Origin of the sequence: Salipiger abyssi (genome assembly GCF_017311415.1) — a bacterium.
Lineage (GTDB): Bacteria > Pseudomonadota > Alphaproteobacteria > Rhodobacterales > Rhodobacteraceae > Salipiger > Salipiger abyssi_A.
Window position 1 is genome coordinate 223,434 of sequence record NZ_JAEKIS010000001.1, and the last position, 112,459, is coordinate 335,892.

Consider the following 112,459-nt stretch of genomic DNA (forward strand, 5'->3'; position numbering starts at 1 on the left):
CGCATCGCAGGACGGGGCCGGCTATGGCTCGCAGGGCATCGCTCTTGATCGCACCGGCCCCGTCTCCGCCCCGCAGCACGAACTCTTCGTCGTAGGGCTGATCTCGATACAGCTTTCGGCAAGCCGGCCGGTGGGATATTCCGAGCGCATTCCAACCAAACGCGAGCCGCTATGACACTTCCGCCAAGAACCGACGAAGACTGGCCCGAAGCCATTCAGGACATGAACCAGGGCTTTGCCGGCGCGCTCAATGTCTATCGGACCATGGCGCATCACCCGGCGCTGTTGCGGGCATGGGCACCGCTAAGGCAGCATATCGTAAAGGACACTGCGCTCGGACCGATCAGATCGGAAATCGTGATTCTGCGTGTGGGTGTAAAGCTCGGTTCGTCCTATGAATGGGCGCATCATGTCTCGCGCGCGCGGGCGCTGGGTATGTCCGACGACCGGATCGCCGCTGTGCTCAAAATGCCCGATGGCGAGGACGGGCTGCTTGTCCGCGCAGTCGATGCCATGCTGGACGCGCACCGCCTGCCCGAAACGCTCGAAGCGGAATTGACCGCAGCCGTCGGACGAGAGGCGGTCTTTGACCTGATCGCCACGGTCGGCTTCTACTCTGTATTGGGCACGATCCTGATGACCTACGACGTGCCGATCGACGACAAGGTCGCGGCAGAGATGGAGGCGCGCCCGCTCAGCCGGACCTGACCGGGCAGCGCCTTGTCACCGGGTGGCTCGATTCCGGATCAGTTTCGCCACGGCGTCGGCCATGGCGCGGTTGCCCTCGGCGCCCGGGTGCAGATGGTCGCCGCTGTCATGCTCGGGATTCAGCCGCATATCGTCGCCGGGCGCCGAAAGCAGCCGGTCGAAATCCACCAGCCCGTCGAACCGAATGCTTTCGCCGCTGGAAGCGGCCTCGCGCAGCATGTCATTGAAGGCGCGCCGCAGAGCGTCCTTCTCGGGGCTCCAGTAGCTGGCCGCCATCGGGGTGCCGGGGAGAGCACCCTTGAACGGCGGCACGGTGCCCAGGATCAGTGTCATGCCCTGCGCGTGGACCTTTTCAGCGACCTGATGAAGACCGTCGCGCAGACGATCCAGGCGCATCGGAGCCTCATCCGGCGAAAACGGCGAGCCGGGCCAAGCGATATCGTTGGTGCCGATCAGCAGAACCAGCGTATCTGCGCCGGGCACGGCAAGAGCGTCGTGACTCAGCCGCGCCAGCACGCTCTGCCCCATGCCGTCCGAGAGCAGGCGCCCACCGGAAATCCCGGCATTGACCACCGCGATCCCCTCCTCTGTCAGCGCCCGCGACAGAAAGTCCGGCCAGCGCGCCATGCCATCCATCGGCGCGCCGTTGCCGTCGGTGATCGAGTCGCCCATGGCGACGACCACCGAACGCGCGGGGTGATCCGAAAGGACGCCGCTGAGCGTGATACGCGCAGGCATTTCTCGCACGACCTCGGGTGACGGGCTGTCCGCGGCGATGACATAGCTGGTCTCGCGCGCATCCCAGTGAAAATCCTCGGCCACGGCGTTTGCGCCATAGGTCAGCGTAACCGCGATCCGGGTGCCGGCTGCGACGGGGAAATCGACGGGGTCGGAGACCGCCTGCGCCCCGGGTGCGATCACGATCCCAGGCAAACCACCGAACCGGACCATTGCAGCGTCCTGCACCCCGGTCGCGCCGACGCTCAGCGCCAGCGCGGCGGCGTCGATCGGCAAAGGCTTTGTCCCGTGCAGGTTCGAAAGCACCAGTCGCATGCGCGAAGCCGGGAAACCCACGGTCAGGGGCTGGCGGATGATGGCTCCGGCGATACTGTCGGGCAGACCGGTGGCAAATACCGATGTATCGGACCAGACCTTCTGTGGGGCGGCCATCCAAACCGGGGTCCAGGGCTCGGCCTGCGCCGGCAGGGTCGGGGCAGAGGCACTGAATGTGCCAAGGGCCAAGGCGGCAGCGATTTTTATAAACGTGGTCATCTCAGGCTCTTTCGGGAATGAGCGCCATTGTCAGGGCGACCAGGGGCAGGAGCGCCGCAAGCGGCAGGAGCGCGGCAAGGCCAAGCCCGGAGGAGAGCACGACGCCGCCGATCCAGGCGCCGATGGCATTGCCGAGATTGAAGGCGGAGATATTCAGGGTCGCGCCCAGGCGGTCCGCACCCGCTGGGCTGCGTGCCATCATGCGGGCCTGAAGCGGCGCCACGGTGGCAAAGGCCAGCACACCAAACAACACCATCGCCAGCGCGGTGGTCCAGACCAGCGCCCCCCAGATCGCCAAAAGGCCGAGCGCAAGACCGGCGAGCACCAGCGGCACGGCCTTGGCCGGAAAACGGTCCGCGAGGCGCCCGCCGGCGATATTGCCAGCCACCAGCCCCAGACCGAAGAGCAAGAGGTAAAGCGACACGCGGCTTTCCGGAATACCCGCCATCTCGGTCAGAAGCGGCGCGATATAGGTGAAGACCATGAAGACACCGGCATAGCCCGCAACGGTCATCGCCAGGGCCCGCAGGGGCGCGGGCTTGAGGAAGCCGGCAAGCTGACCAAAGCTGAGGGGCTGGCCGGCATCCGTGCGCGGCACCCAAACCGCGATCCCCGCCAGCGCCAGCAACCCGATCGCGGACACCGCCCAGAAGGTCGCGCGCCAGCCGAAAGCCTGCCCCAACCACGTCCCGAAGGGCAGGCCGATCACCGTGGCGAGGGTCAGCCCGGTAAAGATCAGGGCAATAGCCGACGCCTTGCGCTCGGGCGGTACCACCGCCTGCGCAACGACCGACGCCGTTCCGAAAAACGTGCCATGGGCAAACCCGGTGACGATGCGGGCCAAGAGAACCAGCGCAAAGCCAGGGGCCGTGGCGCACAGGATGTTGCCCGCCGTGAAGATGGCCATGAGGATCAGCAGCACCGAACGGTTCGGCAGGCGTGCCGCGAGGACGGCGAGAAGCGGCCCTCCGAACGTCACGCCGAGCGCATAGCCGCTGATGAGCAGCCCGGCGGTCGGCAGGCTGGTGCCCAGATCGTTCGCGACCTGCGGCAACAGGCCCATGATGACGAATTCGGTCAGCCCGATGCCAAAGGCCCCAAGCCCGAGCGCAATCAGAGGCGCGGGGCTGGATGTTTCATGAAGGGGAGCGGAAATACTTGCCATGAGTCCTTCTCCTGAAGTTGTCCGGGGAAGGTGGCCGAAGAAGAAATGTGAATGTATACGCCACTTGATAAAAACGCTTGTGCCGTGAGTTCACGAAAGGCCGTCATGCGCGAGATCAATCGCCTACAGGAAATGGAAGTTTTTCTGACCGTCGTGGACGAGGGCAGCTTTTCCGCTGCCGCGCTCAGGCGCCAGATGACACCCTCGGCCGTCTCAAAGATGATGACCCGGCTCGAAACCCGCCTTGGCGCGAGCCTGCTGCGCCGGTCGACCCGGCGCGTCCAGGTGACCGACGAAGGTCAGGCCTTCGCCCGTGCGGCGCGCGGGGTTCTCGACGCGCTGGACCAGGCAGAGCGCGAGGCAGGGTGCGGCCCGGTGGCTGGCCTGGTTCGCATCGCCACGAGCGCCGCCTATGCCAACCACATCCTTGCGCCGATCCTGCCCGAGCTGCTGGAAAGCCAGCCAGAGCTCGATCTGGACCTGATCGTCAGTGACGGCATCAGCGATCTGGCGGGGCACCCCATCGACCTCGCGGTCCGGGCCGGCCCCCTGCCGGATTCCAGCCTTCAGGCCCGCTCACTTGGGGCGAGCGACATTCTGGCCGTGCGCGCGGTAGGCGCACCGGCCGCGCCAGACTTACAGATCGGCTTTTCCTACGCCCGCCGCGATCCCTTTTGGCGGGACGACGCGCCACGCCTGCGTGCAACAGATGGCAACACCATTGCAGCGCTGGCGATTGCGGGATGCGGAACCGCCCGGGCCGCCGCCTTTGTCGTCCGCGACGCCCTGGCCTCCGGCGCGCTGGAAATCGTGCCGGGCAGCACGGTGGGGCGTGAGGAATTCCATGTCGTCTACCTTGGAAAAACCGCGAGCCTGCCCGCGCGGATCGCGGCGGTTGTCGAGTTCCTGACCCGCCGAGGGCGCGTCGGATAGGCACGCGGCCAGATCGCAAGCCCTCACGACCCGCGCTAGCCCCTGCCGCGATAGGGCGCGACGCCCTGGTCGGGAACCCAGACGCCTTCGGGCATGGGGCCGGTCTGCCAGAACACGTCGATGGGGATGCCGCCGCGCGGATACCAGTAGCCGCCGATGCGCAGCCATTGCGGGTCGAGAAACGCGACCAGCCGGCGGGCGATGGAGATGGTGCAATCCTCGTGAAAGGCACCATGGTTGCGGAACGAGGTCAGGTAGAGTTTCAGCGATTTGCTCTCCACCAGCCACTGCCCGGGCACATAGTCGATGACCAGATGCGCAAAGTCCGGCTGCCCCGTCATCGGGCAGAGCGAGGTGAATTCCGGCGCGGTGAAGCGGACGTTATAGCTGATATCGGCCTGCGGGTTGGCCACACGTTCGAGCTCGGCCTCCTCCGGGCTTGCGGGAATGCGGGTGGCCCCGCCGAGCTGCTTGAGGTCGCTGTAGATGGATGAGGTCATGAGGGTCTCCGAAAGGTCAGACGCCGCGCCTGTTGCCCCAGATCAGGACATGCAGCTGCGGCAGGATGCGGGGCGCGAACCAGCGGTCGGCCATGGCGGTCTCGGTCAACCAGCCGAGGCGGTCGGCCAGCGCCTGCGGATCGACCGGCACCTCCGGGTCGGTCTCGGGATTGCCGGGCTGAAGGTAGAGCGGCAGATCCGGGTGGCGGGCATGGGCGCGCCTGGCCCAGTCGTAATCCTCGCGGTCGAAGATCACGATCTTCATCACCGTGCTGCTTGCGCCGCGCCCGGCCTCGACGCAGTCGGCGAAGATATCCCAGTCCACCCGCTCGCCGCTCGACGGCGGTTTCGGCGACAGGACCAGCGTGTCGAGATCGCCGAACCATGACCGCGCAACCGACCCCTGCGTTTCACAGGCAAAGCGGTAGCCGGCGGCGCGCCCGAGCGCGATCAGCGGCGCAAAGTCCTGAATCGCCGGGTTGCCGCCGCTGAGCGAAACGGTGACCGGCCGGTCACCGGACAGCCGGCGCAGCTCTTCCCAGATCGCCTCGGGCGTCATCGGCGCCCAGTCGTGACGATAGGCGCTGTCCACCGCATGCGGGCTGTCGCACCAGGAACAGCGGTAATCGCAGCCGCCCGCCCGCACGAACAGGGTGGGCTCACCGATCAAGGCCCCCTCCCCCTGGATCGTCGGGCCGAAGATCTCGGCGATGCGCAGCACCGTCATGGCCGGTACTCGGCCCAGGTCTTGGGCGTCTCGCTGACCATCACCGCGCTGGTCTCGGGCCATCGCGCCTTGCACCAGTCGTAGAAATGCCGGGCCATGTGTTCGGCGGTCGAGGGGATCTCGAGCACATCGTTGAGATGCCGGTGGTCGAAGCGCTCGTCGATATAGGTCTTGAGCGGCATCAGATCGTGGTAATCGCGCACGAACCCGTCCGCGTTGAGCGTTTCCGCCGCCAGCTCGACCACGACGACATAATTGTGCCCGTGCAGCCGCGCGCATTGGTGATCCGCCGGCAGATGCACAAGCTGGTGCGAGGCCGAAAAGTGGAATTCCTTGCGGATCCGGAACATCAGCGCGCCTCCCGGTCGGCCACTGCCTTCGCCCAGAAATCGGGATCGGCATAGGCCGTGGGGTCGTCGACCCCGGCCAGATGAAACGCCTCGCGCCGCTCGACACAGGTGCCGCAGCGCCCGCAATGCACCTCGGCGCCCTTGTAGCAGGACCATGTTTCGGCAAAGGGTGTGCCGTGTTTCGCCCCTTCGGCCACGATGTCGGCCTTGCTGCGCTCGACAAAGGGCGTGTAGAGCCGCAGATCCGCGTAGCCGTCGAGCGCCATGCGCTGCATCGCGTCAAAGGCCTGGGTGAAGGCCGGGCGGCAATCGGGATAGATGAAGTGATCGCCGCCATGCACCGCGGTGGCGACGGCATCGTCGCCATTGGCCGCGCCGACGCCGAAGCCGATGGCCAGCATGATCGCGTTGCGATTGGGCACGACGGTGATGCGCATCGTCTCTTCGGCATAGTGCCCGTCGGGCACGTCGATGTCGTCGGTGAGCGCCGAGCCGGTCAGCGCGGCACCGACCGTGCGCATGTCGATCAGATGGTGAGGGACGCCGAGGCGCTTGGCGGCAGCGGCCGCAAAGTCCAGCTCCTTGCGGTGGCGCTGGCCGTAGTCGAAGGAAACGAGCCGGGTGAGCCGATGCTCCGCGGCGACGATATGGGCGAGCGACACGGAATCGAGTCCGCCCGAGCAGATGACGAGAGTTTTCATTTTGAACCCTTGTTTTGATAACCGGGTAGGCTGCGACCGGTGGGCGCCATGTAGTTGCATCCGCGCCGCTCCGCAAGGGCGGCTCGATCCGCCCGAGCGAGGCGAAATCGGCGGGGCGCGACGATGCCGGGGCTTCGCCTGTCCACCGGCACGGTCCGGGTTTTCCGACAGGCCGTCAAATGCCTCCCGGAGAAGTCTTCCGCGAACGGCTTAGGCGTCGTCCGGTCCTCGCCCCTGCCCTCTCAGGCGATTGGGCCGCACGGCGTTCGGAGAAACGCGACTGTCTCGCGGGGAGGCGATACCTCCCCTCGTGAAACCCTGCCCGCAACACCGCGATCGGACAGTTAGCGCCGGGCGCTCCAGGAGGCGGAGGCGTGCTTGCGCGTGTAGAACTCGCCCATCAGACCGATCATGATCAGCACCAGCGACACGAAGAGCGGATATTCCCAGCTCGAATTGCGCGGGTAGTAATTGACGAAGGCATGGCCGCGCGACTGGTCGATGGTGTGAAAGAGCGGATTCCAGTCGAACATCACCAGCATGTAGCTGGGCAGGGAGTTGGCGACGAACATCTTGCCCGACGCGATCATGTTGGCCCGCTGATAAACGGTGGTGATGATCTGCACCGGCGTTGGAAACCAGGGCTTTGCCGCCAGGAACACCATCCCGATCGCAGCCCCGGAGAACCACGCCAGCAGGATCATCTCGATACAGCCGACCGGGTCGTGGATCTCCTGCATGACGAAGGGATTGAAGGCCACGTCATAGACGAAGAGGATCACCACCAGCGACAGCACCTGTATATAGAGCGTGCTCAGCATCGCAGAGGCGATGGCGATGGCGGTGTTCATCGGCGCATGCTGCATCATCGGGCTGGCCGGCCCCTCCGACCCGACCACCGCGCCCAGCGTCTTGGAATGGGTCATGTAGAGGAAGACGCCGGTCATGATGTAGATCATGAAATCGCCGCGGATCGCCGTGCTGCGCATACCGAGGATCTGGAACATGAAGTAGAAGGCCAGCACGAAAATGATCGTCTGGAGCATGTTCATGAAAAGCGCCATGAAGGCGTTGCCATGGCTCTTGCGCACCGCGCGGACCGAATTGTGATATATCAGTTCGGCGATATAGAGCGCGGAACCCAGCCGTGAACGCGGCTTTGTGGTCTGAAACATGGCGGAACTGCTCCGATACGCGTGCTTGAGGACGGGTCTTCTTGCCCATCTTGATGTTGGGAAGCATAAGGGGAGCAGAGTTTCAAATCAATAAATCCGCGCGCGTGCGGGAATGGAGAGCGGCTTTGAATTACGAGACACTGGTTCAGGTTATGCGGCGGCTTGCGCTCGAAGCGGGCGACAAGATCATGGAGATCTACAACAGCGACGATTTCGAGGTGAAATCGAAGTCCGACCAGAGCCCGGTGACCGAAGCCGACGAGGCTGCGGACGCGTTGATTTCCGCCGGTCTGCGTGAGGCATTCCCGGATACGCCGCTGGTGACCGAAGAACAGTCCGAAAGCCACACCCAGGATGTGATGACCTTTCTCATCGTCGACCCGCTCGACGGCACCAAGGAATTCGTCAAGCGGCGCGGCGACTTCACCGTGAACATCGCGCTGGTCGAAGACGGCGTGCCGGTGCGCGGAGTGGTCTACGCGCCGGCCAAGGGACGGATGTTCTACACCGACTCGATGGGCAATTCTGTCGAGGAAAGCGGCCCCTTCGACAAGGATGCACCGGGCGAAACCACGCCGATGTCGGTATCGAAGGCAGACAACGAGGCGCTGCTGGTTGTTGCCTCGAAATCGCACCGGGACGAAGCGACCGACGAGTACATCAACAAATACGCGGTCAAGGATTCCAAGAGCGCCGGCTCGTCGCTGAAATTCTGCCTCGTGGCGACCGGCGAGGCAGATCTCTACCCGCGTCTGGGCCGCACGATGGAATGGGACACCGCCGCAGGCCACGCGGTGCTGAACGGCGCCGGCGGGCGTGTGGTGCGGTTCGACGATCACACCCCGCTCGCCTACGGCAAGGCCGGCTTCGCCAATCCGTTCTTTATCGCCTACTCCCCCGATGTGGAGCTGAAGGAGGGCTGAGCCCACCATGGCCGCGCTGCCGGTCAGCGTCGTGATCGTGAGCCGGGACCGCCCGGACGCGCTCGACCTGTGCCTGCGCGGCGTGGCCCAGCTCGACTATCCGGCCTTCGAAGTGATCGTGGTGGCCTGCCCGCGCGGCGTGGTGGCAGCCACCGCCCATCCGGAGGAAGCACGGCTCAAGATTATTGCCTTTGACGAGGCCAATATCTCGGCGGCGCGCAATCTCGGGATCGCCCATGCGGCCGGCGAGATCGTGGCCTTTATCGACGACGACGCTGTGCCCGAACCGACCTGGCTCAGCCACCTCGCGGCGCCCTTCGCCGATCCGGAGGTCATGGCAGCCGGCGGCTATGTGCGCGGTCGCAACGGCATCGACTATCAATGGCGCGCGCGCAGCGTGACCGGGCGCGGCGAAGAACGCGAACTCGCGCTGGAGGGCATGTCGTCCCGGGTTCTGACACCGGAGCCGGGGGTCGCGCTAAAGTTGCAGGGCACCAATATGGCGCATCGCCGGTCGGTGCTTGCCGGGATGGGCGGGTTCGATCCCGCCTTCCGCTTCTTCCTCGACGAAACAGATCTGGATCTGCGCCGCGCGGATGCCGGACATGCCGCCGCCATTGTGCCGCTGGCCCAGGTGCATCACGGGTATGCCCAAAGCGCCCGCCGCGCCGCCGACCGCACGCCGCGCGATCTGACAGAGATCGGCGCCTCGATGGCGGTATTTCTCGCCAAGCATTGTCCGGACAGCGCCCAAGGCGCTGCCTGGAAAGCGTTTCGTGCCGGCCAGCGCCACCGGCTGCTCGACTACATGCGCCGCGGACCGCTTGCCCCGGACGATGTGCTGCGCCTGCTGCGCGGGCTGGAGCGTGGCAGACGCGACGGGCTCAGTCGGCCGATCCGTCCGCTTGCACCCATCGGAATGCCGGAAAGCCCGTTCCGCCCGTTTCCCGGACGGCCGGGCGCGCCGCGCGCGGTCCTATCGGGCCGGGTCTGGAACCGGGCAGCGATGCGGCGCGACGCCGCGCGACGTGCCGCGCGGGGAGAGATTGTCAGCGCCTTTCGGTTCTCCCACACAGCGCTCTATCATAGGTTGAGATTTCACGCGGATGGCTATTGGGAACAGATCGGCGGTCTCTGGGGCAAAAGCGAGCGCCAGGACAGCGCCGTGCATCCATGGTTTTTCGCGTCCAGACTGCGCGCGGAAATCCGGCGGATCGCTGAAATTCGTGGCATTGAGAACCGTTCCGGGGAACCGTCGTCATAGTTCCGCCGATCAGGCAAAGCGCCGGATTTGTCCTGTTTTCTCACCATCGCTAACATGTTAGTGAATCGACCAACGCCAGCGCCCTCGGCGCGACGCGAATTTCAGGAGCAGGTCATAATGTCGAACAAAGTAACGAAAGCGATCTTTCCGGTCGCGGGTCTTGGAACCCGGTTCCTTCCGGCAACAAAATCCGTTCCCAAGGAAATCATGACCCTCGTCGACCGGCCACTGGTCCAATACGCGATCGACGAGGCCCGCGCCGCCGGCATCAAGGAGTTCATCTTTGTCACCTCGCGCGGCAAAAGCGCGCTTGAGGATTATTTCGACCACGCGCCGCATCTGGAGCAGGATCTGAAATCGAAGGGCAAGGACAAGCTGCTTGAGATCCTAAAATCCACCAATATGGACTCCGGCGAGATTGCCTATATCCGCCAGCACAAGGCGCTCGGCCTCGGCCACGCTGTATGGTGCGCCCGGCGCCTGATCGGCAACGAGCCCTTTGCGGTGATGCTGCCCGACGACGTGATCGCCGCCGATAAGCCCTGCCTTCAGCAGATGGTCGAAGCCTATGAGGAAACCGGCGGCAACATGGTCGCCGCGATGGAAGTGCCCGCAGACAAGGCCTCGGCCTACGGTATCCTCGATGTGCGTGAAGACATGGGCTCCATCGTATCGGTCAAGGGCATGGTCGAAAAACCGAAGGCCGGCGAGGCACCGTCCAATCTCGCGGTGATCGGGCGCTATATCCTGTCGCCGAAGATTTTCGACAATCTCAACGCCATGAAATCCGGCGCCGGCGGCGAGATTCAGCTGACCGATGCCATCGCCGAGGAAATCGATGGCGAGGGCGTTTACGGCTACCGCTTCAACGGGCAGCGCTACGATTGCGGCTCCAAGGCGGGCTTCCTTCAGGCCACTGTCGCCTTCGGCCTCGAGCGCGAGGATCTACGCGACGATCTGGAGGCCTATCTGCGCGAGGTCGTCTCCGCACGCGAAGCTGCGGAGTAACACCAGTGACATATGTGCTGGTGACCGGAGGCGCGGGCTATATCGGCTCGCATGCCTGCAAGGCGCTTAAAATCGCGGGCTATACGCCCGTGACCTACGACAATCTGGTGACCGGCTGGAAAGACGCCGTCAAGTTCGGCCCGTTCGAGGAGGGCGCGCTGTCCGACCGTACCCGGCTCGACGCGGTGTTCGCCAAATACCAGCCGGTGGCCGTGATGCATTTCGCCGCCCTCAGCCAGGTCGGCGAGGCGATGTCGGAGCCGGGGCGCTACTGGCGCAACAATGTCGAGGGCTCGCTGACGCTGATCGAGGCCGCCACGGCGGCGGGCTGCCTGAATTTCGTCTTTTCCTCGACCTGTGCCACCTATGGCGAGCACGACAATGTGGTGCTCGACGAGAACACCCCGCAGGAACCGCTGAACGCCTATGGCGCCTCCAAGCGCGCGGTGGAAAACATCCTGCGCGACTTCGAGGCCGCCTATGGGCTGCGCCATGTGATCTTCCGCTATTTCAACGTGGCGGGCGCCGACGAGGCAGGCGAGGTCGGCGAACATCACCGCCCCGAGACCCATCTGATCCCGGTGATGCTGGAGGCGATCGATGGCAAGCGCCCGGCGCTGACCATTCACGGCACCGATTACGACACGCCGGACGGCACCTGCATCCGCGATTACGTGCATGTCATGGATCTGGTCGATGCCCATGTGCTCGGCCTGAAATGGCTGGTGGCCGACAAGGGCAGCCGGGTCTTCAACCTCGGCACCGGCAAGGGGTTTTCCGTGCGCGAGGTGATCGACGCCTCCCGCGCGGTGACCAATCGCGAGGTGCCGCATTCCGAGGGCCCGCGCCGCGCCGGCGACGCGACCAAGCTGGTCTCGGGCTCGACCCGGGCGGAGGCGGAGCTGGGCTGGGAGCCGAAGCGCTCGACCATGGCGCAGATGATCGGCGACGCCTGGAACTGGCATCTGAATGGGCATTACGACGGCTGATCCGCGACTGCTGGACCTCACCCGGCTGGTGTCCCGCGCCGGGCGGCCCTTCACCGGGGTCGACAGGGTCGAATACGCCTATCTCGACCGGCTTCTGAGAGAGCCCGGCCCGCTTTTCGGGCTGGTGCGCTCGTCTCTGGGCTATCTTCTGCTCGACCGTAACGGCTGCGCCGATCTGAAACGGCGGATCGACGGCCATGACTGGCCCGCTCCCGACCGCCTGTCGCGGCTGCGCCGTCTTGCGCCGGGGCGCGCAGGCACCGAGACCGCGCTGCGCCGCGTGGCGCTGGCGCGCTGCCTGCCACGGGGTCTGCGCCGGATGCTCCGGGCGCATCTGCCGGCGGGCACAGTCTACCTCAATATCGGCCATACCAACCTGACCGACCGGGTGCTGAGCGCGCTCCGCGCGGTGCCGGGTCTGCGCATCGTCGTGCTGCTGCACGACACCATTCCGCTGGATTATCCCGACTACCAGGGCCCGGGCATCACCGAGCGCTTTCATGGCTTTCTGCTGCGCATGGGGCGCTTTGCCGATCTGGTGATCTGCAATTCCGCGCAGACCGAGCGCGACATGCGGCGCCATCTTGACCCGCGCGGGCTGCGCCCCGGGAGCGTGGTGGCGCATCTGGGCGTCGACGTGCCGCAGCCGGGCGAGGCGCCGCAGGGGCCTTGGACCGGGCAAAGCTATTTCGTCATTCTGGGCACCATTGAGCCGCGCAAGAACCATGCGCTGCTGCTCGATCTCTGGGAGGGGGAAGCGCCTCTGCCGGAAGGGGCGCCGACGGAGAGCGCGGGGCCGTTTTTTGAGTATTTGCAGAAAGATGAAGGGGCGGAACCGCATCTGCTGATCTGCGGGGCGCGCGGCTGGAACAATGAAGACGTGTTCGCTCGGCTCGACCGGGGCATTCCGCGCGTGCATGAGCTGCCGGGGCTCGATGACGGGCAGATCGCGGCGCTACTCGCAGGCAGCGCCGGGCTGCTCTTTCCCAGCGATGCCGAGGGTTATGGCCTGCCGCCGATGGAGGCGGCGGCGCTGGGGGTGCCAGTGCTTGCCTCCGATTTGCCCGTGTTGCGCGAGGTGCTTGGGGATATTCCCGTTTACGCAAGCGTTTCAGACCGTTATCTTTGGGCGCAGAATATAACAAGGATGGCCGAGGATCGGCGGGCAGACCCGGACAGTGAAACGCGCCGCAGCACGGCCTGGCAGCCGCCGGGCTGGGAGGCGCATTTCAAGACCGTGTTAACCCTGATCTGATAGCCGGGCGGGGCAACGGGGCCGGAAAAACCGGCCCGCGCGAGGGTGCATAGTGGGTGCATGGCAGTCATACCGGCTAAGGCTTCAGCGCAAGCGCTGGCGCATCCGCGCCCTGCGCAAGAGTCGCGAACTCATGCCGGTGTCGAACCGTACCGACCGCATTCGGTCCTCTGACCTGCTGGTGTTCTGCACCCAGCGTAACGAGGCGATCCGCCTGCCCTATTTCCTGGAGTACTACCGGGAGATGGGAGTGAACCACTTCTTCTTTGTCGACAATGACAGCACCGACGGCTCGCTCGATTACCTCTCGCGGCAGCCGGACGTGTCGGTCTGGTCGAGCCGAGGCAGCTACAAGCGCTCGCGCTTCGGCATGGACTGGATCAATTTCCTGCTGCGCAAATACGGCCACGGCCACTGGGCGCTTACCGTCGATCCGGACGAGTTCTTTCTGTTTCCGTTCTGCGACACCCGCCCGCTGCGGGCGCTGACCGACTGGCTCGACGCCTCCTCGATCAAGAGCTTTTCGGCGATGCTGCTCGACATGTATCCCAAGGGCAGGATCGACGCGCAGCCCTATCAAGCCGGCCAGAACCCGCTGGAAATCGCTTCGTGGTTCGACGCGGGCAACTATACGATCCGCCGCAACAATCGCTTCGGCAATCTCTGGATTCAGGGCGGGCCGCGCGCGCGCATGTTTTTCCCCGACCGACCCGAACGCGCGCCAGCGCTGAACAAGATCCCACTGGTGAAATGGGACCGGCGCTACACCTATGTGAGCTCGACCCATATGCTGCTGCCGCGCGGGCTCAACCTCATCTATGACGAATGGGGGGGCGAGAAGGCCAGCGGGCTGCTGCTTCATACCAAATTCCTCGACACCTTCGGCAAGAAGGCGGCGGAGGAGCTGGAACGCAAGCAGCACTATGCCGGCTCGACCGAATATCTGGCCTATCACGCCGGGATCAAGGACAACCCCGATCTCTGGTGCAAATGGTCGGAGAAATACATCAACTGGCGGCAGCTCGAGATTCTGGGCCTCATGTCCAAGGGGAACTGGGCGTGAGCGTCGGCATCGTCATGCTGGTGCATACCGCGCTCGGCCGCGCCGAGCAGGTGGCGCGGCACTGGGTCAAGGCCGGCTGTCCGGTGGTGATCCATGTCGACAGGATGGTGCCCAAGCGCATCTATGACGAGTTCACCGCCGCGCTGTCGGATCTGCCAGAGGTGCTGTTCTCGCGCCGGCACCGCTGCGACTGGGGCACCTGGGGGCTGGTCGCGGCCAGCCAGGACGCCTCCGAGCTGATGCTGGAGCGGTTCCCGGAAGTGCGGCATGTCTACCTGACCTCGGGTTCCTGCCTGCCGCTGCGCCCGGTCGAGGAGCTGATCGACTACCTCGCCGAACGGCCGCGCACCGATTTTATCGAGAGCGCCACCACCGCCGACGTGCCCTGGACGGTGGGAGGGCTCGACCACGAGCGTTTCACGATGTTCTTCCCGTTCTCCTGGCGCAAGAACCGCTATTTCTTCGACCGTTTCGTCGATCTTCAGCGCCGCGTCGGGTTTCGCCGCCCGGTGCCCAAGGGGATCGTGCCGCATATGGGCAGCCAGTGGTGGTGCCTGACCCGGCAGACCCTCTCGGCGATCCTGCAAGACCCGGAGCGGCGCAAGTTCGACCGCTATTTCCGCCGGGTCTGGATTCCCGACGAGAGCTACTTCCAAACACTGGCGCGGCTTTATTCCACCAATATCGAAAGCCGCTCGCTGACGCTGTCGAAATTCGATTTCCAGGGCAAGCCGCATATCTTCTACGACGATCACCTGCAATTGCTGCGCCGGTCCGACTGTTTCGTCGCGCGAAAGATCTGGCCACATGCGGAACGGCTCTACGAGGCCTTCCTGACCGAAGCCGAGAGCGCGGAGAACCGGCAGGAACCCAACCCGGGCAAGATCGACCGCATCTTCGCCAAGGCGGTGGACCGGCGGACGCGCGGGCGCGCCGGGCTCTACATGCAGTCGCGCTATCCCAATCACGGCTGGGAAAATGGGGTAACCGCGGGGAAATACTCTGTATTTCAAGGCTTTACAGAGCTTTTCAGGGATTTCGAAAACTGGCTTTCCCGCTCGACGGGGGCGCAGGTGCATGGCCATCTCTATGCGCCGGAGCGGGCGGAATTCGCCGGCGGGCAAACGGTGATCAACGGCGCGCTCTCCGACAATGCCAAGCTGCGCGACGCGAACCCCAAGGCGTTTCTGACCAACCTGCTGTGGAACACCCGGGGTGAACGGCAGTGCTTCCAGTACGGGCCACGCGACAATATCAAGATCAGCTGGCACATCGCGCGCGATCCGAACGCGCAGATCAGCGTAATCTCGGGCGCCTGGGCCGTGCCGCTGTTCAAGTCCAATGCCAATTTCGCCGATCTGCGTGCCGAGGCGGCAAGGCTGCAAAAGATCGAGAACAAGATGCTCGATCAGCTGCGCGCACCCGATTGCAAGGCGCGCATCCGCATCTGGACCATGGCGGAATTCATCGAGGCGCCGATGGAACCGCTTCAGGTGGTGATCGACGAGATCGGCCAGAAGGCACCCCGCCGGCTGACCGAAGCGCCGGTGATGGAGGATCTGGCCGGGTTCGGACAGTTTCTGCAAAATCTCAAGAACCAGGGGATGCACCCCTATCTGATGGGTGATTTCCCCGTCGAGCCGGCGCCGCGCCATGCGTCGCAGAGACGCCGGAAACCCTATCTCGTAAAGAAATAAGGCTCCGCATGTCCGACCGCTTCGATTACTTCGTCGTCTTTGCCGAGATGCGCACCGGCTCCAATTTCCTGGAGGCCAATCTCAACGGCTTCGACGGGCTGAGCTGTCTGGGCGAGGTGTTCAACCCGCATTTCATCGGTTACCCGAATGCCGACGACGTTCTGGGCATCTCACAGGCCGAACGCGACCGCGATCCGGAGCGTCTGCTGACCCAGATCCGCGTGGCCACTCCCAGCGGCATCGGCGGGTTTCGCTTCTTTCACGACCACGATCCGCGCATCCTGCCCAAGATCCTGGCGGATGAGCGCTGCGCCAAGATCGTGCTAACCCGCAACCCGGTCGACAGCTATGTCAGTTGGAAGATCGCGCAGGCCACGGGCCAGTGGAAGCTGACCAACGTAAAGAAGCGCAAGGATGGCAAGGCGCGGTTCGACGCGCAGGAATTCGAGGCACATCTCGACGCGCTCCAGACCTTTCAGGTGACCCTGATGAACGCGCTTCAGGTCACCGGCCAGACCGCCTTTTACGTCGCTTATGAAGACCTCCAGAATGTCGAGGTCATGAACGGGCTGGCGAAATGGCTGGGCGCGCGCTCCCAGCTCGACAGCCTCAACACAGCGCTGAAACGGCAAAACCCCGAGCCGATCTCCGACAAGGTGGAGAATTTCGCCGAGATGGAGACCGCGCTGGCGCGGCTCGACCGATTCAACCTGACCCGCACCCCGAATTTCGAGCCGCGTCGCGGGCCGGCGGTGCCGGGCTATGTGGCGGCGGCGAAAACCCCGCTGATCTACATGCCGATCAAATCCGGCCCCGAGGACGCGGTGCAAAACTGGCTGCAAGCGCTGGACGGGCTGGACGACGAGGCGCTGCTGCGCGATTTCAGCCAGAAGAGCCTGCGGCAGTGGAAGCGCGAGCGCCCGGGCCACCGCAGCTTTACCGTGCTGCGCCACCCGCTGGCCCGGGCGCATGACGCGTTCTGCAACAAGATCCTGACCACCGGCAAAGGCAGCTATAACGGTATCCGCAAGACCCTGCGCCGCGCCCATAACCTGCCGATCCCCGAGGAGGAGCCCGGCAGCGATTACACGCTGGAAGCGCATCGCGAGGCCTTCACCGCCTTTCTGGTCTTTCTCAAGGCCAATCTCTCGGGCCAGACGGCGGTGCGCATCGACGGGCACTGGGCGAGCCAGGCGCATGTGATCCATGGCATGGGCGAGCTTACGCTGCCCGACATGATCGTGCGCGAGGACGAGATGGCCAGCTATCTGCCGGCGCTGGCGATGCAGGTCGGGCACGGGGCACCGCCCGACCCGGTGCATGTGCCGATCCGCGCGCCCTATTCGCTGGCGCAGATCTATGACGACCGGCTGGAAAGTGCCGCACGCGAGGCCTATCAGCGCGACTACCTCATGTTCGGTTTCGGCGACTGGCTCTAGCGGGCTTTGTCCGGGCAGGATCATATGAATAGGATCGGGCCATGAGGTCCGCTCTTTGCAGTCGATAGCGCAATTGCGATCCGCAGGGGGTCGGAGCGCGATAACCGCTCCGAGCGCCTTGTCGACTTTCATGCACCCTACGATACCTTGGAATTTCCAAGCATCCCAAAGCCCGGGGAAACGTTGCATGTTCAGATATAGCCCGTCAGAGAGAGCAGCCATTGTCGCGATGGCGGCTTCCATCACGCGCAACCTGGACAGAGATCACATGCGCAGCGGTTTTGAACCTGCACTGCCGGTCGACCGTCACAGGCGCTACATTTGGCATCGACACTGCCACGAACATAAGCGGGCATTCTTGGTATTGTGGCAACTTGGAGTGGCGCGACGTGATACTCCGGAACTGAAATTCTTTGGCATGACGGTCAAGACCGAGAGAAAGCGCCACAACAAGCTGGGCCCCCGGGACCGAACGATATACGACAAAAATCTATTTCCGCGCAACATCATGCTGATGAGCCGACAGGAAATCGAAACGCATCTGTTGGACAGCGACATAATCGCGTTGACAACGGTTGAGGAAGTCCTTTCGGCCTATATCGGTGAGTTGACCGCATTTCCCAACGACGATTACGAACATCTTCCGACGCCGGAAGGTGAAGAATTCAGAGTCACGGACAGTCTGCACGTTGAAACGTTGCTGGCATTGGCTGAACTTGGCTTCTTGCGCTCTCACGTCGGTCATTTCCAGTGGACCGAAAAAGCCAGGCCCATCATTGAGGAAGACTTCATATGATGAGGCATTCTCGAAACGTTGCGAGAGTACGCCCACAGCCGGATGTAGGACAAAACCAAAGTGAACATTGAGGCATCTGCGTGCGCAACGCAGATATTAATTGTTGCCGAGGCCGCTGCGAAGATCGATCCAAATTCTGTGTCCCGCGTTCTGGCTGTATACCAACTGTTGCTTGAGGGCGCGCTCTGGAGCGTTCAACGGTTAGAACTCAACCGTTTTTGGCAGAGCCAGGAAGGATTTTTTGGTCGAACCGTTTCCTAAAATCAGAACTCGGAACAACTCCAGCGAATTCACGCTTCGTCCGCACAGCCGACACCCATCGAAATCAGCTCCCGAGGATTTCTCCAGGAGGTGATTGCCTGTCATCGGATTGCCCTGAACGGTTCTCCGCCCGGCACTGCGTCATTTAACGCAAAGAGCGGACCCAGCGGCCCGCTCTTTCGTTTTGTCTCAGATGTGCCCGGATCAGGCCGCCTGCGACGACCGGTCCTCGGTCAGGATCGTGTGCAGCGTCGCCGGATCGGGATTGGCCCGCAGCTTGTTGCAGAGCGCCGCGTCACGCAGCGTGCGCGAGACCAGCGCCAGCGCCTTGAGATGCTCGACACCGGCATCCTCGGGCGCGAAGAGCGCCAGAACCACATCCACTGGCTGGCGGTCGACGGATTCGAACTCCACCGGCTTTTCCAGCAGGATGAACACGCCATGCACCGCGTCGATACCCGAAATCCGGGCATGTGGCAGGGCGACGCCATGGCCCACACCGGTGGGCCCGAGGCTTTCGCGCTCCATCAGCGCTTCGACCACCGAAGGGGCCGGGAGGCCATAGGCACTCTCGGCCAGCTCGGCGATGTCATGCATCAGCCGCTTCTTGCTGCTTGCGGCCGCGACGGCCTTGACCGCCTGCGGCTTCAGAAGTTCCAGAAAGGTCATAGACCGCCTTTCACTGTCTGCTCTGAGGCGTTCGTGGCCGCAGCTCGCGCCGATCTCTTACGGATCGATCCAGCCGATGTTGCCGTCGTCGCGGCGATACACGACGTTCACGCCATCCTTTTTCTCGTTGCGGAAAACCAGCACGGGTGCGCCGGCCAGTTCCATCTGCATCACGGCTTCACCCACTGTCAGCGACGGGATTTGGGTTTCCATCTCTGCGACGATAATCGGTTGCAGCGATTCCGGCTCGTCTTCGTGCGAGTCGACTTCGCCGGCGAGGATATACGAGGACACCCCGAAGAGTTCAACGGGCTCTGCACGCTCCTTGTGATGATCTTTCAGGCGGCGCTTGTAACGGCGCAGCTGCTTGTCGATCTTCTCGGCACAGCCGTCGAACGAAGCATAGATCTCGGTTGCCTTGCCCTTGGCCGAAGAGGTCAGGCCAGTGGACAGATGCACCGTGACCTCGCAGATATACTCATGTGCGCTCTTGGAAAAGGTAACGGTCGCGTCCGTCGGTCTGAAGGCATATTTCTCCAAGACCTCTCCCAGCTCGTTTTTCACGTGAGTCTGGAGCGCTTCGCCGATGTCGATCTGCTTTCCCGTGATCTGATAGCGCATTTTCATTCCTTCTCTTCGTTGGACCCGCGACCTTCCCGCCTTTCTGGCAGGTTCGATGTGGTAGCGGATCAGGGGAGACGCAAGGCAGTTGCACGTAACGCCCATCCCTCCCTCTCCTCGGGGGCGTTTCGAAACGGGCATGCAGGAATGCGCTGCGTCATGGTTATATTTGAGGTGAGACTCGCCCTTTTTGTCAATGATCTGTCGCAAACGGCGACGGAAACTCGCAACATAGTATGAACAATCCGCTTTATCCGATCCTGAAGTTCTCCCCCAGGTAGACCCGGCGGACATTCTCGTTCTGCACCACCTCGGCGGGGGTGCCGGACATCAGCACCTTGCCGTCATGCAGGATATAGGCACGGTCGACGATCTCCAGCGTCTCACGCACGTTATGATCCGTGATCAGCACACCGATGCCGCGCTTCTTGAGATCCGCCACCAGATGGCGGATATCGCCGACGCTGATCGGATCGACCCCGGCAAAAGGCTCGTCGAGCAGCAGGTATTTCGGGTTGGCGGCCAGGCAGCGGGCGATCTCGACCCGGCGCCGCTCGCCCCCCGAGAGCGCCAGCGCGGGGGCGCGGCGCAGATGCTCGATGGAGAACTCACCAAGCAGTTCCTCCAGCCGCTCGCGGCGGCGGTGGCGGTCGGTCTCGGCCACGTCGAGCACGGCGGCGATATTGTCCTCGACCGAGAGGCCGCGAAAGATCGACATTTCTTGCGGCAGATAGCCGATGCCCAGCCGGGCACGGCGATACATCGGCAGCCAGGTCGCATCGCGCCCGTCGATCAGCACCTGCCCGCCCTCCGGGTTCACCAGCCCGGCCACCGCGTAAAAGGTCGTGGTCTTGCCCGAACCGTTCGGCCCCAGCAGCGCCATCACCTCGCCACGGTCGAGATCCAAAGTCACGTCGCGGATCACCACGCGTTTGCGATAGCTCTTGCGCAGATGTCTGACGCGAAGGCCGCTGTCGCCTTCGGTCACGGTCAATTCGGGGCGGGGCATCTCGGTACTCTACACTTACTGCTGCGGGTCGCCGGAGCCCTGTTCGATCACGGTGCGCACCCGCCCCGTCATCTGTGCGGTGCCGTCGTCCAGGTTTACGACCATCCGTTCCGATGTCAGGGCGTTGGCGCCCTGTGTCAGCAGCACATTGCCGGTCATGACAATCACCCCGGTGTCGATGCTGTAATCGGCACGGTCGGATTCGGCGGCCTCCTCGCCGCTGACCAGCGTCACGCCGCCCGAAGCCTCCATCCGGTCTATCCGGCCCTGCCCTTCGGTATAGATCACCAGCACGCGCGGCGCGGCGAGCCGCATCTCGCCCTGGCCGATCACCACATTGCCGGTATAAAGCGCGGTTCCGTCCGACTGATTGATCTGGAGCTGGTCAGCACTGACCTCGACCGGAGCGCTGGTATCCTGCGTCATGCCGCCGAAGGCGACTTGGGTTCCCTGGGCCAGCACCGGCCCGGAGAGGGCGATCAGCGCGGCGGCGATGGTCAGAATACGGGACATGCGGCAGCCTTCATTCATCTTGCGGATCATATATCAGGTTTACGCCACCGGTGAAAAGCAGTTGCACATCGCCGCCGCTTCCTTCCGCCGTGATCGTCATCTTGCCGGCGGTGAACTGCCCCGCCGGCCCGCTGCCGCTGACCGGTGTCAGCGTTTCCGCATCGACCCGGTCGAGCGCGGTGAGCATGCGCTCGGTGTCGATCACATAACCCGTGGAGCTGACGATATGCACGCTGCCCTCCAGATCGGCGGATTTGTCCTCGTCATCGACGAGCGCCTCATTGGCGCTGAGCGTGATTGTGCTGCCATCGGTCATGTCGAGCTGTGCATCCAGCCGATGCGCCCGTACCCGGCTCAGCGAGCCGTCGATCGGCTCGGCGCTGTCGGCGGTCAGCGTCAACCGGTCGCCCTTGGGGGTGGTGCCGGCATAGCGCGGCGCAACGATCTGCTCGCGCGTGGCGTCGCCCGCCTCGGTGCCGGCGGCATAAGGCAGCTCGGCGCCCTGGTCGCCCTGCCGCGGCAGCAGAAAGAGTGTCGAAAGCAGCATCAGCGCCGCCACCGGCAGCAGGATCTTCAGCCAGCCGATGACGCTGGAATATGTGTCGCCGCCCCTCACCATGGCTCAGGCGTGAGCAAAGATATCGGTCTCGGGCCAGCCTTCGAGATCGAGCAGCGCGCGGGTCGGCAGGAAATCGAAACAGGCCTGCGCCAGGTCCACGCGCCCCTCGCGCTCCAGCATGCGGTTCAGCGCCTCGCGCAGGCGGTGCAGATAGAGCACGTCAGAGGCGGCGTAATCGAGCTGGGCATCGGTCAGCGTGTCGGCGCCCCAGTCGCTGGACTGCTGCTGTTTCGAGATATCGACGCTCAGCAGCTCCTGCGTCAGCGCCTTGAGCCCGTGCCGGTCGGTATAGGTGCGCACCATGCGGCTGGCGATCTTGGTGCAATAGACCGGCGCCGCCAGCGCGCCAAAGGCATGATACATGGCGGCAATGTCGAAGCGACCGAAATGGAAGAGCTTCAGCACATTTGCGTCGCGCAGCAGGCGGCAGAGATTGGGCGCCTCGGTTTGGCCCTTGGCCACCTGAACCAGATGCGCATTGCCGTCGCCCCCCGAGAGCTGCACCACGCAAAGCCGGTCGCGATGCGGGTCGAGCCCCATGGTCTCGCAGTCGATGGCCACGACCGGACCCAGATCCAGCCCGTCGGGCAAGTCGCCTTGATAGAGGTGGTTCGCCATTCGCCGGGCCCTTTCATCGCGCGGAGGAGTCCGGCTCGAAATAGGCAAGCCGGGCGGCGCATGCAACTGAAGAGCGGCGGCATATCATCGCCATATTTGCGCAAGGCCGCCCTGGAATGTGGCCCGATTCGGGTAGAATGTGACGTTTGCGAGGCCGCCGCTGGACGCATTTCTGGCTGCCAACGTCGCGCCGCCCGACAGTCTGTAACATTTCGTGAGCATTTTATTCATCCTAAACGTGTCGCAAGCGCAGCATTCCCAGGGAGCCTCCGAAGGACCGGGCGGCCTTCTCGGCCTCAGCGACGCGGGGCCGCAGCACAGGGTGGCTGACGGCAGGCCGCAACTCGGCGGCGGAAGGCGCCGCGTCATATTGTTTCCAAAATACGCGGCGGCATGCAGAAGACAAAATACATGACAGCGCAAACGACAGCGAAGCCCAACACCAATACATGCCATTGCGCGAATTTGTTTCTGGTTTTGGAACAATTACAAGCTGAACGCGCCACAACTGTTTCGCACCAAAATGCACAGCCATGCCGCGCGGCGGCACAGTTCCAGGCCGGACGTAGCACCCCGACATCTAGCGCCGCATCTCTTTAAACCACACCGATTGCAGCAGCAGGCAAACATGTTGCGCGCTCATGCGTAACACAAAACGATGCGAGAAAACTCGCCCATAGGTTGTGTTCCAAACGACTTGTTGACGAAAATATGGCGCAGGGTCATAACCATCAACATCGAGCCAAAGAACATAATTTCGTCATACTACGGCACTGGGGGTTGGTGCTTCCACTTGGGAGTTAACGGTAAGTCTGCTGCGTACTGCTCGGAACTGACATTTTGACAATCTGAACCGTCTTAACGGCGCGCTTTGTTCTGTTCTGCCTCGGCAGAGCACTCGGTTTTTGCGTGCCTGTGTCACCCGGCCTCTCGGTCTGCCTGCCGTCTTCTTCCGTCGATGCATGCCTTCGGGAGGTCATTGTGACACTTCATATCCGCCAGCCGCTGCCCACGGCCGAAATTGAAAAGCTCATCGACGATGCGCTGTTCTCTGCGCCCCGCGCCTCTTTTTACCGTCACGCTCTCAAGCGCACGCTCGACATCGCGCTTGTCCTGATCAGCGCGCTCCCGGTGCTGGCGGTGACGCTTGTTCTCGCCGCGATCATCGCGCTCGACGGCAAATCCCCCATCTATCTGCAAAAGCGCGTCGGCCGGAACGGTCGCGTCTTTCACATGTGGAAGCTGCGCTCGATGGTGGCCGATGCCGACCATCAGCTCGAAGCCTACCTCGACCGGACGCCCGCCGCGCGCCGCGAATGGAACCTTACGCAGAAGCTCCGCCACGATCCGCGCATCACCGGCGTCGGCCGGTTCATCCGCAAGACCTCGCTCGACGAGCTGCCGCAGCTCTGGAACGTGCTGCGCGGCGACATGTCTCTCGTCGGTCCGCGCCCGATGATGGTGGATCAGCAAGAGCTTTATCCCGGCACCGCCTATTACGCTCTGCGCCCGGGCATCACCGGCTTCTGGCAGACTTCGGTGCGCAACGAGTCGAGCTTTGCCGAGCGCGCCGGTTTCGACACCGATTATCTGCGCAAGCTGTCCTTCAAGACAGATGTTCAGATCCTCGCAAAGACCTTCAAGGTGGTGCTGCACGGCACCGGTTGCTGAGCCCTCTCTCTCATCTCTCTCTTTGGGCTCGCGCACATCGAGGCCCTCGCTCCGGCGGGGGCCTTTTGCGTCCGGTCTGCCGCTGCCGCCCCGGCATATGACGCGACCCTCACACCGGCGGCGGGCAAAAGAAAACCGCGCCGCAGATGATCTGCGACGCGGTCGAATTTCTCATCGGGCCCAGGATCAGCCGGTGGGCAGGATCACGATTTCCACCCGGCGGTTCTGCTGCTTGCCCTCGGCGGTCAGGTTCGACGCGACCGGCTGGTCCTCGCCACGCCCGATGGCCTGAACGCGCGAGGACGGCACGCCCTCGGCGATGAGCAGGCTGGCCACCGATTGCGCCCGGCGCTGCGACAGGCCGAGATTGTAGGCGGCGTCGCCGTCGCTGTCGGTATGGCCCAGCACCTGCACGGTGGTGTTCGGATACTCGAGCAGCGACCGGCCCACGGTGCGAATATCGGCCTGAAGATCAGACCGCAGCGACGCGCTGTCGGTGGCGAACAGGATATCCTGCGGCATGGTCACGATCAGCCGGTCGCCGGTGTTATTGATCGTCACGTCATTGCCCAGCTGCTGGCGCAGTTCGGCTTCCTGCTTGTCGAGCTGGTTGCCGATGATGCCACCGATGGCCGCGCCGGCCGCAGCACCCGCCAGTGTATTCTTGACGGTGTCGTCGTTGTTGCCGCCGATCAGCCGACCGGCCACCGCACCGCCAAGCGCGCCAAGCGCGACGCCGCGGTTGGTGTTGTTGTTTGGGTTGTTCTCGTCGAACATCTGGCCTTCGGTACAGGCGCCCAGCGCCATGACCGCAGCGAGCGAAAGAAGAATGGGAGTTCTGGCCCGGATCATTATATGCCTCATATGTCGTTGGCCCCCGGCGGGGGCCTCCTCCTGCGTTATAGCCCGAGGATGCATCGCGCCAATAACCGTGTCACGGGGAAATCGGCAGGTCTCCGCCCATCGTGATAACGGGCGGATCCGCCGCACTCCCGGCGCAGCGGCCACGCCGCACCGCCCGAACCGGCGCTCTCCGTAGGGTGGGCAATCTGCCCACCGCTCCGCAAACCACACAGCCTCTAAGCCTCCAGCCGGGCCGCCTCCCAGGCGAGGATGGCGCGTTTCACCGGCAACCCCCAGTGATAGCCGCCAAGCCCGCCGGATTTGCGCAGCGCCCGGTGGCAGGGAATGATCAGCGATATCGGATTGCGCCCGACCGCCGTACCGACCGCGCGCACCGCACGGGGCTTGCCGATGGCCTGGGCGATCTCGGAATAGGTCGTGACATGGCCCGAGGGAATGCGCATCAGCGCCTCCCAGACCTTGATCTGGAACGGCGCGCCGATCAGGAAGAGCGGCACCTCGCCCCCCGTCCGGCCAAAGGCCCGCTCGGCCCAATCGGCCAGCGCCGCCGGGTCCTCGACGAAATCCGCGCCGGGCCAGCGCCCGCACAGATCGGCCATGGTCGCCTCCTCGCCCGCTTCCGAGGCAAAGCCCACGCCGCAGATCCCCTTATCCGTGCCCATCACCAGCGCCTTGCCGAACGGGCTGTCGAACCAGCCCCAGCGGATCGTCAGCCCCTCAGCCCCACGGGCGAACTCGCCCGGGCTCATCGCCTCCCAGCGCAGGAACAGATCGTGCAGCCGCCCGCTGCCCGACAGGCCCGTGGCATACGCGGTGTCGAGCGTGGTGAAGCGGTCAGACAGCAACGCCTTGGCATGGCCCAGCGTCAGATATTGCTGAAGCCGCTTGGGCGAGACACCGGCCCAGCGCGAAAAGACCCGCTGGAAATGCGCCGGGCTCATATCCATGCGCGCCGCCAGATCCTCCAGCGTCGCCTGCGGCCCGGCCTCGTCCACCATGGCGATGGCGCGCCGCATGACCTCGTAGTGATATCCGTTCTCGTCCATGGGTCCGCCCCGATTGCGCAGTCTTTGCCGGGAATCCGGCCATCTTCCTCTTTTTCTAGACAAATGGCCTCAGCTTGCGACCCGAATGTTGCGCATCCCTCGGGCTGCGGGCATTAAACGCGGGATGGCAAAACAGCTCGACTACCACACCCTGCGGGAAATCTTCACCCGCTTCCGCGAGGCCGAGCCCGAACCCAAGGGCGAGCTGGAGCATGTCAACGCCTATACGCTGGTGGTGGCCGTGGCGCTTTCTGCGCAGGCCACCGATGCCGGCGTCAACAAGGCGACGCGCAAGCTGTTCCAGATCGCCGACACGCCGGAAAAGATGCTGGCGCTTGGCGAGGAGGGCGTGATCGAGCATATCAAGACCATCGGGCTTTACCGCAACAAGGCCAAGAACGTCATCAAGCTGTCGAAGATCCTGCACGAGGACTACGGCGGCGAGGTGCCCTGTTCCCGCGCGGCGCTCCAGGCGCTGCCGGGGGTCGGGCGCAAGACGGCGAATGTGGTGCTGAACATGTGGTGGCATTATCCGGCGCAGGCGGTCGACACGCATATCTTTCGCGTCGGCAACCGCACCGGCATCTGTCCGGGCAAGGACGTGGTCGCCACCGAACGCGCCATCGAAGACAACATCCCCGTGGATTTCCAGCAGCATGCGCATCACTGGCTCATCCTGCACGGGCGCTATACCTGCGTCGCGCGCAAACCCAAATGCAATGCCTGTCTGATCCGCGATCTCTGCCAGTTCGAGGACAAGACACCATGACATTGACCCCCCAGCATCCGACGAAGAAATACCAGGTCGTCGGCATCGGCAACGCCATCGTCGACGTGATCAGCCGCAGCGACGACAGCTTTCTCGAATTGATGGGGATCGAGAAGGGCATCATGCAGCTGGTCGAGCGCGAGCGCGCCGAAACGCTTTACGGCTCGATGGAAAACCGCGTGCAGGCTGCCGGCGGCTCGGTGGCCAATACGCTGGCCGGGCTCGGCAATCTGGGGCTGAACACCGGCTTTATTGGCCGTGTGCGCGACGACGCGCTGGGGCGCTTCTATGCCGAGTCGATGGAAAAGGGCGGCACCGATTTCGTCAACGCTCCGGTCGCGGGCGGGGAGCTACCCAGCTCGCGCTCGATGATCTTCGTCTCGCCCGATGGCGAGCGCTCGATGAACACCTATCTCGGCATCTCCGCCGAGCTCGGGCCCGAGGATGTCTCCGAAGACGTGGCCGCACAGGCGGAAATCGTCTTTCTCGAGGGCTATCTCTTCGACAAGCCCAAGGGCAAAGAGGCCTTCCTGCGCGCCGCCCGCACCTGCCGCAAAGCCGGCGGGCTGGCCGGGATCGCGATCTCGGATCCGTTCTGTGTCGAGCGTCACCGCGAGGATTTCCTGCGCCTCATCGCCAATGAGATGGACTACGTGATCGGCAACGAGGCCGAGATCCGCTCGCTCTATCAGGACGACTCGCTGGAGAAGGATCTCGCCCGGGTGGCCGAGCTCTGCCCGCTGGTGGTCTGCACGCGCTCGGGCGACGGGGTGAGCATCATGCGCGAGGGCGTGCGCACCGATGTGCCGGTGACCAAGGTGGTGCCGGTGGATGCCACAGGCGCCGGCGATCAGTTCGCCGCGGGCTTCCTCTACGGGCTCGCGACCGGAGCAGACATGGAAACGGCGGGCCGCATGGGCACTGTGGCCGCCTCCGAGGTGATCAGCCATATGGGTCCGCGCCCCGAAGCAGATCTGAAGGCATTGTTCCGCCGAAACGGCCTTATCTGACCGGCGAATTCACGTAGGTTTCACGGGGCCACGCTTCGTGAAATCAACCTATGGGGGTATGCTCGCTTCATTAAGACATTGAAACCGTCCTATTGAAGCGAGATTTCCCATGTTCATCATTCTGCGCGACGAAAACGCTCCGTTCCGCAGCCGGGCGCCGCGCCCGTCCCTGCCCCCCGCCGGCGCGGCCATCGGCCCGCGTGCCATGGAGAGCATCGCACTTGGCGATGTGCCCCCGGCGCCGGTTCTGGAAACCGCCGATCTGACCGCCCGCGACATGCGCGACATCTCCCGCGATGCAGGCGTTGCAGTCGTCGCCCGCGCCATGCCCACCCGGCTGGTCGAGCCCGAACCGCTGGACGATGTGCGCAGCGAGGATGCCGAGCCCGCCTGGGGCATTGCCGCCACCGGCGCGGAGACCAGTCCGTTCACCGGTGCCGGCGTGCGGGTGGCGGTGCTGGATACCGGCATCGACAGCGATCACCCGGCCTTCGAGGGCGTCACGCTCACCACCCGCGACTTTGCCGGATCCGGGATCGAGGACGCGAACGGCCACGGCACCCATTGCGCCGGCACGGTGTTCGGGCGCGACGTGGATGGCACCCGCATCGGCGTCGCGCGCGGTGTGACCGATGCGCTGATCGGCAAGGTGCTGGCCGATGACGGGCGCGGCTCCTCCGACATGCTGTTTCAGGCGATGAAATGGGCCTCCGATCTTCAAGCGCAGGTGATTTCGATGTCGCTCGGCTTCGATTTTCCCGGGCTGGTCGAGCGGCTCCAGCAGCAGGGCTGGCCGCCGCTGCTGGCCGGTTCCGCCGCGCTCGAAGGTTACAGGATGAACCTGCGCATGTTCGACGCGCTGATGGACATGCTGCGCGCCCAGGCGGCGTTTTCCGGCGGTGCGGTGGTCTGCGCTGCCTCCGGCAACGAAAGCCGCCGCACGCTCGATCCGCAATTCGAGGTCTCGGCCTCGGTCCCGGCGGCGGCACTGGGCGTGGTCTCTGTCGGCGCGCTCGGGCAAGGCGATGCCGGCTACGGCATCGCGCCCTTCTCCAACACCAATCCCACGCTCTCGGCACCCGGGGTCAATGTGATCTCGGCAGCGGCGGGCGGCGGGTTGCGGGCGCTGAACGGCACCTCGATGGCCTGCCCGCATGTGGCCGGAATCGCGGCGCTCTGGTGGGAGGCCCAGCGCGCCTCCGGCAGCCCGGCCACGGCGGAAGCGGTCCGAGCGCGGCTGCTGGCCACCTGCACCGCCGCCGGGATCGACCCGGCCACCGACGCGCTGGATCGCGGCCAGGGGCTGGTTCAGGCCCCCGCGCCGGCAGTCGGCTGATCGTTCCCGCCCCGGACCTGATCCGGGGCCTCGGCGGCAAGGATGGAGGCCCCGGGTCAAGCCCGGGGCGGGTGTTTCCGGCTCAATGCGCCTCGGCCCAGCTCCCGCCCTGCCCGGCATCCACCACCAGCGGCACGTCGAGCTTTACCACCGGCTCGGCGGCGCCCTCCATGACCTTGCGCGCGGCGGCGATCAGATCGTCCTCGGCGCCCGCTTCGACCTCGAAGAGCAGTTCGTCATGCACCTGCAACAGCATCGTCGCGGGCAGCCCCTCGATCGCCTCCGGCATGCGGATCATCGCGCGGCGGATGATATCCGCCGCCGTGCCCTGAATCGGCGCGTTGATCGCGGCGCGCTTGGCAAAGCCGGCACGCGGCCCCTTGGCGGCGATCTCCGGCGTGTGGATCACCCGACCAAACAGCGTCTCCACCCGCTTGTTGTCCTTCGCAAAAGCCACGGTGTCGTCCATATAGGTCTTGATGCCCGGGAAGCGCTCGAAATAGCGGTCGATGAAATCCTGCGCCTCCTTGCGTGGGATGCGCAGGTTACGCGCGAGGCCAAAACCCGAGATGCCGTAGATCACCCCGAAATTGATCGCCTTGGCCTGCCGGCGGATCTCCGGCGTCATCTCCTCCATCGGCACGTTGAACATCTCCGACGCGGTCATGGCGTGGATGTCCTGCCCCTCGCGGAAGGCTTGTTTCAGGGCGTCGATATCCGCCATATGCGCCAGAATGCGCAGCTCGATCTGCGAATAGTCGAGCGAGACCAGCGTCTTGCCCTCGGGCGCCACGAATGCCTCGCGGATGCGCCGCCCCTCTTCGCTGCGCACGGGGATGTTTTGCAGGTTGGGATCGGTCGAGGCCAGACGCCCGGTGTTCGCGCCGGCGATCACATAGGAGGTGTGAACCCGCCCCGTCTCCTTGTTGATATGCTCCTGAAGCGCATCCGTGTAGGTGCTCTTCAGCTTCGACAGCTGCCGCCAGTCCAGCACCCGCGCCGGCAGCTCATGCTCGGTCGCCAGATCCTCCAGCACGTCGGCCCCGGTGGCATAGGCCCCGGTCTTGCCCTTCTTGCCGCCCTCGATCCCCATCTTGTCGAAGAGGATCTCGCCGAGCTGCTTGGGCGAGCCCACATTGAAGGTCTCCCCCGCCAGCTCGTGGATCTCCGCCTCGAGCTGCGCCATCTTCTGCGAAAACGCGTTGGACATGCGGCTCAGCGTGTCGCGGTCGACCTGAACCCCGGCCATCTCCATCTCTGCCAGCACCGGCACCAGCGGACGCTCCAGCCCCTCATAGACGCGGGTCACATGCGCCCGGTGCAGCTGCGGCTTGAAGATCTGCCAGAGCCGCAGGGTGATATCCGCATCCTCGGCGGCGTATTTCACCGCATCCGCGATGGGCACCCGGTCGAAGGTGATCTGGCTCTTGCCCGAGCCCAGCAGCTCCTTGATCGGGATCGGGCTGTGCGACAGGTAGCGCTCGGAAAGCGCGTCCATCCCGTGCGTGTGCAGCCCGGCATTCATCGCGTAGGACATCAGCATCGTGTCGTCGATCGGCGCAATCTGCACGCCGTAACGGGCAAAGATCTTGGCATCGTATTTCATGTTCTGCCCGATCTTCATCACCGCCGGATCCTCGAGCAGCGGCTTCAGCGCGTCGAGCGCCGCCTGCATGGGCATCTGCCCCTCGGCGAGATCGTCGGACCCAAAGAGATCGTCAGTGCCCGCCGCGCGATGGGCGAGCGGTATATAACACGCCTGCCCCGGCTCGATGCAGAGCGAGATCCCCACCAGATCGCAGGCCATCTCGTTGAGCCCGGTGGTCTCGGTATCCACCGCCACCCAGCCGCGCGCCTGCGCCTGCGCGATCCAGGGCGCGAGATCCTCGGCGCTCTTCACCCAGGCATATTTCTCCGGGTCGATGGGCGGCAGCTCGGGCGCATCGTCTTCGGGCGGGTTGGCGCCCTCCGGCGTGGTGTCGGGAATCACCGGCGGCTCGGTGCCCAGCGAGTCGGCAATGCGCTTGGTGAGCGTGCGGAATTCCATCTCCGAAAGGAAGCCCAGCAGCACCTCCGCATCGGGCTCCTTCACCTCCAGATCGTCGAGCGTGAAATCGAGCGGCGTTTCGCAATCGAGCTGCACCAGCTTCTTCGACAGCTCGATCTGCTCGCGCTTGTCGATCAGCGTCTGCCGGCGCTTGGGCTGCTTGATCTCTTCGGCACGCTCCAGCAGATCCTCCAGCGAGCCGAACTCGTTAATGAGCAGCGCCGCCGTCTTGATGCCGATCCCCGGGGCGCCCGGCACGTTGTCGACCGAGTCGCCCGCCAGCGCCTGCACGTCGACCACCCGGTCGGGCCAGACACCGAATTTCTCGAACACGCCGTCGCGGTCGATGCGGCGGTTCTTCATCGCGTCGAGCATCTCGACCCCGTCGCCGACAAGCTGCATCAGATCCTTGTCGGAGCTGATGATCGTCACCCGCCCGCCGGCCTCGCGTGCCTGCACCGCCAGCGTGGCGATGATGTCGTCGGCCTCATAGCCCTCCATCTCCTTGCAGGCGATGTTGAAGGCTTCGGTGGCCTTGCGGGTCAGCGGGATCTGCGGACGCAGATCCTCGGGCATCTCCTCGCGATTGGCCTTGTAGAGATCGTAGAGATCGTTGCGGAAGGTGTGGCTGCCCTTGTCGAAGATCACCGCCACATGGGTCGGCGCGTCGGGGCCGGCATTGTCCTCGACATATTTCTGCAACATGTTGCAGAAGCCCGAGACGGCGCCGATGGGCAACCCGTCGGATTTGCGGGTCAGCGGCGGCAGCGCGTGGTAGGCGCGGAAGATAAAGGCCGATCCGTCGATCAGATGCAGATGGCAGCCCTTGTCGAACTGGGTCATGGTCGCGTCTCCCTTGGCCTCTTGCACGCCCGTGCCGGTTTGCCATGGGTCAGCTCGCTCTGCCAGCGCTTATCTGCGCGGAGACCGGGGAAACGCGCCGCCCCCGGCCTTTCATCTTTCCCGAAACACTCCCGCCGGAGGCCGCCCCCGCGAGGAAAGCCCGCAAGGGCTTGACGAGCGCCGCGCCTCAGCCGCTGCCGATCAGCACCCCCGCCGCCAGCACCAGCGCGCCGCCCAGAACCACCTGCATCGAGGCCCGCCAGAACGGCGTTTCCATATATTTGTTCTGGATCCAGGCAATCGCCCAGAGCTCGAAGAACACGATCACCCAGGCGATGATCGTCGCGGTCCAAAAATGCGGGATGAGATAGGGCAGCGCGTGCCCGAGCCCGCCCACCGCCGTCATCACCCCCGAGGCGATGCCGCGCTTCATCGGCGAGCCGCGGCCCGACAGCTCGCCATCGTCCGAGGCGGCTTCGGTGAACCCCATGGAAATCCCCGCGCCGACCGAGGCCGCAAGCCCCACCAGAAAGGTCGTCCAGGGATCCTGCGTGGCAAAGGCGGTGGCAAAGATCGGCGCCAGGGTCGAGACCGACCCGTCCATCAGCCCCGCCAGCCCCGGCTGCACCCAGGTCAGCACGAATTGCCGGTGCGCGAGCCGGTCCTCGTCGCCGCGCGTCTCGCCGGTCAGGTGTTCGCCTGCCAGCTCGGTGGCGCGCTGCTCATGCCCAGCCTCGGCGGCGGCGAGATCGCCCAGAAGCTTGCGTGTGCCCGCATCGGTGCTGCGCCGCGCCGCCTCCAGATAGAAGCGTTCGGCATCCTGCTCCATGCTCTCCGCCTCTTCGCGGATGCGTTCCAGCGACAGGTTCTTCATCAGCCAGACCGGACGGCGCGCATAAAAACCCGCAACATGCTCGCGCCGGATCAGCGGAATGACCTCGCCAAAGCGAATGCGATGGGCGGAGATCAGCGCCTTGCGGTGCCCGTCTTCCTCCTCTGCCATGCCATCGAAGACCTTGGCGGTATCGGGAAAGTCGCCCCTCAGCATCTCGGCATAGCTGCGATAGATCCGGGCGTCGTCCTCTTCCGAAGAAATCGCCAGCGCCAGCACTTCCTGCTCGCTCAGATCCTTGAAATGCCGGCGTTGGGTGAAAAAGCGCATGACAGGCCCTCAGTTTGGAATGATTCTAAAATACGAGCCAAGCAGGGAAGTTCAATGAGATTTTCACACAGGAACCGGTCCAGAACGCCGCAGCCCGATCTGTGACATTTCGCAGGCGCAATGGCCGCTCAAAGCAGGTTTTCGACAAGAGCGCTTGCCCGAAATGAACTGAACCGTCTATAATTCCTGGACTAGGGGAGAGTTCAGATGCCGGCCAGCGCGGCAACCGTCCGGCGTGGACGCAAATTCGATCAGGTGCTCGCCGGCGCGCGCGAGATCTTTCTGCGTGACGGGTTCGAAGGCGCCAGCGTCGACGATATCGCCCGCGCCGCGGGGGTCTCGAAGGCGACGCTTTACAGCTACTTTCCGGACAAGCGCCTGCTCTTCATGGAAATGGCCCGCAAGCAGTGCAAGCTTCAGGCCGACGAATCCCTGATGGCCATCGACATGACCCAGCCGCCGCATATTGTGCTGCCGCTGGTCGGGCGCACCTTCCTGTGCTTCATCCTGTCGGACATGAGCCACCGGGTGTTCCGCATCTGCGTCGCCGAGGCCGACCGGTTCCCCGAGCTCGGCAAGCAGTTCTACCAGAGCGGCCCGATGCTGATGCATGGCGAGATGACCGGCTATCTGCGCGAGGCGATGGAGCGGGGAGAGCTGGCGATCGAGGATTTCGATCTCGCCGCCGACCAGTTCGCCGAGCTCTGCAAGGCCGATCTCTGGAGCAAGCTGGTCTTCGGTATCAAGTCGCGTTTCTCCGAGCAGGAAATCGCCCGCGTGGTCGACGGCGCGGTCACCACCTTCCTTGCGTGCTACGGCCGCAAGCCCTGACGCCTTTCAGCCCCCGCAACGCCTTAGTCGAGCCGCCGCACCAATAGCTGGTTGCCGGGTCCGCGCTTGGTCTCGAACACCTTCAACTCCGCAACCAGATCCGACAGCTTGCGCTTGCCATAGCTGCGGGTGTCGAAATCGGGATTGGCGGCGGTGATGAACTGGCCGAGCTGGCCCAGCGTATACCAGTCGTCCTCCTGCTCGATCCCGTCCATGGCGGTAAAGATGAGGTTGCGCGCCTCGTCGAGCTTGCCGGAGGGGCGCGGTGCCGGGCTGCCGGGTTTCTGCTCGGGGGCGCCGTCGAGGTTTTCCAGAAAGATGAACCGCTTGCAGGCCTTGCGGAAAGCGTCGGGCGTCTTCTGCATGCCCATGCCGAACACATCCAGCCCCTGCTCGCGGATGCGGCTGGCGAGCCGGGTGAAATCGCTGTCGGAACTCACCAGAACGAAGCCGTCGAAGCGGCCCGTATGCATCAGGTCCATGGCGTCGATCACCAGCGAGATGTCGCTGGCATTCTTGCCCACCGTATTGGCCGGCGAATGCAGCGGCACCAGCCCGAACTCGGCGGTGATCTTCGACCAGCCCGACATCTGCTGGCTGGAGAAATCGCCGTAGAGCCGCCGCACGCTGGCCTCGCCCAGAGAGGCGATCTCGTCAAAGATCGCACGGGCGTATTTCGGCGAGGTGTTGTCGGCGTCAATCAGGACGGCGAGCAGGCGGGTATCGTCAGGCAAGGGTGTCTCCGGGTGTGTCAGTCCGTCACCAGCGCCTTATACATGACGAGCGCGTCGACATAACCCCTTTCCGGATGCTGGAAGGCGCCGGGAAGGCGGGCGACGATATCGAAGCCGGCGCGCTCCCAGAGCGCCACGGCGCGGGTGTTGGTCGAGATCACGAAATTGAACTGCATGGCGCGGAATCCGGCGGCGCGCGCCGTCTCCAGCGCATGGGCGAGCATCTCGCGCGCCACGCCCTTGCCGCGCAGCGCCGTATCGGTGACGAAACCGCAATTGCAGACATGGCTGCCGCCGCCCTGCTGATTGCGCACGAGGTAATAAGACCCCGCCAGCCGCCCGTCGAGCACCGCCGAGAACACCCGCCGCTCCGGCCCGCACCAATAGGCCAGCGCCGCCTCGCGCGAGATGTCGGGGTCGATGGCATAGGTGTCGCCAGCGCGGAACACCGGCTCCAGAATGCGCCACAGCGCGTCCCGGTCGCGCGGCTCGAAATCGCGGATCACGAGATCGGTCATCAGTTCTGCCCTTCGGTTTCGATATGGATCACCGCGCCGCAATGCTTGCAATGCACCGCGTCGGCATCGTGCAGCGACAGCCCGCAGGTCCGGCAGGTCTCGCGCACCTTGTTGGGGCGGAACAGCACCTGCGCCAGCCGCAGAAACAGCGTGACGCCAAAGATCATCACCACCACCGAGATCATCCGCCCGAAAGATCCGGTCAGGGTGATGTCGCCGAACCCGGTGGTGGTGAGGGCGGTCACGGTGAAATAGAGCGCATCGGCATAGTTCGAGATCTGCGGATTGCTGCCGTATTGCGTGGCATAGACCAGCCCGGTCATTACGAAGATGAAGACCATCAGGTTGATCGCCGCAATAAACACATCCTGATTGTGCCGGAAGAACGGGAAATCCGCCCGAAGCCGCTTCAGCAGTTGATAGGTGTGCAGAAAACGCAGCGTGCGCACGACGCGGAGAAAGCCCAGACCCTCGCCCGCGAGCGGCGCCAGAAACGATATGATCGAGACGATATCGGCGAGCGTCACCGGCATCAGCAGAAAGCGCAGCCGATTCTGCGAAATCGCGATGCGGGCGGCGAAATCGGCCAGGATGAACACCCCGAACACCGCGTCGATCGCCTCGACCACCGGGCCGTGATGGGTGAAGGAGGTAGCGATGACGAAAAGCACGGTGACGATGTCGAATGTCAGCACGACATAGCGGAACCGGTGCGCGCGGTCGCTATTGCCTTCATAGAGCTCGGTCAGTTTCTTCAGCCTGTCTTCGCGCATGCCGCTCCGTCCCCTGATCGCCCCGCTATACGATTGCCGGACAGGCGCGGGCAAGTTTGAAGGCCCGGTTCAGGTGACCACCCGCAGCGTCAGGTTGATCCGCCCGCCCTGCGGCAGCAGCGTCGAGGAGCCGAAGCGGATACGGTCGACGCCGTGATGCTTCAGCCGCGCCTCGCCGCCCATCGCCACCACATCGCCGGAGCGCAGCCAGACCGATTCCGTCTTGCCGCCGCGTTCGATGTTGCCCATGCGAAAGAGCCCCTCGTCGCCCAGCGACACCGAGACCACCGGACAGGCGAAATCCGCCTCGTCCTTGTCCTGATGCAGCCCCATGCGGGCGCCTTCGCCGTACCAGTTGATCAGACAGCATTCCGGTGTCCGGGCGCAATCCGCCACCGCCTCCCAGATCGCCAGCACCTCTGCCGGGATCGGCGGCCAGGCCATACCGTCCGGGTGGCGCTCCTCGTAGCGATAGCCGCGCCGGTCGGTGATCCAGCCGAACCGCCCCGCCGCCGACATGCGCACCGACATCTTCTGCCCGCGCGGCGTCACCGGCTGATAGAGCGGCGCCACGCGCAGGCAGCCGCGCAGCGCCTCGACCAGCGCCTCCTGCGCCGCGCGGTCGAGAAAATCGTGATAAATCCGGAAACCGCGCCGGTCGATGAACTCTGCCATGGCCACTTTCTTCCGCATTCCGCCGCGAGCTGCAAAGAAATTCCTCCCATTTGCCGGACTCTCGCCCAGCACGGCGCTTGCAGGGCTCAAAGCCCCTCCTTATATACCCTCCGAACGCCGCGAGGCCCCAACCGGACGGCATTTCACACTTGCGGGGCTGGATGCCGTAATCGGGTCCCTCGCCTCGCGTCATCGCCTTGACTACGAAAGGGATCGAACATGGCCAAAGTGATCGGTATCGACCTCGGCACCACCAACTCCTGCGTTGCCATCATGGACGGGTCTCAGGCCCGCGTGATCGAAAACGCCGAAGGTGCCCGTACCACCCCCTCCATCGTCGCCTTCACCGACGACGAACGTCTCGTCGGCCAGCCCGCCAAGCGGCAGGCCGTCACCAACCCCGAAGCCACCATCTTTGCCGTCAAGCGTCTGATCGGCCGCCGCACCACCGATGCGGAGGTCACGAAAGACCAGAAAATCGTGCCGTACAACATCGTCGACGGCGGCAATGGCGATGCCTGGGTTGAAGCCAAGGGCGAAAAATACAGCCCGTCGCAGATTTCCGCCTTCATCCTCGGTAAGATGAAGGAAACCGCCGAAAGCTATCTCGGCGAAGAGGTGACCCAGGCGGTCATCACCGTGCCGGCCTATTTCAACGACCAGCAGCGTCAGGCCACCAAAGACGCCGGCAAGATCGCCGGCCTCGAAGTGCTGCGCATCATCAACGAGCCGACGGCCGCCGCGCTGGCCTACGGTCTCGACAAGAAGGAATCGAAGACCATCGCCGTCTATGACCTCGGCGGCGGCACCTTCGACGTGACCATTCTCGAGATCGACGACGGCCTCTTCGAAGTGAAATCCACCAACGGCGACACGTTCCTCGGCGGTGAAGACTTCGACATGCGGATCGTCAACTACCTCGCCGACGAGTTCAAGAAAGAGCACGGCGTCGACCTGACCACCGACAAGATGGCGCTTCAGCGTCTGAAAGAGGCGGCGGAGAAAGCCAAGATCGAGCTGTCCAGCTCGTCCCAGACCGAGATCAACCAGCCGTTCATCTCGATGGGCTCGAACGGCCAGCCGCTGCACATGGTCATGAAGCTGACCCGCGCCAAGCTGGAAAGCCTCGTGGGCGACCTGATCAAGGCCTCGATCAAGCCCTGTCAGGCGGCTATGAAAGACGCCGGCATCTCCAAGGACGAGATCGACGAGGTGGTTCTGGTCGGCGGTATGACCCGGATGCCGAAGGTCGTCGAAGAGGTGACCAAGTTCTTCGGCAAGGAGCCGCATAAGGGCGTGAACCCGGACGAGGTGGTCGCCATGGGCGCCGCCATTCAGGCCGGCGTGCTGCAAGGCGACGTCAAGGACGTGGTGCTGCTCGACGTAACCCCGCTGTCGCTCGGCATCGAGACGCTGGGTGGCGTGTTCACCCGCCTGATCGACCGCAACACCACGATCCCGACCAAGAAGAGCCAGATCTTCTCCACCGCCGAGGACAACCAGGGCGCGGTGACGATCCGGGTCTTCCAGGGCGAGCGCGAGATGGCCGCGGACAACAAGCTGCTGGGCCAGTTCAACCTCGAGAACATCCCGCCGGCGCCGCGCGGCATGCCGCAGATCGAGGTGACCTTCGACATCGACGCCAACGGCATTGTCTCCGTGTCCGCCAAGGACAAGGGCACCGGCAAGGAGCAGAAGATCACCATCCAGGCCTCCGGCGGTCTCTCGGACGAAGACATCGAACAGATGGTCAAGGACGCCGAGGAAAACGCCGAGAAGGACAAGGAGCGCCGCGATCTCGTCGAGGCCCGCAACCAGGCCGAGAGCCTCGTCCATTCGACCGAGAAGTCGATGGAAGAGCATGGCGACAAGGTCGACCCGTCGACCATCGAAGCCATCGAGCTGGCCGTGTCCGCGCTCAAGGAAGATCTCGAGAAGGACGATGTGACCGCCGAGAAGATCAAAGCCGGCATCCAGAACGTGACCGAAGTGGCCATGCGTCTGGGCGAGGCGATCTACAAGGCGCAGGCCGAAGCCGGTGAGGGCTCCGACAGCCCCGAAGGCGCCGACGAGGCCGGATCCTCCGCTTCCGACGACGATATCGTCGACGCGGATTTCGAGGATCTGGGCAACGACAAGCGCAGCAGCTGAGCTGAGGCCACGGAACAGAACGGGGGCCGGTCCGGGCGCCGGGCCGGCCCCTTTCCGTTCCGGACAAAAGGAGGGCATGAATGTCCAAGCGTGACTTTTACGACGTGCTCGGTGTCAGCAAGGGTGCCTCCGCGGATGAAATCAAGAAGGCCTATCGCAAGAAGGCCAAGGAGCTTCACCCCGACCGCAACGCCGACAATCCCGAAGCCGAAGGCCAGTTCAAGGAAGCGAACGAGGCTTACGAAGTTCTGAAGGACGCCGAGAAGAAGGCGGCCTATGACCGCTTTGGCCACGCCGCTTTCGAGGGCGGCATGGGCGGCGGCGGGCAGCGACCCGGCGGCGGCTTTCAGGGTGGCCAGGGCGATTTCGCCAGCGCGTTTTCCGATGTGTTCGACGATCTCTTCGGCGATTTCATGGGCGGACGCCAGGGCGGCGGCGGGCGGCAGCGTGCCGCGCGCGGGGCCGATCTGCGCTACAATCTGCGCGTGACGCTGGAGGAGGCCTATGGCGGTCTCCAGAAGACGATCAACGTGCCGACCTCGGTGCAATGCGGCGAGTGCAACGGCTCCGGCGCCGAAGGCGGTGCCGAGCCGGTGACCTGCCCGACCTGTTCCGGCATGGGCAAGGTGCGCGCGACGCAGGGTTTCTTTACCGTGGAGCGCACCTGTCCGACCTGTTCGGGCCTGGGCCAGATCATCAAGAATCCCTGCCAGAAATGCGGCGGCATGGGCCGCGTGCAGAAAGAGCGCGCGCTGTCGGTGAACATCCCCGCCGGCGTCGAGACCGGCACCCGTATCCGGCTTGCCGGCGAGGGCGAGGCGGGCATGCGCGGCGGGCCTCCGGGCGATCTCTATATCTTCATCGAGGTGAAGCGGCACGAGATCTTCGAGCGCGAGGGGCCCGAGCTGCATTGCCGCGTGCCGGTGTCGATGACCACGGCGGCGCTGGGGGGCGATATCGAGGTGCCGACAATCGACGGTGGCCGGTCGCGGGTGAAGATCCCGGCGGGCAGCCAGTCGGGCCGGCAGATGCGCCTGCGCGGCAAAGGCATGCCGGCGCTGCGCGGTGGTGCGGCGGGTGACATGTTCATCGAGCTGGCCGTCGAAACGCCGGTGAACCTGACCTCGCGCCAGAAAGAGCTTCTGCGCGAGTTCGAGGAGCAGAGCGAAGACAACAACCCGGAATCGCACAGCTTCTTCTCGTCGGTGAAGAACTTCTGGGATTCGATGAAAGGGTAAATCCCGGACCTGTGGTCCGGAATTTATGGGCGGAGCCCCGACAGGTTCCCCGCCCGACACAGATCAACGGGCCGCGCCTCCCAGCGCGGCCCGTTTCACGTTAACCCTTCCCTAACCCCACCGCGCGAGGCTTTGCACATGACCCGCGCGCGCCAGTTTTCCGATTCCCAGGCCAGCCTTTTCGCCCATGACGAGGCGCCCGCCCTGGCGGCGGAGGCGGCTCGCCCCCTGCCCTCCTATCTGCGCGATCACCGGGCCCGGCTGCGCGAGCGTTTTCTTGCGGGCGGGGCCGATGCGCTGCCGGATTACGAGATGCTGGAGCTGGTCCTGTTCCGCGCCATTCCCCGCCGCGACGTGAAACCGCTCGCCCGCGCACTGCTCGAGGCCTTCGGCGATTTCAGCGGCGTGCTCTCCGCCCCGCCGGCGCGGTTGCAGGAAATCCCGGGCATCGGCGGTGCGGTGGTGACCGAGCTGAAGATCATCGAGGCGGCGGCGCACCGGCTGGCGCGCTCAAGGGTGTTGCAAAAACAGGTGGTCAGCTCCTGGGAGGCGCTGCTCGACTATTGCCAGACCGCCATGGCGCATCGCGATACCGAGCAGTTCCGCATCCTGTTTCTGGACCGCAAGAACGTGCTGATCGCCGACGAGCCGCAGGCGCGGGGCACGGTGGATCATGTGCCGGTCTATCCCCGCGAGGTGGTCAAACGGGCGCTGGAGCTGAATGCCAGCGCGCTCATTCTGGTGCACAACCACCCGTCGGGCGATCCGACGCCCAGCCAGTCTGATATCGACATGACGATGCAGATCCAGCTCGCCGCCGATGCGCTGGGGATCACGCTGCACGATCATCTCGTCATCGGTCGCTCGCGCGAGCTCAGCTTTCGCAGCGAAGGCTTGCTCTAGAGGGGTCGAGGAAAGCCCGCAAGGGCTTGACGAGACGCCTCCTCAGCCCTTGCGGGCCTCTTCGGCTCAGCGCAGCCAGACCTCGACGCGCCGGTTCACCTGCCGCCCCCAGACGGTATCGTCGCAGGCCATCGGCATCGCCTCGCCAAACGCCTCTGTCACCAGGTCGATGCGATCCAGATCCGCCGCCTCTGCTGTCTGGATCACCGCCGCGCGCACCGCATCGGCGCGCTCCCGGGCGATCTCCAGATTGCCCACCGCCGGCCCCTGCCCGTCGGAAAAGCCCACAAAGACCAGCCGCCGCCCGTCATACTCCCCCGCCTCCAGCGAGCGCGCCAGCTGCTGCACGTTCGAGCGCGATTGCGCATCGAGCCGCGCCGAGCCCGGCTCGAACCGGAACGAGGTGGTCAGCCGCCGCATCGGCGCCATCACACCCACCATGCGCTGCAATCCGGCGAGCCCGTCCTCGCCCTCTGCCACCGCGACGGCATTGGCCAGCCGGTCGCCCTGCTGGTTCAGCGGAATCTCCTCCGGCGCCTGATCGACGAAACCGGCGCGGCGGATCACGATCTGCGCCGGCGAGCTTCTGGTATAGGCCAGAAACTCCCGCGCCAGCGCCGGCAGCCGCCGCGCCGGCAGGTAGAGGAACATCGGTGCGGTCAGCGGATAATCCTCTGTCTTGATCGCCGCGCGGCGCCCGCGCAGGTGAAAGCCGCAGCTTCCAGTGAGATAGAGCGGCTTGGTATTGCCGATCTCGGAATAGCTCGCCAGCCCGATGCCGAAGGGATCGCGTGCCACCGCGCGCGACAGCGCGGTATTGCTGTCATGACGCGCGATCTCGCCATGCAGCTCCAGTTTCGAAGGCCGCAAAAGCCGGTCCTCGATCCCCTGCGACAGGCCCGAAGATGCATTGCGCAAATGCAGCACCACCGGCGCGTCCGGCCCGCCAAGCTCGCGCCAGTTGCGCAGCCGGCCCGACAGCACCCGCGCCAGATCGGAGAGCGAGATCGCATCGACCGGGTTGTTCGCCGCCACCACCGGGATCATCGCGTCGAGCGCCAGCACGCGGCTGCGGTTGGGATGCGCCAGGTCGCCCAGACCCGCGTCGCTGGCAAGGCGCAGCTCGGCGGGCCGTATTTCGCGCAGGGCCATGACGATATCGGCCTCGTCCGCCAGCAGATCGGCAAAGCCCTCATCGGTGCTGGTCACATGGAAATCGAAGCGGCCGACGACGCGGTCCTCATCCGGATCGGTGAGGATGTAGCGAAACCGCCGTGCCTCCATCGGCTCACGCGCGGCGCTCAGCCCGTTGCGCAGCGCAAAGCCCTCAAGCAGCGCCGGCATCAGCACCTCGCCGATGGTGGCGGAGCCCGAGACCCGCATTTCGGCCACGAAATCGGTCAGCGACGGGCAGCCCGGCCCCTCGCAGAGCACACCGGAGCTGTCCACCGTCAGCTCGCCGAAACGGCTCTGCATGCGATAGAACTCGCCGTCGAAGCCCAGCAGCGTGCCGGTGAGCTCTATGCCGCCATCGCGCGAGCGCAGGGTGATGTCCTGCGCCCAGAGCGGCCCCGCGACAAAGAAAAGTGCGGCGAAGACCGCCGCACGAAACGCCCTCATGAAAGAATGATCCCGGTTGCCCCTGTCAGTTGCCGGCGATCTTCAGGTCTTCGATGAGGTTTTTCAACACCAGAAAATCGCCCGTGCTGTCGCAGGCCGGCACGTCCAGCGTCAGATCGCGAACCCGCAGCGGCGCATCGCCATGACGCTCCAGCGTCTGCGCCTCCACCTGCGCGCCGCAATTGGCCTCGGTCACCTCGGCCTCCACGGTCAGCGCGATCTGCCCGCTCAGCTTGCTGGTGCCCACGGGAAAGCTGTAGATCTCCGCGATCAGCGGCGCAGCGGCATCGGCATTGCCGAGCCGCGTCAGGAACCCGCCCTCGCCCTTTGCGGTGCGCGACAGATCGCCCGCCGAGGCGGCCCAGACGTGACCTTCGGTGAAATAGGAGGCGCCGAATTCGCGGGCATGCAGTTGCAGCCCGGTATCGCCCTTCCATTGCAGCACGACGCGGTCATAAAACGGCAGCGCCGGCACCTCGGCGCTGGCGGTCGCGCCGTCGCCGCCATCGAAGGAGGCGATGAACAGCGCATGGGTGGAGAGCGCCGGAACGCTGACCCGCAGGCTGCCATCGGGTCGCGTGATCTCGGTGAACATCAGCCCGTGGTGATGGATCGTCACGCGTTCGGAGGCGTAGCAGGGCGCCGACAGCTTGAGATCGACCATGGCGCCGGCATTGGCCGCCGCGCTCAGCGAGATATCGCAGTCGAACCCGGCGGTGGCGCGCTCCTGCGGCAGCGGCTCGACGGGTGCCGTCACGCGCTCCGCCGCGACCCGCTGAATGCCGGCATCGGGCAGCTTTGCCGCCACATCGTCGGAGGGCAGGCGCGGCATCGCCGCCGAGGAGGTATCGGTGATATCGCGCACAACGATCTCTTCGGGGCGGTCCAGCCCGACCTGATCCGGCGTGCTGCCATGCTGCATCACATAGCCGATCGCCAGGGCGGTAAAGACCGTCGCCGCGGCCAGGAAATATGTCTTGAGGCGTGCCATACCGGCCTCCGCTATCTGCTCACTCGTCCAAACTGGAAACAATCTGAGCCCAAAAAGAGGCGCTGTTGCGGCATAAGCGGGGAGTCATTCTGACGCGAAACGGGGCGCCGCAGCGCCCCATTTCCCAAGATCGCGATGCCAGGCCGGTCTCAGGCCAGACGGCCGTGGCAATGCTTGAATTTCTTGCCCGAGCCGCAGGGGCAGAGATCGTTCCGGCCCGGATTGCCCCAGGTGTCGGGATCGGTCTCGTCGAACCCCTCCACCGCTACGGCGGTGGGTTCGGCGTCTGCCGACGCGGGTGCCGGAGCGGTTCCGGCCTCGCCCGGAGCTGCCGGATGCGCTGCCGCGCCGGCCTCGGCCTGCTGGCGCAGTTGCGCGCGCTGCTGGGCAAGCTGCTGCATCATCGCCTGCTGCTCTTCCTCGGTCATCGGGCGGATGCGCGAGAGCTGTTCAGTCACCGTCTCACGCAGCGATTCGAGCATGGATTCGAAGAGCTGGAAGGCCTCGGTCTTGTATTCGTTCAGCGGATCGCGCTGCGCATAACCGCGGAAGCCGACGACCGAGCGCAGATGTTCCAACGTCAGAAGATGCTCGCGCCATTTGGTGTCGATGGTCTGAAGCAACACCTGCTTTTCGATCTGGCGCATGGTGTCGGGGCCGAAGGCCTCGGCCTTTTCCGCCATGAAATTGTCGGAGGCCTCTTCCATGCGCTCGCGGATCACCTCAGCGTCGACGCCCTCTTCCTCGCCCCATTTGATCACCGGCAGATCGAGGCTGAGCTTTTCGAGCGCCGCGGCATAGAGCCCCTGCGTGTCCCACTGATCGGCATAGGTCTTCGGCGGCACATAGATATCGACCAGCTCGTCGATCACCTCGTGGCGCATGTCCTGCACGATCTCAGAGAGGTCCGCCGTTTCCATGATCTCCAGACGCTGCGCAAAGATCACCTTGCGCTGGTCGTTCATCACGTCGTCGAATTTCAGCAGCTGCTTGCGGATGTCGAAGTTGCGGCCCTCGACCTTGGCCTGGGCGCGTTCCAGCGACTTGTTCACCCAGGGGTGAACGATGGCCTCGCCCTCTTTCATACCGAGCCGGGACAGCATCTTGTCGAGCCGTTCCGAGCCGAAGATGCGCATCAGGTCGTCTTCGAGCGAGAGATAGAAGGAGCTGCGCCCCGGGTCGCCCTGACGGCCCGACCGGCCGCGCAGCTGGTTGTCGATGCGGCGGCTTTCATGGCGCTCGGTGGCCAGAACGAAGAGCCCGCCGGCCTCTTTCACCTTTTCCTCGTCGGCGGCATGCGCCGCCTCGATCCGTTTCCGGATCTCCTCGGGGTCGCCCTCCGGATCCGCGGCGATGGCCTCCATCACCTGAAAATCCACATTGCCGCCGAGTTTGATGTCGGTGCCCCGGCCCGCCATGTTGGTGGCGATGGTCACCGCACCCAGCTTGCCGGCATCGGCGACGATCTGCGCCTCCTGCTCGTGCTGGCGTGCGTTCAGCACGTTGTGCTTGAGCCCCGCGCCGGTCAGCAGCTGCGACAGCATCTCGGATTTCTCGATCGAAGTGGTGCCGACGAGAACCGGCTGGCCCTTCTCATGCGCCTCCTTGATCTCGTCGACGATGGCGGCGTATTTCTCCTGCGCGGTGCGATAGACCTTGTCGTCGTCGTCGATCCGCGCGATGGGCCGGTTGGTCGGGACTTCGACCACGCCCAGCCCGTAGATCTCCATGAATTCCTCGGCCTCGGTGACCGCCGTGCCGGTCATGCCCGAGAGTTTTTCATAGAGTCGGAAATAGTTCTGGAAGGTGACCTGCGCCAGCGTCACGTTCTCGGGCTGGATCTGGCAGCCCTCCTTGGCCTCGATGGCCTGGTGCAGCCCGTCGGAGAGGCGGCGCCCCGCCATCATCCGGCCGGTGAATTCGTCGATCAGCACCACCTGCCCGTCGCGGACGATGTAATCCTTGTCACGGGTATAGAGCTTGTGCGCCCGCAGACCCTGGTTGACGTGATGCACCACCGTGGTGCTTTCGGGATCGTAGAGCGACTGACCCTCGGCCAGAATGCCGCGCTGATGCAGAACCTGCTCCAGCGCCTCGTTGCCCTCGTCGGTGAAGGTGACGTTGCGGGTCTTTTCGTCGATGGTAAAGGCGTCGTCGTCGAGCTCGGGGATCAGCTTGTCGATGGAGAGATAAAGATCCGAGCGGTCCTGGCTCGGCCCCGAGATGATCAGCGGCGTGCGCGCCTCGTCGATCAGGATGCTGTCCACCTCGTCGACGATGGCGAAGTAATGCCCGCGCTGCATCATCTGGGTCAGCTCGGATTTCATATTGTCGCGCAAATAGTCGAAGCCAAGCTCGTTGTTCGTGGCATAGGTGACATCGGCGGCATAGGCCTGCTTCTTCTCGCCCTCGTCCTGCTGCGGATAGACCACGCCGGTCGTCAGACCCAGCGCACCGTAGACCTTGCTCATCCACTCCGCGTCGCGGCGGGCGAGGTAGTCGTTGACGGTGACGATATGCACGCCCTTGCCGGTCAGCGCGTTGAGATAGGCCGGAAAGGTCGCGACGAGGGTCTTGCCCTCGCCGGTCTTCATTTCCGAGATATTGCCCTGGTGCAGAAAGATCCCGCCCATCAGCTGCGTGTCGAAGGCGCGCAGGCCCAGCGCCCGCTTGGCGCCCTCGCGGCAATTGGCAAAGGCCTCGGGCAGCAGCTTGTCGAGATTCTCGCCCTCGGCAATGCGCTTTTTGAATTCCTCGGTCTTGGCGATCAGCCCGGCATCGTCGAGCTTTTCGAACTCGGGCTCCAGTGCGTTGATCTTTTCGACCAGCGGGCGCGTCGCCTTGATCTTGCGGTCGTTCGGCGTTCCGAACACCTTCCGCGCGATAGTTCCGATCCCCAGCATAGCTGCCCGTTCCTGTCTGACAAATGCGTGTTCTTTTGCTGGCATCCGCTTGCCCGCCTCGAACACAGCCCATATGACACAGGGGAACGACCGGCCTTGCAGAGCCTTTTGGCCATGTAAGGCTAGGGTCACAGAGTGTCAACGCCGCCTGCCCCGGGCGGCCAACCCAAGGACCGCGAAAGGACCTGACAGATGCCGAAAACCCTCACGAAACTGACCGCGGCGGCTTTTGCGATTGCGCTGGCGCTGCCCGCTCAGGCGCAGGAGGAGATGGGCCTCGACTCCGTCGTGGCCACGGTCAACGGCCAGGAGATCACGCTGGGCAACATGCTGGTGATCCGCTCCACCCTTCCCGACCAATACCAGCAGCTCGGCGATGACGTCCTGTGGGACGGGATCCTCGATCAGCTGGTGCAGCAGGCGGTTCTGGCGCAGGACGAGCAGGCCGAGGAAACCAAGCTGGTCACCCTGTCGCTGGAAAACGAGCGCCGCGCGCTGATGGCCGCCGAAGTGATCAAGACCGTTGCCCAGGCCGCGCTGACCGACGAGGCGGTGCAGGCCGCCTATGACGCGGACTATGCCGGCTCCGATCTCGGCACCGAGTTCAACGCCTCTCACATTCTCGTGGAAACCGAGGACGAGGCCCAGGCGCTGGTCGAAGAGCTGGAGGGCGGCGCCGATTTCGCCGAGCTGGCCAAGGAGAAATCCACCGGCCCCTCCGGTCCCAATGGAGGCGAGCTCGGCTGGTTCGGCGCCGGCATGATGGTCGCGCCCTTCGAAGAGGCCGTGAAAGAGCTGGAGCCCGGCGCGATTTCCGCCCCGGTGAAAACCCAGTTCGGCTGGCATGTGATCAAGCTCAACGAGACCCGCGACAAGGAAGCGCCGGCTCTTGACAGCGTGCGCGGAGAGATTGAACTGAAGCTGCAACAGGAAGCCGTGCAGAGCTATATCGACGACAAGCTCGCCTCGGCCGACGTAACCCGCATGGACAAGTCCGAAACCGATGTCTCGGTGCTGTCCAACACGCAGCTTCTGGAGGACTAAGTGGCCAAGATCACATCCGTTTCGCCCCTCGCGCCCGAGGGTTTTCCGGAGCTTCCGGTTATCGGGGGCGTGCGTTTCGCCTCCGCCGCGGCGGGGGTGCGCTATGCGGGGCGCACGGATGTGATGCTGGCCCTGCTCGACCCCGGCAGCACCATGGCCGGGGTCTTCACACGCTCCGCCACGCGCTCGGCCAATGTGCTCGACTGTCAGGCCAAGATCGGCACCGACAGCGAGGCCGGCGCCGCGATCATCGTCAACTCGGGCAATTCCAACGCCTTCACCGGCAAGGCCGGTGATGGCTCGGTCGCGGCGATCTGCGCGGCGGTGGCCGGGGCCACCGGCCTGCCGGAAACCCGCGTCTTCACCAGCTCCACCGGGGTGATCGGCGAGCGCCTGCCGCATGACCGCATCACCGCCAAGCTGGGCGAGCTGGTCGCCGCGCTCGACCCGGGCAAGGGCGCCGAGGCCGCCCGCGCCATCATGACCACCGACACCTTCCCCAAGGGCGCCTGCGCCACCGTTTCGCTGCCCGGCGGCGCGGTGAAGATCGCGGGCTTTGCCAAGGGCTCGGGCATGATCGCGCCGGACATGGCGACGATGCTGGTCTATCTCTTCACCGATGCAAGGATCTCCCGCACCGATCTTCAGGCGCTGGTCAGCCGCATCAACGCCCGCACCTTCAACTGCATCACCGTCGACAGCGACACCTCGACCTCCGACACCCTGCTGATGGGCGCCACCGGCGCCTCTGGCGTCGACGTTACCGCCGAAGACACCGCTTTCGCCGAGGCGCTCGAAGGCGTTTTCCTCGACCTCGCCCATCAGGTGGTGAAAGACGGCGAGGGCGCCACGAAGTTCGTCACCGTCAACGTGACCGGCGCTGTCTCCGATGCCGATGCCCGCACCCATGCGCTGGCCATCGCCAACTCGCCGCTGGTCAAGACCGCCGTCGCCGGCGAGGATCCCAACTGGGGCCGCATCGTCATGGCGGTGGGCAAATCCGGCGCCGCCGCCGACCGCGACACGTTAACCATCCGCTTCGGCGATGTGCTGGTGGCGGAAAACGGCTGGGTCGCCCCCTCCTACCGCGAAGAGGACGGCGCCGCGCTGATGAAAGCGCCCGAGATCACCATCGGAGTCGATATCGGCCTCGGCGACGGCAAGGCCACCGTCTGGACCTGCGACCTCACCCACGGTTACATCAGCATCAACGCCGATTACCGCTCCTGACCCGCCCCTTCATCTTTCTCTAAATACTCCCCCCGGCGAGGGGCCTGCCCCTCGCCTTTGCCCGTTCCGCCAGAGCCTCGCCATGTCCAAGATCGTCCTCGTCTCCGCCGTCGCCCTGATCGACCCCGATGGCCGCGTGCTTCTGGCGCAGCGGCCCGAGGGCAAGAGCATGGCCGGGCTCTGGGAATTTCCCGGCGGCAAGGTCGAGCCGGGAGAATCCCCCGAGCACGCGCTGATCCGCGAGCTTCAGGAAGAGCTGGGCATCGACACATGGGAAAGCTGCCTAGCGCCGCTGACCTTCGCCTCGCACAGCTATGAGACATTCCACCTGCTGATGCCGCTCTATGCCTGCCGCAAATGGCAGGGCACGCCGCAATCGAAAGAGGGCCAGGCGCTGAAATGGGTCCGCGCGCGCGAGCTGCGCGACTACCCCATGCCACCGGCCGATATCCCCCTCATCTCGATCCTGCGCGACTGGTTGTGAGCACCTCGGATTGTCCAGATCTTTCTGCGGCGCAGCGTAAGAAAATTCGATAAAATCGTCTATCTGCCTATATTATAGGCGGGATTGTCATAATTTATTCTGGTTTCGTTAACGATTCCCGCGTATTTATATTTTTGTAACATTCAACACGGGGAACACTGAAATGCTGCGTACCATCATCCTCGGCAGCTGCGTCTCGGTTCAGGGCCTGGTCGAAAAGACCCTGCCCGACGGTCGTATCGCCGTGCGCGTGGGTACTCAGGTTTTCACCGGTATGCCGGTTGCAGCCTGAGCTTCGCTCGCCACAGACTAACACATCGGTACTACGGAAAAGCCCGGGCCTCGCGCCCGGGCTTTTCCGTTCCAGAACTGTTCCCGTTTCCGGAAATTGAAAAAGGCGGCACCCGAGGGCGCCGCCTTTTCCATGTCTCTGGCATCGGCGATCAGAGCGACCGCTCGATCTCCTCGCGTTCGAAAATCTCGATGACATCGTCGGGACGAATGTCATCGTAATTCTCGAAAGCCATGCCGCACTCCTGGCCCGATTGCACCTCGGCAACCTCGTCCTTGAAGCGCTTGAGGGTTTTCAGCGTGCCCTCGTGGATCACCACATCGTCGCGCAGCAGGCGGACACCGGCGGAGCGGCGCGCCACACCTTCGGTAACCAGACAGCCGGCAACCTTGCCGACATTGGAGACCTTGAAGACCTCCTTGATCTGCGCATAGCCGATGAAGTTCTCACGGACCTCGTTCGACAACAAGCCAGACGCGGCGGCTTTCACATCGTCCACCAGATCGTAGATCACCGAATAGTAGCGGATCTCCACACCCTTCTGGTTGGCGGCGTTGCGCGCCGGCGCGTTGGCACGGACGTTGAAGCCGATCACCGGGCAGCCCGAGGCTTCGGCAAGGCCGATATCGGTCTCGGTGATGGCGCCCACGCCGTAGTGGATCACCCGCACGCGAACCTCGTCGTTGCCGACCTTCTCCAGCGCCTGGACAATGGCCTCGGCCGAGCCCTGCACGTCCGCCTTGACGACGACCGGCAGCTCAGAGACGTTCTCGTCTTCCTTGGCCTTCATCATCAGCTGCTCAAGGGTCGTCGCGGCACCGGCGGCGGCGCGCTTCTCCTTGGCGGCGTGTTCGCGGTACTCGGCGATCTCGCGGGCCTGCGCCTCGGTCTCGGTCACGTTGAGCACGTCGCCGGCTTCGGGCGTGCCATTGAGACCCAGAACCTCGACCGGCACCGACGGGCCGGCTTCCTTGACCCGCTCACCCTTGTCGTTGATCAGCGCACGGACCTTGCCGTACTGCTCGCCCACGACAAAGATGTCGCCCTGCTTCAGCGTGCCGTTCTGCACGAGGACGGTGGCGACCGGGCCGCGGCCCACGTCGAGCTGTGCCTCGATCACGGCGCCTTCGGCGGCCCGGTTCGGGTTCGCCTTCAGCTCCAGCAGTTCGGCCTGCAACGCGATGGCATCGAGCAGCTCGTCGAGCCCCTGCCCGGTATGGGCCGACACTTCGACATCCTGCACCTCGCCCGACATCTGCTCCACCACCACTTCGTGCTGAAGCAGGTCGGTGCGCACCTTGGTCGGGTTGGCGCTCGGCTTGTCCACCTTGTTGATCGCGACGATCATCGGAACGCCGGCGGCTTTGGCGTGGTTGATGGCTTCGACGGTCTGCGGCATCACCGCGTCATCCGCCGCCACCACCAGCACGACGATATCCGTCACCTGAGCGCCGCGCGAGCGCATCGAGGTAAAGGCGGCGTGGCCGGGCGTGTCGAGGAAGGTCAGCACGTCGCCGCCCTTCGTCGTCACCTGATAGGCGCCAATATGCTGGGTGATCCCGCCGGCCTCGCCGGAGGTCACATTGGCCTGACGGATCTTGTCGAGCAGCGAGGTCTTGCCGTGGTCGACATGGCCCATGATCGTGATGACCGGCGGGCGCGGCTGAAGATCTTCCGGCTTGTCGTCGACGGTCTTGATGACGTCCTCGACATCGGCATCGGAGACGCGGGTCACGCGGTGGCCGAATTCCTCGATGATCAGTTCCGCGGTGTCGGCGTCGATGGTCTGGTTCTGCGTCGCCATGATGCCGTTCTGCATCAGCGACTTGACCACATCCGCCACACGCTCGGCCATACGGTTGGCAAGCTCGGCGACGGTGATCGCCTCGGGCAGCTGGACGTCGCGCACGACCTTCTCGCGCTGCTGCTGGCCGCCCATCGCCTTCTGACGCGCACGCTCCTGCTTGCGCTTCATCGCAGCCATGGATTTCTGCCGTCCGCCCTCGCCGCCGAGCGCCTGGTTCAGCGTCAGCTTGCCGGAGCGGCGGTTGCCGTCGTCGCGACCACGGGTCGAGCGACCGCGCTCTTCGCGCTCGCGTTCGGATTTGCGCTGCGGCTGTGCCGCTTTGGCTGCACCGGCACCACCGCCCGCCGGGCCGCGCGCCTGTGCGGCGGCAGCCGGATCGGCCTTGGGTGCGGCAGCGGCGGCCTCGGCCTTCTTGGCGGCCTCGGCGGCGTCGCGGGCCTTCTGCGCTTCTTCCTCGGCTTTCGCCTTGGCGCGCTCTTCGGCCTCGCGCTGTTCGCGCTCTTTCTGTTCCTTCTCGGCGCGCTGGCGCGCACGCTCTTCGGCGCGGGCCTTTTCCTCGGCCTCGCGCTGCGCCTGTTCCTCGGCCTCGCGGGCCTTGGCGGCCTGCAACGCCTTGAGCCGGCGCTCCATCTCGGCATCGGAAATCCCGGCCGGACGCTTGCCGCCAGATCCGCCCAGAGCGCTGCCGCCCGCGCCCTTGCCGCCACCGGCACCGGGTTTGGGAACCACAACGCGCTTGCGCTTGGTTTCCACCACGACGTTCTTGGTGCGGCCATGGCTGAAGCTCTGCTTCACAGATCCCGAACGGGGACCGCCACCACGAACACCCAGAGTCTTTTTGCCGTCGTTATCGCTCATTCAGCTCTCTTATCCTTTCCGGCGGCCCCTACCGCCCCCGGCGGCTTTCGCCGCCCCGGTGGCCCCTGCCACCGACGTCGCATCGGCCCTTCCGACGCGCAGGCCCTTCAGTCTTTGGGCCTCCTCTACAACACGTTTGGTGAGTCCACCAGCGCCAAGCGCCGCATGTATCACCTTTTCCCGTCCAAAGGCCAGACCCAGCTCGTCCGCCGTGAGCCAGCCGATATAGCTGCCCCATTGCGGCGTGGACAATTTCGACTTGCCGCGCCCGGATCCGTCCTCGGCCTGGATCAGCACATCCGCATCCTCGCGGCCCAGCCAATCCTTGACCTTTTCATAGCCCGCCACCGCACCGCCCGACTTGCGGGCGAGGCTGATAAGCTCGACCACACGCCGCGCCAGCATCCGCTCGATCAGCCCGGGCAGATCGTCGGGCACCGTCACAGGCTGTTTCGCCGCCCGGGCGAACAGCCCCTTGGCGGCGGCCTTTTCCAGCGCCGCGCGATCCGAGGCCACCCAGATGCCCCGGCCCGGCAGCTTGCCCGCCAGATCCGGCACCACCTGGTTCTCGGGCCCGATCACGAAACGGATCAGGCCGGAGGCCGGCTGACTCTCGCCCGTGGCGATGCAGCGCCGCTCCGGCCCGTCGGCCCGGTCTTTGTCCTGGCCGCCCCTGCTCATGCGCTCAGACCTCTTCCCCGGTCTCTTCCGCGTCACCGTCTTCGTCGGCCTCGTCTTCGGCCTCCGCTTCGAGATCGGCGGGATCGACCCAGCCAAGAAGGACACGCGCGGTCATGATCAGGTTCTGAGCCTCGGCAAGATCCACATCGAACTTTTCGAGAAGACCGTCGTCCTTGACACGTTCGCCATCGACCGTGGTCCAGCCGCCGGCCAGTTCCCAGTCGGCGCAGGTGGCGAAATCTTCCAGCGTCTTCACGCCGTCTTCTGCCAGTGCCTCTACCATTTGGGGAGTGAGCCCCTCGAAGTCAACCAGGCTGTCCTCGACACCCAGCTCGCGGGCATGTTCCAGCGCCTTGCGGGCCTGCTCTTCGAGGAATTCGCGGGCGCGGGTCTGAAGCTCCTGCGCTGTGCCCTCGTCGACGCCGTCGATCACCAGCAGCTCGTCGAGCTCGACATAGGCGACCTCTTCGAGATTGGTGAAGCCCTCGGCCACGAGAAGCTGGGCAAAGAACTCGTCGAGATCCAGCGTATCCATGAAGAGCTTGGTGCGCTCCTCGAATTCCTTCTGGCGGCGCTGGCTCTCTTCTTCCTCGGTCATGATGTCGATATCGAGACCGGTGAGCTGCGAGGCCAGGCGCACGTTCTGGCCACGACGGCCGATGGCCAGCGACAGCTGCTCGTCCGGCACCACGACCTCGATGCGCTCGGCATCCTCGTCGAGCACCACCTTGGAGACCTCGGCGGGCTGAAGCGCGTTCACCAGGAAGGTCGGCATATCCTCGTTCCACGGGATGATGTCGATCTTTTCGCCCTGAAGCTCGTTCACGACCGCCTGCACGCGCGAGCCGCGCATACCGACGCAGGCGCCCACCGGGTCGATGGAACCGTCATAGGAGACCACGCCGATCTTGGCGCGCGAGCCCGGATCGCGGGCCACGGCCTTGATCTCGATGATGCCGTCGTAGATCTCCGGCACTTCCATCTTGAAGAGCTCGGCCATGAATTCCGGCGCGGTGCGCGACAGGAAGATCTGCGGGCCACGGGCCTCGCGGCGCACGTCCTTGATGTAGCAGCGGATGCGGTCGCCGGGGCGATAGCTCTCGCGGCCGATCTTCTCGTTGCGGCGCAGGATCGCCTCGCCACGGCCCACATCGACGATGACGTTGCCGTATTCCTCGCGCTTGACGGTGCCGTTGATGATGGTGCCGTTGCGGTCCTTGAACTCGTCGTACTGACGATCACGCTCGGCCTCGCGGACCTTTTGCAGGATCACCTGCTTGGCCGATTGCGCGGCGATGCGGCCCATATCGACCGGCGGCACCTCTTCGATGAACTGGTCGCCCACCTTGGGATCGGCCATGTACTGCTTGGCCTGCTGCACGGTCATCTCGGCCTGGTAGTTCTCCAGCTCCTCGTCCTCGACCACGGTGCGCACCCGGGTAAAGGTCGCCCGTCCGGTCTTGCGGTCGATCTTGACGCGGATGTCCATCTCGGAGCCGTAGCGCGATTTCGCCGCGCGCGAGAGCGACTCTTCCATCGCCTCGATCACGAGAGCGGGGTCGATCATCTTCTCGCGGGCCACCGCCTCGGCGGTCTGCAAAAGCTCAAGCTGGTTGGCAGAGGTGATTGCCATTGTTGTTTTACTCCTCCTGAGCGGCCGCGTCGTCGGCCTGGATTTCATCGTATTGGGTTTCGTCCACGGGCTTGGCCTTGCGGGCGCGCAGCATGTCGCGGATCAGGTCGTCGGTGAGGATCAGCTTGGCATCGCTGAGCCAGTCGAATTGCAGGCCGATGGTCTGTTCCTCGCCGCCCTCTTCGATATTGAGCAGCACCTCGCCGCCCTCGACCCCGGCGAGAACGCCGCGCCAGCGCTTGCGGCCGTCGATCATCTCCTGGGTCTCGATCTTGACCTCATAGCCCTCGAAGGTCTCGAAATCCTTCAGCCGGGTCAGCGGCCGGTCGATGCCGGGGCTGGAGACCTCCAGCGTGTAGGTGTCGAGAATCGGATCCTCGACATCGAGAATGGCGGAGACCGCGGTGGAGATCTCGGCGCATTCGTCGACCTCGATCCCACCCTCGGGGCGTTCGGCCATGATTTGCAGCGTCGAGGTCTTGCCGCCCATCAGCCGGATGCGCACGAGCTCGAATCCCATGTCTTCGATGACGGGGGTGACGATCTCGGCGAGGCGCCGGTCGATGGCGGATTTTGCGATCAGGTCGGTCATGTGTCCGGGTCCGATGCGTGAAACAAAAAAACGGGCGCGCGGCCCGTCGATCTTTCCCGGTGGAACCTCGGAGAAGACCCCGACGCGCCGCTGTTGAAGGGGCATATACGCCTCGCGATTCGATTCCGCAAGAGGGGCGTTTCACGCACCGGGACCGACACCCGGCAACAGACTGCTCTGGACTTCATGCTTCGTTATCTTTTGGGCGTTTAGGCTGCGCTCCCGAAAGCTCTGTCAACAAGGAAACTGTCTCTCATGCGCGCCACTATCCCCATCCGAACCGCGATTCTGACCGTCGTCGGCCTGGCGGGTGCGGTCATGATCGGCCTCGTCATCGCGATGCAGCATGTGAAGGACAGGCGCGACACCATCGACGGCAATGTCCGGCAGGCGGAAAGCCTGGCCGATATCGTGACCGACATGGACATCGCGTTTCTCGAGGCACGACGCGCCGAGAAGGATTTTCTCCTGCGGCTCGAGGACCGGTATGTCGACCGCCACGCAGCGGCACTGTCGGACCTGTTCGACGATGCCGACCAGCTACATGGCCTGATGCAACGCAACGGCATGACAGAGCTGCTGCCGGTTCTCGAAACCGCAACCGCCAAGATGCAGGCCTATCAGGAGCGGTTCACCGCTCTGGTGGCCAGCAACCGCCGGCTCGGGCTCGACGAGGAAAGCGGCCTGCAAGGCGAGCTGCGCCGCGCCGTGCACGAGGTCGAAACCGCGCTGAATGCCATCGGCATGCCGGACATGCAGGTCAAGATGCTGATGATGCGCCGGCACGAGAAGGATTTCATCATGCGCGGCGATCCGAAATATCTCGACCGCCTCAATGCCCGGGTCGAGGAATTTCAGGCGTTTCCCGCCAGCTATTTCACCTCCGCGACCCAGCGACGCGAGATTGACGGGTTGCTGACCACCTATCAGCAGGCCTTTGCGATGTTTGTCGAGGAACGCCTCGCCGAAGGCGCGATCCGCGAAGAGCTTTCCAGGCTCTATCAGGAAACAGAGCCTCTTCTGTACGAACTGCAAAGCAGCGCCATCGCCAATGCCGAGGCGACCCGGGAGGCGGGAAACGCCGCGACCGCGCGCGCGCAGGCCACCGCACTGACCTCGGCCGCCGCAGGCATCGCGCTCTTTCTCTTCCTCGCAATTGCGCTGTCGATGGTGATCTCCCGGCCCCTGCGCGCCATCCAGATCGCGCTGGAAAAGATGCGCGCCGGAGATTTCTCCTCGCGCATCGCCGGATCGCGCATCGCCGAAACCGCCGCCATCGGCGCGGCGGTGGATCGGTTTCGCCAGGAGCTCGCGTCCAAAGCCTCGCTCGATCAGTCCATTTCCGAGGTGATCCGCGCCTGTGCCGAGGGCAATTTCTCCAAGCGGCTTCCGGAACCGGAAGAGGGCAGCGGCGCCTCAGAGCTGGTGCATGGCGTCAACGCCATCGGCGCCGCTGCCGAAAAGGGGCTCGGCGATATCCGCAATGTGCTCGACGCGCTGGCCGATGGCGACCTGACCGTCACCATGGCCAAGGGGCAAAAGGGCGTGTTCGAGGAGATCTCGCGCTCCATCGACGGGCTGGTGGGCAATCTTACCGATACGGTGCAACAACTCTCAGAGAGCTGCGGCATGCTTAACGCCACCGCCACCGAGATCACCGCCGCCTCGGGCGCGGTGTCGCGGCGCAGCCAGAACTCCGCCGCCTCGCTGGAGGAAAGCGCCGCCGCGCTGCAACTGCTCACCGAACAGGTCAAGGAGACCGCCCATCGCGCCCAAGGCGCAGAGCAGTCGCTGGGCACGGCGCGCACCCGCGCCGACGAGACCCGCAGCGTCGCCGAAAGCGCGCTGGACGCGATCAAGCGGATCGAGGAGTCCTCCGCCTCCATCAGCCGCATCACCGGTCTGATCGACGATGTCGCCTTTCAGACCAACCTGCTTGCGCTCAATGCCGGGGTCGAGGCCGCCCGCGCGGGCGAGGCCGGGCGTGGCTTTGCCATCGTAGCACAAGAGGTGCGCGGTCTGGCGCAGCGGGCCACCGATGCCGCCAGCGAGATCAACAGCGTCATCAAGAGCAGCAACGTTCATGTCAGCGAGGGGGTGGAGCTGGTCTCTGCCTCTTCCGCCTCGCTGAAAGCGATTCAGGAGACGGTCGAGCAGTTCGTGGAACAGGTTTCCTACATCTCCACCACCTCGGAGGAACAGTCCAGCAACGTCCACCAGATCAACACGGCGGTCGGCGCCATCGACAAGGATGTCCAGCAGAACGCCGCCGCGCTGCACGATATGGAGACGGTCAGCCGCAAGCTGCGGAGCGAGGCCGACATGCTGGTCGGCGTCGTGGGCAAATTCCGGCTGCCGGGACAGGGCGCGCAAACCGCGATGCATATGGCGGCGGAATGAGGCGAAGCTTAGGGTGCCGGCGATCTGGCGGGGCGCACCCGGTGGCCGCGGCGCAGTCGCGATGCCCTGCGAAAGGCCCGCGGCGGAGATCACCGGGATAACGGGGGCTCTGCGGCCCAGTGCCATGTTTGCGACCGTGCCCACGCTCTCCCCGGAAACCAATTTCCGACCCCGCGCGGGAGGCTTCGGCCCATCACGCAAAAGGCATGCGTTGCCGAGGCCCGGGCGGCCCGCTATAGGGCTTGAAACCGGATCGCACGAGGAGACGCTCATGTCCAACGCACAGCTCGAAGCCGCCATCGAAGCCGCCTGGGAGGCGCGCGACACCATCACACCCTCGACCGGCGGCGAAACCCGCGAGGCCATCGAAGACACGCTGGAGGCGCTCGATTCGGGCAAGCTGCGCGTCGCCGAGAAACAGACGGATGGCAGCTGGCATGTGAACCAATGGGCCAAGAAGGCGGTGCTGCTTGGCTTCCGCATCAAGGACATGGAGCTTCAGGACAACGGCCCGCAGGGCGGCGGCTGGTGGGACAAGGTCGACAGCAAGTTCAAGGGCTGGGGCGAGAACACCTGGCGCGATGCCGGCTTCCGCGCCGTGCCGAACTGTGTCGTGCGCAAATCCGCCTATATCGCGCCGGGCGTTGTGCTGATGCCCTCCTTCGTGAACCTCGGCGCCTATGTGGACGAGGGCACCATGGTCGACACCTGGGCCACCGTCGGCTCCTGCGCGCAGATCGGCAAGGGCGTGCACCTCTCGGGCGGCGTCGGCATCGGCGGCGTGCTGGAACCGATGCAGGCCGGCCCCACCATCATCGAGGACAATTGCTTTATCGGCGCTCGCTCCGAGGTGGTCGAAGGCGTGATCGTGCGCGAGGGCTCGGTGCTGGGCATGGGCGTCTATATCGGCCAGTCCACCAAGATCGTCGACCGCGAGACCGGCGAAGTGATGTATGGCGAGGTGCCGCCCTATTCGGTGGTAGTCTCGGGCAGCATGCCGTCGAAGAACAATATCAGCCTCTACTGCGCGGTGATCGTGAAGCGGGTCGACGCCAAGACCCGCTCCAAGACCGGCATCAACGAGCTGCTGCGCGACTGATCCGCAGCGCCTCCCGCGCCGCCCGAGCGGTGGCGCGGGAACCGCTCCGCCCCTCCCGCCGTTGGGTTGCGACGACAGCAATTTCACAGCGGGGGCGGCATGGGCCTGGGACTTCTTGCATCCATCATCGTCGGCGGGCTTGCCGGCTGGATCGCCAGCATGATCATGAAGGCCGATACCGGTCTTCTGCTGAATATCGTGCTGGGCATTGTCGGCGCCGTGGTGCTGAACGCGCTGCTCTCGCTGCTGGGCATCTACGCCGCCAATAGCTGGATTCCGCAGCTCGTGGTCGGCACCGCCGGCGCCAGCCTGCTGATCTGGGCCGCCCGCCGGATGCGCCGCTAAAACGTGATCCAGGAGCTTTCCCTTCCGCTCCTGCTGGGGCTCTTTGCCCTGGCGGGCGCGCTGGTCGTTGCGGCCTCGATCCGGGCGACGGCGCTGGCCGATGTGATCGCCGACCGCACGCGGCTAGGCGAGGCGCTGGCCGGCGGCGTGCTGCTCGGTGGCGCGACCTCGCTCTCGGGGGTCGTGGTCTCGGTGACCGGCGCGGCGGGGGGCGATGCCAGCTTTGCCGTCTCCAACGCGGTGGGCGGTATCGCGGCGCAGACGCTGTTCCTCGCCATCGCCGACCTGCTGCACCGCAACGCCAATCTCGAACATGCCGCCGCCGAGCCCGCCAACCTGTTTCAGGCGGTCATGCTGCTCATCCTGCTGAGCCTGCCCGTTGCCGCCATGGCCGGGCCGGATATCGCCTTTGCCGGCGTGCACCCGGTCTCGATCGTGATGTTTCTGGCCTATCTCTCGGGGGTGAAGCTCTCGGCGGAGGTCGGCAGGCGCCCGATGTGGCGCCCGGTCGAGACCCGCGACACACGGCGCGACGAGCCCGACGCCGAAAACGCCCCCGGCGCGCCGGTATTGCGTCCGGCGCTGATCTTTGCCGCGCTGGTGGCGCTGATGGGACTCGCGGGCTGGGTCATCAGCCAGATCGGCAGCACTTTCATCACGCGTTTCGGCCTGACCTCAAGCCTCGTCGGCGCGCTGATCACGGCGGTGATCACCTCGCTGCCCGAACTGGTGACCACGCTGGTGGCCGTACGCCGCGGCGCGCTGCAACTCGCCGTGGGCGGGATCATCGGCGGCAACACCTTCGACACGCTGTTCCTGGTTTTCTCGGATATCGCCTATCGTGACGGCTCGATCTTTCAGGCGGTGGGCATGACCGATCTCTACTGGCTGGCCACGGGCATGCTGATGACCGCGATCCTGCTCGGCGGGCTGATCCTGCGGCAGCGCCGGGGCCCGGCACGGATCGGCATCGAAAGCGTGCTGATGATGGCGGTCTATGGCTGCGCGGTGGCGGTGGAGCTCTTTGCCGGCTGAGCGGGGCTTGACAGCGCACGCGCCCTGCCGCATCCCGCCCGCAATCGCGGGAGACACGGCCATGGCGGCAAAGAAACCATCCAGACAGCGCGTCTACACCCTGTTGGTCGAAGTCGGCCGCAAGGCGGGCGACGGGCTGCCCGAAGGCGCCACCGGCGCGGCGCTGATGTGCTATGCCAGCGGCGTCGACGAGGCCGAAGCGGTGCGCGAGACCGTGGCGATCCTGAAACAGGCAGAGCTGTCGCCGCTCGACGTGACCGGCTACGGCACCGAGGAAGAGCGCCGCGCCCAGGGCCACGAGATCGAGGCGGACGAGCAGGAACTCATGGCGCGCGCGCTTGAGGAAAACTCGGTGATCGTGGCGCAGATCACGCCGTTCTTCAACGAAGACTAGGGCGCCCCGGAGCCGGCGATCCGCGCCGCCGCGTGTTCGGCCCGGCCCTCGGTACTGCCGGCGGCAAAGCTGGCGACGGTGAGCGGACGGGCGCGATCGGGGAAATGGTAGACCGCGTTCACGCTGAACGGTCCGCCGCCGCTATGGCCGATGGCCCGTCCACAGGCACCGAACCGCCCGCTCATCAGCCCCAGCGCATAGCCCGCCTCGCTCCACGGTCGGCCCCCGATGGCCCCGCCCAAAGGCCGCGTTTCCAGCAGTTGCCGTAACGCGTCCGACCCCAGTAGCGCCCCCGAGAACAGCCCGTGCAGCAGCCGTGCCGCGTCGCGCGCGGTGCCGGTCAGACAGCCGTGATAGACCCAGCCCGGATGGTAGCGCGCCGCCGCCGGCCAGTGCAGCCGCGCGAATTCCGCACGCGTGGTGGCGAGAGCGACGCTTTCGAGCCGCAACGGTTCAGCGATCAGCATCTCGAAGAGCCGGGCAAAGCCCATCCCCGATACCGCCTCCAGATGCTCCCGCGCCAGCATGTAACCGGTGTTGGAATAGGCCCAGCCCTCCCCCGGCGCAAAGAGCGGACCCTGCGCCAGCACACGGTCCAGCAGAAGGTCACGCGACCAGGGGTCTTCCTCCGCATTGACCGCCTTTCGATAGGCCTCAAGCCCGGTGTAATCCGGCAGACCGGCGGTATGCGCCAGCAGTTGGCGCAACGTATAGGCTGCGCTCGCGACCGGCGCGTCGAGGTCGAGCGCGCCGCGCTCCGCCAGAGCCAGGGCGCAGATGGCGATGGCCGTCTTGGTAAAGCTCCAATAGGGAAAGCGCAGCCCGGGCTGGCCGGTCTCCGTCACCCTGCCGTCGGCGGCGATCCGGGCAGAGTGGATGGCGGCGAGGTCGGGCACGGTCATGGCGGAAACACGCGGCTCAGGCCGCCCGCGCCTCGGCGAGCGTGATCGCCTCGAAGGGTCCGAGCACCTGATAGCCCGCCCGGTGCTGCTCGGGCAAAAGCCCCGCCGGGCACTCTGCCAGCACCGAGGCGGCGACCCGGTCGCGATAGCGGCGCAGGCGCCCGACATAGAGGCTTTCCAGCGCCGCGCCGGCGGCGATGAAGGCATCGTGTGCGGGCAGCAGCAGGTTGTGATAACGCATCGTCAGCGGGCCGTCTTCCTCGACGGCGGCAAAGCCGTTGACCAGACTCAGCGCCGGCACCAACACTGCCTCGCGGCCGAACATGTATTCGACCTCGGAGCCGCCGATCACCAGCCGCTGATGCGGCGTCACCACGATGTCGCGGCGCAGGCCCAGATAGGGCGCACGCAGTCTTATGGGCCGGAACGAGCCCAGCGCCGGCACCACCCGGCTGGCCCGGTGCAGCACCGGCACCACGCCGCTGTCGCGGGTGTGCACGGTGTCGCCGCAGCGCAGATCCCGCACCTGCCGCGCGCCCTGCGGCGTGGCCACCGGAATATCGCCCACCAGCGCCGGCATCGGGCCTACCGGCTCGATCTCGTCGGAGACCGCGAAATACACCACATCCGGATCGGTGCGGCAGAGCTGCGGGCGCCGCACCATGGTATAGATATCCTCCAGCACCAGCGGCGGCGGCGGCGGGGTCTCGCGCAAAGCCACGGTGTCGCTTTCCGGACGTTCCAGCGCCAGCCGGCCCCAACGCTGCGTCGAATCCCAGCTATAGGTCACCCGCAGCACATCGGTGCGCGCATCCGCCGGATAGTCGAGCAGGGTGTGGAACACATCGGCGCCCTGACTGACGATCAGCACGATGCTGCCGCCGGGCAGCGCCTGCAACGACAGCGCCCCCGGCCAGGGATGGCTGCGCTCGTAGGAGAGCAGGGTCTGCGGCCTCCCCTCCGCCGAAAGCCGCGTCTCGATCAGCAGCGAGCCGCGAGAGAGCAGCTGGTCGCGCGGGCGCAGAGCGGCGTCGAAAACGCGCTCGTCGGTCCAGCGGCGTTCGCCGCCCGCGATGGCGATCCAGCTCATGCGGTTTTCCCGGTGCCCTGTTCTCCGCGGCCCTGTTCCTCGCTCCTGCGGGACATGCCAGCGGCCTGCTCTGCCTGTTCTTTATTAAGGCATTGATAGCACACCCCTTCCCCTTGCGTAAGGGGGCGCAACGCAACCGGCTGTCCCGGCTACGCGGGGTTTCATGACATTTGCCCTTCGCCGCGTGGCGCGGTAGCCAACGCATGAGAGCTTTCGGAGACAGACCAGATGACCGCAACCGACCCCGTCCAACTGACCGCAGACCTGATCCGCTGCCCCTCGGTCACCCCCGAGGAGGGCGGCGCGCTGAGCTTGCTTCAGACGCTTCTGGAGGGGGCGGGCTTTGTCTGCACACGGGTCGACCGGGGTGGCATCGCCAATCTCTTTGCACGCTGGGGCGACAAGGGCCATGCGAAGAGCTTCGGCTTCAACGGCCACACCGATGTGGTGCCGGTCGGCGATCTGGCCGCCTGGAGCGCCGATCCCTTCGGTGCCGAGATACGCGACGGCATCCTCTACGGGCGCGGCGCCACCGATATGAAATCGGGCGTCGCGGCCTTTGCGGCGGCGGCGGTGGATTTCGTCCGCGACACGCCGCCCGACGGCGCGCTGGTGCTGGCGATCACCGGCGACGAGGAGGGCGACGCGGTCGACGGCACCGTGGCGCTGCTCGACTGGATGGAGACCGAGGGCGAGCGCATGTCGGTCTGCCTGGTGGGCGAGCCCACCTGCCCCAGCGAGATGGGCGAGATGATAAAGATCGGGCGGCGCGGCTCGATGAACGCCTGGTTCACCGTGACCGGGCGGCAGGGCCATGCCGCTTATCCGCATCGCGCGCTGAACCCGATGCCCGCCATGGCGCGGCTGATGGACCGGCTCGCCTCGCACCCGCTCGACGAGGGCACCGCGCATTTCGACGCCTCGACGCTGGCGGTGGTGACCATCGACACCGGCAACCCGGCCACCAACGTGATCCCGGCGCAGACGCGCGGCACGGTCAATATCCGCTTCAACGACGCCCATACCGGTGCGGGCCTCAGCAACTGGCTCAAGGACGAGGCGGCAAAACTCGATGCGGAATTCGGCACCACGACCGAGGTCGCGATCAAGATCTCGGGCGAGAGCTTTCTCACCCCGCCCGGGCCGCTCTCGGATCTGGTCTCGGGCGCGGTGGCGGCGGAAACCGGGCGCCGGCCCGAGCTGTCGACCACCGGCGGCACCTCGGATGCGCGCTTTGTCAAGGATCACTGCCCGGTGGTGGAATTCGGCCTCGTGGGTAAGACCATGCACCAGGTCGACGAATCCGTCCCCGTGGAGCAGATCCGCCAGCTCAAGGCGATCTACACGCGGATCCTGCGGGAGTATTTCGCCGGCTAAGCCGCCGCCTGGGTCTTCCTGTCGCAGGCGGCAAGACACCTTTGCCGTTTCCGGCGCCGTTGTCGCGGGGCACTCTGCCGCTAGTTGATAGGGAAAAGAGGACATCATGGCCGATCTGACCTGTGACGTGGCGGTGATCGGGGCCGGGACCGCCGGCATTTCCGCCGAACACAACGCCCGCAAACACGGCGCGCGCACCCTGCTCATCGACCCGGAATTCGCCGGCACAACCTGCGCCACCGTGGGCTGCATGCCCTCCAAGCTGCTGATCGCGGCGGGCCGGGCGGCGCATGGCGCGCGCAAGGCCGGGGTGTTCGGCATCGGCACCGGGCCGGTCTCGGTCGACGGGCGCGCGGTGATGAAGCGGGTCCGGGAAGAACGCGACCGCTTTGTCGCCGGCACCCGCAAGGGCTTTGACCGGCTGCCCGAGGGCACCTGCATCCGCGCCCGCGCGCAGTTCACCTCGGCCACCACGCTGGAGCTGGATGACGGGCGCAGCGTTTCGGCAAAGGCGGTGGTGATCGCCACCGGCTCGGCGCCGATGGTGCCCGGCCCCTATCGCGCGCTCGGAGATCTGACGCTGACCAACGAGACGGTGTTCGAGCTCGACGACCTGCCGCAGAGCCTCGCGGTGATCGGCGCGGGCGTGATCGGGCTGGAACTGGCGCAGGCCATGGCCCGGCTGGGCGTGCGGGTCGCGGTCTTCGACCGGGCGGAGCGGCTGGCGCAGATGCGCTGCGAGCGGGTGCATGACGTGCTGAAAGACGCGATGGCGCAGGAGATGGCGCTGCATCTGGGCAGCGATCCGCAGCCCTCCGAAGAGGGTGGCAAGGTGCGGATCGACTGGGACGGGCAGTCGGCGCTTTTCGACAGGGTGCTGGTCGCCACTGGCCGCCCGCCGAACCTGAAGGGGCTCAATCTGGAGGCGACGGGGCTCAAGCTGAACGACAAGGGCATGCCCGAGCTCTCGGAGGCGACGATGCAATGCGGCGAGGCACCGATCTTCATGGCGGGCGATGCCAACGCCATGCACCCGGTGCTGCACGAAGCCTCGGACGAGGGCGCCATCGCCGGGCGCAACGCGGTGGCCTATCCGGCGGTGGTGCGCTCTGCCCGCCGGGTGCCGCTGTCGCTGACCTTCACCGAGCCGCCGCTGGTCAGCATCGGCCAGGGCCCGGACGAGAGCGCCAAGATCGGCACTGCCGATTACAGCTCGCAGGGCCGCGCCCGCGTCGATGACGAGAATACCGGCGTCGCGCGGATCTATGCCGCCGCGCCGCGCGGGCGGCTGATCGGGGCCGACCTGTTCTGCCCGGGCGCCGATCACATGGGCCACCTTCTGGCGCTGGCCATCCAGCAGGGGCTGACGGCGGAGGAGCTGCTGAGCATGCCCTTCTATCACCCGACGCTGGAGGAGGGGCTGCGCGGCGCATTGAAGGAGATCTGCCGCGCCGTGCCGCTGCATCTCTCGGGCGATCAGGATCCAGGCAGCCCACCGGGCGGCTGAGGCGCGCCGCGCACCCGCCGAAAAGCGCCACCGCGCCGACGCCAGTATCGAGATTGCCCATGACGGCGGCGCGGCGGCGTGCTAGCTCAGGGCCATGAGCAAACTGCCGACAAAACCGGATATCCTCGACTGGATCGCCGCCAACCCGACCCTGACCTCCAAGCGCGACATCGCCAAGGCCTTCGGGATCAAGGGCGCCGCGCGGATCGACCTCAAGCGCCTGCTGAAGGAGCTCGAGCACGAGGGCCATCTGGAAAAACGCAAGAAGACCTATCGCGACCCCGACCGGCTGCCGCCGGTGAGCGTGTTGCAGATGAAGGCGCCGGACGCCAATGGCGATCTCTTTGCGCAGCCGCTGGAATGGCATGGCGAGGGGGTGGAACCCACGGTGCTCTTTGTGCCGCGCGCCACCGATCCCGCGCTTGGCGAGGGCGACCGCATCCTCGCGCGGCTTCAGGTCGTGCACGAGGCGGATCACAACTATGAGGCGCGGCTGATCCGGCGCATCGGCGCCAGCCCACGCAAGGTGGTGGGCATCTTCCGCAAGGATGCCGAGGGCGGGCGCATCCTGCCCATCGACAAGGGCGCCGACAAGGAATGGATCGTCGGCCCCGACGCCACCCACGGCGCCAAGGACGGCGAGCTTGTCGAGGCCGAGCAGGCCGGCCCCCGCGCCACCCGCATGGGGCTGCCCAAGGCGCGCATCGTGCTGCGGCTGGGCGATCCGTCCGAGCCCAAGGCGGTGTCGCTCATCGCGATCCACCAGCACGGCATCCCCGACGATTTCCCGCCCGATGTGCTGGAAGAGGCCGACAGCAAGAAACCGGCGGGGCTGAGCGGTCGCACCGATCTGCGCGACATGCCGCTGGTCACCATCGACCCGGCCGACGCGCGCGACCATGACGACGCCTGTTTCGCCGAGCCCGACGACGACCCGAAGAACGAGGGCGGCCATATCATCTGGGTCGCCATCGCCGATGTGGCCTATTACGTCACGCCCGGCTCTAAGCTCGACCGCGAGGCAAAGACGCGCGGCAACTCCTCCTATTTCCCCGACCGCGTCGTGCCGATGCTGCCCGACCGGCTGTCGGGCGATCTCTGCTCACTGCACGAAGGTGTGCCGCGCGCCTGTATCGCCGTGCGCATGGTGGTGGATGCCGAGGGCAACAAGAAGTCGCACAGGTTCGTGCGCGGGCTCATGCGCTCGCCCGCCTCGCTGACCTATCAGGAGGTGCAGGCGGCGTTCGACGGGGAGCCCAACGACAAGACCGGCCCGCTGCTCGACCCGGTGATCAAGCCGCTATTTGCCGCCTATGGCGCGCTGAAAGCGGCGCGTGAGCGGCGCCAGCCGCTGGATCTGGAGCTGCCCGAACGCAAGGTGGTGCTGAGCGACGAGGGCAAGGTCACCTCGGTGAATTTCGTCGAGCGGCTGGACGCGCACAAGCTGATCGAGGAGTTCATGATCCTCGCCAATGTCGCCGCCGCCGAGACGCTGATCGCGAAAAAGACGCCGCTGCTCTTCCGCGTGCATGAGGAGCCGCCCGCCGACAAGCTGGAATCCCTGCGCGACACCGCCGACGCAGCGGGGCTGACGCTGGCCAAGGGGCAGGTGCTGAAGACCGCGCATCTCAACAAGCTGCTGCATGACGCCGCCGGCAAGGACGAGGCGGAGCTGATCAATATCGCCACGCTGCGCAGCATGACCCAGGCCTATTACTCGCCGAAGAATTTCGGCCATTTCGGCCTGGCGCTCCAGAATTACGCGCATTTCACCTCGCCGATCCGGCGTTATTCCGACCTCATCGTGCATCGCGGGCTGATCACCGCGCATGGCTGGGGCGATGACGGGCTCTCCGAGCAGGAGATCGAGCGGCTGGAGCAGATCGGGCAGCATATCTCCGACACCGAGCGCCGCAGCATGATGGCCGAGCGCGACACCAATGACCGCTATCTCGCCGCCTATCTCAGCGACCGGATCGGCGCGGAATTCGGCGGGCGCATCAGCGGCATCGCCAAGTTCGGGGTCTTCGTGAAGCTCGACGAGACCGGCGCCGACGGGCTGGTGCCGATCCGCAATCTCGGCAACGAGTATTTCCATTTCGACCGCGACGCCGGCACGCTGATGGGCGCCGATACCGGCATCGTCATCGGGCTGGGCCAGCGCGTGCGGGTGCGGCTGACCGATGCGGCGCCGGTGACCGGCGGCATCGGGCTGGAGATCCTCGAGCTGGAGGATGCCGAGCTGCCGCAGGGCCGTGGCACCGGGCGGCCCTCGCGCGGGCGCCGGCCCGGCAGCCGGGGCAAACCCGGCGGGCCGCCCCGGCGCAAGGAGGCCAAGGCGAAACGCAAGGACGCCAAGGTCAAGCGCAAGGTCACGCGGCAGCGGGCAACGAAGCGCTGAGCTCCGGGTAAGACCGCGCTGGCGGATCTGCGGTACGGGCGATGGCGGGAAACCGCGCCCGCCGCGTCTGGGCGCTTCGCAAAAACCGGCTTTCGGGGTAGCCTATGGCGGAGGCAACCAGAGGAGCAACCGCCATGAGAACGCGGATCCTGAGCATTTTCATGAGCCTGTGGGCGGCGGGTGTTGCGGCGGCCCCCGGCGACGGCGCACCGGAGGAATCGCTGCGCCCCAGCGCGCGGCCCTTCCTGTCGACGCAGGGCAGCGCCACACAGGTGCCGCAGGGCGTCAAGGGCGCCGCCGGCTTCCGCGGCTGGATCGCCGGTTTCCGCGTCCGGGCGCTGGAGAAGGGCATTTCCGCCAGCACCTTCGACGCGGCGTTCCGGGATGTGGACTACGACCCCGAGGTGGTGAAGCGCGACCGCAACCAGAACGAATTCACCAAGACCCTCTGGGTCTATCTCGACAGCGCCGCCTCGGAGGCGCGGATCGCGGCGGGCAAAAAGGCGCTTGCCGAGCACCGCGCGCTGCTCGACCGGATCGAGGCGAAATATGGCGTCGACAAGCAGGCGGTGCTGGCGATCTGGGGGCTGGAGAGCGCCTTTGGCACCTATCGCGGCAACGATCCGGTGATCCAGTCACTGGCGACGCTGGCCTATGACACGCGGCGCGGGGCCTTCTTCGAGGGGCAGTTGCTGGACGCGCTGACCATCCTGCAAAACGGCGACACGGTGGCCGCGAATATGAAAGGCTCCTGGGCCGGCGCCATGGGGCACACGCAGTTCATGCCCTCGTCCTTCCTGGCGCTGGCCGAGGACTGGAACGGCGACGGGCGGCGCGACATCTGGTCGGACGATCCCGCCGACGCGCTGGCCTCGGCGGCGAATTATCTCAGCGAGAACGGCTGGCAGAAGGGCATGCCCTGGGGCGTCGAGGTGACGCTACCGGAGGGGTTCGACTACACGCTCGCCGATCGCGAGATCGAAAAGACGCCATCGGACTGGGCGGCACTGGGCGTGATGGGGACCGATGGCAAGCCGGTGGCCGATCATGGGCCGTCCTCGATCCTGCTGCCGGGCGGGCATCTGGGCGCGGCCTTCATGATCTTCGAGAATTTCGCGGTGATCGAGCGCTACAACACCGCCGATGCCTATGTGATCGGGGTCGGCCATCTCGGCGACCGGATCATGGGCGGCGTCCCGATCCGGCACGGCTGGCCGCGCGAGGACCGGGCGCTGACCCTTGATGAGCGGATGGAGCTGCAAACGCGGCTGCGCGATGCCGGGTTCGATCCGGAAAAGATCGACGGGCGGATCGGGCCGCTCACCATCGACGCGGTGCGCGGGTATCAGAAGAGCACCGGCGCGGTGCCGGACGGCTATGCCTCGCTGCGGGTGTTGGACGCGTTGCGGTAGCGGCGGTTCGGTAAAAAGTTCCCGCCCCGGACTTGATCCGGGGCCTCATGCTCTCCACCAGAACGGAGCAAGGGGCCTGAGGGAGAGGCCCCGGATCAAGTCCGGGGCGGGGGTCAGTCGCAACCGCCCTGCCTGAAACAGCGCAGAACCGCCGCCTTCTGCGCCTCGGTCGGATCGCGGTGCACATAGGCAGGGCACGGACCCACGATCATCTCGTAGCCATGCGCACCCTGTTTCAGAAACGCGAGATAGTCGCCCGGCGCGATACTGCCGCACCAATGCGCCGCGCAGGTGAGCTGCACCGTCACCGTCCAATCGAAGGGGATCGTAAACCCGTCATGTCCCAGCCCCATCCCGGCGAACCGCGCCGCAAAGCTGGCCGGGCTCTCTGCCCGGTCCGGCCCGGCGGGCGGCAGCAGCGCCGGATCGAAGCTCAGCGCGCCATCGGCCACGACCCAGTTGTCCGGCGAGGCGGCGGCATTGGCGAAATCCTGGATGACATTCGCAGGCGCGCAGCTCAGCGCCAGCGCAGGCTGCGCGAGGGCCGACAGCGCCAGTGACAGACCAAGCGCCCGGATCAAAGGTGATCCCGGAACCCGGCCAGCACCTTTTCATAGACACTCCGCTTGAACGGCACGATCTGGCTCACCACCTCGTCGGGTGCCAGCCAGCACCAGGTGGAAAACTCCGGATGCTCGGTGCGGATATTCACCTGATCGTCGCTGCCGTGAAAGCGCAGCAGGAACCATTTCTGCTCCTGCCCCTTGTAGCGCCCCTTCCAGATGCGCGGCACGATGTGATGCGGCAGCTCATAGGGATACCACTCGTCGGATTCCGCCTCGACCGTCACCAGATCGGCGGGCACACCGGTCTCTTCCCAGAGCTCGCGCAGCGCCGCGTCGCGCGGCGCCTCGCCCTTGTCGACGCCGCCCTGCGGCATCTGCCAGGCGGGCTCTTCGCTGTCGATGCGCTGGCCGACAAAGACCTCGTTATCGGCATTCACGAGCATCACCCCCACGCAGGGGCGATAGGGCAGTCGGGCAATCTCTTCGGGGGTCATGGCCTGTTCGTCAAATCGCTGGCGGAAAATGGAAAAGGGCGGGGTCTGCCCCGCCCTTCGCGCTTATTGCTGTTGCTCGGTCTCGAGAACGCTCAGACCCTTGAGGATGTCGATGGCATAGGCCAGCTGGTAATCCTCTTCGCGCAGCGCGGCGGAGGCCTCGGCCTTGGCGCGGTCTTCCTCGATCTGGCGGATCTCTTCTTCGCTCAGGCTGTCATTGTCGAGCCGGCCGCGCAGATCGGCCTCGGAGCGGCTGAACGGGTTCGCGGGCGCGTCGTCTTCCTCGCTCTCGGGGCGGGCGCGGGGCTGTTCGACCACGATGTCGGGCGAGACGCCCAGCGCCTGGATCGAGCGGCCCGACGGCGTGTAATAGCGCGCCGTTGTCAGCCGCATGGCACCGTCGCCGCGCACCGGCATCACCGTCTGGACCGAGCCCTTGCCAAAGCTCTTGGTGCCCACGACCACCGCGCGGCGATGATCCTGAAGCGCGCCGGCGACGATCTCGGAAGCGGAGGCAGAGCCGCCATTGATCAGCACGACCATCGGCTTGCCGCTGCTCAGATCGCCCTCGGAGGCGTTGTAGCGCTCGCCCTCGGCGAGGTTGCGGCCACGGGTGGAGACGATTTCCCCCTTTTCGAGGAAGGCATCGGACACCTTGATCGCCTGGGTCAGCAGACCACCGGGGTTGTTGCGCAGATCGAGCACCACGCCGTTGATCTGATCGAGCCCGCCGGCCTCCTCGATGCGCTCGGCCAGCCCTTCGGACATCTGGGTGAAGGTCTGGTCGTTGAAGGTGGTGACGCGCAACACCACCGTGTCGCCCTCGAGCCGGGTGCGGGCGGCAGTCAGCTTGATCTTGTCGCGGATGATCGAGACCTCGAAGGGCTCTTCCTCGCCCTCGCGGACCACGGTGATGACGATCTCGGAACCCACCGGCCCGCGCATCAGATCGACCGCCTCGTCGAGCGTCATGCCCAGCACCGACTCGCCGTCGACATGGGTGATGAAATCGCCCGCCTCGATCCCGGCCTCGGCAGCGGGGGTGTCGTCGATCGGCGAGACGACCTTGACGAACCCGTCCTCCTGCGTGACCTCGATGCCGAGCCCGCCGAACTCGCCGCGCGTCTGCACGCGCATGTCGGCGGCATCGTCCGGCGCCAGATAGCTGGAATGCGGATCGAGCGAGGTGAGCATGCCGTTGATCGCGGCCTCGATCAGCTCGCCCTCGTCCACCTCCTCGACATATTGCGCGCGGATGCGCTCGAAGATGTCGCCGAAAAGATCGAGCTGTTCGTAAACGGAGGTCGATCGTGCCGATTCCTGCGCCAGCAGCGGGCCGACGAATTGCGTGGTCGCGACAACGCCTGCGACCGTGCCGCCCAGCGCGGCCATCAGAAACTTGTTCATGCCCATATCATCCCTTGTCGCTTGCGAACCACGTCAGCGGGTCCACGGGTACATCGCCCTGCCTGACCTCTATATAGAGCGTTTCCGTGCGTCCAGCGCCACCCCCATCAACAGATGGTGACGGATTGTCCCCGTCGGCGCCGCCGCCCATCAGCCCTACAGGGCTGCCTTCGGGCAAAACTTCGCCGGCGTGGCCGTAAACTGTGTCGAGCCCGGCGAAGACGAAAAGCAGATCCGGCTGCGGTTCGAGAATCGTCACCAGACCGTAGTCGAGCAGCGGCCCGCTGTAGCGCACCGTCGCCGCGGTGGGGGCAGCGACCAGCGCCTGAGGGTGCGTTGCGATCACGATGCCCGGTCGGGTGACCCCCGCCGCATCCGTCTCGCCGGCGCGGCGCAGGATCTCGCCCTGCACCGGCAACTCCAGCGTGCCCTTGCGGTCGCCCATCGGCGGCAGGTTGGTCAGTACCTCGTTATCGGCGATCTCGGATAGGCCGCTGGCAAAGCCTTCCAGCGTCTCGGTAGAGGAGATCAGGATCGCCGTCTTCACCGGATCCTCGGTGAAGCGCGTCGGCAGGTCAGTGCGGTCGGCCACCGCCTGGCTCAGCTCGGTGCGCGCCTGCTGCACCCCGGAGAGCCCCTCCTGAAGCGTCTCCGCCGCGCTCTGTTGCAGCGCCCGCAGCGCGCTCACCTCGTCAAGATCGGCACGCAGTTGCTGCGCCTCGGCGGTCAGTCCCGGCGTCACCGAAGCCAGCATCATTCCCGCCCGCGCGGCGCCCACCGGCCCCTGCGGATGCAGCATCGCCGCCGGCGCCGCCTTGCCGCCCATGCTGGAGAGCACCCCCAGCAACTGCGCGATCTCGCCCTCCTGGCTTTGCAGCCGGCGCGACAGTTCGGTCTCCCGGATCGCCGCGTCGCGCAGCCCCTCGCGCATGGCGGCGAGCCCGGCCTCATAGGCCTGCACCGTGCGGGTCAGCGCCCGCACCCGGTCGCGCGCGCTCTCTGCCTCGTCGAGCTGCACCGAGGCCTCTTCCAGCGCCTTCGCGGCGGCGCGCGCGGCCTCCGCCGAATCCTGCGCGAGGACCGGCGTGGCGAGCAGCGACAGGATCAGCACCAGCCGTTTCACGAGGAGATCAGGCTCTTCCCGGTCATTTCCTCGGGCTGCGGCAGGTTCATCAGCTGCAAGAGCGTCGGCGCCACATCGGCGAGCCTGCCGTCATGCAGCGTCGCGCCCTCGGGCCCGCCGAACAGGATCACCGGCACCAGATTGGTGGTATGCGCGGTGTGCGGGCCGTTGGTCGCGTCGTCCCACATCGTCTCGCAATTACCGTGGTCGGCGATCACGATCATCGCGCCACCGACCTTCTCCAGCTCGGCCACCACCTTGCCGAGCCCGTCATCGACCGCCTCGCAGGCCTTGATCGCCGCGTCGAGATCGCCGGTATGGCCAACCATGTCGGGGTTGGCAAAATTGGTGACGATAAGGTCATAGCCCTTGTCGATCGCCTCGATAAATTTCTCCGCCACCTCGGGCTCAGACATCTCCGGTTGCAGATCGTAGGTCGCCACCTTGGGCGATTTCGGCATGAAGCGATCCTCGCCCTTCTCGGGCGTTTCCTTGCCGCCGTTGAGGAAGAAGGTCACATGCGGGTATTTCTCGGTCTCCGCCAGGCGGAACTGCGTCAGCCCGTGCTTGGCCACCCATTCGCCCAGTGTGTTGACGATCTCGCGCTTGGGATAGGCGGTGGCCATATAGGCATTGTGATCGGTGGAATACTCGACCATGCCGAGCAGCGCGCTGAGCTCGGGTTTCTCGCGTTCGAACCCGTCGAAGCCCGGCTCGCCGATGGCCTTGAGGATCTCGCGGGCGCGGTCGGCGCGGAAGTTGAGACAGAAGAGCCCATCACCGGGCATCACGCCTTTGTAATCGCCGATCACCGTGGGCAGCACGAATTCGTCGGTCACGTCCTGCGCATAGCTCTGGGAAACCGCCGTCACCGGGTCGGGCGCGGTCTCGCCCTTGCCGAGGACCATCGCATCATAGGCCTTTTCCACCCGCTCCCAGCGGTTGTCGCGGTCCATGGCGTAGTAGCGCCCGATCACCGTGCCGATGCTGGCACCCTCGGGCAGGCTCTCGGCCAATACCTTGACGAAACCCTCGCCCGATTTTGGCGCCACGTCGCGCCCGTCGGTGATGGCATGCACGACGACGGTGCAGCCCAGATCGGTGATCATCTTCACCGCCGCCTTGATATGCTCGATATGCCCGTGCACGCCGCCATCCGAGACCACGCCCATTAGATGCGCGGTGCCGCTGGCGTCCTTCACCCTGGCGGCAAAAGCCTTGATCGCGTCGTTGTCGAAGAAGGAGCCGTCCTCGATGGCGAGGTCGATCTGGCCCAGATCCATCGCCACCACGCGCCCGGCGCCGATATTGGTATGGCCCACTTCCGAGTTCCCCATCTGCCCGGAGGGCAGCCCCACATCCGGCCCGAAGGTCACCAGCGTGGCATGCGGACAGGTGGCGTAGAGCCGGTCCATGGTGGGGGTATTGGCGAGTTTGGGGGCGTTGTACGCGGTCTCGTCGCGGAGGCCCCATCCGTCGAGGATGGTCAGGACAACGGGTTTCGGCGTGGTCATGGGAGGAGCCCTTCTGAACGGCAGGTCAGGGGCGGTTTAGCAGGTCGGATGGGGGATGTGGAGGGGAAGCTACTCCGCTCCTTGCTTTGCTGCAGTAAAACCCCAACCTGCGCCGAAACCTGCCCCAAACGTCGCAAAGAATGCCAGTATTTGCTTGAATAAGTCGGGGTTATCTTTTGCGAAGGTGAACGCAAGAACAAAGAATGCCAAGATCGCAAGGACCACATACACTAGGGTATAACGTCTTGAGGAGGCTCTCTCTTCATACTCGCGGACACTGTCTGCTTCATCATTAGCAATCAGTTGAGAGATGTGCTCAGGAGTGACTTTCTCTGCTACCGGATTCCTTGCTGGGCCGGCCGATAGTATGCCAAATGTCTCCCTCACCTGATGCCTCATAGGCTCAGGAAGACTCTCCAAAACCTCTGGAGGGATGGGAAGCTCCGGCTGATCCTCTCTGTTAGACTCACCGCCAGCATCAGAAGCGGCGGATCTTAGAACAAGCTGTGGATCGTCATCAGTCGCCGCATCTGAGCTTGAAGCAGGTTCTCGATCTTCGGTCAAAGCACAGAAAGCCTTTGAGCTATGACTTCATCGAGTTTCCGAGACACGACATCTTCAACCCTCGAACGAACTTCATTCTCAATATAAGACGCAAGCAAGGTTTCGAGAGTATCAGCGAACTGTTGATCTGAGATTCGCTTTTCTTCTCGAAGTACAAGCATCCCCTTGATGAGAGCTTTCAAACTCGTTTGTGTCGCTGTTTCCACAGCATCTTCGTAAGAGTGCTTAGCCGTAACAATATTTCGCGTGAACGCAATCGAAGGAGCAGAGAACCGCCTTTTCAGAGGTTCTTTCTGGCTACTCAATTGCCATGATGCTGATTTTAGCGCTGTCGAGCTCATTTCTACCCCGTGCGCATGAAGCGCATTCCGTCTCGTATCTAGACAGATCTATGTTTCAAACACAAGTTCGGCAACATTTTGTCCAGAAAGCGTTACCCTGCCGTTTAAGTCAAGGAAAACAGAAGCAACACCTCACCCCTGCAAGCTTTTCACCACCAGCTCCCCCTCCTCACGCGCCTTCATGGCCAGCGCCGCCGCATGGGCGCCTGCGGCGGTCGTGTAATAGGGGATCTTGTCGTAGAGCGCGACCGAGCGGATCTCGCGGGAATCTTCCACCGCCGCTACGCCCTCCGTTGTGTTCAGCACAAGCTGGATGCCGCCGTCCTTCATCAGGTCCACCACGTTCGGGCGGCCCTCATAGACCTTCTTGACCACCTCGCAGCTCAGCCCCGCGCCCTCAAAGAAGGCCGCCGTGCCGCGCGTCGCGACCAGCTTGAAGCCCAGATCCGAGAGCACACGCGCCGCCTCGGTCATCTCGGGGGTCTTGTCCTCGTCCTTGATCGAGAAGAACACCGCGCCCTCGGTCGGCAGATGGGTGCCGGCGCCGAGCTGCGCCTTCAAAAACGCGCGCGGGAAGGAGCGGTCCCAGCCCATGACCTCGCCGGTGGAGCGCATCTCCGGCCCCAGGATCGTGTCGACGCCGGGGAAACGGGCGAAAGGCAGCACCGCCTCTTTCACCGAATACCAGGGCATGTTCGGGTCGGCGAGCGTCATCGGGTCGGCGATGGGCAGGTCGGTGTCGTAATCCGCATCCGCCGGGTAGCCCGCGCGCAGCGGGAAGGCGGAGAGCTTTTCGCCCGCCATGATCCGCGCGGCGATGGAGGCGATGGCCGAATCCGTCGCCTTGGCCACGAAGGGCACGGTGCGCGAGGCGCGCGGGTTGACCTCGATGAGATAGATCTCACCCGCCTTGATGGCGAATTGCACATTCATCAGGCCCACGACATGCAGCGCCTTGGCCAGCGCTTCGGTCTGGGTCTTGATCTCACCGATCACATCCGCCGAGAGCGAATAGGGCGGCAGCGAGCAGGCTGAATCGCCCGAGTGCACGCCGGCCTCTTCGATATGCTGCATGATGCCCGCCACATGCACCGCCTCACCGTCGCAGAGCGCGTCCACGTCGAGCTCGACCGCGCCGGAGAGGTAGCTGTCGAGCAGCACCGGGCTGTCGCCGGAGACCACGACGGCCTCTTTGATGTAGCGTTCCAGATGCGCCATGTCGCGCACGATCTCCATCGCGCGGCCGCCCAGCACGTAGGACGGGCGGATCACCAGCGGGAAACCGATCTCCTCGGCGATGGCCAGCGCCTGCGCGTCGGTGGAGGCGATGCCGTTCTTGGGTTGTTTGAGGCCGAGCTGGTTGATCAGCGCCTGGAACCGCTCGCGGTCTTCGGCAAGGTCGATGGCGTCGGGCGTGGTGCCGAGGATCGGGATGCCCTCGGCCTCCAGCGCATTGGCGAGCTTCAGCGGCGTCTGGCCGCCGAACTGCACGATCACGCCGTGCAGCGTTCCGTTCGACTGCTCGACGCGGAGGATCTCCATGACATGCTCGAAAGTCAGCGGTTCGAAATAGAGCCGGTCGCTGGTGTCGTAATCGGTCGAGACGGTCTCGGGGTTGCAGTTGACCATGATGGTCTCGTAGCCCGCGCCGGTAAGCGCGAAACAGGCGTGACAGCAGCAATAGTCGAACTCGATGCCCTGCCCAATCCGGTTCGGGCCGCCACCGAGGATGACGACCTTTTTCTTGTCCGAGGGCCGTGCCTCGCATTCCACCTCGCCCATCATGGGCATCTCATAGGTGGAGTACATGTAAGGGGTCTGCGCCTCGAACTCGGCGGCGCAGGTGTCGATGCGCTTGAAGACAGCGGTGACACCAAGGCCGACGCGGCGTTTGCGCACGTCCTTTTCCGAGAAGCCGGTGAGCTTGGCCAGCCGCGCGTCGGTGAAGCCCAGCATCTTGAGCGCGCGCATGCCGTCTTCGTCCTGCGGCAGGCCGTTTGCGCGGACCTCTTCCTCGGCCTCGACGATCTCGCGGATCCGGGCGAGGAACCAGGGGTCGAACATGGTGACCCCGTGGATCTCGTCATCGCTCAGACCGTGGCGCATCGCCTGGGCGATGGTCCGCATGCGGTCGGGGGTCTGCTGGGAGATCGCCTTGATGACGGCGGATTTCTCGGGCGCGCCGTCGATCTCCACCTCGTCGAACCCGGTCAGGCCGGATTCCATCGAGGCCAGCGCCTTTTGCAGCGACTCGTGGATGGTCCGCCCAATGGCCATGGCCTCGCCCACCGATTTCATCGCGGTGGTGAGATAGGGCTCGGAGCCGGGGAATTTCTCGAAGGCGAATTTCGGGATCTTGGTGACGACATAGTCGATGGTCGGCTCGAAACTCGCCGGCGTCACCTTGGTGATGTCGTTGTCGAGCTCGTCGAGCGTGTAGCCAACGGCGAGCTTGGCGGCGATCTTGGCGATGGGGAAGCCGGTGGCCTTGGAGGCCAGCGCCGAACTCCGCGACACGCGCGGGTTCATCTCGATCACCACCATGCGGCCGTTTTCCGGATTCACCGCCCATTGCACGTTGGAGCCGCCGGTCTCCACGCCGATCTCGCGCAGCACGGCAATCGAGCCGTTGCGCATGATCTGGTATTCCTTGTCGGTCAGCGTCAGCGCCGGGGCCACGGTGATAGAGTCGCCGGTATGCACGCCCATCGGATCGACGTTCTCGATGGAGCAGACGATGATCGCGTTGTCCGCCTTGTCGCGGACGACCTCCATTTCATACTCTTTCCAGCCGAGCAGCGACTCGTCCACAAGGATCTGGTTCACCGGCGAGGCATCCATGCCCGAGCGGCAATAGTGGATGTAGTCCTCGCGGTTATAGGCCACGCCGCCGCCGGTGCCGCCGAGCGTATAGGCGGGGCGGATAATGGCGGGCAGGCCGATCTCCTCAAGCGCGTCCAGCGCGATTTTCACGCCTGCGTCCAGATCCGCCTTGCCGTTGTCCTTCTTGGGCGCGGTGACGATGGTGGCGGCTGGGTTTTCCAGCCCGATCCGGTCCATTGCCTCACGGAACAGCGCGCGATCCTCGGCCATTTCGATGGCCTCACGCTTGGCACCGATCATCTCGACGCCGAATTTCTCCAGAACGCCCATTTCTTCGAGTTTGAGCGATGTGTTTAGGCCGGTCTGCCCGCCCATGGTGGGCAAGAGCGCGTCGGGGCGCTCTTTCTCGATGATCTTGGCGACGACCTCGGGGGTGATCGGCTCGATATAGGTGGCGTCGGCCAGTTCCGGGTCGGTCATGATCGTGGCGGGGTTCGAGTTCACCAGGATCACCCGATAGCCCTCTTCGCGCAGCGCCTTGCAGGCCTGGGCGCCGGAATAGTCGAACTCGCAGGCCTGACCGATGATGATGGGCCCTGCGCCGATGATCATGATGGATTTGATATCGGTTCTCTTGGGCATTTTTCGACCTCTGTTCTGGCGCGTTCGTCAGGCATGGGGCAACGGGCGGGGGAGTCGCCGCTACCCGCAAATTGTCGTGCGTTATAGACAAGCGCGATGCCCGTGCAACCCCAATCGGTGCAGCAGACGGCAACAGCGCAGCCAAGAATTTTCGTACGAAAATTCTTGGCTGCGCTCTGGTGATCCAGAGACGGAGAGAGCCGCGGACTATTGCGCCGCGTGCAGCATGTGACCGTGACGGTCCTGATAGAGATAGTCCCGCGTCGTCGGCACCGCGTATTGCTTGTGCGCCAGCTGGAGGTGGAACACACCCTGCCGCGTCTCCTCGAAGGTGGCCTCGCAGGCCACGAGGTAAAAGCGCCACATGCGCACGAAGCGCTCGTCATACATCTCGCGCACCTTCGGCAGCGCCGCCTCGAAGCGCTGGCGCCAGTGGTTCAGCGTCGGGCCGTAATGGCCGCGCAGGATCTCCACATCGGTACACCAGAGCCCCGAGCGCTCCACCGCCGCCGAGACCTCGGAGAGGTTGGGAATATAGCCGCCGGGAAAGATGTACTTGTCGATCCAGCTCGACGTGGCGCCGGGCGGCGAGACATGGCCGATGGTGTGGATCAGCGAGATCCCGTCATCCTCCAGCAGATCGTTCACCTTGGAGAAATATTCGCGCAGATGCGGATAGCCCACATGCTCCAGCATGCCGACGCTGACGATCCGGTCGAAGCGTTCGCCGATCTTGCGGTAATCGAGCAGCCGGAACTCGACCCGGTCGGCCAGCCCCGCCGCCTCGGCACGTTTTTGCGCGGTGGCCAGCTGGTTTTCCGACAGCGTCACCCCGGTGACCCGCGCGCCGAAGTCGCGCGCCAGCGTCAGCGCCATCCCGCCCCAGCCGCAGCCGATATCCAGCACCCTCATGCCGCGCTCGATATGCAGCTTGCGGGCGATATGCGCCTTCTTGGCGCGCTGCGCGTCCTCCAGGCTCATCTTCGGATCGGCGAAATAGGCGCAGGAATACTGCATGTCCGCATCGAGGAAGAGCCGGTAGAGATCGTCCGAGATATCGTAATGGTGCTGCACGTTGCGCGCCGAGCGCAGCGGGTTGTTGCGCTGCGCCACCCCGCGCAGCCAGCCGCGCAGCGCATGCGCGATATTGAACCAGGCCGGCATTCGCCCCTGCGCCTGGTTGCGCACCAGCAGCGCCACGAAATCGTAGAGCTCCTGCGGCGGCACTTCGATCCGCCCGTCCATATAGCCTTCGCCCAGCGCCAGCACCGGGCGCAGGGCCAGTTCCCTGATTATGCCATCATCCTTCAGCGTCACATTGGCTTGCGGCCCGTCTCCGGGGCCGTAGCTGCGATGCGACCCGTCCGGCCAGGTGACCCCCAGCCGTCCCGTCACGATCAGACGCCGAAGCATTTGGTCCATCACGGCGTTCCACATCGTCACCCCCGTGACCTGTTTTGCCAAATCGACTCAAAACGCTTGGAATCGTAAAAACGTTAACGAAGATTAACTCAGACCGGAATTCTGGACAAATCAAGGGCCCTTCCCTTGACTTCCTCGCCGGTCCCTTGTGTATCGGCGCCTAGTTTTTCCGCACAGATCGGGATCTGAGATCATGCACGCCTACCGCTCGCACACCTGCGCCGCGCTTACCAAAGAGAATGTCGGCGAGACCGTCCGCCTCTCGGGCTGGGTGCATCGCATCCGGGATCACGGCGGCATCCTCTTCATCGACCTGCGCGACCATTACGGCCTGACCCAGGTGCTCTGCGATCCGGATTCGCCGGTCTTCGCCGAGGTCGAGAAGGTGCGCAGCGAATGGTGCATCCGCATCGACGGCGTGGTGAAGGCCCGCGACGAGAGCCTGGTGAACCCCAAGCTGCCCACCGGCGAGATCGAGGTCTTCGTGCGCGATCTCGAAGTGCTGGGCGCCGCGAAGGAACTGCCGCTGATGGTCTTCGGCGAGCAGGAATACCCCGAGGAAACCCGCCTGCGCTATCGCTATCTCGACCTGCGCCGCGAAGAGATGCAGCGCTCGATGACCCTGCGCTCCGACGTGGTGGCCTCCATGCGCCGCCGCATGTGGGACAAGGGGTTCCGCGAATATCAGACGCCGATCATCACCGCGTCGAGCCCCGAGGGCGCGCGCGACTTCCTGGTGCCCTCGCGCCTACACCCGGGTAAGTTCTATGCGCTGCCGCAGGCGCCGCAGCTCTTCAAGCAGCTGATCATGGTGTCGGGCTTCGACAAGTATTTCCAGATCGCGCCCTGTTTCCGCGACGAGGATCCCCGCGCCGACCGCTCGCCCACCGATTTCTACCAGCTCGACATGGAGATGAGCTTTGTCTCCCAGCAGGACGTGTTCGACACGATCTCGCCGGTAATCGCGGGCATCTTCGAGGAGTTCGGCGAGGGCGCGAAAGTCGACGATCCGGCGAGCTGGCCGCAGATCCCCTATGCCGAGGCGGCGCTGAAATACGGTACCGACAAGCCCGACCTGCGCAACCCGATCGAGATGCAGGACGTGTCCGAGCATTTCCGCGGCTCCGGCTTTGCGATCTTCGCCAAGCTGCTGGAGCAGGAGGGCACCGAGATCCGCGCCATTCCGGCGCCGAGCGGCGGCTCGCGCAAGTTCTGCGACCGGATGAACGCCTTTGCCCAGAAAGAGGGGCTGCCCGGCATGGGCTATATCTTCTGGCGCGATCAGGGCGAGGGCATCGAGGCCGCCGGCCCGCTGGCCAAGAATATCGGCCCCGAGCGTACCGAGGCGATCCGCCAGCAGCTTGGGCTCGGCGTCGGCGATGCGGCCTTCTTCCTCGGCGGCAAGCCCGCGGGCTTCCAGCGCGTGGCCGGCAGGGCGCGCGACGTGATCGGCGAAGAGCTGGGGCTCACCGACACCAACCGTTTCGCCTTTGCCTGGATCGTGGATTTCCCGATCTACGAGAAGGACGAGGAGACCGGCGCGGTCGATTTCGAGCACAACCCGTTCTCGATGCCGCAGGGCGGCATGGCGGCGCTGGAAGGCAACCCGCTAAAGGTGCTGGGCTATCAGTACGATCTGGCCTGCAACGGCTACGAGCTGGTCTCGGGCGCGATCCGGAACCACAAGCCGGAGATCATGCTCAAGGCGTTCGAGCTGGCGGGCTATGGCGAGGACGAGGTGAAGAAGCGCTTTGCCGGGCTCTACACCGCGTTCCAGTACGGCGCCCCGCCGCACGGTGGCTGCGCTGCCGGGATCGACCGGATCGTGATGCTGCTGGCCGGCACCTCGAACATCCGCGAGGTCATCATGTTCCCGATGAACCAGCGCGCCGAGGATCTGATGATGCAGGCGCCCTCCGAGCCGAGCTCGGATCAGCTCATGGAACTGTCACTGCGGGTGATCCCGCAGGAATGACGAAAAGGCGCCTTCGGGCGCCTTTTTTGTTGTCGATGGGGCGGGGTCGCCGGGGTCAGGCGTGGCGCCTATACCCCGTCCCGCGACCCGTGGTGCCGGGAGTGCGTCTCAACCTATGAGACAGCGCCGGTGGGAACCGCAGAGGCCCCGGATCAGGTCCGGGGCGGGTTTCTCTTGTGGCTCACGCCCCGGACCTGATCCGGGGCCTCACCCTGTCGAGCCGTCGCAAGCTGTCGGGATCAACCGTAGGGTGGGCAATCTGCCCACCGCACCCCCTCACCCCTCCGACGCGAGATCGTTGAGGATCGGACAATCCGGCCGGTTGTCGCCATGACAGGCCTCCACCAGCCGCGCCAGCGTGTCCTGCATCTGGCGAAGCTGGGCGATCTTCTCCTCGATCCGGTGCAGATGCTCGCTCGCCAGCGCCTTCACATCGGCGCTCTCGCGGGCCTCGTCCTCGTAGAGCCCCAGCAGCGTGCGGCAATCCTCGATGGTGAAGCCGAGCGCCCGGGCGCGGGCGAGAAAGGCCAGCTTGTGCAGATCCTGTTCGCTGAAGGCGCGGTAGCCATTGGCGCTGCGATGCGGCCTCACGAGGCCGATATCCTCGTAATAGCGGATCGTCTTGGCCGGCAGCCCGGCGCGTTCGGAGACCTGTCCGATATTCATTCCGCAGGCTCCATTTCCAGTCGCGGCGCCGGCTGCGCACCGCGCCCGCCACCCATGACCGGCGACAGCCGCCGCAGCCGCAGCGCGTTCGACAGCACAAAGACCGACGACAGCGCCATGGCCCCCGCCGCCAGCATCGGCGACAGCAGCACGCCGAAGGCCGGGTAGAGCGCCCCGGCGGCCACCGGGATCAGCGCGACGTTGTAGCCAAAGGCCCAGAACAGGTTCTGCCGGATATTGCGCAGCACCGCGCGGCTCACATGGAAGGCCTCGACCACACCGGACAGCTCGCCCGAGACCAGCACCACATCGGCGCTTTCGATGGCGACATCGGTGCCGGTGCCGATGGCGATGCCGACCTCGGCCTCGGCCAGCGCCGGCGCGTCGTTGATGCCGTCTCCGACAAAGCCCACCGCGCCGAAGCGCGCGCGCAGCGCCTTCACCGCCGCCAGCTTGCCCTCGGGCAGCACTTCGGCCTCCACATGGTCGATGCCGAGCTCGCCCGCGATGGCCTGCGCGGTGGCGCGCGTGTCGCCGGTGATCATCGCCACCTTGATGCCCTGCGCATGCAGCGCCTCTACGGCGGCGCGGGCGCCGGGCTTCACCCGGTCGGCCACGGCAAACACCCCGGCGATCCCGCCATCCACCGCCACCAGAACCGGCGTCTGCCCGGCCTGCGCAATCTCGTCATGCGCACCGGCCAGCGCGCCCAGGGCGATGCCCTCGCGGTCCATCAGCCGTTTCGCCCCGACCAGCAGCGCGCGGCCCTCGACCGTGGCGCGCAGCCCGTGCCCGGCGATGGCCTCGCTCGCCTCGGGCTGGCTCAGCGCGCCGCCCGAGGCCTGTTCCAGCGCCCGCGCAATCGGGTGCTCCGAGCCCTGCTCGGCGCTCGCCGCCAGCCGCAGCAGTTCGTCCGCGTCCCAGCCCGGGGCGGCGTCAGAGCGCAGCAGCGCCGGTTTGCCCTCGGTCAGCGTGCCGGTCTTGTCGAAGGCCACCACCTTGCAGGAGTCCAGCGTCTGCAACGCGTCGCCCTTGCGGAACAGTACCCCGAGCTCGGCGGCGCGGCCCGTGCCCACCATGATCGAGGTCGGCGTGGCCAGCCCCATGGCGCAGGGGCAGGCGATGATCAGCACCGAGACCCCGGCCACCAGCGCCAGCGTCAGCGCGGGTGAGGGGCCGAAGATCATCCAGATCACAAAGGTCAGCGCCGCCGCCGCCATGACGGCGGGCACGAACCAGACCACCACCTTGTCGGCCAGCGCCTGGATCGGCAGCTTGGCGCCCTGCGCGTCCTCGACCATCGAGATGATCCGCGCCAGCATCGTGTCGGCACCCACGGCGGTGGCGCGGAAGCTCAGCGCCCCCTGCCCGTTCACCGTGCCGCCCACAACCGTGTCGCCAGGGCCCTTGCCCACCGGCACCGGTTCGCCGGTGATCATGCTCTCGTCGATATAGCTGGTGCCGGTCAGCAGCTCGCCATCGACCGCGATCCGCTCGCCCGGGCGCACATGCACCACATCGCCCAGCGCCACCTCGTCGATGGCGATCTCGGAGATCTGGCCTTCGCGCTCGACCCGCGCGGTGGCCGGGCGCAGCCCCACCAGCCGCTTGATCGCAGCCCCGGTGCGGCCCTTGGCCCGCGCCTCCAGAAAGCGGCCCAGCAGGATCAGGGTGACGATCACGCCGGCGGCCTCGAAATAGACCGCGCGGGTGCCCTCGGGCAGCAGCCCGGGCAGGAACAGCGCCACGGTGGAATAGGTCCAGGCCGCGAGTGTGCCCAGCGCCACCAGCGAGTTCATATCCGGCGCGCCCTTGAAGAGCAGCGGCAGCCCGACCTGATAAAAGCGCCGCCCCGGCCAGACCAGCACGGCGGTGATCAGCACGAATTGCAGCAGCCACGACGCCTGCTGTCCGATGCTGTTCATGATCACCTCGTGAAAGCCGGGAATGAAATGCCCGCCCATCTCGATCACGAAGACCGGCAGGGTCAGCACCGCCGCCACGATCAGATCGCGCGTCAGCGCCCGGTGTTCCGCCGCCTTATGCGCCTCGCGCTCGGCGCTGTCGTCGCCGGCAAGATGCGCCTTGTAGCCCGCATCGCTCGCCGCGCGCGCCAGCGTAGCCCCGTCGACGCTGCCCGCGAGGATCCGCACCTCGGCGGTTTCGCTCGCGAGGTTCACATTGGCCGAGAGCACCCCCGGCACCGCGTTCAGCGCCTTTTCGACGCGATTCACGCAGGAGGCGCAGCTCATGCCCTCGATCGCCAGCTTCACCTGGGCCTCGCGCGCCGGGTAGCCGGCGCTTTTCAGCGCGTCGCGCAGCGCGGCAAGCCCCGCCGTGCCCTCGACCTTCGCCATCTTGCTGGCGAGGTTCACGCTCGCCTCGTCGACCCCCGGCACCGCGTCCAGCGCCTTCTGCGCACGGCCGGCACAGCCGCCGCAATTCAGCTTGGTCACCTCGAAACGTATGCTCTGGCCAGCCATGACCCGACTCCCGAAATCTGTCTATGGCCGGGACATACTCCTTCCAGTCACTGGAAGGTCAAGGGGCAGCGCAGCCGCTCCCGGCATTCCTCGCACAGAAGCGGCAGGCCCATGCGCTCGCCCGCCGCCACCAGCGGCAGGATCGCCTGCGGCGTGACCAGCATCGTCGCCTCGGCCAGCGCCAGATCGCGGTCCTGCTCCGATGCGAGCAGCACGAACCGGGCCAGACTGCGCTCGTCGTCGCTGACGCCCTGCGCATCGGCGGGCAGGATCAGCGGCGCGTGCCAGCCGTGGCGGTGCAGCAGCGCCATGAGCTGCTCGAACCCGCCGACACAGTAACGCGCCCGCGCCGTGCCAAGCACATCCGCCAGCGCGGCCTCGAGCCGCGCGGGATCGTGGCGCTGCCGCAGCATCTGCACCACACGCCATTCCGGCGCCCGCATCGCGGGGCCGAGGGGTTCGAACCATTCGTGACGCATGTGTCTCCTCCAGCCAGACAACGCCCAGACGCCGGGCTCACCCGCGACGGGCTGGCTGGACAGGAAAAACCTGACTTATTTTGTCGGATAAATCAAGCGGTGCTGCCGATGCCGGCTTCGGCTGCAATCTGGGCGCGGGATTTCCGGGCGCGTTCGGTGGCGGATTTCAGCTGACCGCAGGCCGCCATGATATCCTCGCCGCGCGGCGTGCGGATCGGCGAGGCATAGCCCGCCTTGTGCACGATATCGGCGAATCGCTCGATCCGCTCCCAGTCCGAGCGCTGATAGGGCGCGCCGGGCCATTCGTTGAAGGGGATGAGGTTGATCTTGGCCGGAATACCCTTGATCAGATTGATCAGCCGGCGCGCATCGGCATCGCTGTCGTTCACATCCTTGAGCATCACGTATTCAAAGGTGATGCGCTCGGAATTCGACAGGCGCGGATATTCGCGCAGCGCGTTCAGCAGCTCTTCGATGTTCCAGCGCTTGTTGATCGGCACCAGCTTGTTGCGGGTCTCGTCGGTGGTGGCGTGAAAGCTCACCGCCATCAGACAGCCGATCTCCTCGGCGCAGCGGGCGATCTCCGGCACGACACCGGAGGTCGAGAGCGTGATGCGGCGGCGCGAGAGCGCGATGCCCTCGCCATCCATGGCGATCTTCATCGCGTCGCGCACATTGTCGAAATTATAAAGCGGCTCGCCCATGCCCATCAGCACGATGTTTGACAGCAGCCGCGGCCCGTTCTCTCCGGTACCGGTGCCCGGCGCGGGCCATTCGTCCAGATCGTCGCGCGCCAGCATGATCTGGCCGACGATCTCTCCGGCTGTCAGGTTGCGCACCAGCTTCTGCGTGCCGGTGTGGCAGAAGGAACATGTCAGCGTGCAGCCCACCTGCGACGAGATGCACAGCGTACCCCGGTCGGTTTCGGGGATATAGACGACCTCCACCTCATGGCCGCCGGCAATGCGCACGAGATATTTCCGCGTGCCATCCGCCGAGACCTGTTTCGAGACGATCTCGGGCAGCGCGATCTCGAAATTGGCATCCAGCTTGGCACGGTAGTCTTTCGCCAGATTGGTCATCTGGGCGAAATCGCGCACGCCCCAGTGATAGAGCCATTGCCAGATCTGATTGACCCGCATCTTCGCCTGCTTCTCGGACGTGCCGATCTCGATCAGCGCCGCGCGCAGCCCGTCTCGGGTGAGCCCTATGAGGTTCACCTTGCCGCCCTCCGGCTGCTTGCGGGGAATCGTCACCACGTCCTGCGTGATCGGCGCATCTGCGGCCATCTCGGTCGTCCTTTGGCTGAGGAAGCCTGCTCCATACAGGATTCGTGCTGAAAAACAAAGGGGCGGTCGGGGGCGGTTTCAAGCCCCCCCCAACACACAGCGCTCGCCCGTCCTCGCGCAGATTTTGCGTATTTGGAAAGAGAAGAAACACAAGGCACGCGCCTGCCACCTTCTTCTCTTTGACAAATACGCCTGCTGAAACCATCCGGCCCGCGCCCCGCCCAAGACAACGCGCGACCCCGTAGGGTGGGCAATCTTGCCCACCGCACGCCCTAGAACCGCTCCAGCAACCGCTCCAGATACTCAAGCTCCGCCTCGGGGCGCTCGCCCTCACCGCTGCGGCGGCGGATCTCGTCGAGCAGCTCGCGGGCACGGCGATAGACATCCTCGTCCTGCACCATGTTCTCATCGGTGCCGATCTGACCGTTCGCGCCGGCATTGCGCCCCAGCGGATCGCGCTGCTGGCCCGGATTGCCGCCCTGCGCCTGGCCCTGCTGACCCTGATTCTGCTGTTGCTGCTGCGCCATCGCCTCGCCGAGATTGCGCATGCCCTCGCGCAGCGCCTCCATCGCCTGACTCTGCTGATCGATGGCCCCGGCGAGGTCGTCGCCGCGCAGCGCTTCCTCGGCGCCGTCCATCGCCTCTTCGGCACGGCGCAGCGCATCGCGCGCCGCCTCGCCCGGCTCGGTTCCGGCGCCGGGCAGGTTCTGACGCTGGCGGTTCAGCTCGCCCCGCAACGACTGCTGGCGGTCGGCAAGGCTGTCTTCCAGAGACTGCTGGCCACCCTGCCCCTGCTGACCTTGCTCGGTGCCCTGACCCTGGCCCTGTTGCTGGCCCTGACCGTCGCGCCCCTGCTCGCCATCGCGGCCCTGACCCTGACCGGACTGGCCTTGCTGCTGCCCCTGTTGACCTTGCTGGCCCTGCGGCCCCTGCTGGCCCGGGTTGAACTGCTCCTGAAGATCCCGGAACGCCTCGTCCGACAGGCCCTGCTGTTCGCGCAGCGTCTCGCCCAGCCCCTCCATCGCCTGCTCGCCGGGCGACTGGCCCTGCTGACCCTGGGTGACCTGCATGTTCTCCATCATCTGCTGAAGCTGCTCCAGCGCCTCCTGCGCCTCGGCCATGCGGCCCTGCTCCATCAGCTCCTGAATGCGGTCCATCATGCGCTGGAGATCGTTCTGGCTCATCTCCATCATGTCCTGAGACTGCGCCATCTCGGGATTCTGCTCGCCCTGCTGCTGGGCCTGCCGCGACAGCTGCCGCAGGTAGTCGTCGGTGGCCTCGCGCAGCTCCTGCATCAGCTCGGCAATCTCCTGATCCGAGGCGCCGTTCTTCATCGCCTCGGTCAGCCGCTCCTGCGCGCGCTGCAACCGCTCCAGCGCCGAGGCCAGATCGCCCTCTTCGAGAATCAGCGCCAGATCCCACATGGCGCGGGCGAGCTCCTCCTGCGCCGCATCGTCCATCGCCGGGCCCGCCGCCTCCAGACGGCGCAGGATGGTGCGCAGCCGCAGATAGGGCACCGCCGAACGGAACACGTCGTCGGGCTCGTGGCTGATCGCGCGCAGGATCCGCGCGATCTCGGGCACGTTCTCGCGCGTCCAGAGCAGCGCCCGGCGCTGCTCGATGACCGCCGCCGCCATCGGATCGAAGAAGCGCCGCCCCGGCAGGGTGATCACCTCCATATCCGACACGCCGCGCTGCCCGGCCTCGTCCTCGACGCTGAGCTCCAGCCGCACCGGCAGGTTGGCCCAGGGATGTTCCGAGAAATTCTCCACCAGCGTCTCGGTAAAGTCGGCCCGGTCGCCGGCGATGGGCATGGGCAGCGGCACCTCGATGGCCTCGCGCGGCTCGGGCTCGGTCGCCAGCAGATAGCGCCGGTCGGCCTCCTCCAGCGCCAGGGTGATCCGGGCACGGCCCGCGACCACACCGTAATCGTCCGACGCCGCAAAGGGGATCTGCGCGTCGCCCTCGTAACTCGATTCGATCTCGCCCTCGCGCACCACCGTCGGCGCGGTATCGGCCTTCATGCTGATCTCCCAGGCGCGCCCGCCCGGCCCGTCGATGGCCAGCCGCCCGGAACGCACCACGGCGAAATCCTGCGCCGTCTCCTGCTGCGCCTCGGGCACCGGCGCGCGATCCGAGACATCTTCGTCAACGCTCAGCGAGCCGACCTCGCCATACATGCGCAGGGTGATCTGCGCGCCCTCGGGCACGTCGATGCCGGGCGCGGTGATGTCGTTGAGATAGACCGAGGGCAGACGGGTATAGCCGGGCGGCTCCATCCAGCCCTCCCAGGCAGGACCAGAGACCAGATCCACCCCGCTCGGCCCCATCGCCGTCACCGAGGACACCCGCAGGAAAGACCCAAAGACCAGCGCCGCCACAAACGCCAGCAGCGCCACATAGCGCAGTGCGAACGGATCGGCCCTGGCCACACGCAGATCCGGCTCCACCGGCTTTGCCTCGGCCAGCCGCGCCCGCATGCGTGCCTGATGCGCCTGCCAGACCGCCTGCGAGCCGATATCCGCCGCACCGATGGCCTGATCGTCCAGCGCCGCCTGAATCGGATTGCCCCGCATCGTCGCGTCGAGCCGCGCCAGCGCCTCCTCCCGCGTCGGGAATCGCAGCATCCGCACCCCGCGCCACAGCGCCCAGAGCAGTGCGGCGGCAAAGCCCGCGCCCGCGACCCAGACCCATTCCACGGCGACGAGATCCTGCACCCCCAGCATCAAAAGCCCCAGCGCCGCCAGCAGCAGCGACCAGAGCGGCCAGAAGGCACGGGTGATCCGCTCCGCCGACATGCCCCAGAGGGTCAGGCGCAGCGGCCATCTGATCGGTTTCAGGATATCCGGGGGCGGTGTGCCCTTCTCGGCCATGCGGGTCTCCTGCGGTCGGGGCCGCAGGAAGGATGCCCTACAGCCACTCCGGAAGGCTATCGCGGTTTATGATCTCGTCAAAGCTCGGTCTGGCGCGAATGACAGCGAATTGATCGTCTTTCACCAGAACCTCGGGGATCAGTGCCCGCGTATTGTACTCGCTCGACATCACCGCGCCATAAGCGCCAGCCGAGCGGAAGGCCACCAGATCGCCTTCGCCCACGGCGGGCATCATACGCCCCTTGGCAAAGGTGTCGCCGGTCTCGCAGACAGGGCCCACAATGTCATAAGGCGCCTGCTCCACCGCCGCCTCGGGCTCTACCACCGGCACGATATCGTGATGCGCCTCATACATGGCAGGCCGGATCAGATCGTTCATCGCGGCGTCGAGAATCAGAAAATTCCGCCCCTCGCCTTCCTTCAGATAGACCACCCGACTGACCAGAATCCCCGCATTCCCGGCGATGAGCCGCCCGGGCTCGATCTCGATCTCGCAGCCCAGATGCCCCAGCTCGCGCTCGATCAGCCGGCCATATTCCACCGGCAGCGGCGGCGCCTCGTTGCTGCGGGTATAAGGAATGCCCAGACCCCCGCCGAGATCCAGACGGCTGATCTCGTGGCCGTCGCCGCGCAGGGCCTGCGTCAGCTCGGCCACCTTGCGATAGGCCTGCGCGAAAGGCTCGAGCTCGGTGAGCTGCGAGCCGATATGCACGTCGATCCCCACCACTTTCAGCCCCGGCAAGGCCGCCGCCTCGGCATAGACTGCGCGGGCACGGGCAATCGGAATGCCGAATTTGTTCTCGCTCTTGCCGGTGGCGATCTTGGCATGGGTCTTGGCGTCGACATCGGGGTTCACCCGCACGGTGACCGGCACCTCCACCCCCATCGACGCGGCGATCTCCGAGATCGCCCGCATCTCCGGCTCGCTCTCGATATTGAACTGCCGGATGCCGCCCTCCAGCGCCGTGCGGATCTCTTCGCGGGTCTTGCCCACACCCGAGAACACGATCCGCTCGCCCGGGACACCGGCGGCCCTGGCGCGCGCATATTCCCCGCCCGAGACCACATCCATGCCGGCACCGGCCTCGGCCAGCGTCTTCAGGATCGCCTGGTTCGAGGCCGCCTTCATCGCATAGCACACAAGATGCGGCCCCCAGGCCAGCGCCTCGTCGAACAGCCGGAAATGCCGCAGCAGCGTCGCGGTGGAATAGATATAGACCGGCGTGCCCACGGCGGCGGCGATTTCCGCCACCGGCACATCCTCGGCATAGAGCTGCCCGTCACGATAGAGAAAATGATCCAAGCCCGCCTCCTGCGCTGACCGCGCCGCCATAGCGCAAGCCCATCACCCGCGCCACCCCCTGCCCTTCTTCTCTTGGACAAATACGCACCCCGCCCGCGCCACGGGCGCGGCACCAGTGAACCGCGTCACGGCAACCACAGGCTCGAGCCGCGGGCCAAAGGCCGGCGGCGAGACGACATGCGCGTGCCGCAAGGCGCGCCCCGCATCACACCGGACGCGAGCGGAACCAGAGATAAAGCGGCAGACCGCAGCTCACGCCGATGAAACAGGTGGCGGGAATCGCCCAGAGCGCCGCCCAGTTCCGCCGCACCGCCACTTCCGCGAGGATCCACAGCACCAGCACAAGCGCCGAGATGACCAGATCCCAGCTCAGCCCGCGCGTGGCCCCGTTGGCCATCCACGCCGCCACCATGCCGGACACCGACCAGCCATTGCCCGCAAGCCAGCCCAGCAGATGAAACAGCGGATGCACCGCGCCCCAGAGCGCCAGCGCCAGCCAGAGATGCCGCAGCCGCAGGCTCACCGGCTGGAAACGCCGATCGAGGCGGAGCCGGAAATGGTGATCCCCGGTTCCGGCGCGGGCTCCGGCGGCACCGGATCTCCATCTGCGCCGCACCCCGCCAGAAACGCGACCATGCTCAGGACAAGAAGCGGCCTCATGCCAGGATCTCCTTCCAGCGCACCACCTGTTCGCGCACCCGCGCGGGCGCGGTGCCGCCATAGCTCAGACGGCTCGCCACCGAGTTATGCACGCCCAGCACGTCATAGATACCCTCGGTGATGCTGCCGCTCACCGATTGCATCTCTTCCAGAGACAGATCCGGCAGGTCGCAGCTCTTTTTCTCGGCCATCGCCACCAGCGTCCCGGTGACGTGATGCGCCTCGCGGAAGGGCAGGCCCGTTTCGCGCACCAGCCAGTCGGCCAGATCCGTCGCGGTCGAGAACCCGGCGGACGCCGCCGCCTCCAGCGCCGCCACATTGGCCTGCATGTCCTTGACCATCCCCTCCATCGCCGCCAGCGCCAGCATCAGGTTGTCGGCGGCGTCAAAGACCTGCTCCTTGTCTTCCTGCATGTCCTTGGAATAGGCCAGCGGCAGCCCCTTCATCACCGTCATCAGCGCCACATTGGCGCCGAAGATCCGGCCGATCTTGGCACGGATCAGCTCGGCGGCGTCGGGGTTCTTCTTCTGCGGCATGATCGAGGAACCGGTCGAGAACCGGTCCGACAGCACGACGAAACGGAACTGCGCCGACGACCAGATCACCAGCTCCTCGGCAAAGCGCGACAGGTGCATGGCGCAGATGCTGGCGACGCTCAGGAATTCCAGCGCGAAATCGCGGTCGCTCACCGCGTCGAGCGAGTTGGCGGCGGGCCGGTCGAACCCCAGCGCCTCCGCCGTCATGTGCCGGTCGATGGCAAAGCCGGTGCCGGCCAGCGCCGCCGCGCCCAGCGGGCTTTCGTTCATCCGCGCCCGCGCATCGCGACAGCGCGACAGATCGCGGCCGAACATCTCGACATAGGCCATCATGTGATGGCCCCAGGTCACCGGCTGCGCGGTCTGCAAATGGGTAAAGCCCGGCATCACCCAATCGGCGCCGGCCTCCGCCTGATCCACAAGCGCGCGCAAAAGCGCCAGCAGACCGCCCTCCATGGCGTCGAACTGATCGCGCACCCAGAGTTTGAAATCCGTCGCCACCTGATCGTTGCGCGAGCGCGCGGTGTGAAGCCGCCCCGCCGGCTCGCCGACGATCTCCTTCAGCCGCGCCTCGACATTCATGTGAATGTCCTCCAGCGCGGTGGAAAACGCGAATGTCCCGCTGTCGATCTCTGACAGTACCGTGAGCAGGCCTTCCCGGATCACCTCGGCATCGCTATCACTGATGATGCCTGTCGCGGCCAGCATGGCGGCATGGGCCCTCGAGCCGGCGATATCCTGCGCCGCGAGTCGCTTGTCGAATCCGATCGAGGCATTGATTGCCTCCATGATCGCGTCCGGCCCTGCGGCAAAGCGGCCGCCCCACATCTGGTTCGAGGTTTTGTCCGACATGACCTGCCTTTCCGGAGGAACAATGAAACACCTGGCGCTCGCGCTCCTCTATACCGCCGCTGCGGCGCTTGCAAATCCGGCGCTGGCCGATACCGCCACCGCCGAGGCGCTGCGCGACGGCGATATGAAGAAGCTCAACTTTCACAGCGCTCCCGAAGCGGCGGGCAGTTCCGAGTTCATCACGTTCGACGGCGATCCGCTCAGCCTGTCGGACTGGCAGGGCAAATGGGTGCTGGTGAATTTCTGGGCCACCTGGTGCGCGCCCTGCCGCAAGGAAATGCCGATGCTCTCGACGCTACAGGAGGAGCTGGGCGGCGACAGCTTCGAGGTCGTGACCATCGCCACCGGTCGCAACCCGCCGCCCGCGATGCAGAGCTTCTTCGAAGAGATCGGCGTCGACAACCTGCCGCTGCACCGCGATCCGGGCTCGAAACTCGCGCGCGAGATGGGGGTGCTGGGCCTGCCGATCACGGTGATCCTGAACCCCGACGGGCAGGAGGTCGCGCGGCTGCGCGGCGATGCCGACTGGGGGTCCGAGAACGCCAAGGCCGTGCTCTCCGCCCTGATCGGCGCAGAGAGCTGATAAAAAACGGGGCAGACAAAAGCCCGCCCCGGTACACAAAAGAAAACCGTTTACCCCACCCTATACCTCACTCAACCATGATCTCGCCCGAGGGCCGCGGCGTTGCCGCCGTTTCGGCGGGCAGGATCGGATAGACCACATCCGGCACATCGCCGGTCAGCGCCCCGAGGAAGGCGACGATATCGCCGACCTCTTCGCCGGTCAGCTCGGCGCCGAGCTGCGAACTGGCCATGATCTCCACCGCGACGCGCAGATCCCAGACTTTGCCCGAATGGAAATAGGGCGCGGTCACCGCGATGTTGCGCAGCGGCGCGGCACGGAAGACATATTCGTCATCCACCGTCTCGGTCACGACAAAGCGCCCCTTGTCGCCCTCGGGCAGCACATCCGCCCCCGGTTTCTCGATCAGCCCGAACGGGTAATAGCTGTGCCCGCCCAGATTGATGCCATTGTGACAGGAGACACAGCCCGCATCGAGAAAGGTTTCGAGCCCCGCGACCTGCTGCTCGGTCATGGCGTTGTCGTCGCCGTTCAGCCAGGCATCGAAGGGCGCGGGCGTCAGCAGCGTCGCCTCATAGGCCTCGATCGCCTTGGCGAAATTGTCGAAACTCACCGGATCGGCCTCTTCGGGGAAGGAGGCTTTGAACCAGTCCTGATATGCCGGCATCGAGTTCAGCGTCGCGACCACGTTTTCCGGCGTATTGGCCATCTCGACCCCGGCCTGCACCGGCCCCTTGGCCTGTTCGGCAAGGTCGGCGGCGCGACCGTCCCAGAACTGCGCTTCGTTGAACACGGCGTTCAGCACCGTGGGCGCATTGCGCGGCCCCTTCTGCCAGCCATGGCCGATGGAGGTTTCGAGATTGTCGTCCCCGCCGGTGGCGAGGTTGTGGCACGAGTTGCACGAAAACACCCCCGAGGCCGACATGCGCGGATCGAAGAACAGCGCCTTGCCCAGCGCGATCTTGTCGTCGGTGATCGGGTTGTCGCTGACAGCGGGGGTCGTCGAGGGCAGCGCCGCGAAGAAATCCAGCGCATCGGCGCGCAGATCCTGCGCCGTCGCCGTCTGTGCGCCGAGGACCAGCGCAAGCGCCGTGACCGGGAGCGTCTGTTGGAAATCCATACCTGTCTCCATTGAAGCAGATGGGTCTGTGCGCGTGTCCTTTTAGAACGATTATAGATTCAGGGCGGCCGATTCCTTGATTCAGCGCAAGTCCGGGGTCGCAGAAAACCCGAAAACCGCGCAAAAGGCGCGGAAAACCATCTGATTTTCCATCATATTTTCTGAGATCTGCGGGAACGTGGCGACACCCGCGCCGCCGGGTCAGCGGCAGTAGGAGCCGCTGCGATAGCGTGCGGTATCCAGGTGGATGTGATCGCGGTGGAACCCGTCCGAGCCCGGCCCGAGCACCGTTCCGAAGGGGCCGCAGGCGGCTTTGTGCATCTGCCGCAGCGCACGGCCCCGGTCGCCGCTGCCCCAGTGCTGCAAGACGTTCATTTCGCTGCCGTCGCGCAGGCGGATCGCCGCGATGTCGATGGCCCGGCCCTTGCCGTGCTCGCTGACCTTGGCGCCGGGCTGGTTGTTACGGGTGCGGCAGGCGTAATGCGCCGCCACCCGCAGGCCCGCGACGCCGCCGCCCTGCCTGCCCACCGCCGGTTTCACGCCGCGCTCGACCCAGCGCTTCAGCGCCCTCGCGGTGGTGCAGTCGATCACCGCCTTCTGGCTCAGGCGCACCCCCGAGACCGAACGCAGCTCAATCGCGTCGCGCAGGCCGCAGGCGGAAATCCGGCCTGGCACGAATCCGATGGTCTCGCCCTGCAAATCCGGATCGCCGCAGACCGCGCCCCGGATGCGTTCGCGCTGCCGCGCCAGCGCGTCCTGCACCATCGACACCGGCCGCAGCGACGGGCGCGGCGACAGCGCCACCGCCTGGGGCGAGCGCGCGGCAAAGGCACGGGCCCGCGCGATGCTCTGCGCCGCGTCTTCGGGCACGAAGCCCGGCACACCGGCGGCGCGCAGCTCGCGTGCCAGATTGCGATGCAGCAGCCGTTCGAGCTGGACGGGCCGCGCCTCCGGACGGCGCGGCGCGGTGGCAATCATCGGGTCGGTTGGGGCGGAGGCCGTCTCGATTGACGCGAGCGGCGGGCGCAGCGAGCTCTCGGGCGCATCGGCGGGGCTCTGCGTCGCGAGCACCGCCAGCATCACCGAAACCGCAATCGCCCGCATGCTTACTCCGCCGTCTTGATCCGTCCGAAATCCGGGGCGTCGGTATCCTGCCCCGCCTGGAGGATACCACGGCGGATTTCCCGTGTATGCGTGAAATAATCGAAGAGCGTGTCGCCGTCGCCGGTGCGGATCGCCCGCTGAAGCGCGAAAAGCTCTTCGGTAAAGCGCCCAAGGATCTCCAGCGCGGCATCCTTGTTGGTCAGGAAGACGTCGCGCCACATGGTCGGGTCGGAGGCGGCGATGCGGGTGAAATCGCGGAAGCCGGCGGCGGAGAACTTGATCACCTCCTGATCGGAGACACGGCGCAGATCGTCCGCCACGCCCACCATCGTATAGGCGATGAGGTGCGGCACATGGCTCACCACCGCGCAGACCAGATCGTGATGCTCGACCTCCATGCGCTCGGTATTGGCGCCCAGCGCCCGCCAGAACGCTTCCAGCCGCTCGGTCGCCTCTTCGCGCGCGCCATTGGGCACGATCAGGCACCAGCGATTGTCGTAAAGCTGCGCAAAGCCCGCCTCGGGTCCGGAATGCTCGGTGCCGGCCATGGGGTGGGCGGGCACGAAATCGACGCCCTCCGGGATATGCGGCCCCACCGCCTCGATCACCGCCTTTTTCACCGAGCCCACATCGGTCACGGTGCAGCCCGGTTTCAGATGCGGCGCGATGGCCTCGGCAACGCGGCCCATGGCGCCCACCGGCACCGCCAGGATCACCAGATCGGCATCCTTCACCGCCTCTTCGGCACTGTCGCAGATGGTGTCGCAAAGCCCGATGCGGCGGGCGGTGTCGCGGGTCTCGGCGCTGCGGGCATAGCCGGTGACATGCGCCTCCATGCCTGCGCGTTTCATCGCCCAGAAGATCGACGAGGCGATGAGCCCCAGCCCGATCAGCGCAACCCGGTTGTAGCTCATCGCGCCCCCGCCTTGAACAGGCCGATGCAATGCGCCACGCGGCGGCAGGACGCCTCGTCGCCGACGGTGATGCGCAGCGCGGCGGGCAGCTTGTAGCCGGTCACCCGGCGCACGAGGATGCCCTGCGCCTGCAGATAGGTGTCGCAGGCCTCGGCCTCTTCGGGGCTGGCGAAGCGCGCCAGCACGAAATTCGCCGTCGAGGCATCGGAGGGCACGCCATGCTCGGCCAGCGCCTCGGCCAGCCAGGCGCGCAGGCGGGTGTTCTCCTCGCGGCTCTTCTCGACATAGGCGGTGTCGCGGATCGCCGCCTCGGCGGCGGCCAGCGCCACATTCGACAGGTTGAAGGGCTGCCGGACGCGGGTCAGCACGTCGACGATCTCCTGCGGGCCATAGCCCCAGCCCACGCGCATGCCGCCGAGCCCGTAGAGCTTGGAGAAGGTGCGGGTCATCACCACGTTGCCGCGGCTCTCGACCAGCCGCGCGCCGCCATCGTAGCCCTCGACATATTCCGCATAGGCACCGTCGAGCACGAGGATCGCCTGCTCCGGCAGGTTGACGGCCAGCCGTTCGATCTCGGCCAGCCCGATCATCGTGCCGGTGGGGTTGTTGGGGTTGGCGATGAACACGAGCTTCGTGCGCTCGTTGCAGGCGGCGAGGATATTGTCGACGCTGACCACGCGCTCTCGCTCGGCCACCTCCACCGGGGTGGCGCCGACCGCATGGGCGAGGATGCGGTACATGGCAAAGCCGTGCTCGGTGTGGATCACCTCGTCGCCCGGGCCGGCATAGGCCTGACAGATGAATTGCAGCACCTCGTCGGAGCCCACGCCGCAGATGACGCGCCCGGCGTCGAGCCCGTGGGTCTCGGCGATGGCGGCGCGCAGTTGGGCGTGATCCGTCGAAGGGTAGCGATGCAGCTCGTGCACGGCGCGGCGCACCGCCTCCTGTGCCGCCGGAGACGGGCCGAACGGGTTCTCGTTCGAGCTCAGCTTGATCACGTTCGAGACGCCCTCGACGCTCGATTTCCCGCCGACATAGAGCGAGATGTCCATGATCCCGGGCTGCGGTTCGATGCCAGCCATAATGCCACCTTTAAAACTCTGTCCGGCCCTTCTAGCCCGCGTGCCTCCGCAAGACCAGACATCACCGCAGCAAAGCGGCGTTGCGAGAAAATTCGTACGAATTTTCTCGGTCCTGTCGGGAGCTCCGGGAGATTTTTCGTACGAAAAATCTCTTGAAGCGGTCGCTCAGGTTGCCAGAACGTTGCGGAAGGCCCAGGGCACGCTTTCGTCGATATCCTCGGGGAAATGCTCCCAGCGGTCCTGAAGCGGCGTCCAGTCGGTGTAATGCGCCTCGACCGGGCCGAGATAGGGTGTCTGCACCTCAAGACAGCGGGCATGATCCATCTCGTCGGTCTCGACGATTCCGGCCCGCGGGTTTTCCAGCGCCCAGACCATGCCGGCCAGCACCGCGCTCGTCACCTGCAAGCCGGTGGCGTTCTGATAGGGCGCCAGATCGGGCGTTTCGGCGTTCGACAGGCGCGAGCCGTACCAGAGCGCGTTCTTCTCATGGCCGTAGAGCAGCACGCCCAGCTCGTCGATGCCCTCGACGATCTCGTCCACATCGAGAATGTGATGCTTTTCCTGCTGCCGGCCCGAGCCGAACATCTCGTGCAGCGACAGCACCGCGTCGTCGCTCGGGTGATAGGCGTAATGGCAAGTGGGTCGGAACTCCGGCGCATCCTTGGCGCCCACGGTATAATAATCCGAGATCGAGATCGCCTCGTTATGGGTCACCAGAAAGCCGAATTGCGGGCCGGGAGTGGGGCACCATGTGTGCACGCGGGTGATCGCGCCCGGGCGCTCCAGCCAGATCCCCGCCTTGCAGCCGGTCTCGTGACGATGACCGTTCTCGGGGAACCACGGCTCATGCGTGCCCCAGCCAAGCTCGGCGGGCTGAAACCCCTCGGCGATGAAGCCCTCCACCGACCATGTGTTGACAAAAACCCCGCGCGGGCGCGGCTGGCGGCGGGCTTGGGTGTCGCGCTCGGCGATATGCACCCCCAACACGCCGAGTTCCATCATCAGCTTTGCCCAGTTGTCGCGATCCTGCGGCGCAGCAACGTCACGACCGGTATCCCTGGCCAGCGTCAGCAGCGCCTCCTTGACGAACCAGCTCACCATGCCGGGATTGGCGCCGCAGCAGCTCACCGCCGTGGTGCCGCCGGGATTGGCGGCCTTCTCGTCGCGCACCTTCTGGCGCAGCGCATAGTTGGTCCGTTCGGCATTGTTCTGGGTGTCGAAATAGAACCCCGCCCAAGGCTCGACCACCGTGTCGATATAGAGCACGCCGATCTCGCGGCAGAATTTCATGATGTCGAGCGACGAGGTATCGACCGAGAGGTTCACGCAGAACCCCTTGCCTTCGGGAAACAGCCCGCCCAGCACCTCGCGGTAATTCTCCGGCGTGAGCGCGGTGGTGACGTGGTTAAGCTTGTGCTGGCGCAGGAAATTGGCCTGACGCGCATCCGGCTCGATCACCGTGAACCTGTCGGCATCGTAATCGAAATGCCGCTCGATGAGCGGCCAGGTGCCCTTGCCGATCGAACCGAAGCCGATCATCACGATGGGGCCGTCGATGCGACCGTAGACGGGGTAGTCCTGCGCCATGCGTCCTGTCCTCCTGAAATGCCGGTGCCTTGCGGCACCCTCTGGGCGGTCAACCGTCGAGAGTCTAGCGCCTTTGCGGGCTCAGACGAGCACCTCATGGCGTTCCTGTTCGCCGACCTGGAACACCCGCTTGTAACGCTCGATCTCTGACGCCGGGCCCATCGCCTTGTTGGGATTGTCCGAAAGCTTGACCGTCGGGCGCCCGTTGGCGCTGATTGCCTTGCAGACCAGGCTGAACGGCGCCAGCCGGTCATCCGCCGTCAGCCCGCGGAAATCGTTGGTCAGCAGCGTGCCCCAGCCGAAGGAGACGCGCACCCGGCGATGGAATTTCTCGTGCAGCTCCAGGATCTTGTCGACATCGAGCCCGTCGGAGAAGATCACTAGCTTTTCCTTGGGATCCTCGCCGCGCTGCTTCCACCAGTCGATGGCGATCTCGGCGCCGCGCTCGGGATCGCCGCTGTCGATGCGGATGCCGGTCCAGCCCGCCAGCCAGTCGGGCGCGTGGCGCAGGAAGCCTTCGGTGCCGTAGGTGTCGGGCAGTATGATGCGCAGGTTGCCCTCGTGCTCCTGATGCCAGTCGGCCAGCACATCGTAGGGCGCGCGCGCCAGCGCCGCATCGTCCCCGGCCAGCGCCGCATAGACCATGGGCAGCTCATGGGCGTTGGTGCCGATGGCCTCCAGATCGCGGTTCTTGGCGATGAGGCAGTTGGAGGTGCCGGTAAAGCCGCTGCCCAACCCCTCGACCATGGCCTGCACGCACCAGTCCTGCCAGAGAAAGCTGTGCCGGCGTCGCGTGCCGAAATCGGCGATGCGCAGCCCCGGCACCATGCGCAGCCGCTCGACCTTTTCCCAGAGCTTCGTCGCCGCGCGGGCATAGAGCACCTGAAGCTCAAAGCGCTTCATGTCGTTGAGCACGGCGCGGCCGCGCAGCTCCATCAGCACCGCCAGCGCAGGGATTTCCCACAGCATGACCTCGGGCCAGGAGCCTTCGAAGGTCAGCTCGTACTGGTCGCCGACGCGTTCGAGGAAATAGGGCGGCAGTTGCAGGTTCTCGAACCACTCCATGAAATCCGGGCGGAACATCTGGCGCTTGCCGTAAAAGGTGTTGCCGCGCAGCCAGGTGCTTTCGCCGCGGCTCAGCGAGAGCGAGCGAATATGGTCGAGCTGTTCGCGCAGCTCACCCTCGTCGATCAGCCGGGCCAGCGGCACCTGCGACGACCGGTTGATCAGGCTGAAGGTCACCTGCGTGTCGGGCCGGTTGTGGAACACCGACTGGCACATCAGCAGCTTGTAGAAATCGGTATCGATCAGCGAGCGGACGATCGGGTCGATTTTCCACTTGTGGTTCCAGACTCTTGTGGCGATTTCCAAGACGGCGGCTCCTGCGCGGGGGTCGGTGCCCGTGATACGCCATCACGCGCCGGAGGGCCAAGCGGTTTCTCCCCCGCCTGCGCCCGGGCCAGCGCCGCGAGCAGGGCGCTCTTGCGCAGCGGCTTGCCGAGGAAATCGTCCATCCCCGCCGCGAGACAGGCGGCGCGGTCGCTGTCGAAGGCATTGGCGGTGAGCGCCACGATCCAGGGCTGCGCCAGATCCGCGGCGCGGATGATCCGGGTCGCCGAGAGCCCGTCGAGCACCGGCATCGACATGTCCATCAGCACCACATCGGGCGGATCGGCACGCACACGCTCCACCGCCTCGCGACCGTTCAGCGCCTCGTATATCTCGACCGGCTGCTCTTCGAGAAAGCGCCGGACGAGCAGGCGGTTGGTGCCGTTATCCTCCGCCAGAAGCAGGCGCATCGGCGCCAGCAGGCCCGGCGCGGCGGGCGCGGTCATACGCGGCGGGGGCCCTTGGCCAGGCGGTTTTTCCAGCCGCAGCGTCAGCTCGAAGCAGGCGCCGGGGCCGTCGCCGCTCAGCAGCCGCAGATCGCCGCCCATCCGGGCCGCAAGCTGCCGCGAGATCGCCAGCCCGAGCCCCGTGCCGCCATAACGACGGGTGGTTTCCGCATCGGCCTGCTCGAACTGTTCGAAGATCCGCTCAGCCCGATCCTCCGGCACGCCGATACCGCTGTCCTGCACCAGTACGGTCACATCGGCGGCGCCCGCGTCGCTTTTGGCGCGGGTGGTCAGGGTGACGCCGCCGGCCTCGGTGAACTTCACCGCATTGCCCAGCAGGTTGATAAGGATCTGCCGCAGCCGCCCACTGTCGCCGCAGAGCCGGTCGGGCAGCGGCGTCTCGTGGCAGATGTCGAGAAACAGGCCCTTTTCGCGCGCCTGAGGGCGCAACACCTCTGCCGCGTCGCGAATGCAGGCGGCCAGCGAAAACGGTTCGGCCACGATGGCGAACTTGTCCGCCTCGAGCTTGGAATAGTCGAGAATGTCGTTGATGATCGTCATCAGCGCCTCGGCGGATTTGCGGATGGTCGCAGCATAGAGTTTCTGATCGGGAGTCAGCCGCCCCTCGAACAGCAGGTCGGTCATGCCGATAATGCCGTTCATCGGCGTGCGGATTTCGTGGCTCATATTGGCCAGAAAAACCGCTTTGGCGCGCGCTCCGGCCTCCGCACGGTCCTTCGCCTCGGCAAGCTCCTTTGCGCGCAGCCGCGCCTCGGTAATATCGCGCTCCGTGACAATGACCTTTTCGACCTCGCCACCGGCGTTCAGGATCGGCGCAAAGGCGGCCTCGACCCAGATCTTCCGCCCATCCGCCGTGTAGTTCAGTATCTCGCGGCGCATCGTCTCGCCCGCCGCAACCCGCCGCGAGAGATCCGCCAGATCCTCCAGATCGCTCTCGGGTCCGGTCAGCAAATCGCCCGCCAGGCGGCCCACCACATCTGCGACGGCATAGCCTTTCTGTCGCGTGAAACCGTCGTTGACCCAGAGCACCCGGGTCTTGGGATCCATCAGCATGATCGAATCGTTGGCATGCCGCGCGACCAGCGCCAGCTGCCGGACCTCCGCCTGCGAAGCGCGCAACTCGCGGTTGGCGCGCGCCAGTGCCGCCTGCCCCTCGAGCAGGTGCAAACTGTCTTCGGCGCGCCGCTGCTCGGCCCCATCGACAAAGCGCAGGAACACGAAAGAGATGAAGGCGATCATCGCCAGGCCGAAGAAATTATAGACCAGCCCGGCGCCGGATTCCTCCACCAGCACCTCGGCGACGAACCCGGCCAGCGCGGTCAGCGCGTATATGACGATGCGCGCATCGGTGGCGAGCGGGTGATAGCGGCGCACCACGCCGGCATTCAGCACCGCCGCCGCCAGAAAGGCGAAGCTGAACAGCGACGCCTCGCCATCGGTGGCGGTGTATTGTGCCAACACCACCGTGGCCGAGATGGTCAGCGCCTGAAACCCTGCCGAGACCGCACTGACGCGCGCGACCCGGCGCAGCGGCACACCGCGGTGCAACGCCGCCGGCACCCGGCGAAGCACCTCGCAATCCACCGCCTCGCCCAGAAAGGCCAAGGTCGCGGCCAGCATTCCTATGAGCGGCGAGACCAGCAGCGCCAGCGCCAGTGCACCGACGCCGGTGGCGATCTGGCGATGGGCGAAATAGTTCACCCGGCCGCGCGCATAGCGCTGCAAGAGCCCCGCAGGACTGTTGCTCGCCTCAAAAGCGGCGAGCGACTGGTTTTCGGCAATCGGGCTCTGCGACATCTCCCGCGCTTTCCGGTCCTCTATCCGGACCATCTAGCCGCGCGCGGGTTAAGAAATCGGCAAATCCGCTCAGGTGAGCGTCACGCCCGCCGCGCGCATGCCCTCGCGCGCCGCCGCGAGCGAGCCGTCGAGGTCGATGGCCCGGCAGGCGCTTTCCAGAACGGTCACGTCGAATCCGAGTTTGGCCGCGTCCACCGCCGAGAAATTCACGCAGAAATCGGTGGCGAGCCCGACCATTGTCAGCCGCCCGATACCGCGCGTGCGCAGATAGCCCTCCAGCCCCGTCGGCGTGCTGTGGTCGTTCTCGAAAAAGGCCGAATAGCTGTCGATGGCCGGGCGGAAGCCCTTGCGGATCACCAGATCGGCGCGGTCGGTCGCCAGCTCCGGGTGAAACGCCGCCCCGGGCGAACCGATCACACAGTGATCCGGCCAAAGCACCTGCGGGCCATAGGGCATCTCGGTCAGCTCGAACGGCGCATTGCCGTCATGGCTGCTGGCAAAGGAGGAATGCCCCGCCGGGTGCCAGTCCTGCGTCAGGATGACGGCGTCGAACTCCGACATCATGGCGTTGACCGGGGCGACGATCTCGTCGCCGCCGGCGACGGCCAGCGCCCCGCCGGGGCAGAAATCTTTCTGGAGGTCGATAACGATGAGCGCGTGCATGGGTCGGTCTCCTTCCGGTCGGCTGCGGCGATCCTCCCGCTTGCCCAGCGCCGATGCAAGGCGTATCTGGACGCCCATGTTCACCGTCTGCGCGCTCTATCATTTCACCCGGTTCGACGATCCCGACGCCCTGCGGGCGCCGCTGCTTGAGCTGTGCCGCAAGCACGCCGTCACCGGCACGCTGCTGCTGGCGCGTGAGGGGATCAACGGCACGATTGCCGGCCCGCGCGAGGGGATCGACGCGGTGCTGGCGCATATCCGTGCGCTGCCCGGCTGCGCCGATATCGTCTGGAAGCTGTCGAGTGCCGCCGAGCGCCCCTTTGCCCGGATGAAGGTGCGGCTGAAGCGCGAGATCGTCACCATGGGCCAGCCTGATGTCGATCCGCTGGCGCGGGTCGGGCATTACGTCGACCCGGCGCAGTGGAACGCGCTGATCCGGTCGCCGGATGTAGCGCTGATCGACACGCGCAACGATTACGAGGTGGCCATCGGCACGTTCGAGGGCGCCGTCGATCCGCAGACCGAGAGCTTCCGCGATTTCCCCGCCTGGTGGGAAGAGAACAAGGCGCGGTTTCACAACAAGCGCATCGCGATGTTCTGCACCGGCGGCATCCGCTGCGAGAAATCCACCAACTGGCTGCTCGGTCAGGGGGTAGAGGAAGTCTATCACCTCAAGGGCGGCATTCTTAAATATCTCGAGGAGGTGCCGGAAGCGGAGAGCGCCTGGCAGGGCAGCTGTTTCGTCTTCGACGGGCGCGTCTCGGTGGAGCACGGGCTGCGCGAGGGGCCGCATCTGCTCTGCCATGCCTGCCGTCGCCCGATCCTGCCGGAAGACCGCGAGCGCCCGGAATACGAACATGGCGTCTCCTGCCATCACTGCATTTCCGAGACCTCGGAGGAGGACAAGGCGCGGTTCCGCGAGCGGCAGAAGCAGATCGCGCTGGCCCGCGCCCGGGGCGAGCGCCACCTGCATGCGGATGTGCCGGACGATTCCGAATTCTGACCCCGCGCCCCGGACCTGATCCGGGGCCTCCACCCTGGCCATGAGGCCCCGGATCAGGTCCGGGGCGGGTGTTTCGCCGCTCAGAAGTAGCTCCGGACCAGCGATCCGGCGAGCAGCGACCAGCCGTCGGCGATGACGAAGAAAGCGAGCTTGAAGGGCAGCGAGACGATGGCGGGCGGCACCATCATCATGCCCATCGACATCAGCACCGCCGCGACCACCAGGTCGATGATCAGGAAGGGCAGGAAGATCAGGAAGCCCACCTGAAAGGCCCGCGCGATCTCCGACAGCATGAAGCTGGGGATCAGCACCGAGAGCGGCGCTTCGGGCGCCAGCGTCGTGCCACGCGCATCCGGACGCAGATCGGCCATATTGTCGAAGGTCGCGATATCAGTGCGCGCCGCCATGAAGCTGCGGAACGGCGCCAGCGTGCGGTCGAACGCCTCGGCGATCTCGATCTGCTCCTCGACCAGCGGTTGCAGCCCCTGTTCCCAGGCCTCGGTAAAGACCGGCTCCATCACGAAATAGGTCAGAAACAGCGCCAGGCTGACGATCAGCATATTGGGGGGCGATTGCTGCAATCCCACCGCCTGCCGCAGGATCGACAGCACGGTGACCAGAAAGGGAAAGCAGGTCACCATGATTGCGATGCCGGGCGCGAGGCTCAGCAGCGTGATCAGCGCGATAAGCTGGAGGCTGGCGGCGGTGACCGAGCCGCCGCCCAGATCCAGCGTCACCTCCTGCGCGGCGGCGGGACCGGCCAGCAGCAGCGCTGCCAGAATGAGGAGAACGCGCCGGATCATGGCTCAGGACGGGTTCTTCAGATCGACCACCTCGGTCAGCCGCACCGCGAGCTGGCCATTCTCCGCTCCCTCGACCACCTCCAGCGCACCGATGCCGATCAGCCGGTCGCCGACATAGAGTTCCACCGGATCCTCGAGCCGCTTGTCGAGCGTCAGCACCGAGCCCTCGCCCAATTTCAGCAGGTCGCGCACCAGCGGCCTGGCGCGGCCCACCGAGACGGTGATCTCGATCGGGACGGATGTGAAAGGCGTCGCGGCGCCGGGCCCCGTGTCTTCGGTCATGTCATCCATGGGCGGTGTTCCTCCGGTTATCGTGCACAAAGCCCTGCACCGCCTGCGCCACCTCCTGCACAAGGCCGCCAAGGTCGATCTGCTTTTCGGTCTCGGCAAAGCGGATATCGGCCTGCCCATCGGCCAGGGTCGAATCCTCGACCAGTTTCAGCGGAAAGCCGAAATCCGCCTCGAGCAAGGGCATCACCGACTCGGCGCTACCCGGCGCCACGGCGATCACCACGTCGAGCGTGCCGATCTCGCGCGCCATGGCGCGCAGCTGCTCGGCGATATGCTCGCCCAGCGTCTCGCGCAGCAGCGCCGGCAGCAGCTTGCCGACCACATCCTCAAGCAGCGGCGCGATACCGTTGAGCACCTGGCTGTAGGCCTCGTGATAGGTAAAGGACAGATCCTGAAGGTTCTGCGCAAAATCGCTGGCGATGCGCGCATGATCGTCATTCTGCGCCTTGATCGCATCGTCCCAGCCGGCGCGATAGCCGGTGTCGAAGGATTCGAGCCGCGCCGCCTCCAGTTCGCTGTCGTCATGCAGCGGCGCGGCGGGTTCGGGTGCGGCCCGGGCGGTGCCGAAATCCTCCAGAATCTCGCAGAGCCGGGTCATTGCGCGTCTTCCTTGTCATCGAGCCAGCTGCGCAGGATCTCGACCGTCTCGCTCTTGCGCTCTTCGATCAGGTTGCGCAGCCGATCCACCGGGTCTTCCTCTGCGGGAGCATCGAAATCGACCATGCCCATGCCGCCGAATCCCTCACCGCCGCCGAGCGACGGCAGGGGGGCGAAATCGTCCTCGTCGGGCGAGATCTCGCCCTCCAGCACCTGTGCCGACATGTCGCCGCCGCCGGGCAGCGCCAGCGCCCCGCCCTCCGCCGCGCCGCGCGCCGGTGCGGTCAGGATCGGGCGTACCACGAAGAGCCCCAGGATCAGCGCCACCACCGCCAGAACGGCCATCTGGATCAGCGTCATCGGATCCAGCGGCATCGAGAACCAGCCGGGCGCCAGCGGGCCGGTGCCCGGCCCCTCGGGCCGCTCGAAGGGCAGCGAACGCAGGGTGATCTCGTCGCCACGCTCCTCCTCGAAACCGACGGCAGAGGCCACCAGATCGCGCAGCGCCGTCAGCTCTGCCTCGGGCAGCGGGACGAATGTCTGGGTGCCGTCCGCCGCCGTCTCGTAGCTGCCATTTACCAGAACGGCGACGGTCAGGCGCTTGATCGCCCCCGGCACGCGGGTGATTTCCCGCGTGGTTTCAGAGACTTCGTAGTTCACGCGCTCGCGGGTCTCGGCGCTCTGGCTCGACGAGCTGTCGCCGCCCCCGGCCTCGCCGTCGGGCAGATTGGAGGCGACGGTGACATCGCCGCCGCCGGTATCCTGCGAGGTGCTGCTCTGCTCCTCGGTATCGGTGGAGATCACCACGCGGCCCTCGGGATCGAACTGACGCTGGCGAATCGTCTCGCTCTCGGTGACCGTGTCGACGCTGACCTCGACCACCGCGTTGCCCAGCCCCACCCGCGCCTCGACCAGCCGCTGCACCCGGTCGCGAAGCTGCGCCGCCTTGTCGTCGGCGGTGGGACCGGCGCCGGTCTCGTCCTCGGCACCGATCAGCCCGCCCTTGCCGTCGATCACCGCCACATCCTCGGGCGTGAGCCCGGGCACGGCGGAGGCGACGAGATATTTCAGCGCCCGCGCCTGCTGTGGCGACAGCACTTCGCCGGTGGTGGTGACCGAGATCGAGGCCGAGGGCGTCACGTCGCGCTGGAATGGATTCGCCGAGGAATTGGCGATATGCACCCGCGCCGTGGCGATGTAGGGGCTGGCGACGATGGTGCGCGCCAGCTCGCCCTCCTTCGCGCGCCAATAGGCGGCATCGAACATCTGCGAGGTGGTGCCGAATCCCGACAGCCCGTCGAGCAGCTCGTAGCCCTGGTTGGAATTGGCCGGCAGCCCCTCGCTCGCGAGCGTCATGCGCAGCGTGTCGCGCTCTGTCTCGGGCACGAAAATGGCGCCGCCTCGCACCTCGTAGGGCACGCCGCGCGCTTCCAGCGCCGAGACCACCTCGCCCGCGGCGCCATTCTCCAGCCCGGCGTAAAGCAGCGCCATCGACGGCGTCGAGGCCATGCGCCCCATCGCCAGCAGTGCCAACAGCACTGCCGTGGACGCGGCGATGACGATCACCCGGCGCCGCGCGCCGAGGCCCTCCCAGATATGCGCGATCTGCTGCAAACCAACCTCCGTTCCGACCTTCTGCTCGGTGAGGGCATCATTGGACGATCAGCCTTAACAATCGGTTAGTCCCTGCACGGCTATAACGGGACAAGGTTGAAGAAGAGGCCTGCCCATGAGCGATGCCACCGCAGACGCCCCCGAAGAGGAGGACGTTCCGCAGAAGAAATCCTCGAAACTGCCGCTGATCGTCGGGCTGGTTCTGGCGCTGGCGGGCGGTGGCGGCGGATTCTATGCGGCGTCCTCCGGACTGCTGCCCTTCGGCGGCGCCAAACCCGCCGGGGACGGCCATGGCGATTCGCACGAGTCTGCCGGCGGCGGCGATCACGCCGCGCCGATGCCGGATGCCAACGCCGCCTTTGTCGAGCTGCCGCCGCTGGTCATTTCCATGGGCTCCACTGCCAATCTGCACCACCTGCGGTTTCGCGCCAGCCTGGAGGTGCCGCCCGCCTATGCCGCCGATGTCACCACCTTGCAGCCGCGCATCATGGATGTGCTGAACACCTATCTGCGCGCGCTCGAACCCGCCGATATCGAGGCGCCGGGCGCGCTGATCAAGCTGCGCTCGCAGATCCTGCGACGACTCCAGCTCGTCGCCGGAGAGGGGCGCGTGCGCGACCTGCTGATCATGGAATTCGTCCTGAATTGAGAGGGAGACCGGAATGGAGATGATAGCCGACATCCTGCTTGCCGCGGGCGCGCTGGGCGCCGGATTCTACTGTTTCGTCCTGTCCCGGCGCCTATCGAAATTCACCGATCTGGAAAACGGCGTCGGTGGGGCGGTGGCGGTGCTCTCGGCGCAGGTCGACGACCTGACCCGCACGCTCGACGCCGCGCAGAGCGCGGCAGGCGAGTCCTCTGAGGCGCTCGAATCGCGCACCCAGCGGGCGGAGGATGTCGCTAAGCGGCTCGAGCTGATGCTCGCCTCCATGCATGACCTGCCCGCCGCCGAAACGCCGGCCCCTGAGAAGGAGGCCGAACCGATGTTCTTCCGCCATCCACGCAGCGGGGTTTCGGGATGAAGACGCTGTTCGGGAAATCCACCCGGCGCCGCAAAGGGCGGCGCGGCAAGGGCGTGCTGGCGGTGATCGGCGGGTTGCTCATCGCCTCGGCGGTGGCGCGGGTCGCGGTGCAGGCGAACGAGGCACTGGCGCTGGAAGAATCGGCCGCCGTGCCGGAACCCGCGCCTGCCGACGCCGCAGCCTCGGAGCTGCCCGGATGTGTGGCTGAGGAGGATATCGCGCCGATCCTCGCCGCCTTGCAGGCGCGCGAAGAGCGTGTTGCCAAGCGCGAGACGGATATCCAGACGCGGATGCAGGCGCTGGCCGTCGCCGAAACGGAGATCGAGCGCAAGATGACCGCCATGGAAGAGGCGGAGCAGAAGCTGCGCGCGACCCTCGCCATGGCCGAAACCGCCGCCGAGGACGACGTGGCGCGGCTGACGCAGGTCTATGCGACGATGAAACCCAAGCAGGCGGCGGCGCTGTTCGAGGAGATGGATCCGGAATTCGCCGCCGGCTTCCTGGGCCGGATGCGGCCCGATGCGGCGGCGGCGATCATGGCCGGGCTCAGCCCGCAAAAGGCCTATACGATCAGCGTCATGCTGGCCGGGCGCAACGCCCGGGCGCCGAAGGAATAGCGCCCGGGCCGGGCTGTCAGCCGACGCGCGAGGCAAAAGCCTCGATCTGTGCCGCCGGCAGCGCACCCGATTGCCGACCGGACTCGCGCCCGCCGGCGAAACCGATCAGCGTCGGGATCCCCCGGATCCCGAAGGAGGCGGACGCCTGCGGGTGCATCTCCGTGTTCACCTTCACCAGCCGCGCCTTGCCCTTGAGCGAGGCAGCGGCCTTGGAAAACTCAGGCGCCATCATCCTGCAAGGACCGCACCAGGGCGGCCAGAAATCCACCACCAGCGGCATCTCATCGGTGCGAATCGCCTTTGCCAGCGTCGCCGCGTCCAGTTCCCGGGCCTTGCCCTCGACCAGTGCCGCGCCACAGGTGCCGCATTTCGGCCCGGCGCCCAGCCGGTCCTGCGGCACGCGGTTCGTCTGACCGCACTCGAAACAGACCATTTTGACCATCGTCAGGTTCTCTTCTTTAATATTCCGTTTTTATTATATGTGTCTCGCACGCCATCGTGACAATCCCCTTTGGAAACTCTTCATTGATTTCGCGTTGGTAGTGAAGAAAATGAAAAAGCTGTCACAAGAGAATTCGAGCCATACCCATGATCACCCGCCGCAAATTTGTCGCCAGCGCCATGGCCGGCACCGCCCTTGCCGCCGCCGCGCCAGCCCGCGCATTCGAAGTAGATCCGAAATTCCGCCCGCAACAGGTGCGGATCAAGACCGATCTCACCCCCGGTCAGATCCTGATCCTGCCCCGCGCGCATTTCCTTTACTATGTGGCCGAGCCCGGCCGCGCGATCCGCTACGGCGTCGGCGTCGGCAAAGCCGGTCTGGAATTCACCGGCGATGCGGTCATCCAGGTCAAGAAGGAATGGCCCACCTGGCGCCCGACGCAAGAGATGATCGAACGCGACCCCGGCGCTTATGGCAAGTTCAAAGACAATGATTACGTGCAGCCCGGCGGCCCTGGAAACCCGCTCGGCGCCCGCGCGCTCTACCTCTTCCAGAACGGTCGCGACACGTTCTTCCGCATCCACGGCACCACCGCGCCGGAATCCATCGGCAGGTCGGTTTCAAACGGCTGTATCCGCATGCTGAACGAACACGTTATCGACCTCTACAACCGCGTGCCACTTGGCACCCCGGTTACCGTGATCTGATCCCGGAGGCGTCAACGGGGCGGCGGCGAACCGCCTCGTCGGAAAATGGCAGAAAATACCCCTTAATCGCTTTGGATAAGCCCGCAACCCGCCACAATCCGGACAGAATCCGCAGCAATTAATTCTTTAGAAAGACTTGCAGCGTAGTTCGGAAGACGAACGGAGGGACATAATGGCGACGGTATCGATACTGATGGGCAGTTTTCTGGGCTTTTTCGGCGCAATCGCTGCTTGGCTCTTCTTCGACGTTTCGCTGTTGTCGGCGGTGTCCCTGTACTTTGCCACGGCGGTCGGCTTCGGCCTGCTTCCAGTCCTGTCCTGCGCTCTGCGCAACAGCGGCAATGGCAGCGGCCCCCATGGCGTCCCGGTCGGCGCCGGGCGCTGACCGCACCGATTTTCGGCTGCAATGCAAAACGGCCCGCCTCATCGGCGGGCCGTTTGCGTTTGCGGACAGTGCCGCGCGGGCGGTCAGGCCTGCAATGGGCCACGCTTGCTGCGGATCGATGCCTGAATCGCCCGCCAGTCGCGCGCCTCATCGGTCTGCCCCGCCTCTTCCTTTTCCCGTGCACGCTGCGCCGCCTCGGCCTCGGCACGGCTGCCGAGGCTACGATAAAGCGCCTGTGCGTAGTGAGAAACCTGCATCGCGTTCATGTCTGAATCCTCCCTTTCAGTCAGAACAAGCCGTCGCCCGCAACCGGGCGAGGGCCTCGACCCTAACTCAAAACCGGGCATTTTCCCACCTCCGGGCGGAAAGACTTTGCATTTCCGTGAAATCCGGCTATGAAGCGCGCCGATATGCGCGTGATGCCCGCTCAGGCAAGATTCGGTCCGGCGACAACAGCCCGGGTCTGAGCTGTATTGCGCAACCGATACCACAGACCCGAAACACAAACAGGACTGACTCATCATGGCAAATTCGCCCCAGGCCAAAAAACGCGCCGTTCAGAACGCAACCCGCTTTGCGATCAACAAGGCGCGCAGGTCGCGCATCCGCACGCATCTCCGCAAAGTCGAAGAGGCTATCGCCTCGGGTGACAAGGAAGCCGCACAGGCCGCTCTGCGAGCCGCTCAACCGGAGCTGATGCGCGGCGTGACAAAGGGCGTTTTTCACAAAAATACGGCATCGCGCAAAATGTCCCGCCTTGCCTCGCGCGTGAAGGCGCTCGACTGAAAAGCCACATCGCGAAAAAAATGAATCCGAGAAAGGCACCACACTCCGTGGTGCCTTTTTTCTTTTCAGACACCCTATCTTGAGGTGCGCGGGCTGAGAGAGATTCTTTTCTCGGAATCCTTGGAGTCAAGTTTGAAGTTCAGTTGCCGGCCTTCACACGGAGTTGCTAACTTCACCGAGCGAGTCACATTGCTTGGGGGGACAGGCAAGCGGGGCAGGACACATATTTTGTGGACCGTTTCCCGCGGCTTCGGTGGTCTGCTGCACCAGCTGCCGAAACAGGGCGTTTGCCCTGCCAGTCCATTGTTCGAAATGCGCGGGTCGCGTCAAGGGTCTCTTCGGAATGGGATGTCCGAAGGCTGTCTTGGGCGTTGCCTGTAACGAGAGTGCGCGGAAATCTCCGCCATCTTCACTCATGCCGCTGCGGCATGAGGCGCATTCGCTGTTCCCGGGCACTGTGCCTCAACTGGGTAGCCGGAGCTTCCGGTGCTCAGGAACGATGACGAAAGAACATGGCAGATAGGCTTCGGA

General features: G+C 65.5%; 103 protein-coding genes. 41 read left to right on the forward strand and 62 right to left on the reverse strand.

The features are described 5' to 3' along the window. Positions 1–171 precede the first annotated feature (171 nt). Positions 172–708, forward strand: a complete 537-nt coding sequence (locus I6N89_RS01115) for a carboxymuconolactone decarboxylase family protein (protein ID WP_207016391.1) — start codon at positions 172–174, stop codon at positions 706–708. Between the two features lie 15 nt (positions 709–723). Here the strand turns inward: I6N89_RS01115 and I6N89_RS01120 are convergent, their stop codons facing one another. Then, positions 724–1,980 (reverse strand): GDSL-type esterase/lipase family protein, encoded by a 1,257-nt coding sequence (locus I6N89_RS01120; protein ID WP_207016392.1) that lies wholly within the window; start codon positions 1,978–1,980, stop codon positions 724–726. A 1-nt stretch (position 1,981) separates the two neighbouring features. Continuing rightward, complete coding sequence (locus I6N89_RS01125; protein ID WP_207016393.1) at positions 1,982–3,145, reverse strand: MFS transporter; 1,164 nt, start codon at positions 3,143–3,145, stop codon at positions 1,982–1,984. A 51-nt stretch (positions 3,146–3,196) separates the two neighbouring features. Between I6N89_RS01125 and I6N89_RS01130 the strand changes: the two genes are divergently transcribed. Next, entirely contained in the window at positions 3,197–4,078 is an 882-nt protein-coding gene (locus I6N89_RS01130; protein ID WP_207016394.1) for a LysR family transcriptional regulator, read from the forward strand. Between the two features lie 35 nt (positions 4,079–4,113). Here I6N89_RS01130 and queF read toward each other — a convergent pair whose 3' ends face one another. The 5 genes from queF to I6N89_RS01155 form a co-directional block, all read right to left on the reverse strand. After that, the gene (gene queF / locus I6N89_RS01135) at positions 4,114–4,578 is read right to left on the reverse strand and encodes a preQ(1) synthase (protein ID WP_207016395.1); all 465 of its coding nucleotides are present in this window, start codon (positions 4,576–4,578) and stop codon (positions 4,114–4,116) included. A 16-nt stretch (positions 4,579–4,594) separates the two neighbouring features. Continuing rightward, entirely contained in the window at positions 4,595–5,305 is a 711-nt protein-coding gene (queE, locus tag I6N89_RS01140; RefSeq protein ID WP_207016396.1) for a 7-carboxy-7-deazaguanine synthase QueE, read from the reverse strand. Next, positions 5,302–5,655 (reverse strand): 6-carboxytetrahydropterin synthase QueD, encoded by a 354-nt coding sequence (gene queD / locus I6N89_RS01145; RefSeq protein WP_207016397.1) that lies wholly within the window; start codon positions 5,653–5,655, stop codon positions 5,302–5,304. The genes queE and queD overlap by 4 nt, the downstream gene beginning before the upstream one ends. After that, the gene (gene queC, locus I6N89_RS01150; protein WP_207016398.1) at positions 5,655–6,356 is read right to left on the reverse strand and encodes a 7-cyano-7-deazaguanine synthase QueC; all 702 of its coding nucleotides are present in this window, start codon (positions 6,354–6,356) and stop codon (positions 5,655–5,657) included. Before queC ends, queD begins: the two co-directional genes overlap by 1 nt. Before the next feature lie 344 nt (positions 6,357–6,700). After that, positions 6,701–7,531: an ABC transporter permease gene (locus tag I6N89_RS01155; RefSeq protein ID WP_207016399.1), complete on the reverse strand. Its 831-nt coding sequence runs from the start codon at positions 7,529–7,531 to the stop codon at positions 6,701–6,703. A gap of 125 nt (positions 7,532–7,656) precedes the next feature. On the opposite strand from I6N89_RS01155, the gene cysQ reads away from it, so the two are divergent. From cysQ to I6N89_RS01200, 9 genes are all read left to right on the forward strand, one after another. Further along, the gene (gene cysQ, locus I6N89_RS01160) at positions 7,657–8,454 is read left to right on the forward strand and encodes a 3'(2'),5'-bisphosphate nucleotidase CysQ (protein ID WP_207016400.1); all 798 of its coding nucleotides are present in this window, start codon (positions 7,657–7,659) and stop codon (positions 8,452–8,454) included. Positions 8,455–8,461: 7 nt separating this feature from the next. Then, positions 8,462–9,718 (forward strand): glycosyltransferase family 2 protein, encoded by a 1,257-nt coding sequence (locus I6N89_RS01165; protein ID WP_207016401.1) that lies wholly within the window; start codon positions 8,462–8,464, stop codon positions 9,716–9,718. Positions 9,719–9,835: 117 nt separating this feature from the next. Further along, positions 9,836–10,726, forward strand: a complete 891-nt coding sequence (galU, locus tag I6N89_RS01170) for a UTP--glucose-1-phosphate uridylyltransferase GalU (RefSeq protein ID WP_207016402.1) — start codon at positions 9,836–9,838, stop codon at positions 10,724–10,726. 5 nt (positions 10,727–10,731) lie between these two features. Next, complete coding sequence (galE, locus tag I6N89_RS01175; protein WP_207016403.1) at positions 10,732–11,715, forward strand: UDP-glucose 4-epimerase GalE; 984 nt, start codon at positions 10,732–10,734, stop codon at positions 11,713–11,715. Beyond that, positions 11,696–12,970 carry a glycosyltransferase family 4 protein gene (locus I6N89_RS01180; RefSeq protein WP_207016404.1) on the forward strand — a complete coding sequence of 425 codons (1,275 nt, stop codon included), beginning with the start codon at positions 11,696–11,698 and terminating at the stop codon, positions 12,968–12,970. The genes galE and I6N89_RS01180 overlap by 20 nt, the downstream gene beginning before the upstream one ends. Before the next feature lie 52 nt (positions 12,971–13,022). Beyond that, the gene (locus tag I6N89_RS01185) at positions 13,023–14,033 is read left to right on the forward strand and encodes a glycosyltransferase family 2 protein (RefSeq protein ID WP_207016405.1); all 1,011 of its coding nucleotides are present in this window, start codon (positions 13,023–13,025) and stop codon (positions 14,031–14,033) included. Continuing rightward, positions 14,030–15,730: a beta-1,6-N-acetylglucosaminyltransferase gene (locus I6N89_RS01190; protein ID WP_207016406.1), complete on the forward strand. Its 1,701-nt coding sequence runs from the start codon at positions 14,030–14,032 to the stop codon at positions 15,728–15,730. Before I6N89_RS01185 ends, I6N89_RS01190 begins: the two co-directional genes overlap by 4 nt. An 8-nt stretch (positions 15,731–15,738) precedes the next feature. Further along, a complete protein-coding gene (locus tag I6N89_RS01195) occupies positions 15,739–17,169 on the forward strand; it encodes a nodulation protein NodH (protein WP_207016407.1) in 1,431 nt (476 codons plus the stop codon). A 187-nt stretch (positions 17,170–17,356) separates the two neighbouring features. Beyond that, positions 17,357–17,965, forward strand: coding sequence for a hypothetical protein (locus tag I6N89_RS01200; RefSeq protein ID WP_207016408.1), 609 nt, complete (start codon positions 17,357–17,359; stop codon positions 17,963–17,965). 465 nt (positions 17,966–18,430) lie between these two features. Here the strand turns inward: I6N89_RS01200 and I6N89_RS01205 are convergent, their stop codons facing one another. The 6 genes from I6N89_RS01205 to I6N89_RS01230 form a co-directional block, all read right to left on the reverse strand. After that, positions 18,431–18,895: a PTS sugar transporter subunit IIA gene (locus tag I6N89_RS01205; RefSeq protein WP_207016409.1), complete on the reverse strand. Its 465-nt coding sequence runs from the start codon at positions 18,893–18,895 to the stop codon at positions 18,431–18,433. Between the two features lie 57 nt (positions 18,896–18,952). After that, positions 18,953–19,516, reverse strand: a complete 564-nt coding sequence (gene hpf / locus I6N89_RS01210) for a ribosome hibernation-promoting factor, HPF/YfiA family (protein WP_207016410.1) — start codon at positions 19,514–19,516, stop codon at positions 18,953–18,955. 250 nt (positions 19,517–19,766) lie between these two features. Beyond that, positions 19,767–20,525 (reverse strand): LPS export ABC transporter ATP-binding protein, encoded by a 759-nt coding sequence (lptB, locus tag I6N89_RS01215; RefSeq protein WP_207016411.1) that lies wholly within the window; start codon positions 20,523–20,525, stop codon positions 19,767–19,769. A 15-nt stretch (positions 20,526–20,540) separates the two neighbouring features. Beyond that, positions 20,541–21,038 carry a lipopolysaccharide transport periplasmic protein LptA gene (gene lptA / locus I6N89_RS01220; RefSeq protein ID WP_207016412.1) on the reverse strand — a complete coding sequence of 166 codons (498 nt, stop codon included), beginning with the start codon at positions 21,036–21,038 and terminating at the stop codon, positions 20,541–20,543. A 10-nt stretch (positions 21,039–21,048) separates the two neighbouring features. Continuing rightward, the gene (gene lptC / locus I6N89_RS01225; protein ID WP_207016413.1) at positions 21,049–21,657 is read right to left on the reverse strand and encodes an LPS export ABC transporter periplasmic protein LptC; all 609 of its coding nucleotides are present in this window, start codon (positions 21,655–21,657) and stop codon (positions 21,049–21,051) included. Positions 21,658–21,660: 3 nt separating this feature from the next. Further along, positions 21,661–22,275, reverse strand: a complete 615-nt coding sequence (locus I6N89_RS01230; protein WP_207016414.1) for a ribonuclease D — start codon at positions 22,273–22,275, stop codon at positions 21,661–21,663. 981 nt (positions 22,276–23,256) lie between these two features. Between I6N89_RS01230 and I6N89_RS01235 the strand changes: the two genes are divergently transcribed. After that, the gene (locus I6N89_RS01235) at positions 23,257–23,946 is read left to right on the forward strand and encodes a sugar transferase (RefSeq protein WP_207016415.1); all 690 of its coding nucleotides are present in this window, start codon (positions 23,257–23,259) and stop codon (positions 23,944–23,946) included. Positions 23,947–24,132: 186 nt separating this feature from the next. Here the strand turns inward: I6N89_RS01235 and I6N89_RS01240 are convergent, their stop codons facing one another. Both I6N89_RS01240 and I6N89_RS01245 read right to left on the reverse strand, forming a co-directional pair. After that, on the reverse strand, positions 24,133–24,798 hold the full coding sequence (locus tag I6N89_RS01240; protein WP_076699480.1) for an OmpA family protein: 666 nt from the start codon (positions 24,796–24,798) through the stop codon (positions 24,133–24,135). Between the two features lie 227 nt (positions 24,799–25,025). Next, positions 25,026–25,856, reverse strand: a complete 831-nt coding sequence (locus I6N89_RS01245; protein WP_207016416.1) for a methylated-DNA--[protein]-cysteine S-methyltransferase — start codon at positions 25,854–25,856, stop codon at positions 25,026–25,028. 124 nt (positions 25,857–25,980) lie between these two features. Here I6N89_RS01245 and nth point away from each other — a divergent pair, with 124 nt between their 5' ends. The 3 genes from nth to I6N89_RS01260 all read left to right on the forward strand — a co-directional run bounded on the left by nth (position 25,981) and on the right by I6N89_RS01260 (position 28,971). Beyond that, positions 25,981–26,625, forward strand: coding sequence for an endonuclease III (gene nth / locus I6N89_RS01250; protein WP_076699477.1), 645 nt, complete (start codon positions 25,981–25,983; stop codon positions 26,623–26,625). Then, a complete protein-coding gene (locus tag I6N89_RS01255) occupies positions 26,622–27,635 on the forward strand; it encodes an adenosine kinase (protein ID WP_207016417.1) in 1,014 nt (337 codons plus the stop codon). Before nth ends, I6N89_RS01255 begins: the two co-directional genes overlap by 4 nt. A 109-nt stretch (positions 27,636–27,744) precedes the next feature. Further along, entirely contained in the window at positions 27,745–28,971 is a 1,227-nt protein-coding gene (locus tag I6N89_RS01260; RefSeq protein ID WP_207016418.1) for a S8 family peptidase, read from the forward strand. A gap of 82 nt (positions 28,972–29,053) precedes the next feature. Here the strand turns inward: I6N89_RS01260 and polA are convergent, their stop codons facing one another. Then, the gene (gene polA / locus I6N89_RS01265; protein WP_207016419.1) at positions 29,054–31,861 is read right to left on the reverse strand and encodes a DNA polymerase I; all 2,808 of its coding nucleotides are present in this window, start codon (positions 31,859–31,861) and stop codon (positions 29,054–29,056) included. A 187-nt stretch (positions 31,862–32,048) separates the two neighbouring features. Continuing rightward, positions 32,049–33,023, reverse strand: coding sequence for an iron exporter MbfA (mbfA, locus tag I6N89_RS01270; RefSeq protein WP_207016420.1), 975 nt, complete (start codon positions 33,021–33,023; stop codon positions 32,049–32,051). Positions 33,024–33,230: 207 nt separating this feature from the next. Between mbfA and I6N89_RS01275 the strand changes: the two genes are divergently transcribed. Next, a complete protein-coding gene (locus I6N89_RS01275; RefSeq protein WP_207016421.1) occupies positions 33,231–33,854 on the forward strand; it encodes a TetR/AcrR family transcriptional regulator in 624 nt (207 codons plus the stop codon). A 23-nt stretch (positions 33,855–33,877) separates the two neighbouring features. Here the strand turns inward: I6N89_RS01275 and I6N89_RS01280 are convergent, their stop codons facing one another. The 4 genes from I6N89_RS01280 to I6N89_RS01295 form a co-directional block, all read right to left on the reverse strand. Further along, positions 33,878–34,588, reverse strand: a complete 711-nt coding sequence (locus tag I6N89_RS01280) for an NYN domain-containing protein (RefSeq protein ID WP_207016422.1) — start codon at positions 34,586–34,588, stop codon at positions 33,878–33,880. Positions 34,589–34,605: 17 nt separating this feature from the next. After that, entirely contained in the window at positions 34,606–35,106 is a 501-nt protein-coding gene (locus I6N89_RS01285) for a GNAT family N-acetyltransferase (protein ID WP_207016423.1), read from the reverse strand. Continuing rightward, positions 35,106–35,879, reverse strand: a complete 774-nt coding sequence (locus I6N89_RS01290) for a potassium channel family protein (protein ID WP_207016424.1) — start codon at positions 35,877–35,879, stop codon at positions 35,106–35,108. Before I6N89_RS01290 ends, I6N89_RS01285 begins: the two co-directional genes overlap by 1 nt. 69 nt (positions 35,880–35,948) lie before the next feature. Beyond that, positions 35,949–36,554: an alpha-ketoglutarate-dependent dioxygenase AlkB family protein gene (locus I6N89_RS01295; RefSeq protein WP_236016362.1), complete on the reverse strand. Its 606-nt coding sequence runs from the start codon at positions 36,552–36,554 to the stop codon at positions 35,949–35,951. 219 nt (positions 36,555–36,773) lie between these two features. Between I6N89_RS01295 and dnaK the strand changes: the two genes are divergently transcribed. The 3 genes from dnaK to radC all read left to right on the forward strand — a co-directional run bounded on the left by dnaK (position 36,774) and on the right by radC (position 40,846). Further along, positions 36,774–38,705: a molecular chaperone DnaK gene (gene dnaK, locus I6N89_RS01300; protein WP_207016426.1), complete on the forward strand. Its 1,932-nt coding sequence runs from the start codon at positions 36,774–36,776 to the stop codon at positions 38,703–38,705. A gap of 80 nt (positions 38,706–38,785) precedes the next feature. Beyond that, entirely contained in the window at positions 38,786–39,943 is a 1,158-nt protein-coding gene (dnaJ, locus tag I6N89_RS01305; RefSeq protein ID WP_207016427.1) for a molecular chaperone DnaJ, read from the forward strand. Positions 39,944–40,081: 138 nt separating this feature from the next. Beyond that, on the forward strand, positions 40,082–40,846 hold the full coding sequence (gene radC, locus I6N89_RS01310; RefSeq protein ID WP_207016428.1) for a RadC family protein: 765 nt from the start codon (positions 40,082–40,084) through the stop codon (positions 40,844–40,846). 66 nt (positions 40,847–40,912) lie between these two features. Here radC and I6N89_RS01315 read toward each other — a convergent pair whose 3' ends face one another. From I6N89_RS01315 to secA, 3 genes are all read right to left on the reverse strand, one after another. Beyond that, positions 40,913–42,466 carry a substrate-binding domain-containing protein gene (locus I6N89_RS01315; RefSeq protein WP_207016429.1) on the reverse strand — a complete coding sequence of 518 codons (1,554 nt, stop codon included), beginning with the start codon at positions 42,464–42,466 and terminating at the stop codon, positions 40,913–40,915. Positions 42,467–42,491: 25 nt separating this feature from the next. Next, a complete protein-coding gene (locus I6N89_RS01320; RefSeq protein ID WP_207016430.1) occupies positions 42,492–43,457 on the reverse strand; it encodes a translocase in 966 nt (321 codons plus the stop codon). 149 nt (positions 43,458–43,606) lie between these two features. Beyond that, a complete protein-coding gene (gene secA, locus I6N89_RS01325; protein WP_207016431.1) occupies positions 43,607–46,360 on the reverse strand; it encodes a preprotein translocase subunit SecA in 2,754 nt (917 codons plus the stop codon). A gap of 192 nt (positions 46,361–46,552) precedes the next feature. On the opposite strand from secA, the gene I6N89_RS01330 reads away from it, so the two are divergent. The 4 genes from I6N89_RS01330 to I6N89_RS25640 all read left to right on the forward strand — a co-directional run bounded on the left by I6N89_RS01330 (position 46,553) and on the right by I6N89_RS25640 (position 49,410). After that, complete coding sequence (locus tag I6N89_RS01330; protein WP_207016432.1) at positions 46,553–47,404, forward strand: peptidylprolyl isomerase; 852 nt, start codon at positions 46,553–46,555, stop codon at positions 47,402–47,404. Continuing rightward, complete coding sequence (gene argJ / locus I6N89_RS01335) at positions 47,405–48,634, forward strand: bifunctional glutamate N-acetyltransferase/amino-acid acetyltransferase ArgJ (RefSeq protein WP_207016433.1); 1,230 nt, start codon at positions 47,405–47,407, stop codon at positions 48,632–48,634. A gap of 82 nt (positions 48,635–48,716) precedes the next feature. Next, positions 48,717–49,118, forward strand: coding sequence for an 8-oxo-dGTP diphosphatase MutT (gene mutT / locus I6N89_RS01340; protein ID WP_207016434.1), 402 nt, complete (start codon positions 48,717–48,719; stop codon positions 49,116–49,118). Positions 49,119–49,281: 163 nt separating this feature from the next. Next, a complete protein-coding gene (locus I6N89_RS25640; protein ID WP_257787900.1) occupies positions 49,282–49,410 on the forward strand; it encodes a hypothetical protein in 129 nt (42 codons plus the stop codon). Between the two features lie 151 nt (positions 49,411–49,561). On the opposite strand, the gene infB is transcribed toward I6N89_RS25640, so the two are convergent. Genes infB through rimP form a run of 4 tightly spaced genes read right to left on the reverse strand, consistent with a single transcriptional unit; the run spans position 49,562 to position 54,981 of the window. Continuing rightward, the gene (gene infB, locus I6N89_RS01345) at positions 49,562–52,075 is read right to left on the reverse strand and encodes a translation initiation factor IF-2 (RefSeq protein ID WP_207016435.1); all 2,514 of its coding nucleotides are present in this window, start codon (positions 52,073–52,075) and stop codon (positions 49,562–49,564) included. 9 nt (positions 52,076–52,084) lie between these two features. Continuing rightward, on the reverse strand, positions 52,085–52,756 hold the full coding sequence (locus tag I6N89_RS01350; protein ID WP_207016436.1) for an RNA-binding protein: 672 nt from the start codon (positions 52,754–52,756) through the stop codon (positions 52,085–52,087). 4 nt (positions 52,757–52,760) lie between these two features. Further along, on the reverse strand, positions 52,761–54,389 hold the full coding sequence (nusA, locus tag I6N89_RS01355; protein ID WP_076699424.1) for a transcription termination factor NusA: 1,629 nt from the start codon (positions 54,387–54,389) through the stop codon (positions 52,761–52,763). 7 nt (positions 54,390–54,396) lie between these two features. Further along, entirely contained in the window at positions 54,397–54,981 is a 585-nt protein-coding gene (gene rimP, locus I6N89_RS01360) for a ribosome maturation factor RimP (RefSeq protein WP_076699422.1), read from the reverse strand. A gap of 255 nt (positions 54,982–55,236) precedes the next feature. Here rimP and I6N89_RS01365 point away from each other — a divergent pair, with 255 nt between their 5' ends. From I6N89_RS01365 to I6N89_RS01385, 5 genes are all read left to right on the forward strand, one after another. Continuing rightward, positions 55,237–57,381: a methyl-accepting chemotaxis protein gene (locus I6N89_RS01365; RefSeq protein WP_207016437.1), complete on the forward strand. Its 2,145-nt coding sequence runs from the start codon at positions 55,237–55,239 to the stop codon at positions 57,379–57,381. A gap of 271 nt (positions 57,382–57,652) precedes the next feature. After that, positions 57,653–58,480, forward strand: a complete 828-nt coding sequence (gene dapD, locus I6N89_RS01370; RefSeq protein ID WP_207016438.1) for a 2,3,4,5-tetrahydropyridine-2,6-dicarboxylate N-succinyltransferase — start codon at positions 57,653–57,655, stop codon at positions 58,478–58,480. A 99-nt stretch (positions 58,481–58,579) separates the two neighbouring features. After that, positions 58,580–58,825 carry a GlsB/YeaQ/YmgE family stress response membrane protein gene (locus I6N89_RS01375; RefSeq protein ID WP_076699416.1) on the forward strand — a complete coding sequence of 82 codons (246 nt, stop codon included), beginning with the start codon at positions 58,580–58,582 and terminating at the stop codon, positions 58,823–58,825. A 3-nt stretch (positions 58,826–58,828) separates the two neighbouring features. After that, on the forward strand, positions 58,829–59,860 hold the full coding sequence (locus I6N89_RS01380) for a sodium:calcium antiporter (protein ID WP_207016439.1): 1,032 nt from the start codon (positions 58,829–58,831) through the stop codon (positions 59,858–59,860). Between the two features lie 61 nt (positions 59,861–59,921). Further along, on the forward strand, positions 59,922–60,254 hold the full coding sequence (locus tag I6N89_RS01385) for a hypothetical protein (protein ID WP_207016440.1): 333 nt from the start codon (positions 59,922–59,924) through the stop codon (positions 60,252–60,254). Here I6N89_RS01385 and I6N89_RS01390 read toward each other — a convergent pair. After that, positions 60,251–61,156, reverse strand: coding sequence for a serine hydrolase domain-containing protein (locus tag I6N89_RS01390; protein ID WP_207016441.1), 906 nt, complete (start codon positions 61,154–61,156; stop codon positions 60,251–60,253). The two genes, I6N89_RS01385 and I6N89_RS01390, sit on opposite strands and share 4 nt — an antisense overlap. Before the next feature lie 16 nt (positions 61,157–61,172). Further along, positions 61,173–62,246 carry a Hint domain-containing protein gene (locus tag I6N89_RS01395; RefSeq protein WP_207016442.1) on the reverse strand — a complete coding sequence of 358 codons (1,074 nt, stop codon included), beginning with the start codon at positions 62,244–62,246 and terminating at the stop codon, positions 61,173–61,175. A 228-nt stretch (positions 62,247–62,474) separates the two neighbouring features. Here I6N89_RS01395 and dapE point away from each other — a divergent pair, with 228 nt between their 5' ends. The 4 genes from dapE (at position 62,475) to I6N89_RS01415 (ending at position 68,943) form a co-directional block, all read left to right on the forward strand. Beyond that, positions 62,475–63,623 carry a succinyl-diaminopimelate desuccinylase gene (dapE, locus tag I6N89_RS01400; RefSeq protein WP_207016443.1) on the forward strand — a complete coding sequence of 383 codons (1,149 nt, stop codon included), beginning with the start codon at positions 62,475–62,477 and terminating at the stop codon, positions 63,621–63,623. Between the two features lie 106 nt (positions 63,624–63,729). Continuing rightward, complete coding sequence (locus I6N89_RS01405) at positions 63,730–65,130, forward strand: dihydrolipoyl dehydrogenase (RefSeq protein WP_207016444.1); 1,401 nt, start codon at positions 63,730–63,732, stop codon at positions 65,128–65,130. Positions 65,131–65,224: 94 nt separating this feature from the next. Then, complete coding sequence (gene rnr, locus I6N89_RS01410) at positions 65,225–67,531, forward strand: ribonuclease R (protein WP_207016445.1); 2,307 nt, start codon at positions 65,225–65,227, stop codon at positions 67,529–67,531. Between the two features lie 134 nt (positions 67,532–67,665). After that, positions 67,666–68,943, forward strand: coding sequence for a lytic murein transglycosylase (locus I6N89_RS01415; RefSeq protein ID WP_207016446.1), 1,278 nt, complete (start codon positions 67,666–67,668; stop codon positions 68,941–68,943). Positions 68,944–69,056: 113 nt separating this feature from the next. On the opposite strand, the gene I6N89_RS01420 is transcribed toward I6N89_RS01415, so the two are convergent. From I6N89_RS01420 to I6N89_RS01460, 9 genes are all read right to left on the reverse strand, one after another. Beyond that, positions 69,057–69,524, reverse strand: coding sequence for a hypothetical protein (locus I6N89_RS01420; RefSeq protein WP_207016447.1), 468 nt, complete (start codon positions 69,522–69,524; stop codon positions 69,057–69,059). Continuing rightward, positions 69,521–70,003 (reverse strand): RNA pyrophosphohydrolase, encoded by a 483-nt coding sequence (locus I6N89_RS01425; RefSeq protein ID WP_207016448.1) that lies wholly within the window; start codon positions 70,001–70,003, stop codon positions 69,521–69,523. The genes I6N89_RS01420 and I6N89_RS01425 overlap by 4 nt, the downstream gene beginning before the upstream one ends. Before the next feature lie 63 nt (positions 70,004–70,066). Beyond that, on the reverse strand, positions 70,067–71,410 hold the full coding sequence (locus tag I6N89_RS01430) for a S41 family peptidase (protein WP_207016449.1): 1,344 nt from the start codon (positions 71,408–71,410) through the stop codon (positions 70,067–70,069). A gap of 7 nt (positions 71,411–71,417) precedes the next feature. Further along, entirely contained in the window at positions 71,418–72,533 is a 1,116-nt protein-coding gene (locus tag I6N89_RS01435; protein ID WP_207016450.1) for a murein hydrolase activator EnvC family protein, read from the reverse strand. Continuing rightward, positions 72,530–74,047 (reverse strand): 2,3-bisphosphoglycerate-independent phosphoglycerate mutase, encoded by a 1,518-nt coding sequence (gene gpmI, locus I6N89_RS01440; RefSeq protein ID WP_207016451.1) that lies wholly within the window; start codon positions 74,045–74,047, stop codon positions 72,530–72,532. The genes I6N89_RS01435 and gpmI overlap by 4 nt, the downstream gene beginning before the upstream one ends. Positions 74,048–74,116: 69 nt before the next feature. After that, entirely contained in the window at positions 74,117–74,611 is a 495-nt protein-coding gene (locus I6N89_RS01445) for a hypothetical protein (RefSeq protein WP_207016452.1), read from the reverse strand. Beyond that, positions 74,608–74,952, reverse strand: a complete 345-nt coding sequence (locus tag I6N89_RS01450; protein WP_207016453.1) for a hypothetical protein — start codon at positions 74,950–74,952, stop codon at positions 74,608–74,610. The genes I6N89_RS01445 and I6N89_RS01450 overlap by 4 nt, the downstream gene beginning before the upstream one ends. Before the next feature lie 132 nt (positions 74,953–75,084). Further along, positions 75,085–78,417, reverse strand: coding sequence for a carbamoyl-phosphate synthase large subunit (gene carB, locus I6N89_RS01455; protein ID WP_207016454.1), 3,333 nt, complete (start codon positions 78,415–78,417; stop codon positions 75,085–75,087). Between the two features lie 207 nt (positions 78,418–78,624). Next, complete coding sequence (locus I6N89_RS01460; RefSeq protein ID WP_207016455.1) at positions 78,625–79,854, reverse strand: SAM-dependent methyltransferase; 1,230 nt, start codon at positions 79,852–79,854, stop codon at positions 78,625–78,627. 178 nt (positions 79,855–80,032) lie between these two features. Here I6N89_RS01460 and aspS point away from each other — a divergent pair, with 178 nt between their 5' ends. Then, positions 80,033–81,814: an aspartate--tRNA ligase gene (gene aspS / locus I6N89_RS01465; protein WP_207016456.1), complete on the forward strand. Its 1,782-nt coding sequence runs from the start codon at positions 80,033–80,035 to the stop codon at positions 81,812–81,814. Positions 81,815–82,090: 276 nt separating this feature from the next. On the opposite strand, the gene cueR is transcribed toward aspS, so the two are convergent. From cueR to argH, 9 genes are all read right to left on the reverse strand, one after another. Beyond that, positions 82,091–82,480, reverse strand: coding sequence for a Cu(I)-responsive transcriptional regulator (gene cueR / locus I6N89_RS01470; RefSeq protein WP_207016457.1), 390 nt, complete (start codon positions 82,478–82,480; stop codon positions 82,091–82,093). Further along, positions 82,477–84,963: a heavy metal translocating P-type ATPase gene (locus I6N89_RS01475; protein ID WP_207016458.1), complete on the reverse strand. Its 2,487-nt coding sequence runs from the start codon at positions 84,961–84,963 to the stop codon at positions 82,477–82,479. The genes cueR and I6N89_RS01475 overlap by 4 nt, the downstream gene beginning before the upstream one ends. Positions 84,964–85,010: 47 nt before the next feature. Further along, entirely contained in the window at positions 85,011–85,442 is a 432-nt protein-coding gene (locus I6N89_RS01480; RefSeq protein ID WP_236016363.1) for a hypothetical protein, read from the reverse strand. 92 nt (positions 85,443–85,534) lie between these two features. Next, a complete protein-coding gene (rlmN, locus tag I6N89_RS01485; protein ID WP_207016459.1) occupies positions 85,535–86,731 on the reverse strand; it encodes a 23S rRNA (adenine(2503)-C(2))-methyltransferase RlmN in 1,197 nt (398 codons plus the stop codon). A gap of 272 nt (positions 86,732–87,003) precedes the next feature. Next, positions 87,004–89,604 (reverse strand): TIGR02302 family protein, encoded by a 2,601-nt coding sequence (locus I6N89_RS01490; RefSeq protein ID WP_207016460.1) that lies wholly within the window; start codon positions 89,602–89,604, stop codon positions 87,004–87,006. A gap of 37 nt (positions 89,605–89,641) precedes the next feature. Then, on the reverse strand, positions 89,642–90,907 hold the full coding sequence (lysA, locus tag I6N89_RS01495; protein WP_207016461.1) for a diaminopimelate decarboxylase: 1,266 nt from the start codon (positions 90,905–90,907) through the stop codon (positions 89,642–89,644). Positions 90,908–91,112: 205 nt separating this feature from the next. Further along, positions 91,113–91,430 carry a DUF2834 domain-containing protein gene (locus I6N89_RS01500; protein ID WP_207016462.1) on the reverse strand — a complete coding sequence of 106 codons (318 nt, stop codon included), beginning with the start codon at positions 91,428–91,430 and terminating at the stop codon, positions 91,113–91,115. After that, positions 91,427–91,567 carry an argininosuccinate lyase gene (locus tag I6N89_RS01505; protein WP_207016463.1) on the reverse strand — a complete coding sequence of 47 codons (141 nt, stop codon included), beginning with the start codon at positions 91,565–91,567 and terminating at the stop codon, positions 91,427–91,429. Before I6N89_RS01505 ends, I6N89_RS01500 begins: the two co-directional genes overlap by 4 nt. Continuing rightward, a complete protein-coding gene (gene argH, locus I6N89_RS01510) occupies positions 91,564–92,955 on the reverse strand; it encodes an argininosuccinate lyase (protein WP_207016464.1) in 1,392 nt (463 codons plus the stop codon). Before argH ends, I6N89_RS01505 begins: the two co-directional genes overlap by 4 nt. A 22-nt stretch (positions 92,956–92,977) precedes the next feature. On the opposite strand from argH, the gene I6N89_RS01515 reads away from it, so the two are divergent. Continuing rightward, entirely contained in the window at positions 92,978–93,538 is a 561-nt protein-coding gene (locus I6N89_RS01515; protein WP_207016465.1) for a TlpA family protein disulfide reductase, read from the forward strand. A 67-nt stretch (positions 93,539–93,605) separates the two neighbouring features. On the opposite strand, the gene I6N89_RS01520 is transcribed toward I6N89_RS01515, so the two are convergent. The 8 genes from I6N89_RS01520 to pncA all read right to left on the reverse strand — a co-directional run bounded on the left by I6N89_RS01520 (position 93,606) and on the right by pncA (position 103,661). Continuing rightward, positions 93,606–94,658, reverse strand: coding sequence for a cytochrome-c peroxidase (locus I6N89_RS01520; protein WP_207016466.1), 1,053 nt, complete (start codon positions 94,656–94,658; stop codon positions 93,606–93,608). 201 nt (positions 94,659–94,859) lie between these two features. After that, a complete protein-coding gene (locus tag I6N89_RS01525) occupies positions 94,860–95,762 on the reverse strand; it encodes an extensin family protein (RefSeq protein WP_207016467.1) in 903 nt (300 codons plus the stop codon). Positions 95,763–95,764: 2 nt separating this feature from the next. Further along, complete coding sequence (locus I6N89_RS01530; RefSeq protein ID WP_207016468.1) at positions 95,765–96,676, reverse strand: prephenate/arogenate dehydrogenase family protein; 912 nt, start codon at positions 96,674–96,676, stop codon at positions 95,765–95,767. After that, positions 96,673–97,758, reverse strand: a complete 1,086-nt coding sequence (gene hisC / locus I6N89_RS01535) for a histidinol-phosphate transaminase (protein ID WP_236016364.1) — start codon at positions 97,756–97,758, stop codon at positions 96,673–96,675. The genes I6N89_RS01530 and hisC overlap by 4 nt, the downstream gene beginning before the upstream one ends. A 165-nt stretch (positions 97,759–97,923) precedes the next feature. Beyond that, the gene (locus I6N89_RS01540; protein WP_207016469.1) at positions 97,924–99,345 is read right to left on the reverse strand and encodes a homospermidine synthase; all 1,422 of its coding nucleotides are present in this window, start codon (positions 99,343–99,345) and stop codon (positions 97,924–97,926) included. Positions 99,346–99,426: 81 nt separating this feature from the next. Continuing rightward, positions 99,427–100,716 carry a nicotinate phosphoribosyltransferase gene (gene pncB / locus I6N89_RS01545; RefSeq protein WP_207016470.1) on the reverse strand — a complete coding sequence of 430 codons (1,290 nt, stop codon included), beginning with the start codon at positions 100,714–100,716 and terminating at the stop codon, positions 99,427–99,429. Next, positions 100,653–102,998 carry a hybrid sensor histidine kinase/response regulator gene (locus I6N89_RS01550; RefSeq protein WP_207016471.1) on the reverse strand — a complete coding sequence of 782 codons (2,346 nt, stop codon included), beginning with the start codon at positions 102,996–102,998 and terminating at the stop codon, positions 100,653–100,655. The genes pncB and I6N89_RS01550 overlap by 64 nt, the downstream gene beginning before the upstream one ends. Before the next feature lie 69 nt (positions 102,999–103,067). Beyond that, a complete protein-coding gene (pncA, locus tag I6N89_RS01555) occupies positions 103,068–103,661 on the reverse strand; it encodes a bifunctional nicotinamidase/pyrazinamidase (protein ID WP_207016472.1) in 594 nt (197 codons plus the stop codon). Between the two features lie 76 nt (positions 103,662–103,737). Between pncA and I6N89_RS01560 the strand changes: the two genes are divergently transcribed. Continuing rightward, a complete protein-coding gene (locus I6N89_RS01560; protein WP_207016473.1) occupies positions 103,738–104,664 on the forward strand; it encodes a rhodanese-related sulfurtransferase in 927 nt (308 codons plus the stop codon). 80 nt (positions 104,665–104,744) lie between these two features. Here I6N89_RS01560 and fliP read toward each other — a convergent pair whose 3' ends face one another. Genes fliP through fliF form a run of 4 tightly spaced genes read right to left on the reverse strand, consistent with a single transcriptional unit; the run spans position 104,745 to position 107,969 of the window. Continuing rightward, positions 104,745–105,467: a flagellar type III secretion system pore protein FliP gene (fliP, locus tag I6N89_RS01565; RefSeq protein ID WP_207016474.1), complete on the reverse strand. Its 723-nt coding sequence runs from the start codon at positions 105,465–105,467 to the stop codon at positions 104,745–104,747. Between the two features lie 3 nt (positions 105,468–105,470). Beyond that, positions 105,471–105,758 carry a FliM/FliN family flagellar motor switch protein gene (locus tag I6N89_RS01570; protein ID WP_076699325.1) on the reverse strand — a complete coding sequence of 96 codons (288 nt, stop codon included), beginning with the start codon at positions 105,756–105,758 and terminating at the stop codon, positions 105,471–105,473. Beyond that, positions 105,751–106,356 carry an ABC transporter ATP-binding protein gene (locus I6N89_RS01575; RefSeq protein WP_207016475.1) on the reverse strand — a complete coding sequence of 202 codons (606 nt, stop codon included), beginning with the start codon at positions 106,354–106,356 and terminating at the stop codon, positions 105,751–105,753. Before I6N89_RS01575 ends, I6N89_RS01570 begins: the two co-directional genes overlap by 8 nt. Then, on the reverse strand, positions 106,353–107,969 hold the full coding sequence (gene fliF / locus I6N89_RS01580; protein ID WP_207016476.1) for a flagellar basal-body MS-ring/collar protein FliF: 1,617 nt from the start codon (positions 107,967–107,969) through the stop codon (positions 106,353–106,355). Before fliF ends, I6N89_RS01575 begins: the two co-directional genes overlap by 4 nt. A gap of 115 nt (positions 107,970–108,084) precedes the next feature. Here fliF and I6N89_RS01585 point away from each other — a divergent pair, with 115 nt between their 5' ends. The 3 genes from I6N89_RS01585 to I6N89_RS01595 are packed head-to-tail and all read left to right on the forward strand — an operon-like array spanning position 108,085 to position 109,608. Then, a complete protein-coding gene (locus I6N89_RS01585; RefSeq protein WP_207016477.1) occupies positions 108,085–108,618 on the forward strand; it encodes a flagellar basal body-associated FliL family protein in 534 nt (177 codons plus the stop codon). A gap of 13 nt (positions 108,619–108,631) precedes the next feature. Then, on the forward strand, positions 108,632–108,991 hold the full coding sequence (locus I6N89_RS01590) for a hypothetical protein (protein ID WP_207016478.1): 360 nt from the start codon (positions 108,632–108,634) through the stop codon (positions 108,989–108,991). Further along, complete coding sequence (locus I6N89_RS01595; protein ID WP_207016479.1) at positions 108,988–109,608, forward strand: MotE family protein; 621 nt, start codon at positions 108,988–108,990, stop codon at positions 109,606–109,608. The genes I6N89_RS01590 and I6N89_RS01595 overlap by 4 nt, the downstream gene beginning before the upstream one ends. Before the next feature lie 16 nt (positions 109,609–109,624). Here the strand turns inward: I6N89_RS01595 and trxC are convergent, their stop codons facing one another. After that, positions 109,625–110,050 (reverse strand): thioredoxin TrxC, encoded by a 426-nt coding sequence (gene trxC / locus I6N89_RS01600; RefSeq protein ID WP_207016480.1) that lies wholly within the window; start codon positions 110,048–110,050, stop codon positions 109,625–109,627. 146 nt (positions 110,051–110,196) lie between these two features. Between trxC and I6N89_RS01605 the strand changes: the two genes are divergently transcribed. Both I6N89_RS01605 and I6N89_RS01610 read left to right on the forward strand, forming a co-directional pair. Beyond that, positions 110,197–110,757, forward strand: coding sequence for a L,D-transpeptidase (locus I6N89_RS01605; protein WP_207016481.1), 561 nt, complete (start codon positions 110,197–110,199; stop codon positions 110,755–110,757). Positions 110,758–110,929: 172 nt separating this feature from the next. After that, positions 110,930–111,142, forward strand: coding sequence for a hypothetical protein (locus tag I6N89_RS01610; protein ID WP_236016365.1), 213 nt, complete (start codon positions 110,930–110,932; stop codon positions 111,140–111,142). Between the two features lie 83 nt (positions 111,143–111,225). Here the strand turns inward: I6N89_RS01610 and I6N89_RS01615 are convergent, their stop codons facing one another. After that, complete coding sequence (locus tag I6N89_RS01615; RefSeq protein ID WP_207016482.1) at positions 111,226–111,408, reverse strand: hypothetical protein; 183 nt, start codon at positions 111,406–111,408, stop codon at positions 111,226–111,228. Positions 111,409–111,664: 256 nt separating this feature from the next. Between I6N89_RS01615 and rpsT the strand changes: the two genes are divergently transcribed. Continuing rightward, the gene (gene rpsT / locus I6N89_RS01620) at positions 111,665–111,928 is read left to right on the forward strand and encodes a 30S ribosomal protein S20 (RefSeq protein ID WP_207016483.1); all 264 of its coding nucleotides are present in this window, start codon (positions 111,665–111,667) and stop codon (positions 111,926–111,928) included. Positions 111,929–112,459 lie beyond the last annotated feature (531 nt).

What these genes read in the sequence shown, in the direction of transcription:
- I6N89_RS01115 (WP_207016391.1), top strand. Translation starts at nt 172, where the DNA reads ATGACACTTCCGCCAAGAACCGACGAAGACTGGCCCGAAGCCATTCAG.
- I6N89_RS01120 (WP_207016392.1), bottom strand. Translation starts at nt 1,980, where the DNA reads ATGACCACGTTTATAAAAATCGCTGCCGCCTTGGCCCTTGGCACATTC.
- I6N89_RS01125 (WP_207016393.1), bottom strand. Translation starts at nt 3,145, where the DNA reads ATGGCAAGTATTTCCGCTCCCCTTCATGAAACATCCAGCCCCGCGCCT.
- I6N89_RS01130 (WP_207016394.1), top strand. Translation starts at nt 3,197, where the DNA reads ATGTATACGCCACTTGATAAAAACGCTTGTGCCGTGAGTTCACGAAAG.
- queF (WP_207016395.1), bottom strand. Translation starts at nt 4,578, where the DNA reads ATGACCTCATCCATCTACAGCGACCTCAAGCAGCTCGGCGGGGCCACC.
- queE (WP_207016396.1), bottom strand. Translation starts at nt 5,305, where the DNA reads ATGACGGTGCTGCGCATCGCCGAGATCTTCGGCCCGACGATCCAGGGG.
- queD (WP_207016397.1), bottom strand. Translation starts at nt 5,655, where the DNA reads ATGTTCCGGATCCGCAAGGAATTCCACTTTTCGGCCTCGCACCAGCTT.
- queC (WP_207016398.1), bottom strand. Translation starts at nt 6,356, where the DNA reads ATGAAAACTCTCGTCATCTGCTCGGGCGGACTCGATTCCGTGTCGCTC.
- I6N89_RS01155 (WP_207016399.1), bottom strand. Translation starts at nt 7,531, where the DNA reads ATGTTTCAGACCACAAAGCCGCGTTCACGGCTGGGTTCCGCGCTCTAT.
- I6N89_RS01165 (WP_207016401.1), top strand. Translation starts at nt 8,462, where the DNA reads ATGGCCGCGCTGCCGGTCAGCGTCGTGATCGTGAGCCGGGACCGCCCG.
- galU (WP_207016402.1), top strand. Translation starts at nt 9,836, where the DNA reads ATGTCGAACAAAGTAACGAAAGCGATCTTTCCGGTCGCGGGTCTTGGA.
- I6N89_RS01180 (WP_207016404.1), top strand. Translation starts at nt 11,696, where the DNA reads ATGGGCATTACGACGGCTGATCCGCGACTGCTGGACCTCACCCGGCTG.
- I6N89_RS01195 (WP_207016407.1), top strand. Translation starts at nt 15,739, where the DNA reads ATGTCCGACCGCTTCGATTACTTCGTCGTCTTTGCCGAGATGCGCACC.
- I6N89_RS01200 (WP_207016408.1), top strand. Translation starts at nt 17,357, where the DNA reads ATGTTCAGATATAGCCCGTCAGAGAGAGCAGCCATTGTCGCGATGGCG.
- I6N89_RS01205 (WP_207016409.1), bottom strand. Translation starts at nt 18,895, where the DNA reads ATGACCTTTCTGGAACTTCTGAAGCCGCAGGCGGTCAAGGCCGTCGCG.
- hpf (WP_207016410.1), bottom strand. Translation starts at nt 19,516, where the DNA reads ATGCGCTATCAGATCACGGGAAAGCAGATCGACATCGGCGAAGCGCTC.
- lptB (WP_207016411.1), bottom strand. Translation starts at nt 20,525, where the DNA reads ATGCCCCGCCCCGAATTGACCGTGACCGAAGGCGACAGCGGCCTTCGC.
- lptA (WP_207016412.1), bottom strand. Translation starts at nt 21,038, where the DNA reads ATGTCCCGTATTCTGACCATCGCCGCCGCGCTGATCGCCCTCTCCGGG.
- lptC (WP_207016413.1), bottom strand. Translation starts at nt 21,657, where the DNA reads ATGGTGAGGGGCGGCGACACATATTCCAGCGTCATCGGCTGGCTGAAG.
- I6N89_RS01230 (WP_207016414.1), bottom strand. Translation starts at nt 22,275, where the DNA reads ATGGCGAACCACCTCTATCAAGGCGACTTGCCCGACGGGCTGGATCTG.
- I6N89_RS01240 (WP_076699480.1), bottom strand. Translation starts at nt 24,798, where the DNA reads ATGATCCGGGCCAGAACTCCCATTCTTCTTTCGCTCGCTGCGGTCATG.
- I6N89_RS01245 (WP_207016416.1), bottom strand. Translation starts at nt 25,856, where the DNA reads ATGGACGAGAACGGATATCACTACGAGGTCATGCGGCGCGCCATCGCC.
- nth (WP_076699477.1), top strand. Translation starts at nt 25,981, where the DNA reads ATGGCAAAACAGCTCGACTACCACACCCTGCGGGAAATCTTCACCCGC.
- I6N89_RS01255 (WP_207016417.1), top strand. Translation starts at nt 26,622, where the DNA reads ATGACATTGACCCCCCAGCATCCGACGAAGAAATACCAGGTCGTCGGC.
- I6N89_RS01260 (WP_207016418.1), top strand. Translation starts at nt 27,745, where the DNA reads ATGTTCATCATTCTGCGCGACGAAAACGCTCCGTTCCGCAGCCGGGCG.
- polA (WP_207016419.1), bottom strand. Translation starts at nt 31,861, where the DNA reads ATGACCCAGTTCGACAAGGGCTGCCATCTGCATCTGATCGACGGATCG.
- mbfA (WP_207016420.1), bottom strand. Translation starts at nt 33,023, where the DNA reads ATGCGCTTTTTCACCCAACGCCGGCATTTCAAGGATCTGAGCGAGCAG.
- I6N89_RS01275 (WP_207016421.1), top strand. Translation starts at nt 33,231, where the DNA reads ATGCCGGCCAGCGCGGCAACCGTCCGGCGTGGACGCAAATTCGATCAG.
- I6N89_RS01285 (WP_207016423.1), bottom strand. Translation starts at nt 35,106, where the DNA reads ATGACCGATCTCGTGATCCGCGATTTCGAGCCGCGCGACCGGGACGCG.
- I6N89_RS01290 (WP_207016424.1), bottom strand. Translation starts at nt 35,879, where the DNA reads ATGCGCGAAGACAGGCTGAAGAAACTGACCGAGCTCTATGAAGGCAAT.
- I6N89_RS01295 (WP_236016362.1), bottom strand. Translation starts at nt 36,554, where the DNA reads ATGGCAGAGTTCATCGACCGGCGCGGTTTCCGGATTTATCACGATTTT.
- dnaK (WP_207016426.1), top strand. Translation starts at nt 36,774, where the DNA reads ATGGCCAAAGTGATCGGTATCGACCTCGGCACCACCAACTCCTGCGTT.
- dnaJ (WP_207016427.1), top strand. Translation starts at nt 38,786, where the DNA reads ATGTCCAAGCGTGACTTTTACGACGTGCTCGGTGTCAGCAAGGGTGCC.
- radC (WP_207016428.1), top strand. Translation starts at nt 40,082, where the DNA reads ATGACCCGCGCGCGCCAGTTTTCCGATTCCCAGGCCAGCCTTTTCGCC.
- I6N89_RS01315 (WP_207016429.1), bottom strand. Translation starts at nt 42,466, where the DNA reads ATGAGGGCGTTTCGTGCGGCGGTCTTCGCCGCACTTTTCTTTGTCGCG.
- I6N89_RS01320 (WP_207016430.1), bottom strand. Translation starts at nt 43,457, where the DNA reads ATGGCACGCCTCAAGACATATTTCCTGGCCGCGGCGACGGTCTTTACC.
- secA (WP_207016431.1), bottom strand. Translation starts at nt 46,360, where the DNA reads ATGCTGGGGATCGGAACTATCGCGCGGAAGGTGTTCGGAACGCCGAAC.
- I6N89_RS01330 (WP_207016432.1), top strand. Translation starts at nt 46,553, where the DNA reads ATGCCGAAAACCCTCACGAAACTGACCGCGGCGGCTTTTGCGATTGCG.
- mutT (WP_207016434.1), top strand. Translation starts at nt 48,717, where the DNA reads ATGTCCAAGATCGTCCTCGTCTCCGCCGTCGCCCTGATCGACCCCGAT.
- I6N89_RS25640 (WP_257787900.1), top strand. Translation starts at nt 49,282, where the DNA reads ATGCTGCGTACCATCATCCTCGGCAGCTGCGTCTCGGTTCAGGGCCTG.
- infB (WP_207016435.1), bottom strand. Translation starts at nt 52,075, where the DNA reads ATGAGCGATAACGACGGCAAAAAGACTCTGGGTGTTCGTGGTGGCGGT.
- I6N89_RS01350 (WP_207016436.1), bottom strand. Translation starts at nt 52,756, where the DNA reads ATGAGCAGGGGCGGCCAGGACAAAGACCGGGCCGACGGGCCGGAGCGG.
- nusA (WP_076699424.1), bottom strand. Translation starts at nt 54,389, where the DNA reads ATGGCAATCACCTCTGCCAACCAGCTTGAGCTTTTGCAGACCGCCGAG.
- rimP (WP_076699422.1), bottom strand. Translation starts at nt 54,981, where the DNA reads ATGACCGACCTGATCGCAAAATCCGCCATCGACCGGCGCCTCGCCGAG.
- I6N89_RS01365 (WP_207016437.1), top strand. Translation starts at nt 55,237, where the DNA reads ATGCGCGCCACTATCCCCATCCGAACCGCGATTCTGACCGTCGTCGGC.
- dapD (WP_207016438.1), top strand. Translation starts at nt 57,653, where the DNA reads ATGTCCAACGCACAGCTCGAAGCCGCCATCGAAGCCGCCTGGGAGGCG.
- I6N89_RS01375 (WP_076699416.1), top strand. Translation starts at nt 58,580, where the DNA reads ATGGGCCTGGGACTTCTTGCATCCATCATCGTCGGCGGGCTTGCCGGC.
- I6N89_RS01385 (WP_207016440.1), top strand. Translation starts at nt 59,922, where the DNA reads ATGGCGGCAAAGAAACCATCCAGACAGCGCGTCTACACCCTGTTGGTC.
- I6N89_RS01390 (WP_207016441.1), bottom strand. Translation starts at nt 61,156, where the DNA reads ATGACCGTGCCCGACCTCGCCGCCATCCACTCTGCCCGGATCGCCGCC.
- I6N89_RS01395 (WP_207016442.1), bottom strand. Translation starts at nt 62,246, where the DNA reads ATGAGCTGGATCGCCATCGCGGGCGGCGAACGCCGCTGGACCGACGAG.
- dapE (WP_207016443.1), top strand. Translation starts at nt 62,475, where the DNA reads ATGACCGCAACCGACCCCGTCCAACTGACCGCAGACCTGATCCGCTGC.
- I6N89_RS01405 (WP_207016444.1), top strand. Translation starts at nt 63,730, where the DNA reads ATGGCCGATCTGACCTGTGACGTGGCGGTGATCGGGGCCGGGACCGCC.
- rnr (WP_207016445.1), top strand. Translation starts at nt 65,225, where the DNA reads ATGAGCAAACTGCCGACAAAACCGGATATCCTCGACTGGATCGCCGCC.
- I6N89_RS01415 (WP_207016446.1), top strand. Translation starts at nt 67,666, where the DNA reads ATGAGAACGCGGATCCTGAGCATTTTCATGAGCCTGTGGGCGGCGGGT.
- I6N89_RS01425 (WP_207016448.1), bottom strand. Translation starts at nt 70,003, where the DNA reads ATGACCCCCGAAGAGATTGCCCGACTGCCCTATCGCCCCTGCGTGGGG.
- I6N89_RS01430 (WP_207016449.1), bottom strand. Translation starts at nt 71,410, where the DNA reads ATGAACAAGTTTCTGATGGCCGCGCTGGGCGGCACGGTCGCAGGCGTT.
- gpmI (WP_207016451.1), bottom strand. Translation starts at nt 74,047, where the DNA reads ATGACCACGCCGAAACCCGTTGTCCTGACCATCCTCGACGGATGGGGC.
- I6N89_RS01450 (WP_207016453.1), bottom strand. Translation starts at nt 74,952, where the DNA reads ATGAGCTCGACAGCGCTAAAATCAGCATCATGGCAATTGAGTAGCCAG.
- carB (WP_207016454.1), bottom strand. Translation starts at nt 78,417, where the DNA reads ATGCCCAAGAGAACCGATATCAAATCCATCATGATCATCGGCGCAGGG.
- I6N89_RS01460 (WP_207016455.1), bottom strand. Translation starts at nt 79,854, where the DNA reads ATGTGGAACGCCGTGATGGACCAAATGCTTCGGCGTCTGATCGTGACG.
- aspS (WP_207016456.1), top strand. Translation starts at nt 80,033, where the DNA reads ATGCACGCCTACCGCTCGCACACCTGCGCCGCGCTTACCAAAGAGAAT.
- cueR (WP_207016457.1), bottom strand. Translation starts at nt 82,480, where the DNA reads ATGAATATCGGACAGGTCTCCGAACGCGCCGGGCTGCCGGCCAAGACG.
- I6N89_RS01475 (WP_207016458.1), bottom strand. Translation starts at nt 84,963, where the DNA reads ATGGCTGGCCAGAGCATACGTTTCGAGGTGACCAAGCTGAATTGCGGC.
- I6N89_RS01480 (WP_236016363.1), bottom strand. Translation starts at nt 85,442, where the DNA reads ATGCGTCACGAATGGTTCGAACCCCTCGGCCCCGCGATGCGGGCGCCG.
- rlmN (WP_207016459.1), bottom strand. Translation starts at nt 86,731, where the DNA reads ATGGCCGCAGATGCGCCGATCACGCAGGACGTGGTGACGATTCCCCGC.
- I6N89_RS01490 (WP_207016460.1), bottom strand. Translation starts at nt 89,604, where the DNA reads ATGGCCGAGAAGGGCACACCGCCCCCGGATATCCTGAAACCGATCAGA.
- I6N89_RS01505 (WP_207016463.1), bottom strand. Translation starts at nt 91,567, where the DNA reads ATGAGGCCGCTTCTTGTCCTGAGCATGGTCGCGTTTCTGGCGGGGTGC.
- argH (WP_207016464.1), bottom strand. Translation starts at nt 92,955, where the DNA reads ATGTCGGACAAAACCTCGAACCAGATGTGGGGCGGCCGCTTTGCCGCA.
- I6N89_RS01515 (WP_207016465.1), top strand. Translation starts at nt 92,978, where the DNA reads ATGAAACACCTGGCGCTCGCGCTCCTCTATACCGCCGCTGCGGCGCTT.
- I6N89_RS01520 (WP_207016466.1), bottom strand. Translation starts at nt 94,658, where the DNA reads ATGGATTTCCAACAGACGCTCCCGGTCACGGCGCTTGCGCTGGTCCTC.
- I6N89_RS01525 (WP_207016467.1), bottom strand. Translation starts at nt 95,762, where the DNA reads ATGCGGGCGATTGCGGTTTCGGTGATGCTGGCGGTGCTCGCGACGCAG.
- I6N89_RS01530 (WP_207016468.1), bottom strand. Translation starts at nt 96,676, where the DNA reads ATGAGCTACAACCGGGTTGCGCTGATCGGGCTGGGGCTCATCGCCTCG.
- hisC (WP_236016364.1), bottom strand. Translation starts at nt 97,758, where the DNA reads ATGGCTGGCATCGAACCGCAGCCCGGGATCATGGACATCTCGCTCTAT.
- I6N89_RS01540 (WP_207016469.1), bottom strand. Translation starts at nt 99,345, where the DNA reads ATGGCGCAGGACTACCCCGTCTACGGTCGCATCGACGGCCCCATCGTG.
- I6N89_RS01550 (WP_207016471.1), bottom strand. Translation starts at nt 102,998, where the DNA reads ATGTCGCAGAGCCCGATTGCCGAAAACCAGTCGCTCGCCGCTTTTGAG.
- pncA (WP_207016472.1), bottom strand. Translation starts at nt 103,661, where the DNA reads ATGCACGCGCTCATCGTTATCGACCTCCAGAAAGATTTCTGCCCCGGC.
- I6N89_RS01560 (WP_207016473.1), top strand. Translation starts at nt 103,738, where the DNA reads ATGTTCACCGTCTGCGCGCTCTATCATTTCACCCGGTTCGACGATCCC.
- fliP (WP_207016474.1), bottom strand. Translation starts at nt 105,467, where the DNA reads ATGATCCGGCGCGTTCTCCTCATTCTGGCAGCGCTGCTGCTGGCCGGT.
- I6N89_RS01570 (WP_076699325.1), bottom strand. Translation starts at nt 105,758, where the DNA reads ATGGATGACATGACCGAAGACACGGGGCCCGGCGCCGCGACGCCTTTC.
- I6N89_RS01575 (WP_207016475.1), bottom strand. Translation starts at nt 106,356, where the DNA reads ATGACCCGGCTCTGCGAGATTCTGGAGGATTTCGGCACCGCCCGGGCC.
- I6N89_RS01585 (WP_207016477.1), top strand. Translation starts at nt 108,085, where the DNA reads ATGAGCGATGCCACCGCAGACGCCCCCGAAGAGGAGGACGTTCCGCAG.
- I6N89_RS01590 (WP_207016478.1), top strand. Translation starts at nt 108,632, where the DNA reads ATGGAGATGATAGCCGACATCCTGCTTGCCGCGGGCGCGCTGGGCGCC.
- I6N89_RS01595 (WP_207016479.1), top strand. Translation starts at nt 108,988, where the DNA reads ATGAAGACGCTGTTCGGGAAATCCACCCGGCGCCGCAAAGGGCGGCGC.
- trxC (WP_207016480.1), bottom strand. Translation starts at nt 110,050, where the DNA reads ATGGTCAAAATGGTCTGTTTCGAGTGCGGTCAGACGAACCGCGTGCCG.
- I6N89_RS01605 (WP_207016481.1), top strand. Translation starts at nt 110,197, where the DNA reads ATGATCACCCGCCGCAAATTTGTCGCCAGCGCCATGGCCGGCACCGCC.
- I6N89_RS01610 (WP_236016365.1), top strand. Translation starts at nt 110,930, where the DNA reads ATGGCGACGGTATCGATACTGATGGGCAGTTTTCTGGGCTTTTTCGGC.
- I6N89_RS01615 (WP_207016482.1), bottom strand. Translation starts at nt 111,408, where the DNA reads ATGAACGCGATGCAGGTTTCTCACTACGCACAGGCGCTTTATCGTAGC.
- rpsT (WP_207016483.1), top strand. Translation starts at nt 111,665, where the DNA reads ATGGCAAATTCGCCCCAGGCCAAAAAACGCGCCGTTCAGAACGCAACC.